General features: G+C 50.6%; 70 protein-coding genes, 2 tRNA genes, 1 other RNA gene and 1 pseudogene. 34 read left to right on the forward strand and 40 right to left on the reverse strand.

Translation table 11 applies throughout. The features are described 5' to 3' along the window. Positions 1 to 707: alpha/beta hydrolase (locus F4Y39_07165; GenBank protein ID MYC13495.1), on the forward strand; the 707-nt coding region annotated here is incomplete at its 5' end. Positions 708 to 783: 76 nt separating this feature from the next. Here F4Y39_07165 and F4Y39_07170 read toward each other — a convergent pair. The 6 genes from F4Y39_07170 to F4Y39_07195 all read right to left on the reverse strand — a co-directional run bounded on the left by F4Y39_07170 (position 784) and on the right by F4Y39_07195 (position 9,931). Then, the gene (locus F4Y39_07170) at positions 784 to 1,389 is read right to left on the reverse strand and encodes a hypothetical protein (GenBank protein ID MYC13496.1); all 606 of its coding nucleotides are present in this window, start codon (positions 1,387 to 1,389) and stop codon (positions 784 to 786) included. A gap of 44 nt (positions 1,390 to 1,433) precedes the next feature. After that, positions 1,434 to 4,418: a hypothetical protein gene (locus F4Y39_07175; GenBank protein MYC13497.1), complete on the reverse strand. Its 2,985-nt coding sequence runs from the start codon at positions 4,416 to 4,418 to the stop codon at positions 1,434 to 1,436. Between the two features lie 9 nt (positions 4,419 to 4,427). Further along, positions 4,428 to 5,093, reverse strand: coding sequence for a signal peptidase I (lepB, locus tag F4Y39_07180; protein MYC13498.1), 666 nt, complete (start codon positions 5,091 to 5,093; stop codon positions 4,428 to 4,430). Between the two features lie 78 nt (positions 5,094 to 5,171). Continuing rightward, positions 5,172 to 6,149, reverse strand: a complete 978-nt coding sequence (locus tag F4Y39_07185; GenBank protein ID MYC13499.1) for a Gfo/Idh/MocA family oxidoreductase — start codon at positions 6,147 to 6,149, stop codon at positions 5,172 to 5,174. Positions 6,150 to 6,246: 97 nt separating this feature from the next. Continuing rightward, complete coding sequence (locus F4Y39_07190) at positions 6,247 to 7,992, reverse strand: phytanoyl-CoA dioxygenase family protein (GenBank protein ID MYC13500.1); 1,746 nt, start codon at positions 7,990 to 7,992, stop codon at positions 6,247 to 6,249. A 193-nt stretch (positions 7,993 to 8,185) separates the two neighbouring features. After that, positions 8,186 to 9,931 carry a phytanoyl-CoA dioxygenase family protein gene (locus tag F4Y39_07195; protein ID MYC13501.1) on the reverse strand — a complete coding sequence of 582 codons (1,746 nt, stop codon included), beginning with the start codon at positions 9,929 to 9,931 and terminating at the stop codon, positions 8,186 to 8,188. Between the two features lie 221 nt (positions 9,932 to 10,152). Between F4Y39_07195 and F4Y39_07200 the strand changes: the two genes are divergently transcribed. Together F4Y39_07200 and F4Y39_07205 are read left to right on the forward strand one after the other, a co-directional pair. After that, positions 10,153 to 11,595 (forward strand): sulfatase-like hydrolase/transferase, encoded by a 1,443-nt coding sequence (locus F4Y39_07200; GenBank protein ID MYC13502.1) that lies wholly within the window; start codon positions 10,153 to 10,155, stop codon positions 11,593 to 11,595. Between the two features lie 34 nt (positions 11,596 to 11,629). Continuing rightward, a complete protein-coding gene (locus F4Y39_07205; GenBank protein MYC13503.1) occupies positions 11,630 to 12,577 on the forward strand; it encodes a hypothetical protein in 948 nt (315 codons plus the stop codon). A 1-nt stretch (position 12,578) separates the two neighbouring features. Here the strand turns inward: F4Y39_07205 and F4Y39_07210 are convergent, their stop codons facing one another. From F4Y39_07210 to F4Y39_07220, 3 genes are all read right to left on the reverse strand, one after another. Then, on the reverse strand, positions 12,579 to 13,682 hold the full coding sequence (locus F4Y39_07210) for a hypothetical protein (protein MYC13504.1): 1,104 nt from the start codon (positions 13,680 to 13,682) through the stop codon (positions 12,579 to 12,581). A 68-nt stretch (positions 13,683 to 13,750) separates the two neighbouring features. Further along, on the reverse strand, positions 13,751 to 14,011 hold the full coding sequence (locus tag F4Y39_07215) for a DUF4160 domain-containing protein (GenBank protein ID MYC13505.1): 261 nt from the start codon (positions 14,009 to 14,011) through the stop codon (positions 13,751 to 13,753). Next, positions 14,004 to 14,288 carry a DUF2442 domain-containing protein gene (locus tag F4Y39_07220; protein MYC13506.1) on the reverse strand — a complete coding sequence of 95 codons (285 nt, stop codon included), beginning with the start codon at positions 14,286 to 14,288 and terminating at the stop codon, positions 14,004 to 14,006. Before F4Y39_07220 ends, F4Y39_07215 begins: the two co-directional genes overlap by 8 nt. Before the next feature lie 135 nt (positions 14,289 to 14,423). On the opposite strand from F4Y39_07220, the gene prs reads away from it, so the two are divergent. Beyond that, the gene (gene prs, locus F4Y39_07225; protein MYC13507.1) at positions 14,424 to 15,392 is read left to right on the forward strand and encodes a ribose-phosphate diphosphokinase; all 969 of its coding nucleotides are present in this window, start codon (positions 14,424 to 14,426) and stop codon (positions 15,390 to 15,392) included. 14 nt (positions 15,393 to 15,406) lie between these two features. Here the strand turns inward: prs and F4Y39_07230 are convergent, their stop codons facing one another. After that, on the reverse strand, positions 15,407 to 15,706 hold the full coding sequence (locus F4Y39_07230; GenBank protein ID MYC13508.1) for a HigA family addiction module antidote protein: 300 nt from the start codon (positions 15,704 to 15,706) through the stop codon (positions 15,407 to 15,409). 73 nt (positions 15,707 to 15,779) lie between these two features. On the opposite strand from F4Y39_07230, the gene queC reads away from it, so the two are divergent. The 7 genes from queC (at position 15,780) to F4Y39_07265 (ending at position 23,899) form a co-directional block, all read left to right on the forward strand. Continuing rightward, on the forward strand, positions 15,780 to 16,463 hold the full coding sequence (gene queC / locus F4Y39_07235) for a 7-cyano-7-deazaguanine synthase QueC (protein MYC13509.1): 684 nt from the start codon (positions 15,780 to 15,782) through the stop codon (positions 16,461 to 16,463). A 101-nt stretch (positions 16,464 to 16,564) separates the two neighbouring features. Beyond that, positions 16,565 to 17,902: an aspartate aminotransferase family protein gene (locus tag F4Y39_07240; GenBank protein ID MYC13510.1), complete on the forward strand. Its 1,338-nt coding sequence runs from the start codon at positions 16,565 to 16,567 to the stop codon at positions 17,900 to 17,902. 11 nt (positions 17,903 to 17,913) lie between these two features. Next, complete coding sequence (locus tag F4Y39_07245; GenBank protein MYC13511.1) at positions 17,914 to 18,636, forward strand: polysaccharide deacetylase family protein; 723 nt, start codon at positions 17,914 to 17,916, stop codon at positions 18,634 to 18,636. 1 nt (position 18,637) lies between these two features. After that, positions 18,638 to 19,438, forward strand: a complete 801-nt coding sequence (locus F4Y39_07250) for a phytanoyl-CoA dioxygenase family protein (protein MYC13512.1) — start codon at positions 18,638 to 18,640, stop codon at positions 19,436 to 19,438. Next, positions 19,413 to 19,883, forward strand: coding sequence for a TIGR00701 family protein (locus tag F4Y39_07255; GenBank protein MYC13513.1), 471 nt, complete (start codon positions 19,413 to 19,415; stop codon positions 19,881 to 19,883). The genes F4Y39_07250 and F4Y39_07255 overlap by 26 nt, the downstream gene beginning before the upstream one ends. A 24-nt stretch (positions 19,884 to 19,907) precedes the next feature. Continuing rightward, entirely contained in the window at positions 19,908 to 20,657 is a 750-nt protein-coding gene (locus F4Y39_07260) for a hypothetical protein (GenBank protein ID MYC13514.1), read from the forward strand. A 77-nt stretch (positions 20,658 to 20,734) separates the two neighbouring features. After that, positions 20,735 to 23,899: a DUF559 domain-containing protein gene (locus F4Y39_07265; GenBank protein MYC13515.1), complete on the forward strand. Its 3,165-nt coding sequence runs from the start codon at positions 20,735 to 20,737 to the stop codon at positions 23,897 to 23,899. Between the two features lie 80 nt (positions 23,900 to 23,979). Here F4Y39_07265 and F4Y39_07270 read toward each other — a convergent pair whose 3' ends face one another. The 15 genes from F4Y39_07270 to F4Y39_07340 form a co-directional block, all read right to left on the reverse strand. Then, positions 23,980 to 25,110, reverse strand: coding sequence for a hypothetical protein (locus F4Y39_07270; GenBank protein ID MYC13516.1), 1,131 nt, complete (start codon positions 25,108 to 25,110; stop codon positions 23,980 to 23,982). 87 nt (positions 25,111 to 25,197) lie between these two features. Continuing rightward, positions 25,198 to 25,582: a transfer-messenger RNA gene (gene ssrA, locus F4Y39_07275) on the reverse strand. A gap of 53 nt (positions 25,583 to 25,635) precedes the next feature. Continuing rightward, the gene (locus tag F4Y39_07280; protein MYC13517.1) at positions 25,636 to 26,571 is read right to left on the reverse strand and encodes an SDR family oxidoreductase; all 936 of its coding nucleotides are present in this window, start codon (positions 26,569 to 26,571) and stop codon (positions 25,636 to 25,638) included. 10 nt (positions 26,572 to 26,581) lie between these two features. Further along, positions 26,582 to 27,880 (reverse strand): nucleotide sugar dehydrogenase, encoded by a 1,299-nt coding sequence (locus F4Y39_07285; GenBank protein MYC13518.1) that lies wholly within the window; start codon positions 27,878 to 27,880, stop codon positions 26,582 to 26,584. A 47-nt stretch (positions 27,881 to 27,927) separates the two neighbouring features. After that, the gene (gene argF / locus F4Y39_07290; GenBank protein MYC13519.1) at positions 27,928 to 28,851 is read right to left on the reverse strand and encodes an ornithine carbamoyltransferase; all 924 of its coding nucleotides are present in this window, start codon (positions 28,849 to 28,851) and stop codon (positions 27,928 to 27,930) included. 218 nt (positions 28,852 to 29,069) lie between these two features. Next, on the reverse strand, positions 29,070 to 30,029 hold the full coding sequence (locus F4Y39_07295; GenBank protein MYC13520.1) for a hypothetical protein: 960 nt from the start codon (positions 30,027 to 30,029) through the stop codon (positions 29,070 to 29,072). A 45-nt stretch (positions 30,030 to 30,074) separates the two neighbouring features. Then, positions 30,075 to 30,638, reverse strand: a complete 564-nt coding sequence (locus F4Y39_07300) for a hypothetical protein (protein ID MYC13521.1) — start codon at positions 30,636 to 30,638, stop codon at positions 30,075 to 30,077. Between the two features lie 17 nt (positions 30,639 to 30,655). After that, positions 30,656 to 31,519: an FtsX-like permease family protein gene (locus F4Y39_07305; GenBank protein ID MYC13522.1), complete on the reverse strand. Its 864-nt coding sequence runs from the start codon at positions 31,517 to 31,519 to the stop codon at positions 30,656 to 30,658. Between the two features lie 17 nt (positions 31,520 to 31,536). Beyond that, positions 31,537 to 32,202, reverse strand: a complete 666-nt coding sequence (locus tag F4Y39_07310; protein MYC13523.1) for an ATP-binding cassette domain-containing protein — start codon at positions 32,200 to 32,202, stop codon at positions 31,537 to 31,539. Between the two features lie 32 nt (positions 32,203 to 32,234). Then, positions 32,235 to 32,978, reverse strand: coding sequence for a class I SAM-dependent methyltransferase (locus tag F4Y39_07315; GenBank protein MYC13524.1), 744 nt, complete (start codon positions 32,976 to 32,978; stop codon positions 32,235 to 32,237). A 72-nt stretch (positions 32,979 to 33,050) separates the two neighbouring features. Then, entirely contained in the window at positions 33,051 to 33,323 is a 273-nt protein-coding gene (locus F4Y39_07320) for an RNA-binding S4 domain-containing protein (GenBank protein ID MYC13525.1), read from the reverse strand. Between the two features lie 6 nt (positions 33,324 to 33,329). Then, entirely contained in the window at positions 33,330 to 34,571 is a 1,242-nt protein-coding gene (locus tag F4Y39_07325; protein MYC13526.1) for a hypothetical protein, read from the reverse strand. A gap of 37 nt (positions 34,572 to 34,608) precedes the next feature. Next, positions 34,609 to 35,466 carry a hypothetical protein gene (locus F4Y39_07330; GenBank protein ID MYC13527.1) on the reverse strand — a complete coding sequence of 286 codons (858 nt, stop codon included), beginning with the start codon at positions 35,464 to 35,466 and terminating at the stop codon, positions 34,609 to 34,611. 186 nt (positions 35,467 to 35,652) lie between these two features. Continuing rightward, positions 35,653 to 39,060, reverse strand: a complete 3,408-nt coding sequence (gene mfd, locus F4Y39_07335) for a transcription-repair coupling factor (GenBank protein ID MYC13528.1) — start codon at positions 39,058 to 39,060, stop codon at positions 35,653 to 35,655. 74 nt (positions 39,061 to 39,134) lie between these two features. Then, positions 39,135 to 39,212 (reverse strand) — tRNA-Asp (locus tag F4Y39_07340). Positions 39,213 to 39,366: 154 nt separating this feature from the next. Between F4Y39_07340 and F4Y39_07345 the strand changes: the two genes are divergently transcribed. Both F4Y39_07345 and F4Y39_07350 read left to right on the forward strand, forming a co-directional pair. Beyond that, entirely contained in the window at positions 39,367 to 42,765 is a 3,399-nt protein-coding gene (locus F4Y39_07345; GenBank protein MYC13529.1) for a CPBP family intramembrane metalloprotease, read from the forward strand. Positions 42,766 to 42,774: 9 nt separating this feature from the next. After that, complete coding sequence (locus F4Y39_07350; GenBank protein ID MYC13530.1) at positions 42,775 to 43,992, forward strand: aminotransferase class V-fold PLP-dependent enzyme; 1,218 nt, start codon at positions 42,775 to 42,777, stop codon at positions 43,990 to 43,992. A gap of 10 nt (positions 43,993 to 44,002) precedes the next feature. Here F4Y39_07350 and F4Y39_07355 read toward each other — a convergent pair whose 3' ends face one another. Then, positions 44,003 to 45,796 (reverse strand): DEAD/DEAH box helicase, encoded by a 1,794-nt coding sequence (locus tag F4Y39_07355; protein MYC13531.1) that lies wholly within the window; start codon positions 45,794 to 45,796, stop codon positions 44,003 to 44,005. Between the two features lie 122 nt (positions 45,797 to 45,918). Between F4Y39_07355 and F4Y39_07360 the strand changes: the two genes are divergently transcribed. Next, positions 45,919 to 47,394: a ketol-acid reductoisomerase gene (locus F4Y39_07360; GenBank protein MYC13532.1), complete on the forward strand. Its 1,476-nt coding sequence runs from the start codon at positions 45,919 to 45,921 to the stop codon at positions 47,392 to 47,394. A 78-nt stretch (positions 47,395 to 47,472) separates the two neighbouring features. Here the strand turns inward: F4Y39_07360 and F4Y39_07365 are convergent, their stop codons facing one another. Then, the gene (locus F4Y39_07365; GenBank protein ID MYC13533.1) at positions 47,473 to 50,739 is read right to left on the reverse strand and encodes an efflux RND transporter permease subunit; all 3,267 of its coding nucleotides are present in this window, start codon (positions 50,737 to 50,739) and stop codon (positions 47,473 to 47,475) included. Between the two features lie 265 nt (positions 50,740 to 51,004). On the opposite strand from F4Y39_07365, the gene F4Y39_07370 reads away from it, so the two are divergent. Next, the gene (locus F4Y39_07370; GenBank protein MYC13534.1) at positions 51,005 to 51,886 is read left to right on the forward strand and encodes a hypothetical protein; all 882 of its coding nucleotides are present in this window, start codon (positions 51,005 to 51,007) and stop codon (positions 51,884 to 51,886) included. 58 nt (positions 51,887 to 51,944) lie between these two features. On the opposite strand, the gene F4Y39_07375 is transcribed toward F4Y39_07370, so the two are convergent. Continuing rightward, positions 51,945 to 52,418 (reverse strand): hypothetical protein, encoded by a 474-nt coding sequence (locus F4Y39_07375; protein MYC13535.1) that lies wholly within the window; start codon positions 52,416 to 52,418, stop codon positions 51,945 to 51,947. A 225-nt stretch (positions 52,419 to 52,643) separates the two neighbouring features. On the opposite strand from F4Y39_07375, the gene F4Y39_07380 reads away from it, so the two are divergent. From F4Y39_07380 to metF, 3 genes are read left to right on the forward strand one after another with little or no spacing between them, the layout of a single operon-like run. Beyond that, on the forward strand, positions 52,644 to 53,369 hold the full coding sequence (locus F4Y39_07380; GenBank protein MYC13536.1) for a helix-turn-helix domain-containing protein: 726 nt from the start codon (positions 52,644 to 52,646) through the stop codon (positions 53,367 to 53,369). A 44-nt stretch (positions 53,370 to 53,413) separates the two neighbouring features. Further along, positions 53,414 to 54,865: an adenosylhomocysteinase gene (locus F4Y39_07385; protein ID MYC13537.1), complete on the forward strand. Its 1,452-nt coding sequence runs from the start codon at positions 53,414 to 53,416 to the stop codon at positions 54,863 to 54,865. A gap of 44 nt (positions 54,866 to 54,909) precedes the next feature. Continuing rightward, positions 54,910 to 55,788, forward strand: a complete 879-nt coding sequence (gene metF / locus F4Y39_07390; protein MYC13538.1) for a methylenetetrahydrofolate reductase [NAD(P)H] — start codon at positions 54,910 to 54,912, stop codon at positions 55,786 to 55,788. Here metF and F4Y39_07395 read toward each other — a convergent pair. After that, positions 55,769 to 56,386: a DUF98 domain-containing protein gene (locus F4Y39_07395; protein MYC13539.1), complete on the reverse strand. Its 618-nt coding sequence runs from the start codon at positions 56,384 to 56,386 to the stop codon at positions 55,769 to 55,771. The two genes, metF and F4Y39_07395, sit on opposite strands and share 20 nt — an antisense overlap. 128 nt (positions 56,387 to 56,514) lie before the next feature. Between F4Y39_07395 and xth the strand changes: the two genes are divergently transcribed. From xth to rsmB, 4 genes are read left to right on the forward strand one after another with little or no spacing between them, the layout of a single operon-like run. Continuing rightward, positions 56,515 to 57,279 carry an exodeoxyribonuclease III gene (gene xth, locus F4Y39_07400; protein MYC13540.1) on the forward strand — a complete coding sequence of 255 codons (765 nt, stop codon included), beginning with the start codon at positions 56,515 to 56,517 and terminating at the stop codon, positions 57,277 to 57,279. 22 nt (positions 57,280 to 57,301) lie between these two features. Next, positions 57,302 to 58,732 (forward strand): TldD/PmbA family protein, encoded by a 1,431-nt coding sequence (locus F4Y39_07405; GenBank protein ID MYC13541.1) that lies wholly within the window; start codon positions 57,302 to 57,304, stop codon positions 58,730 to 58,732. Then, positions 58,733 to 60,049 carry a TldD/PmbA family protein gene (locus F4Y39_07410; GenBank protein ID MYC13542.1) on the forward strand — a complete coding sequence of 439 codons (1,317 nt, stop codon included), beginning with the start codon at positions 58,733 to 58,735 and terminating at the stop codon, positions 60,047 to 60,049. A gap of 27 nt (positions 60,050 to 60,076) precedes the next feature. After that, on the forward strand, positions 60,077 to 61,360 hold the full coding sequence (rsmB, locus tag F4Y39_07415; protein ID MYC13543.1) for a 16S rRNA (cytosine(967)-C(5))-methyltransferase RsmB: 1,284 nt from the start codon (positions 60,077 to 60,079) through the stop codon (positions 61,358 to 61,360). On the opposite strand, the gene F4Y39_07420 is transcribed toward rsmB, so the two are convergent. The 11 genes and pseudogenes from F4Y39_07420 to F4Y39_07470 all read right to left on the reverse strand — a co-directional run bounded on the left by F4Y39_07420 (position 61,357) and on the right by F4Y39_07470 (position 69,848). Next, the gene (locus F4Y39_07420) at positions 61,357 to 62,841 is read right to left on the reverse strand and encodes a sulfatase-like hydrolase/transferase (GenBank protein ID MYC13544.1); all 1,485 of its coding nucleotides are present in this window, start codon (positions 62,839 to 62,841) and stop codon (positions 61,357 to 61,359) included. The two genes, rsmB and F4Y39_07420, sit on opposite strands and share 4 nt — an antisense overlap. 19 nt (positions 62,842 to 62,860) lie before the next feature. After that, entirely contained in the window at positions 62,861 to 64,123 is a 1,263-nt protein-coding gene (locus tag F4Y39_07425) for a sulfate adenylyltransferase (protein MYC13545.1), read from the reverse strand. Positions 64,124 to 64,230: 107 nt separating this feature from the next. Beyond that, positions 64,231 to 65,286, reverse strand: coding sequence for an exo-alpha-sialidase (locus F4Y39_07430; GenBank protein MYC13546.1), 1,056 nt, complete (start codon positions 65,284 to 65,286; stop codon positions 64,231 to 64,233). A 9-nt stretch (positions 65,287 to 65,295) separates the two neighbouring features. Then, complete coding sequence (locus F4Y39_07435; protein ID MYC13547.1) at positions 65,296 to 65,904, reverse strand: hypothetical protein; 609 nt, start codon at positions 65,902 to 65,904, stop codon at positions 65,296 to 65,298. A gap of 54 nt (positions 65,905 to 65,958) precedes the next feature. Then, complete coding sequence (locus F4Y39_07440) at positions 65,959 to 66,291, reverse strand: BrnA antitoxin family protein (GenBank protein MYC13548.1); 333 nt, start codon at positions 66,289 to 66,291, stop codon at positions 65,959 to 65,961. A 9-nt stretch (positions 66,292 to 66,300) separates the two neighbouring features. Then, positions 66,301 to 66,564 (reverse strand): BrnT family toxin, encoded by a 264-nt coding sequence (locus F4Y39_07445; protein MYC13549.1) that lies wholly within the window; start codon positions 66,562 to 66,564, stop codon positions 66,301 to 66,303. An 84-nt stretch (positions 66,565 to 66,648) separates the two neighbouring features. Next, a tRNA-Lys gene (locus F4Y39_07450) sits at positions 66,649 to 66,724 on the reverse strand. Between the two features lie 117 nt (positions 66,725 to 66,841). Then, positions 66,842 to 67,312, reverse strand: a pseudogene (locus F4Y39_07455) (type II toxin-antitoxin system VapC family toxin). Continuing rightward, positions 67,309 to 68,073 carry a hypothetical protein gene (locus F4Y39_07460; GenBank protein MYC13550.1) on the reverse strand — a complete coding sequence of 255 codons (765 nt, stop codon included), beginning with the start codon at positions 68,071 to 68,073 and terminating at the stop codon, positions 67,309 to 67,311. The pseudogene F4Y39_07455 and the gene F4Y39_07460 overlap by 4 nt, the downstream one beginning before the upstream one ends. A 71-nt stretch (positions 68,074 to 68,144) precedes the next feature. Then, positions 68,145 to 68,618, reverse strand: coding sequence for a cyclic pyranopterin monophosphate synthase MoaC (gene moaC, locus F4Y39_07465; GenBank protein MYC13551.1), 474 nt, complete (start codon positions 68,616 to 68,618; stop codon positions 68,145 to 68,147). 6 nt (positions 68,619 to 68,624) lie between these two features. After that, entirely contained in the window at positions 68,625 to 69,848 is a 1,224-nt protein-coding gene (locus F4Y39_07470; protein ID MYC13552.1) for a molybdopterin molybdotransferase MoeA, read from the reverse strand. Between the two features lie 119 nt (positions 69,849 to 69,967). On the opposite strand from F4Y39_07470, the gene F4Y39_07475 reads away from it, so the two are divergent. From F4Y39_07475 to F4Y39_07530, 12 genes are all read left to right on the forward strand, one after another. Then, positions 69,968 to 70,699 (forward strand): SDR family oxidoreductase, encoded by a 732-nt coding sequence (locus F4Y39_07475; GenBank protein MYC13553.1) that lies wholly within the window; start codon positions 69,968 to 69,970, stop codon positions 70,697 to 70,699. Positions 70,700 to 70,711: 12 nt separating this feature from the next. After that, the gene (locus F4Y39_07480; protein MYC13554.1) at positions 70,712 to 72,352 is read left to right on the forward strand and encodes an Rne/Rng family ribonuclease; all 1,641 of its coding nucleotides are present in this window, start codon (positions 70,712 to 70,714) and stop codon (positions 72,350 to 72,352) included. A 139-nt stretch (positions 72,353 to 72,491) separates the two neighbouring features. Continuing rightward, positions 72,492 to 72,809 carry a 50S ribosomal protein L21 gene (gene rplU, locus F4Y39_07485; protein ID MYC13555.1) on the forward strand — a complete coding sequence of 106 codons (318 nt, stop codon included), beginning with the start codon at positions 72,492 to 72,494 and terminating at the stop codon, positions 72,807 to 72,809. Positions 72,810 to 72,826: 17 nt separating this feature from the next. After that, the gene (locus F4Y39_07490) at positions 72,827 to 73,078 is read left to right on the forward strand and encodes a 50S ribosomal protein L27 (GenBank protein MYC13556.1); all 252 of its coding nucleotides are present in this window, start codon (positions 72,827 to 72,829) and stop codon (positions 73,076 to 73,078) included. A 17-nt stretch (positions 73,079 to 73,095) separates the two neighbouring features. Continuing rightward, the gene (gene mdh / locus F4Y39_07495; GenBank protein ID MYC13557.1) at positions 73,096 to 74,022 is read left to right on the forward strand and encodes a malate dehydrogenase; all 927 of its coding nucleotides are present in this window, start codon (positions 73,096 to 73,098) and stop codon (positions 74,020 to 74,022) included. Between the two features lie 144 nt (positions 74,023 to 74,166). Next, entirely contained in the window at positions 74,167 to 76,302 is a 2,136-nt protein-coding gene (locus F4Y39_07500; protein ID MYC13558.1) for an SAM-dependent DNA methyltransferase, read from the forward strand. 136 nt (positions 76,303 to 76,438) lie between these two features. Beyond that, positions 76,439 to 76,747 carry a DUF433 domain-containing protein gene (locus tag F4Y39_07505; protein MYC13559.1) on the forward strand — a complete coding sequence of 103 codons (309 nt, stop codon included), beginning with the start codon at positions 76,439 to 76,441 and terminating at the stop codon, positions 76,745 to 76,747. Continuing rightward, positions 76,748 to 77,539, forward strand: a complete 792-nt coding sequence (locus tag F4Y39_07510) for a DUF1883 domain-containing protein (GenBank protein ID MYC13560.1) — start codon at positions 76,748 to 76,750, stop codon at positions 77,537 to 77,539. It begins immediately after the preceding gene. A 21-nt stretch (positions 77,540 to 77,560) separates the two neighbouring features. Continuing rightward, the gene (locus F4Y39_07515) at positions 77,561 to 78,922 is read left to right on the forward strand and encodes a hypothetical protein (GenBank protein ID MYC13561.1); all 1,362 of its coding nucleotides are present in this window, start codon (positions 77,561 to 77,563) and stop codon (positions 78,920 to 78,922) included. Between the two features lie 73 nt (positions 78,923 to 78,995). Then, complete coding sequence (locus F4Y39_07520; protein ID MYC13562.1) at positions 78,996 to 81,581, forward strand: hypothetical protein; 2,586 nt, start codon at positions 78,996 to 78,998, stop codon at positions 81,579 to 81,581. Beyond that, positions 81,581 to 83,071, forward strand: a complete 1,491-nt coding sequence (locus tag F4Y39_07525) for a hypothetical protein (GenBank protein ID MYC13563.1) — start codon at positions 81,581 to 81,583, stop codon at positions 83,069 to 83,071. Before F4Y39_07520 ends, F4Y39_07525 begins: the two co-directional genes overlap by 1 nt. A gap of 172 nt (positions 83,072 to 83,243) precedes the next feature. Continuing rightward, positions 83,244 to 83,841: Appr-1-p processing protein (locus F4Y39_07530; GenBank protein MYC13564.1), on the forward strand; the 598-nt coding region annotated here is incomplete at its 3' end.

An 83,841-nucleotide genomic window follows, 5' to 3' on the forward strand; every position in this document is an offset into this window, starting at 1 on the left:
GGCGTGGGGGATCTAAAGGCAATGGCGGGCGGGCGCTCAATATGACCAGGCGCGGATTTGCCGTTGTTGATGTGGAATATCGACTTAGCGGCGAAGCCCTCTTTCCTGCGCAAATAGAAGATTGCAAAACAGCCGTGCGCTGGGTGAAAGCAAATGCAAAGAAATACAATCTCGACCCCGACCGTATCGGCGCGTGGGGATCGTCTGCTGGGGGGCATCTAGTGGCGATGATGGGTTTAACGCATGATGAAAATGTATTTGAGACGGATGATCACAGCCAATATTCGAGTCAGGTGCAGGCGATATGCAACTGGTTTGGTCCTACAGATTTTTTGCGTATGAATGATTTTGAAGGTCGAATTGATCACGACGCAGCCGATTCTCCAGAGTCCAGACTAATTGGTGGTCTCATTCAGGAAAATAAGGAGAAAGTCGCCGCGGCCAATCCCATTACTTATGTCAGCAAAAACGATCCGCCCATGCTGATTATGCACGGGGAAAAAGATCGGGCAGTTCCCTATAATCAGAGCGAGTTGCTCTATGCTGCGATGCAAAAAGCGGGTTTGGATGTCACGCTCTACAAGGTTGTCAATGCCGATCACGGCTTTCGCAATGCCACGCAAGATAGCGCGGCATCGCTCTTTGAAATGTCCGCTCAATTTTTAGAAAAGCATCTCAAACCCCAAACGGATGCCGCATCGCCATAAAGGGTATAATGTGAATGAATAAGCCCTGGAGAACTCAATCTCCAGGGCTTTTGTTTTTTGAAGAGACCGCAGTCAGCTAACGAAACTCCAAACTCGCCACAATTTGCTCATATTCGGTTAGTGGATAGCCTGCATCCCGGCTGCCGTTGCCGATCATGTAATACCCCACCCCATTGTGGATGGCTATGGCTACGAGAAATCGGGTGCCGGGATATGCTCGGTTGGAGCGTTCTATTTGAGAATAACGAAATTGCCACTGAATCGCCTCGCCCACCTTGAGTTGGATGCGATGTTTTTCGCCGATAACGCGATATTCATCAAATGCTGGTACCAGGAACCGGTCTTCAAAAGCCTGAACGAGTTGATCCAGTGTCATTGTGTTGAATTCGGCTCGTAGTGCTTGTGGCTCCAGGCGCATTTGTGGACGAAAGTCACTCGTAAGCCCAGGACTGAGAATGCGTACGGTTACGGGCGATAAACCATTGATGTCTCTTTGTGATGTAATAGTTGCGACATCGATACCCCACTGTTCGCTGGGACGACTGACTCGAAATCCCCATGAGTTGTTGGTATAAACAAGCCCGTCTAAACTGGGTTCAGGCTCTGTGGGGATTGGTTTACACCCAGAAGTTGCCAACAGGCTACACAGAGCCAAAGCGCAAAATATTCGGATGTGTATCATATCGATCTCCTTTTCGATCAATCGCGAAAGCAAACAGGTACTGATTATTTGACGCCAGATGGCCTAGCTGTGTTCCTGTCGCGTTGGAGCAATTCTGGATGCAGGCGATAAAATATCGCTTCTATCTGCTTCAGACCCTCTGCTTGCACCACAAAACGCCCATCGATTACGACAGTCGGTGATCTTGTCGGTATCACGCCCAGTGCTCGAGCAGTGGCGTGTATTTCTGTTCTGTTGTCTGTTCCGCTGACGTCAATGCCCATCTGTTTTAAGCAGTTTACTACAGAAGATGTGTCGGAAGTAGCCTTCTGTTTGTGGCATAATAGCGCGTCAACTATCCGCTCTGGAGCGGTCTGTTGTGCCTGCCGAAATAGCGCATTTTGTTTGTCATTGCCCACAAAATGCAGGCGTAAGCGCTCGGGTGCATTAACTTTTTTGCCCCATTGCAAGAGTCGTTCTGCTATTTGTAGTGCTGGAGACACACTAACATCCATAAACAGGTCCATACCATCTAAATTCTGGCCTTGAAAAACCCGCGCAATGGGTGTCAATAGCACAGTTGGTACAAAATGATCGCCAACGCGCTGCATCAGGTGTGCAAACCGATTAAAATGGGCTGTTTTCTCAAATTCATTATTCAGCACATAAGCTGGCACCCGATCCAGCCTATAACGCGCAATCAGGTTCTGTCCCATCTCGCTGTTCACATCTACGGTTTGGAACTCAGCACCAGGAAAGAGCGATAGTGTGGATCGAATAAACGAATATGTATCACACACTGCACAGGTCGCGTCGTTGAGAATGGCCGTTTGAAAGGAAATGGGATCGCGCACTTCGCATTGCGCGCGGGGTGTTCCGCCGTTTAAGCACAGGCCAACTTTGCCCGTATGTACACAATCCCGATCGCTGAGGCACTCGGGAACATCGGTGCAAAAGGGCAAATTTTTATTATTGCGACAGATGAACTGCGCCACCTCATGAGAAGAAGTTTTGACATCGCGCCCATTTACGCGCAATGTGGGCGATGCGTTGATCCCCAGCAGATTGGCTCTGCGAATATTTTCGGCAAATAATGCTTCACCCGCATCGCTTTCGGACAACTCGGCGATTTTGTCTGTGTTCATGTTCACCTGTGTTGCACAAACGCGCCAATCGGTTGCAATGCCCGATTTATTGCGACACAAAATGTAATCCCAGAACCGATCGGGATAAAGCGACATCACAACGGTTTGTCGAATGCCTTCGGCTATTTCTCTATCGCCGTGTAAACTGCGAAAGCGACCCGATCCCGTCGAGGTCGTCGCCTGACATCCCGGCTGTGTTGTCCGTGTCGTGCGTGCGGCAGGAGGAGGCGATGCGTCATGCTTTGCACTTGCTTCGTCTGCGATAAAATACAGATGAAAGTCGATTTGATCCCTCAGTTTGCGAAACAGAGGGGCAAGGGTTTGTTCTGCATGTATGCCATAGGGACAATCTGCCATCACAAATAGCTCGACGAGGGGGCGACCATTTTGGCTCTGCCCTGTTTCACCGTGCCCTGTGTCCAATTTGGTTATTGCGTGCGAAGAGCCGTGTCCCTTGTGATTCACTTCTGCCAGCATATCAGCAAATCGGGTGTCAAAGTCGGGCGTCTGGTTTGCATCGTGACAGCGCTGGCACAAATCGGGAGATGGCGTGCGGCGAATATTGCGGGTTTCTGGACGCCGAGCGTGTTGTTCTCCCGGTCCGTGGCACACTTCGCATTGCACATTTGTAAGCCGTTTGACATCTTTGCCAATTTTGAACCCCGTGGGATATCCAAATCCCGTTGTATGACACGTTACGCAGTCGGGCTGATAGTGTTTTTGTTTTTGCAACAAGCGATTAAATGCATTTGCATGATGCGACTGTTCCCAGTCTGCTACCTCGGCAGCGTGACATCCTTTACACGTTTCTACCCCGACATATCTATTGGTGCCCTGACGCACCTGATCTTCCAGTGCAAATCCCGCAAATCTCGGTCGCGCTGTCTGCTGCAACGCCGAATTTTTTTGAACCAGATTGTAGAATTCATCCACGAGCCGCTTTACTGTGCGGTCTTCGCCAATGGATTCTGAGAGCAATACAGAGGTGATTTTTTCTGCTGTCACCCGTCCATTTTCTACGTTTAAGATCGCCTGTCCAATTGCCTTGCCCTGAGGCTGGATGCCCAGCAACAGGGTATTGCCGATCCGATGGGTTGTCTCGGTAGATCGCGTGCTGATCACGATATCTATATCGGCGATATTTTGTACGAGGTCGCGTTCTGTCTCTCGATCCAAATCGCTCAATACAACTATGAGATCGGTCTTTTGACGCACAGATGCGACCGCTTCCTGGATGCCATCGAGTTTAACATCTATGCCATCGGGCATATTTATGTGTGAGGTACCTGCCCCCATTGCCATACCGTGTACTTCAATGTCCCGTTCACCCGCCACACCTATGATACCTACGCGCACATCGCCCGCGTCCAGAATTCGTACGGGTGCCCCCATTTGCACATCGTTTATCTTCAAGTTTGCACTTACAAAAGGGACGCCGATCGAATCGCGCATGGTTTCAAAGAACGCTTGTCCAAATCGCAATTCTCCCACACCGATATTGGCGGCGTCGTAATGGATGGCTTTCATGGCTTTCAAATGTATTTTGCAACGCAATTGGTCCAATACAGTATCGCCTGCAAATAGACCGCCGGCATCTAATAACAGGGCATTGGGATACGATCGCTTTAAGTCATTTACCATTGTCGCACGCCGCGCAATGCCGCCGAGCTGATTGTCCGCACAACCACACACTTCCAGAAAACTCTGTGTGTCTCCTGTATAAAGCAATACTACTTCCGCCGCTCTACTTTGCCCGATGAGACAAAAGACAGCTAATAGGAGACACAAAACGAAGGGAGATCTTTCACAATCCCATCTGTGTTCATCTGTGTTCATCTGTGGTTGCTTTCTGAATTTACCTTGAAAAAAAGGCCCGATAAGAATATCGGGCCTCACAGATACCATTTTTTTGGGTTATTCCAACAAGCCCAACCTGCTCCAACGGATTTTTTCAAAAATATTCCACAGAGGCTTTTGGCTATCCCAGGAATAATAAATAAATAATGGGTGGGCTTTTACTTTTTCCAGGGACACCATCCCCCAAAATCGGCTGTCGTAACTGCTGTCGCGATTGTCTCCCATCGCAAAAAAGTGTCCCGGTGGCACTGTGCGAGGTCCGTAGTTGTCTCGTGGGCTATGCTGTTTGTGTTCTACTCTGGGGTCTTCGTGCTTAACGCCTTCTGGATTCTCAAATCGCTTTCCATCTACATATACAATTTTGTTTTTGATTTCCACTGTCTGCCCTTCAACCGCAATACACCGCTTGATAAAATCGCGCGATTCATCCCGGGGAAATTCAAAAATCACCAGATCTCCCGGTTGGGGGGTTGAAAATCCCGGTACGCGAAATGAGGGCAATTTAGTGTTCAGAATCGGCACGCGGTCGGGTATTTGCGTGCCGAAGGTCAGTTTATCACCCAGTACGTAATCGCCTTCTAATAGCGTATCTTCCATCGATCCCGAGGGAATGTGATACGCTTGTACCAGCGTCCCCCGGATCAAAATGGCTAAAAATATGGCGATTCCAAATTCTCGCAAGTTACTCCGTTTTCGCTTCTTTTTATTCTTTCTCTTTAGCATAGTCCTTCCATTGTGGTGAGTTGTCGGTTATACTGTGTCGTGCCCTGCAAGGGCGGTAACTGATCTGGCTGCTTTCTTTCAACGATTTTGCGAAAAATAAGTTCGTTCGGGTTGGCCTGTTTCGGCAGATTTGTTTGCCGCGAGCGAAATATCGAGGCTGCGCAAACCGTCTTCAAAGTCAGACAAGATTCCCGATCCATCTCCCGAACGAATTGCTGCCATAAATACTTCGTCAATATCTTCCGATTCGAGCATTTCGCCGATCTCAGCTGCACTGCCTGGAAATACAGTTACACCATTTCCAGCGACGGTCGCTCGCATATCGCGCATGATGATATCAATGCCATTTGAGCCACCGCCATTGCGGAGAACGCAGGTGGAACTCAGCGTGCCCACAGCACCATTTTCAAATTGGAGCGATAGGGCATATACATCGGGGATATCGAGATTTTCGACATCGTTCAATGCGCGGGTGGCGTAATACGCGTGTACTTCTGCAACATCGCCCACGAGGTAACGCAATAGGTCGATCTGATGTGTGGTCTGTTCGACAATTTGCCCACCCGACTGCGCCATCACGCGCCACCACGGCGTGCCCGGCAAACCGCCCCAGCGATAGGCCAGGGCCATGGCGACGGTCTTGTCTTTTAAAAATTCACGCCCCTGTTTTGCCCATCCCGTATATCGCTGTTGATAGCCCACAGATGTCAGCACACCCGATTTTTGAATGGCTTCCAGAATTTCCAATCCCTTTTCCATTGACGGCACTACGGGTTTTTCCAACAACATGTGTACGCCCTGTTGCGCCGCCAAAATCTCTGCATCATAATGTGCAAATGTCGGCACGACCACATACATCGCGGTCAAATTTTCACTGTCCAGCATCACGCGATAGTCGGTATAAGCCGTGCCACCAAATTCCGAAGTTGCGCTTTGTGCGGTTTCTTCTTTTATGTCACAAATTGCAACGATCTCGACATCTTCTATATTGGCTAACGCGCGCATGTGCGACCGCGCACGCCCTCCAGCGCCCACAAAACCCACATTAATACCCATTTATATCCTCCATGTATTTTCTCGTTCAAAAATAGACTGCATGCCCAAAACTGTCAAGAGGCATGCCCATTATTAAGCTGTGTTGTGGCACTTTGCATTATTTTTTTACCACTGGCCCCTGTGGCGCCTCCTTGCTGTACAATGTACTACCTCGCTCGTAAGACGCGACGACTGAACCGTCGGCAATTTCCAATCTGGGTACGTTTTTTTCGAACACATCGCGGTCGGGGCCGCGCATGACAGCCATCTGTTCATCGCTCATGCCCGAGACGAGATCGCCCCACCGTTTTTCCGAGTGGGTCAATTCTCCGCCGCTGCGATTGAAGTTGCGCGATGAGTATTTGTGCAAAATCCCCCGCCGCGAGATGTCGCTTTTCCACGCCAATGTGCCATGTGTGGTGCCGCCATCCATGAAGAAGAGCACGTCGCCCGCTTTCATTTCGACGTGTTTTACCAATCCCATGTGGTCATCGCAGGTGCGCACGCCTGGGGGGAGTGAATAATACGCTTTGTGCGATCCCGGCACACACGCAAACCCACCGTCGGCTTCGGTCACGTCGCGCAATTGCCATGTCACAGTTACGGCTTCACAATAGCTTCGCCCATTTTGATAGATATATCCGCGCCCTGGATTGAGCGGTTCATTGGAGTCGTGCAGGGAATGGCCCGATGTGCCTTTGACCGCACAAAATGCCGTTCCTCCGCCCGTGCGACCACCACTGGCACCCATCCAGTTTAGCCGATGTTCAACTGCCGGATGGGCGAGCATTCTCCGAAAGGGATCACAATGGGGACTGGGCAACTGCGTCAGCCCACCCAACAGGGGCCTGCCCGTGCCCGCGAGACTTTTTGACCCGCGTGCGAGTTCTTCGCCAACGACGATTCGGTCCTCAAATTTGTCAATGGTGGCATTGGCCTGTGCCAGCCATTCTTCATCCATGATCCCGCGCAGTACCAGGTACCCGTTTAAGTCCCAAAAGTAAAATTCTTTTTCGTCAATGCCCGAGTTTGGATTTTTAATCAGGAAAGACGGGTGAAAAATCTCGCGCGATTCGTCCAATGCGATTGCCTCGCCGTCTGTTTTCAAAGTCGGTGGCGGCGTTGTATTGCGATATCCGGGGCGATACAGCGATGCGCGTTGTTCAGGTGTTAGTTCTTCCATCAAGTCGGATACTGGCATTTTTTCTGTTTCAGGGCCAGATCCCGCAGAACGGATCACACCGCGACCTACATATTCGTAGGATAGCAAGCGCTGCGGTCCCTCGCCTTGCCACGGACGCATGCCCTGTACGACGCTCAGACCGACGATGAGCAGATCACCCGCTTTTAGTTCGGGTTGAAAAATATAGTCCCGGTCATCCTCGCCGGTCAATATGTCTTCTGGCGTTTCCACATTTGCCTTGTGGGTACACGGTACGAATACAAATCCGCCGTCGTCAGCCTTAACATCAGAGAGTGCCCAGATTACGCGCACGCCTTCACAAAATCTTCGATCGTTCTGATGATAATATGCCAGCGCGGGATCTCGTGGCTCATTGCCGCCCTCCAGCGGAGCCGAGGTGTCACAGGTTTCGTCGCACAGTATTTCAGGTGCGCGGTCGAGCCTGAAACCGTATCCTACAATTTGATTCAGATACCACACGAGTTGGGGATGGATCAACAAGTCGCGGAATGGTTCGCGCAAATCGCCTTCCCAGCCGAGCATGCCCTCGAGCGATCCGACCCGATCAATCGCGTCGTTTAACCGCGCGATTTCGGGACGGGTCAAAGCCCCCGATATATGCAAATAACCTGTTAAATCAAAGGCGTAATTCTCTTCGTTTGTCATCGTTTCCCGGTCCATTTCAGCCTCCTTGACTGTGATGTACCTGTTTGTCTGCCGATATGCAGGCATGAATGTGGCGGTTTATTCATGAAAAGCTCAAACCGATTCAAAAAACAAGTATAAAATGAAACCCTTATTGACCGATTGCTTGACGCATCTCAAAAAAAACTGCCCATTTAAATGGACAGTTTGTGAGTCGTGACGCTTTGCATTATTTTTTTGCCACTGGACCTTTGGGTGCGTCCTGGCTGTACAATGCACTGCCTCGCTCGTAAGACGCGACGACTGAACCGTTGGTAATTTCCAATCTGGGCACGTTCTTTCTAAACACATCGCGGTCGGGGCCGCGCATGACTGCCATCTGTTCATCGCTCATGCCCGAGACGAGATCGCCCCACCGTTTTTCTGGATGAGACAATTCTCCTCCGCTGCGATTGAAGTTGCGCGATGAATATTTGTGCAAAATTCCCCGTCGCGAGATGTCGCTTTTCCACGCGAATGTGCCATGTGAGGTGCTGCCATCCATGAAGAAGAGCACATCGCCCGCTTTCACCTCTATGTGTTTTACCAATCCCATGTGGTCATCGCAGGAGCGCACACCCGGGGGGGTAGGATAATACGCTTTGTGCGATCCCGGCACGCATGCAAACCCACCATCGGCTTCGGTTACATCGCGCAACTGCCAGGTTACGGTTACGGCTTCGCAATAACTGCGTCCATTTTGATAAAAGTATCCCCGGGTTGGATTGAGCGGCTCATTGGAGCCGTGCTGGGAATGGCCCGATGTGCCTTTGACCGAGCAAAATGCCGTTCCTCCACCCGTGCGACCACCACTGGCGCCCATCCAGTTCAGCCGATGTTCAACGATCGGGTGGGCGAGCATTCGCCGGAAAGGATCGCAATGGGGACTGGGCAACTGAGTCAGTCCACCCAACAAGGGTCTGCCCGTGCCCGCAAGGGTTTTTGATCCTTGTGCGAGTTCGTCGCCAACGACGATTCGATCCTCAAATTTGTCAATGGTGGCATTGGCCTGTGCCAACCATTCTTCATCCATGATTCCGCGTAGCACCAGGTACCCATTTAAATCCCAAAAGTAAAATTCTTTTTCGTCAATGCCCGAGTTTGGATTTTTCATCAGGAAAGACGGGTGAAAAATTTCGCGCGATTCGTCCAATGCAATTGTCTCACCATCTGTTTTCAAAGTCGGTGGCGGCGTTGTATTGCGATATCCGGGGCGATAGAGCGATGCGCGTTGTTCAGGTGTTAGTTCTGCCATCAAGTCGGATACTGGCATTTTTTCTGTTTCAGGGGCAGATCCCGCAGAACGGATCACACCGCGGCCTACATATTCGTAGGATAGCAAGCGTTGCAGTGCCTCGCCTTGCCACGGACGCATGCCCTGTACGACGCTCAGGCCGACGATGAGCAGGTCGCCCGCTTTTAGTTCGGGTTGAAAAAGATAATCCGAGTCATCCTCGCCGGTCAATATATCCTCTGGCGTTTCTACATTTGATTTGTGCGTACACGGTACAAATACAAATCCGCCGTCACCAGCTTTGACATCAGAGAGTGCCCAGATTACGCGTACACCTTCGCAAAATCTTCTATCGTTCTGATGATAATATGCCAGCGCGGGGTCTCGCGGCTCATTGCCACCCATCAGGGGGGCAGAGGTGTCACAGGTTTCGTCGCACAGTATTTCGGGTGTGCGGTCGAGCCTGAAACCGTATCCTACAATTTGATTCAGATACCACACGAGTTGGGGATGGATCAATAAATCGCGGAATGGTTCGCGCAAATCATCTTCCCAGCCGAGCATTCCTTCGAGCGATCCGGTCCGATCAATCGCGTCGTTTAACCGCGCGACTTCGGGACGGGTCAGGACTCCCGGTATATGCAAATAACCTGTTAAATCAAAGGCGTAATTCTCTTCGTTTGTCATGGTTTCCCGGTCCATGTCAGCCTCCTTGACCTCAATATACCTGTTTGCCTGACGATATGCAGGCATGAATGTGGCGGTTTATTCATGAAAAGCTCAAATCAGTTCAAAAAACAAGTATAAAATGTAGTCCCTATTGACCGATTGCTTGACGCATTTGATTTGGCTCTGTAAATTGCGCCTGTTCTTTCTCTAATGCTTGCTTTATTCGGATCACTGAAATTTTTCTGCTGTGAGTAATGAAAGGCATTATAATGGCAAAGTCGCGTCCCAATATTGTGCTTGTGATGTGCGACCAGATGCGCTGGGATGCTGCTGGTTTTGCGGGTAGTTCTGTTGTTCAAACGCCCCATCTGGATCGTCTATCCGAGGGTGGTGTGTGTTTTGAAAATGCCTATTGCGCTTCTCCTGTTTGTTCGCCTGCTCGGGCGAGTTGGTTGACCGGGTGCTATCCCCATGCTCATCTGCAATTGCGAAATTATGGGCCAAAACGAGGAAAAGACTGGGGGAGTTATCTGCCGCAGGACCGCGTTACGATGGGCGATGTTTTGAAACGCGCGGGATATCGCTGTGGCATGGTAGGCCCGTGGCATCTGGGCGATGACCATGCACCACAGCACGGGTTTGAGGATTTCTGGCAGACCTATCGATATCTGGACGACGAATATACAGATCCCCTTTTCGATTATTTTGAACGCGAGGGGGTACCTAATCTCTACAGCGATAAGGATGCCGTCACGCAATACGGAAATATACTGGCTTTTACGACACTTACAGATCCGCGACAGCAGCGTACGACCTGGACGGTTGACCGCGCGATTGATTTTTTGCGCCGGCAAGAAGATGACCCGTTTTTTCTTTTTGTGAGTGTTAAGGATCCGCATCCCCTCATCGTTATCCCACCAGAATTGCTCGAGCTCTATCCGGTAGATCAAATGCCCTTGCCGGATTCTCTGCGAGATCCACTTGAGGGTAAACCGCATTTTCAAACCCGCACAAAATTTCGCATGCCCAATACAGTGATAGATCGGCAGTTCTGCGAGATGATTGCGTACTATTACGCTCTGATCACTCATATTGACGCGCAGGTCGGGCGTCTGGTCGGCGTTCTTGAAGAACAGAATATGCGCGATAATACGATCGTGGTTTTTATGAGCGACCACGGCGAACTGCTCGGTGATCACGGTTGCACAGAAAAGTGTCTGATGTACGAGGCCTCGGTCAGAGTTCCTTGCCTGCTTTCGTGGCCGCGTGTGCTCCCAATGGGTTTGCGCGTGACGACCCCGCTTGCCGGTGTTGATTTAATGCCGACTTTGCTCGATCTGGCAAACGAGGCGCCGCCCGAGAAAATCGACGGTCGCTCCGTTGCAGACGCGATTCTGAATGGTCGGCAACCCAAATCTCAGCCCATTTTTGCAGAGATCGCCAGCCAGGAGGCCGTTTATTGGGAGTCAACAGAAAGAGAGCAGTTTGCCGCGCATGTGATGAATCTCGATGGTCGCTGGAAGTATATTCGCAATCGTTTTGATATCGACGAGTTGTACGATTTGGAGACAGATCCGGGCGAAATGCAAAATCTCGCGCAGCTTTCCAAATATCAACCGCGCATTACAGCTATGCGCCAGCAAATCGCCGAGATGATTTGCCATACGGGTCCCGGTCCTTACGATTGGTGTTTGTAAGTGCAGGTAGCGCGCAAAAAGGAGAACTGACAAGATGAGAGAATCAACAGGTTTTGCCCAGAAAGATCCCATTCCATTTGAGGTGTTTGCGGGTTTCGAGCGGCTTGAGAGTGTCAATCCCATTCTTGCCTGCGAGCCGCCAGAGTGGGCCGCTGCTGCTCATGCATTTGTGATGGATGATACGGTTCACTATTTGTGGGGGAGGAGAAAAGAGGGCAATTATTGGGTTTTGATGCATAGCACGGCTCCGGTGAAAGATCCGGCAAAGATCGCGCACGATCCGCGCAATCCCGTGCTTTTGCCTTCGAGCGAGGGATTTGACGATTATACAATCGAATATCCTTTTCCGTTTTGGAATCCCGCCGATGGAAGGTTCTATGTTTATTATTTGGGGCGAAGACAAAAGCCGCCAAAGCAGACGGGTCTATTGGTCGGGGATGGTGATTTTGGCAAATGGACGCGCGTTTGTCAGACGCCTGTGATTGCCTCAGATACCGCGCACGAGCGACAGGGGTCGTCGCATCCCTCGGTTGTGGTTGTAGATGATACCATACATATCATTTATACGGGGGAGTCGGCAGATCCGCCGACTTTATGTCACGCGACCGCGCCGACGAGCGACCCCGAGGCTGTTACCAAAGATCCCGCCAATCCCATTTTTAAAGGCAGTGGAGAAATGTGGGATAGTTGTGGTGTTCGAGAGGCTGAGATTTTTAAGGGTCCACAGTATTTCCATCTCTTTTACGGGGGTTCCGATGGCGAGACCTGGCGGATTGGACATGTTCGGACGCGCGATTTTCGCACCTTTGAACCCAATCCGCACAATCCAATTTTTTCGCCCTCGCCAGATCCCGATGCATGGGACTGCGATGGGATACTAACGCCTCAGGTGATTGAAATCGACAACCGCTACTACATGGTTTATGCGGGTATGAGAGGGAGGGAGTGGCAGACGGGGCTCGCGGTAATGCGATCTCTATGACTCAGTCTTTCAGAACGCGGTTGGGCGTGTACTGGTTTGTATAGTGACGCATGTTTCCCGTGGCGTTGTTCTGTTTGATGGCGTCGGCGGGGAAGGTATGGAGAAACCAGTTGTTGTAGATTTCAGCACTTTCCTGGGGGATACCCCGAATGACTACGGCGGGTACACTGGTGGCGTGAAAGGTATTGTGGTGGATTAACATGAGATCGCCGGCGATGTGCGTGTCGTCACCGCGATCCCGGCCGCCGTGCATGTCAAAGCTGTGGCTGTTGGCGTTTTCCAGAATCAGGTTGTAACGGGCCTCATAGCTGGTGCCGGGTCTCCCAGTGCCTGCAATGTGGTGGCGGCACCAGTCGAACAAATTGGCTTCAATAAGGGCGTTGGACTGGTCCAGCACCACGCCGTAGCCCAGGCCATAGCGCTGGTTGTGGTGAAAATAGTTGTGATGGATGTGGTTGTCCGTCGAGCCTGCCCGCAGGAAGATCGCGGCGTGGCTCCAGCCCCAGAGTTCGCAGTTATCGACTTCGAGATTGGGGTATTCGGTCTGGATGGCGCGAGAGTTGGGGATGCTGTAGTAGTGCCCTTCTGCGTGGAGTTGTCTCATCTGCTCGGTGCGCCTGAGGGTGTCCGGTCCCTGGAAGCGAAGGCCAGTGATACGGACGTTGGGTCCGGCGGCGATAAAGAGAGGTATGGTTTCGAGTTGTTTGGAGTAGAGCAGGGCACCCTGAGAGCCGGGCTTGCCCCGGCCGCTGGCGAGCGTGATGCCCCCGCGTATGGCGATGTTCTGGTGTCCGGTCAGGTCGATTCTGACGGTATCTACTATATAGACTATCTGGTTGGTACCGGCGAACTCGAGGGCGTCGAGCAGTTCCATGCGGTTTGTGACCAGGTATTCGGATGGGTCAAGAAGGCGGTTATAACCCTCGCCGCCACCGATGGGATTGCCGGTGGGGTTGATGTCGGCACCGAATTTGTCATCTGACAGCAGGGGTTTTTCCTGCTGATCGTTGCCGTCTGAGGAAGGATCGGGGGTGAGTGACTTTTCTTTGTCAGAACAGGCGAGTAAAAGGAGGAGTGCGGTGAGATATCTAAGCATTCCCGACATGTTAATATCCTTCTCTGAACCACTCACAACACGAAGAGAAATTTTAAGCTTAACTTTGTAATAAAATTCTATTGCAAAGGTGCTAATTTGCTCAATGATTCATGATTTCGCGCTCGTCGCCACAGATTTCTCAAGTCGTTCTGATGTAATGATGCCCACTCAATTGTCAAACCCAATGCTCGTGAAGGTAGGTCGCCTGCGATTACCGCCAATGTCTCAATATTTATCAAGGCTTCATATTCTGCATATTCCGCATGGAAATGTGGAGGAGGATGATCATTTACATGTATTCTGATAATGATTCCATAAAACCGACATATCTCAGGCATTTACATTTTCCATCCTTAACCTGGGAAAAATATCCTCGGGCGTTTCTCCCGTAATTTCCAAATAGAGCGAATCTGCACATAGATCTATTTCATCTGTCCAGATAATAAATCTGCCGTTTTTAACTTGAAAATTTCGAAACACGCTTGCATCTTTCCAGGCCGAGAATATACCTTTTCCAACGAGATGGGATAGATCTACTTCGCCTTCAACGCCATCTGAATATTGAATCCAAATTTTATAATCAGCACACGCTTTTGCAGATATGATTTTAATCATCAATAAATCTCCTATGCCAGACTGTGATCCGTTTCAGAATGGTTTATCAACCAAAAACTACGGCAATTTAGTTGATTGATCAAGTCGAATACAAGTCCAACCAACACGGGGCCATTCACAAGAAAGGAGTTCGCAATGCGCGATATTGTGGTCTTTAGCGGAAACGCACATCGTCAATTGGCAGAGCATATATGCCAGTATCTGAGTGTGCCTCTTAGGCAGAGCACGATTAACCGCTTCAGTAACGATTGCATTCAGGTGCAGTTGAACGCCAATTGTCGGGAGGCCGATGTCTTTCTGATTCAGCCTCTTGTGCCACCTGTCCAGGACCATCTCATGGAACTCCTGCAGATGCTGGACGCGGCACGCGGGGCATCGGCTGCCCGTACGACGGCCGTTATTCCATACTACAGTTACGCACGGTCAGATAAAAAGGATGCGCCTCGCATTTCTATTGCAGGGAGACTGGTGGCAGATTTGATTGATACGGCAGGTGCTAATCGGGTGCTTACGATGGCCCTTCACGCGCCGCAGGTACATGGATTTTTTCGCATTCCCGTCGATCATCTCAATGCTCTCCATGTGTTGGCGAGATATTTCCGGGGCAAAGACCTGGCGGATACGGTCGTTGTTTCGCCCGATCTTGGAGGCGCAAAGGAGGCAACGCATTTTGCCCGTCTGCTCAAGTTACCTGTAGCTGCTGGAACCAAGCGCCGCATCAGCGATGAAAAAGTCGTGATTGATTCAATCGTTGGCGATGTAGAGGGGAAGAAGGTGATTGTTCTGGACGAAGAGATAGCCACGGGGGGAACACTTGTGGAACTTATTGATCGCCTTCGGGAGCGCGGCGTTAATCACATCACGGTATCCTGCACACACGGACTTTTTACTGGACAGGCTCTGCCGCGTTTGGGTGCAATTGCAGAGGTGAAGGAATTGGTGACGACAGATACAGTTCCACTTTCTTCACAGAGCCAATGTCCTCCCAATCTGACCAGTCTATCCGTGGCACCTCTCCTGGGTGAGGCAATCCGCAGGATACACCACGGGGAATCGGTCAGTAGTCTATTCACGGCTCCAGATTGGATCGTCGATACAGAATAGAGGCTTTTGGGCCATTAAGTCGCAGGGGCGGTATCAGTTAATGGCTCAATTCGAAGATCACCGATCCTTTGTTGCGCGTGCCAGAGGTCGTATTGCAGTTGCAAATTCATCCAGAAAACAGGCGTTGTCCGAAATGCTTTGCTCAACCGAATCGCCATTTCTGGACTCACTCCAGCCTTGCCATTGACAAGCTCCGAAACGGTCTTTCGCGCCACGCCGAGTGTATGGGCTACTTCTGTCACTGTCAGGTTTAGTGGGATTAAACAAAGTTCTTTTAAAATTTCACCTGGATGAGCCGGATTGTACATTTCCATAAGCATGCTCCTCAGTGATAGTCCACGAGATCCACATCAAATACGACGCCATCTTTAAAATAGGTTAAAGATAATGAAAAAGAAAGCTGTTGTCTTGCTCAGTGGTGGTTTGGATTCTACTACAACTTTGGCTATTGCCACAAATCGGGGTTATGCCTGTTACGCGATTACATTTCGCTATGGACAGCGACACGAAATCGAATTCGAATGTGCGAAAAAAATTGCCGCTCATTTTGGCGTTCGGGATCACGTTATTGCCAATATTGATTCGCGCGCTTTTGGTGGTTCGGCATTAACCGACGATATCGATGTGCCCAAAAATCGAGATGAGAGCGAAATGTCCGACGGTATCCCGGTCACTTATGTACCCGCTCGCAATACGATTTTTCTTTCTTACGCGCTTGCACTGGCCGAATCTCTCGATATCCGCGATATTTTTATTGGCGTCAACGCGATTGATTACAGCGGTTATCCCGATTGCCGCCCCGAATATATCGCCGCCTTTCAAGATATGGCGAATCTCGCCACTAAAGCTGGTGTTGAAGGGGATGCGTTCACGATTCACACGCCGCTTATTGATCTGACCAAAGTCGAGATTATCAAACGCGGCGTAGAACTCGGCGTTGATTACGCTATGACCTGTACCTGTTACGATCCCGACATAGAAGGCCGTGCGTGCGGGCAGTGCGACGCCTGCTTGTTGCGCTTGCAAGGTTTTGCTCAGAATGGTATAAAAGATCCGGTGGCCTATCGGTGAGAGGTGGTTTTTCATTGCCGCAATGTACGCTTGCTAAATTTATGCGGATTTACGATCTTACGGGCAGTTATTGGTACATTCACCTTTAAAGAATTGTGTTTATGTCTGCTCTTTCTCTTGACCAGCTCATTGCCGACTATTGCGATCAAAACGCATACTCGCAACGCCTTTTTAAACGCGCACAAGAAGTTTTGCCCGGCGGCAATACGCGCACCGGTGTTTTTGTCAATCCCTTCCCGATTTACGCGGACCAGGGTGAGGGTGTTCATATAGATGATGTCGATGGCAACCGCCGTCTCGACTTCGTCAACAACGCCACCGCCCTCATCCTCGGTCACGCCCATCCCGCTGTGAGCGATGCCCTGCGCGAACGCATCAATAGTGGCACGGCCTTTTTTGGCCCTACCCAACTCGAAATCGAATGGGCAGAACTCCTGCGCGAGCGCGTCCCTTCCCTCGAACATCTGCGCTTTTGCAGTTCGGGGACTGAGTCTGTAGGTAATGCCTTGCGCGTTGCCCGCGCTTTTACGGGGCGTCAAAAAATTGCCAAATTTGAAGGTGCGTATCACGGTATTGACGATCCGGCTCTCATAAGCTATGTGCCACCTGTTACTCCTGATCTCGGTCCCGAAGACGCGCCTCATTCGGTGCTTTCTTCTGCCGGCCTGGCACCAGCGACGGCTGAAAATGTCGTTGTTTTGCCCTTTAATAATGCGCGCGCTTGTGAACATCTCATTCGCCAGCACGCCGAAGAACTCGCATGCGTTATTATTGATCCGCTTTCTACGGCTGCGGGTATGGCTCTGCCGGATCTCGAGTTTCTCACGCTTTTGCGCGATGTGACGCGGGAACTCAGTATTCTCCTTATTTTTGATGAAATTGTCAGTTTTCGAATGACGTCGGGTGGTACACAGGCGGCATACAATATTACGCCCGATTTGACCTGTCTGGCGAAGGTTATTGCTGGCGGTACCCCGGCAGGTGCTTTTGGCGGTCGCAAAGATGTGATGGCTCTGTATGATCCCACTTCTGGTTCGCCTGCGATTCCTCAATCTGGTACGTACAATGGCAATCCGCTCGTGGCTATCGCTGGTCTTATGACTCTTAAAACCATGGACTCAGATGCATATCGCCATATTGACTCGCTTACCGAATACATTGCCGCTGGTCTCAAAGATGCTTTCAAGAGTGCCAGTATCCCGGCGACTATTGTCACTGCTGGCTCGCTTTTTCGCATCTACTTTCTCGACTATACACCTGCCAACTATCGCCAGGCCGCACAAGACAGTAGCGAAAAACACCGCTGGCTCTATTTCTATCTTTTGAACCACGGCATTGTCATCCGCCAGGGCGGCTGTGTTTCTCTTCCCATGACGAGCAAACACGCCGATGATTTGATCAACTGCGTGCGTGAGGGATTGCGCGTTTGGCCCTATTAATCCGAAAATAAATGTCTGTATCCATACCAGATGGCCTTGTTATCCTTACCTTTGATGACGGCGTCAAATCACAACATACTTTTGCCGCACCCATCTTGCGCGAATGCGGTTTCAACGCCACTTTCTATATCACCGAGGGCTTGAACTTTCTCACGGATAAAACGCGCTATCTCACCTGGGAAGAAGTGCGAGAATTACACGATCTGGGCTTTGAAATTGGGAATCACACGCGGCAACACAAAAGCGTTGCCAACCAATCACGGGAGGAACTTTTATCCGATATCCGCTACATCGATCGGCAATGCAACCACTACGGTATCCCGATTCCCACCACATTTTGTTATCCTGGCTACACCAATACCCCCGAAGCTGTTGAGCTGCTCAAAGAACGCGGTTTTACTTATGCCCGACGTGGCACTGTACCCGAATATCCTTATGATAGGGAAGGTGGTCGCGGCCCGGCCTATAATCCCGAGCAACACGATCCGCTTCTCATTCCGACTACGGGCGCGTCGGGACCGCACTGGAACTTCGACGATTTCTTGTGGTCGCTTGATCAGGCTCAAAACGGTTGTGCCACGGTCCTCACCTTTCACGGGGTGCCCGATCTCGATCATCCATGGGTGCATACCGAACCCGCATTTTTTGAACGCTGTATGCAACATCTCACAGATAATGGACACCGAGTAATCGCCCTGCGCGATCTCACAAACTACATCGCTATGGAGTCCTGATATGGTCGATCCTCTTCCCCTTATTGCCTACGACACGCTTGCAGAGCAAACTGAAGCTCTGTACCGCGATGGCTATGCGTATCTACCAGGTGTATTGACGTCCGATCAAGTGACAAAACTCCGCGATCACATGGACACGCTCACACCGATCTCGGAAAGTTTTGACAAAAACGGGCGCCCTGAAGATGTCGGTTTTATCAATAAACACATCAACAATGCGTTTAACCGGCACGCTCATTTTTTACAATTTCTCGACCGTCCCGGTGTGATTGAGCTCGCTGAAGCTATACACGGCGATGATTGCCACTGCATTGGTATGACCGCATGGATGACGGGTCCCGGTCGTCCCGATCAGAATCTCCATACTGACTGGCTTCCCCTGAGTCTGCCTGCAGATATACTTGAGGATTCTCGGGTGCGTATCCCCATTTTTATTACTACGGCGCATTTCTATCTCGACGATATTACCGAAGCCCTTGGTCCCACTAATTTTATCCCTGGTAGCCACCTTTCGGGCAGAAGCCCCAATGGTGATACAGTCTGGAAAGGACAGACTGAAAAATCCATTATGTGCAATGCCGGTGATGTGGTCATTTTTCGCAGTGAGGTCTGGCATCGCGGTACGGCCAATACCAGTGATAAAACGCGTTTTTTGCTTCAAGTCCACTATGCGAAACGCATGATTACGCAAAAATATCCGCCCTATCTCAACCGTTTTCAGTTTGATCTCGAAATTCTCGAGCAGGCGACGCCGCGCCAGCGCCGCCTGATGGGCGATCACAAAAGCAGCAATTACGATTGAGGAGGGTACTGTGACTTTCTTGATAGGATATTATTTGTGGCTAAAAGTTGTACATCTCATCGCTATCATCGGCTGGATGGTCGGTATTTTGTATTTGCCGCGGCTATTTGCCTATCACGCCGATGCCTCTGCTGATACGGATGAGACATTTCAACAGATGGAATACAATCTTATGCGGCTTCTGCTTATGCCTTGTATGATTGTCGTTTTTATTACGGGCATTCTTTTGATTTTTGCAACGGAGAGCCTGGCGAGCGGGTGGCTTCATACCAAAATTCTACTCGTGCTCATGCTCGCCGGTTTGCACGGCATGATGTCGCGCCAGCGCAAGAATTTTCAACGCGGCGAAAATACCAGAAGCGCGGCTTATTTTCGCACTTTTAGCCACGTTACAACGCTTATTGTAGTCCTCGTTGTCGCGCTGGCTGTTCTAAAACCTTTTTAGTTTCCTTTTAAGTGGGAGTGAAGCATGGCAAACGACGAATTTATGATTCCGCGACGATTGATCAATTCGGACCGGGAAGAAACACCGAGGTCCTTGCTGGACCTGATTGAACAAGGGCCATTCGATTTGGATACGGCGGCGTGGTGGATGTCGCATGTGACGAATGGGGCATCGTGGATCGTGGGGTCGGGACCGGGCGGAATCGGGAAATCGACGACGATGCGTTCCTTTCTGAGCGTTGTACCCGGGGACCGGGCATTTGCGATTGCGATGCCGGGGGAGATCCCGCCGCTCGCAGATCAGAAACGCTGCACGATTGCGCTCGAATTAAGCGATCATCGGCCGCCCGGCTACCTTTGGAACCAGGACTTGCGTGACTTCTTCGACCTATCAAAGGCGGGACATCAGCTTGTGGGGAACGTTCATGCGGATACTCTGGAAGAGACGCGTGAACAGATCGTCGGGGCGTGTAGCGTTCCCGAAGAACAGTTCCATCACATCAATATCATTGCATTCGTCTGGCTGGAAGGTTATGAACGCGGAAACAGCAGGCGGATCAGGGATCAGACGTCGCGGCGGTTTCTCACAAGTGTACATTACACCGATGGTTCAGGCGCTCACGAGCAAGTCTATTCGGAAGGATCGGGACTCTCGCCCAACGCGCCGAGGGATGTGGAACACGAAGCAAAGTGCCGCACTTTTTTGGAGGAGGCACTGGGAGAAGCGTCGCGGGATATAGATGAACTGAGGGAGCGATATCTGGCCTGGTATTAGAAACAGGTGGCTACACGCCAAAATTTTACGTCAGCAATCTTGCAAATAAGAAACGCAACGCCATCTGAGGACTGTTGATGGAACTCCCCAACGATCTACGCTTCATCTCGTTAAAGTACGCCGGACTATGCCGAGCGTGCGCGATAAGCCTCAAAGTCGGTGAGCGAGCACACTGGTCACCATCGTCGAAAGAGGTCTGGTGTATTGACTGCGCGAGTGAGGAATCCTCGGCCCAAGTCGCATCAGATAGTGTAGTGGGTAGTTCTTGGAGCGCGATAAAGAACGCAAGTCCCAACAGCGCGAGCGCGTTAAATCTGGCTGCCAACAGATCGCATACTCCGTGGCAAAAACTGTGCGCATATGCACAACGGTGTATCGAAGCGGAAGCTGCGAAATCACTGGTCCCGTACGTCGAAGAGAACTCTTTGTGGTTCTTACATTCAGGACAAGAGAAACTGGTAGTTGGACAGGACGACTCGACACCGGCGTCTGGAAAACTCGCCAATCGTCTGTCTCGCACGCGATCACAAGACGGGCGGTCAATCATATATGGCTGGCCAACGGTCGTCGTGATTGATCGTGACCATAAGCCTAAGGTCGCTCCTCTTTTTGTCGTCCATATCGAACCGGAACGAAGTCGCAATGACAAGTGGGAACTTCATGCCACAGGGGAGCCGGAGTTCAACTTAGCCATCACGGCAAGCGGTATCTTCGACCCTTCAATCATCGAAGACGTCAGCGACCTGTTAAGTGACAACTTGCCATTCGGAGATGCCGATGCTTTTGCCGCCCTCGCCGGACGAGTGGCTGGCCTGCTTGGACTCAAGATCCTATCGCGACTCAATCCGAGAATGCTCGAAGCGCACGTAAGTCGCAACCAAGGTGTCTACAACGCCGGGGTCACAGTCATGGCCGAGGCGTCTGGATACACCGTCGCTCTTCGTGAGGAATTGCGACAACTACAGACCCGAAAAGACTGGGTGACTACTGCTGCGGCCTTTCTTCTCCCCAATAGTTTCGTGCAGAAGGAATACAAGCGCGTCCCGTCCGAGCCTCTTGCGGCACCGCTTGTATGCAACCAATCACAGGAGGAGACACTTGAGTGTCTCCGCAGAGAACCTCTGACGATTGTGACCGGTCCACCTGGGACAGGAAAAACGCAACTCGTAGTGAATGCGGTTACAAACGCGTGGCTGGACGGCGACAAAGTCCTGGTGACCTCGACCAACAATGCTGCGGTTGATGTGGCCGTTGACCGTGCAGAGGAAGACGTTTGTAATGGCTTGTTGGTCCGCACCGGCAATCGCGATGTGCGCGAGCAGGTTCCGGATCGCATCATTGTAGCGTCATATCAGGCGGAAACTCACGGCGGCAACCAGGCGGCAGCGCGTGCTCAGTTGAAGCGGATCGCCACTGAGCGCACCCGGTTAATGAAGAAACTAACACGGCTGGAAGAACTGGACGAGGAACTGTTGCGGGTTGTCGAGGAGCAGGAGGAACTCAGGCCAGCTTTGAAAGAGACGGCACTAACCCTATGGCCTACTGCCAGTCTTCCCGAACTGCCCATCAGTTCCCACGAAATAGAGATACGATCCAGACGATTGTTGCGGACGTGGTTTTTCCGTCGCTTCCGCGCACGACGCCTACGCAGGCGACTCGACTGTCTCGAAACCGCTCCATTAGAGCAACTGGCTAACTGGGCTCGAATGGATCAGCGTATGGCAAAGCTGACCTCCCAATTGGAAATTGGGCGATCAGAACGGCAACAACTGAAGGCCGCTGTGGGGGATCCGGCGACCCGTGTGCGAGAAGCGGACGAGAAATGGGCAGAAGCCAGCCTCTGCGCGATCCGTGCAGATACCGCGACGCGAATCTGCTCTGGTGCTGATCGCCTGGCAGCTTTCGGCACAATCTCTGCCAACATAGACCATTTCAAACGGGCCATTGGCAATTCGTTTCACTACTTACGAGGCTGGGCATGCACAGCACTGTCAGCGCAACATAACTTCCCTTTGGAATCAGGACTATTTGACCTTGTGATCGTTGATGAGGCCAGCCAGTGCAGCCTGGCGGCGGTGCTGCCTTTGGCTTATCGCGCCAAACGTCTGGCAGTGGTGGGAGATCCATACCAACTGAATCCGATCATTTCCCTCAGCGATGGGCTTTTACAAGAAATCGCCACACAAACGGGATTCAATAACGACGATCTGCGCAAGCGCGGCATTCATCACAAGGACGGCTCGGCCTATTCCGCGTTCGAGTTTGCAGCAAGACCCCAAATACCAGTTCTTCTCAATGAGCACTACCGCTGCCACCCACACATCGCTCGTTGGTTCAACAAAACGTTCTACAGGGGTGAACTCACCATACTGACGGACATCTCCGATACGGCTCAGCGTGACCGTGCCATCTCGTGGTGCGATGTCGAGGGTACTGTAGAACGGCCCGCTTCTGGAAGTTGGCTAAACCGATCCGAGGCGGAACAAACGGTAAAACAAATTCAGGGCGTAATCGAGTCTGGTTACAAGACCGTTGGCGTGGTAACTCCATTCGCCGCGCAGGCGCAACTCATCGATTGGCTCGCAAAAAGACAATTCGGCCAGGATTTTCTGTCCGACATCGGTTTTGTGAGCGGAACCGCACATCGCTTACAAGGAGATGAGCGTGAGGCAATCGTTCTTTCTTCCGTGCTTTCTCCCGGTATGTCCAAGAGCGGCATCCGTTGGGTAGAAAAAGAGAGAAACCTCCTGAACGTGGCTGTGAGCCGTGCTCGTCGAGCGCTGATCGTTCTTGGACACCCGCTCATAGGAGATTTGGGTAGTCCAACTCTGGCCTCTCTGCGTGTCTATCTATGTGATGAGATTGCCCAGAATGAAGGTGTTGCTCAACCCTCAGCCGATTTTCGCACGGACAGCAGATCTGAACAACTCCTGCTTGACGCCATGCAGATCCGGGATCTCTCGCCCTATGCTAAGCTCCAAGTGGAGGGGTATGAATTGGACTTTGCACTACTGGAACAGGGAATCAAGCTAAACATCGAGGTTGACGGCGATCAGCATCTCGACGCGAGAGGCCGACAACGGCGCCAGGACATTGCCCGGGATCGCGTTCTATTTAACCTCGGTTGGACAGTTTTGCGGGTAGCGACGTGGCGATGCCACGAAGAAATTGACTCAGTGATTGAAGAAATCAGGAAAACGCGGGACCGATTGCTTGTCGAAGCCTCTCGCCAGACGTTTTAACGTGACGAGGGATGCCGTGTCGTCTGCGTAAGAAACGACAGAAGGTGGAGACCGCCATGGCGTCACCAGCCTTTTTTCGGTCATGCCTGGATCTGATCCAGCCAGCCTTCCAGGGTGTAGCTCGGGTCGCCGATCTCCTCTGGACGGAGGCATGCCAGGTCGGTGCGGTGTATGGGCCGGATGCCGAGGTCGGGAAGGGTGGCACCGCGCTGGTGGAGGTCGGTGCCGTAGAGTTTTTCCAGGACGATGCCGTTGGCGTCGCACCAATCGCCCGAGTTGAGGGTGGGCAGGTTCTCTTTGGGGTCGAAACCGGGGGCGCCGAGGTGGCGGTGGATCCATTTTAGGGCGACGGTGTAGCCGAAGTAGGGTCGATGCCCTCCCGCTGGTTCGAACCAGCAAGCGATGTGGCCGTCCGGGAAATTTGGAGCCGCGCAGGCCACGGCGTTCCGGGTACCTTCCCACGCGGCACTGTCTCCTTCTGTGTCGATGATGACATCGGCGTCGCCGTTGAGAATGAGGACGGCGCAGTGGGGCGCAGCCAGGGAGAGGAACTCCGGCCAGGTACAGAGGGTGCGCAGGCGCTGATTTGGGACGCGGGTGCAGAACTTGCCGGTGACCGTCATGGTGTCGCACAGCGCCCAACCGGAGACCAGGGCCAGCTTGAGGCGGGTGTCGAGGGCCAGCATCCAGGAGGCCTTGGCGCCGCCGAGGGAGTTTCCCGCCACACCGACGCGCTCCCGGTCAATGTCGCTCCGGGTGAAGAGAAAATCGATGCCCCGCATCGTGTCGAAGACGAGCTTGCCCATGATGAGCCGGCCAGCATCATCGGCGCAGGTGTGGACTTCTTCAGGATCGTGTGCCCGGGTACCCAGGTCGCCGCAGATGTGCCGCTCTTCTTCTCCGACCGGGTCCAGAACCAGGCAGGCCAGCCCGAGTTTGGCGTAGAGTTGGGGGATGTAGGTGTACTGCCACTGGCTTTTGCTGCCGCCGTGGCCGCAGGTGATTACGATGGACGGCATGGGTGCGGTGGGGTGTGCGGGTCGATAGAGCACGGAGGGGACGCGGGAACCGGGTTCGCTCGTCCAGATCCATTTTTCGACGACGATTCCATCCCATTCGATCTGTCCGCGGGACTCCGGAGCCAGGTCGCAGCGGACCGTGGGAATGCCCAGAAGGTCGTGCAGAGCGCGGCGCAGGGATTCGGTTTGCATGGGAATGTTCTTTGGAAGGGCAGCGGGATGGTAGCGTGCCGTGAGACGATGAAGGGCCGGCCTGTAGGTCGGCTCGCCACGAAAGAATGGTGGAGGCGGCGGGAATCGAACCCGCGTCCGAAAGCAGTTTGATAACGGCATCTACGTGTGTAGTCTATTCACTTAGGATCTCGCACCTCGCGCCCCAACAGACAGGGTCGCTGAGATGCCAGCTCGATGGTTGGGGCTGTGGCCCACTCTCATCCGGAGGCCCTCGAGCGGAAACCCCCGCACCAGCCTGCTCTCGTCGGCGCTCTGCCCAGACCACGCAGGCAAGGTCTGAGAGAACGGACTGCGTAACGGTTAGTTAGGCAGCCATTGCGTACGTGTTATCGTCCGCAGTTGCGTTTTTTCCCAATTGTTTTACGAGGTGATTGGGTACCTCGACACGCAGCTATTATCTCTCCACCCCCGTCGAAGCCGTGTCGCCCCCAGCACACGAAAAAATATATCTAAGTTAATCCTTCCAGTCAAGCGGTCCCCAGCCTAATTCTCCTTAAACCACTCTATTGTCTGTCGCAGTCCCTGATCTGGCGTCACCTGAGGTTCCCATCCCAGGAGTTTTTTGGCCAGGGTGATATCGGGTTGTCGCATTTGGGGATCGTCGCCGATTTGTGCATTGGGCATCAGCGCGATTTCGCTTTTGCTCTCGGTTAGTTTAATAATTTTTTTTGCCAGATCTAACATTGAGGTCTCACTCGATGGATTGCCGATGTTTACGGGGGCGTGATAATCCGTGTGCATCAATCGATAGATCCCTTCAATCAGGTCTGAAACATAACAAATACTACGCGTTTGACTACCATCGCCATATACTTTCAATGGTTCACCTGCCAGTGCCCGATTGACAAAATTGGGAATGGCTCGTCCATCGTTTTTGCGCATGCGGGGGCCATAGGTATTAAAAATCCGCACAATCCGCGTATCGACCCCGCTTTCGCGGTGATAGGCCATTGTCATGGCTTCGGCAAAGCGCTTGGCTTCGTCATAGACACCACGCACGCCCAGTGTATTGACATTGCCCAAATACGATTCTGGCTGCGGATGTACCAGCGGATCGCCGTAAATTTCGGATGTTGAGGCCAAAAAAAACTTCGCTTTTTTTGCACGCGCCACACCGAGCGCGTTGTGCGTGCCGTGCGCGCCCACTTTCAGGATGCGAATGGGGTAGCGCGAAAAATCATCGGGGCTGGCCGGGCTGGCAAAATGCAATACATAATCCAATGGCCCCTTCACATAGATGTATTGCGTTACATCGTGTTTGATAAATGTAAAACCGTCCTGACCAAACAGGTGTGTGATATTTTTTGCGCGTCCGGTCAACAGGTTATCCATGACAATTAGTTCGTGCCCTTCATCCAGCAATCGGTCGCACAAATGCGATCCCAAAAACCCCGCGCCACCTGTTAGTAAGATACGCATATAGTTCCTGTTACAGTTTAAAGACGTGATCTTTGTTTCCAGATACAACCTGTGTGGCATTGCGCGTATCGACAATACAGCGCGCGTGCTTGACTATCCATTCATAATCCCAATTGCTGTGATGTGTCACAATTACCACACAATGGGCTTCTGTTATGTTTTTTTTATTTAAAGAGGTACTCTTCAAGTCCAAACTTTCTGTCTGCAAGTGATCCACAAACGGATCGCAATACGAGACTTTCGCCCCTTTCTCCTGAAGCATTTCTATAATATCCAATGCTGGTGACTCGCGAATATCGCGCACATCGGGTTTGTACGTCACGCCCAATATCAGGATGTTCGCGCCTTTCAAACACCGCTCGTATTCGTTGAGTGCGTCGGTGATTTTATCGACCACATACCCTGGCATGCTGCGCGTCACTTCGCTGGCCAATTCGATAAAGCGCGCATTGTAATTCAAGGTCTTGAGCTTCCAGGCCAGAAAGTGCGGATCAACCGGGATACAATGCCCGCCCAGCCCTGGACCGGGATAAAATGGCATGAATCCAAACGGCTTGGTCGCTGCGGCATCGATTACTTCCCAAACATCCACCCCCAAGCGGTCACACATCAGGGCCACTTCATTGACAAGACCAATATTTACACTGCGAAAAGTATTTTCCAGCAACTTGGTCATTTCTGCTGCCTGGGTTGATGAGACCGATACAACTTCGCCGATCGATTGTCGGTAAAAATGCGTGCCTATTTCTGTGCAAGACGGGGTAATACCACCCACGACCTTGGGCGTGTTGGTGATGGTATAAACCCTGTTGCCCGGATCGACGCGCTCTGGAGAAAATACCAGAAAAAAGTCTCGACCGACCTTCAAGCCACTTTCTTCGAGCAGGGGCAATACCAGTTCATGGGTCGTACCTGGATACGTCGTGCTCTCCAAAATCACCAGTTGTCCACGGCGCAGTCGGTCTTTGATTGCGCTACATGCTTGCAAAATAAACGAGACATCCGGGTCGCGTGTTTTATTTAAGGGTGTGGGCACACATACCACGACTACATCGGCCTCATGGAGCACATCGCATTCTCGAGTTGCTGTCAATTTTCCCACAGCTTTGAGCCCCGCTACTTCAAATTCCGATACACCCTGCACATCGGACTTTCCCGATTCTACCAGATCTACTTTGCGCGCCGATGTATCGATTCCCGTGACAGAAAATCCCACCTTGCCCAATTCCACGGATAGGGTCAATCCCACATACCCCAATCCCATCACCGCTATCCGTGCTTCGTGCGATGCGATTTTTTCCTCCAGCATCTGTCTGGGGTTGGCAATTTCTCGAGGTAATCTTTCCGGTATAGCCATTATGTTATCCGCTCTGGTCCGATCATTTGAATCAATACGGCCTTTTGAATATGCATGCGATTCTCTGCTTGATCCACAGCAATGCATCGCTCGCTTGCCATGACCTCATCCGTTACTTCATATCCCTTGTGTGCAGGTAAGCAGTGCATTACATAAGCATCTGTCTTTTTGAGCAATTCGCTATTGATCTGATATGGCATGAATACTTTGGTGCGCCGCTTCTTTTCTTCTGAAAATTCTGGATTGTTAAAAAATTCCATATCAATCCACGTATCGGTATAAACAAAATCTGCATCGGCAACAGCGGCTTCCAGATCCAGCGTTTCTTCAAACAACCCGGTTGCACGCGCTGCTTTGACCAGTTCGGGGTCTGCCGATGGCTTGTTGATCTCTGGCGTCACAGCCGTTATGCGTACGCCTGCTTTTGTGCACGCTGTCACCAGCGAATTGCACACATTGTTCCAGATGCCCACATAAACTACATGCGTTCCCGCCAACTTGCCTCGCACTTCCAGGATCGATAGCAGATCGCCCAGAGCTTGACAGGGGTGATAGCGGTCACAACATCCGTTGATCACAGGGACTTCGGAGCCGAGAGTCAGCCGCAGCAGATCTTCGTGTTTGAGCATGCGCGCCATAATCACATCGGCATATCGCGACAGGACCTGTGCCTCATCGCGCACATCGGCCAATCCAAAGTTGGTGGTCATCCAGTCCAAAAATACAGCCTGACCTCCCAATTGATGCATGCCCACTTCAAAAGATACGCGGGTGCGCGTCGATGTTTTTTGAAATAACATCGCCAGAGTTTGTCCCTTTAGCAAACCTTCATAGCGCTCGGGATTCTTTTTGATCACCAGACCCATTTCTACCGCATGCAAAATATCATCTGGCGACCACGTCTTCAGTGTCAAAAGATCCATATCCATTTCCTTTCTATAAAAAGCGCGAATAGACGAATAGACGAATAGACGAATAGACGAATAGACGAATAGACGAACCCCGCCCAACCACCCAAAACCTCTGGATTGCGGCTAAAATCATGCCGCAATGACGGCCTATTTGTCTATGAACTGGCCTGAACCAGTTGTACCCCGTTCCGTTGATTCGTTGATTCGTTGATTCGTGCCTTTATACCGATTCACAATTGTTCGCGCACAACAGATAGCAAACGCGCTTGCACTTCGTCAACAGTGCCTTTAATCTCGCATCCCGATGCGCGGATGTGACCGCCACCATCAAATTGACGGGCAATGCGATTGACATCCACTTTTCCCCGCGACCGCAAACTCACGCGCTGTTGTCCAGGGTCCTGTTCTTTGAAAAATAGTGCGACTTCAACCCCGTCAATCGACATCGCGTGATCGACCACGCCATCCAGATCGCCATTCATCGCATGGGTTTTGTGATCGACGTACAATGTGCTGATTTGTCCATTTTCGTGTAGTGTTAAATTCGATAGCGCGAATCCCAGGGTTTTCACCGTTTGGTACGTTTGATGCGCAAACATGTTCTCCGCAATCTGTTGTGGGTCAGCGCCGTGCGTAACGAGTTCTGCGGCAACGCGGAGTGCGCGTTCTGGATGCGAATGTTTAAATAGCTTTGTGTCAAAAACAATTCCGGCATATAAACACGTTGCGATCTCAAATGTAAATCCCGAATTACTACGACGGGCGTGCCAGTTTATGAGCAAATAGATCAATTCACTGACAGAACTGGCATCTGGATCAATCACCCGTACATCGCCCTTCTCATCTGCATCTACATGGTGATCAATCACCAGCGTTTTTGTCGCAGGCCCAATCAGATCCGCGACATCCCCAATGCGTTTTTTCGATGTCGTCGTATCCACTACCACGAGGCGCGGTACTACTGGAATTGAGCTGTACACCGACTCTATGCGATCATAGCCCGGCAAAAACCGATATTTGCGATCCGGCGTCTCGTCCGCCACCACAATGCGGTGCTTCTGGTTCTGGCGCGTCAACCAGTGGCTCAACCCCAATAACGCACCGAGGCCATCGCCATCGGCATTCACATGCGTTGTCAGCACGAGTTCCTCGCCTGCCAACAAAAAATTCAGAGCCGCTTGAAAGTCCATTTTTATATCCAAATGTACATATCAATGCAAGAGGATAGCTATTCGTCAACGTTTTAAAATCTGCTCGTGCCGACGTTTTAAAATTTGCTGTCGCCGCTTCTGAGAACTGAGTATGGTGAACAGAATATTTCCCCGTTTGCGCGCCGCCTGTAATGCCTGGACATCCCGCTGGTCCTGGTCTTTTAACCGGGACAAATACAGCATGCGTTGTGCCGCATCTCGTAGCGACTTTGCCGAAAACAACACTGAGAGTGTTCCCTGTCGTCCTATTTTGTATATTTCACGCGCACGTTGCGCTATATTCTGCTCGCGATTTTTGAGTTGTGACTCAGCCAGTCTAAGCAGTTGCTCAGTACGGTTGATTTCAATCTCCAGATTATTGATTTCCTCAGTCAAATTCAGAGATATGTCCTGAGTCTTTTCATCTGGTTGAGCCGATACTTCAGACGAGGCTTGAGGCGTTTGCAGGTCACGCGTTTTTAAGCTGTCCATCGCCGCTTGCTCGGCTTTCAGGCGTGCTTCCAGAACTTTTATTGTCTGCGCGCTTCCGTTGGGAGATAATGCGAGTAGAAGAGCTATTATACACAATATGTACGCTGGTTTTTGCACGCTATACCTCAACCATCCTACGCGATTTCTTTCAACACGTGGTTCAGGGATGCCCAACTGCCTATCGCGCCCAGTACGATGCCCAATGCCACCAGGCAGAATGACAGTTCAATCGTTGGTGTGACTGTCAACTCCGGTACGCGAACAGCCCACCACGGTGATATATAAGCCAACATCAGGGGGGCTAAAAATCCACCGATAAAACCCAATAGTGCCCCTCCAAACCCAAAGATCATCCACACAGTTATATTCGTTGCGCCGACCAACCGCATAATCCCAATGGCATCGCGCTGCGCGAGTACCATCAACTTGGTCGCATGGCTTACTGCAAATGCACACGCAAAACACAACATACACCCAAGCGCGAGTCCAATGCCGGTGATTACTGTAATAAAATGCTCTAAGGAATCCGCCCAAACTTCTCCCACATTTACACCTTCTACAGCACTGTGACCAGTTACAGATCTTGCAACAGTTCGAGCGCGGCGCGGCATATTCTCTCCGGGCGAGATATGTACTCTGAGCGAAGCGGGCAATGGATTGCTCGAAAGCGCATCGACCGTACCCAGGCCAAATCGTGACCGAAATTCTCTGGCTGCCTCGTCCTGATCCACATACACAATTCCGGCTACCTCGGACCTTGCTTCTAACGTGCGCCGCAATGCGAATATGCGCTGAGGTGAAATACCATCTTTTAAGTAAATGTCTATCTCCACCCGTGCGCGCAATCGGTCAACCAGCGCGTTCCCACTCTCGATGACCTGCCAGAAGAATCCCAATACCAGCAGCGATGCCCCAATGGTCGCCACAGAAATTACACCTGCGATTCTCGTACACACAACTCCTTGCCATGCCTCGCGCAATACCAGCGACAATTTCATTTTACTTTTCCATTTTCTCAATTTGTGACTTGCTCAATGATGCCATTTCCCAACTGCAATATTCGCCAGGGATATCGGTTTTCCTGCACTGCATCACGTGTCGCTATGACTACAGCTATTCCGCGTGCATTTATCTTTTTAAAAATAGCCATCACCTGCTCTGTTGCCTCGGAATCCAAATTGGCTGTTGGTTCATCTGCCAACAAGATAAGGGGATCATTCACCAGTGCCCGCGCAATTGCCACTCGTAGCCGTTCATAACCCGACAACTCATCTGGATACACATTGCGTTTGTGCAACAAATCCACATCCGACAATATTGCCTGTGTTTTGCGCTTGATCCAGCGTCGCGAAATACCTGTTACTTCAAGCGCGAAGGCCACATTTTCATAAACTGTGCGATGGTCTAATAGTTTGAAGTCTTGAAATACCACGCCCACTTGTCGTCGCAATCGAGGGATATCCATTTTTCGAATTTGCCGCGAGTCGTAATCTCCCACAGATACCACGCCCGAACTGGGCAATTCCGCAAATATAACCAGCCCGAGTATCGCGCGCTTTTCCGCTTCGGTCTGTCCAATCAGATAGACAAATTCGCCCTGATTGATCTCTAAATTGGCGTCGATCAATATCGGTTGTCCCTGCTGCTCGACACCCACGTTTTGTAATTTAATCACAGGCATGATGTACGACTGCTTCAGTAGTTCCCATTGAACTATTTTTTTAGAACAAAATGCACCCGGTCCGAAAATTCTGTCGGTGGTGCATACCCAAATCCACCGTATGCTCCCACTATATCAAAAGGCGATTTATCTACAATTTCTTCAATCGCCGACAAGGAATAGATGCGCTGTTGATGCACTTCTTTGACCACTTCATCCGTGTCTTCAAAGTGAATATCAAATTTGTTGTATTGCACACCCTTCTCGTAATAGCTGTGTCGCCGATATGAAAATCCATCCCCCGAATCTTCTGACTGCATATTGCTAAAGTATTGCCTCGAATTGCTCTCTGTACAGATATCGACCACAAAAATACCGTTGAAATTTACAATGCGATGTACTTCTTCCAGAGCACATGCGATCAGTTCGGGTGACATCAAATAGTTGATGCTATCGTACAAACACAACACGGCATCACAAGGAGGCAAATCGCTCAAATCGAGCAAATTGCGATGGTAAAATGGAATGGGATAGCGCAACTTGCGCGCCTTTTCTATAGCCATATCCAGCATTTCCCGGCAACCATCCGCACCCATCACATCGAACTTCTGACGGTATAACTGAATTGCCAGACTACCCGTGCCACAGGCCAGGTCCAATACGCGGTTGGGTTTGACTTTGTGTCGTGCGAGCAATGACGACACATAATGCGCCCAATGTACGTAATCCACGTGTCGCATCACATGGTCGTAAATGGTCGCTAAGCGACTATAAGGTGTTGCCTCAGTAGTCGGCATAAAATGAAAAACGGCCAGCCCGTGCCGGCCTTGACCTTTCTACTTTGCGGAGTGATGAGGGGAGCGCACGTCTCAAAAAAATTCTGGTGCCCGTGCCTCATTTCGAATAACGCGATAATATTCAGGTGCTCGTTTCCGCGACACATTGCCCCGTGGAATCGCCAATACTTCAAACTCTAACAGGCGATCGGAAAACGCAATGCGCACTCTCTGGCCGACACGCAAAGCGCGACTCGCCTTGGCTTCCTGCCCATCTACTGTCACAATCCCATTGCCACACGCCCGCTTGGCCTCTGATCGACGCCGCACCAGACAACACGTATTTAGATAGATATCTAATCTCATACTATCCTATTCCAGCCGCACATCCACATATAATTTCGCTCGTGTTTCCGCCAGTTTTTCGCGGAATAATGCTTGCAAGCGTTCCTCTTTGGCAATTTGTTCTAATGCAGTGGCCTCGTCATTGATGCGGAATAGGTTCCAGCCGCCTTCCACTTCTACGGGCAAACTCACATCGCCCGGCTTGAGTGCTCGCACCACCTCTGCATATTGGGGTGGAAGGTCAGTTCTGGGAAAACTTCCCAGAAATCCGCCGCGCGATGCTGTTTCTTCAAAGTCGGAATGTTCGCGCGCAAGTTCGGCAAAATCCGCTCCGTCTTTAATTTGTTGATACAACGCCATTGCCTTTTGCTGCGAGGCTTTTTCGTCTTTTTGCAACAAAAACAAAATGTGACGCGCCCGCACCTGATCGCCCGAGATTTCCTCAACGCGAATAATGTGAAAGCCAAATTGCGATTGCACGAGGTCGCTCACTTCGCCGACTTTGAGACTAAAGGCAACGTCTTCAAATGCAGGTACCATGGTACCGCGTCCAAAAAAGCCGAGATCTCCACCTTGAGACGCGCTACCAGGGTCTTGTGAGTATTCTTTTGCCAGTGCTGCAAAATCTTCACCTGCTCGAATGCGTTCTAAGACTGCTTCTGCCTGGGGGCGAATTTTGTCCTGTTGTTCTGTCGATGCAACAGGTTCAACAAATATATGGCTCAAAGACACGACATTCGACTCGCCGCGCCGGTATTTTTCTTGAAATTCCTTTATATCCCGGGGCGATACGCTGACCTGCTGCGCCAGTATTTCATACATACTGCGTTCCAAATACTGATTGCGAAATTGCTCCCTGAATTTATCTCGCATCTGTCGCTCGGTCAACCCCGCTTTTTTTAATTCTTCGGCAAAAGCCGCTGTGCCAAATTGTTCCTTAAACTGGCGAACCTGCGCCCGCACCATTTCTTCCACGCGCTCGTCATCTACCTCTATGCTGTCTTCTCGCGCTCTGACCAGTAATAAGTTGCGCTGAATTTCATTTTCCAGCACCTTATTGAACATATTCTCAAGCTCTGCCTGCGGTACGGTTCGCACATCAATTCCTCGACCGATCAATTCCATCCGCAGTTTGTTTTCCACATCGGATCGCAGCACAATTTTGTCATCTACCACTGCTATAATTTTATCCAATAAGACAGGCTGTGCACGCGCTGTGCCCGCGAGCAGAAATACTCCAATCAGCAAGTTGATAAGCAGCGTTTTCATGTCGATAAATTCCTTGTATTAGTAGTCGGTTCAGTCCTCACTTTGCACTATTCAATTGCTTCCAATCCACTGACCATTCAATCCGTTCTTTGAGTTCGGCAAGCAATTTGGCGCGTTGCGCACGTCGGCGCTCGGTCAGGATGCGTTGCTGAATCTCGCTGCGCACATCGACCAGGTCGCGTATTGAACCCGTGTCGTTTCGATCCATTACTTCGATGATATGGTAACCCAACTCGGTACGCGTGCGTATCCGGTGTCCCAATTTGGCATCCCAACATGCCGCCCAAAAAGAAGGGTTGACCATATCTTCGGTAAAGTACCCCAGATCGCCACCATTTACAGCCGACTGATCGATTGAGACTTCGCGTGCTACCTGTTCAAAAAACTCGCCCTTTTGCAGCCGGTTCCACGCCCGAGTCTGTGCATTTCGGTCTGCCACAATGAGGTGCCGCACCCTGAGTTCGAGTTGATCGCGCTCGAAATCTGCACGATGTTCTTCGTAATAGGTGAGAATTTCATCCTCTGAGACTTCGGCATCGCGTGCGTGCGTGCGTGCCATCAATTCGCTCGCCAACAGTTGCCGAACAGCGCGATCAATGCGATCTGATATTTCGGGGTCCTGGTCGAGTTGTTGTCTTATGGCTTCTCGATAGAGGAGTTCTTCCGCGATCCAATTTTCGACCAATATTTGTTTTTCTTTTGGCGAGATTGTGCCTGCAAACGGAGGGGGAATACGCCTCTCCAATGCTTCTTTGGTCAGATGGCGATTCCCCACTTGCGCCACGATGGAAACTTTTTGTGGCCTCTCGCATCCCCACATGCCAATCAGGCAGATTATCAGGCCAATTTTCAAATACCGCGCTCGCTTCAAAACGCGATCCCTCGTTACATTCAAATACTTCGCATATAGGCTCTAACTATTGGACAGCAAATAAAGTTCCAGACGGTAAACGACAAAACGAATCTACGAATCTACGAACCCCGCCCAAAAAACAACCTCAGATGGATGGGCCTCTAAATTGCATCTATTCGCTGATTCGTCTATTCGCTGATTCGTCTATTCGTCTTCGAATATACGCCTTCAAATTAGGCTCTGCAACACATTTTTAGCCGATTCTAACCGCGATTGCGGTCCCTTTCCAATTAGTGCGACTTCGATTTTTGGAGGCTCTCCCAGGGCAAATTCCAGGGGGATTGGTGACTGTGTCACCATCCGTTCGATATCTGTTCGCATCAGGGGTTTGTCTGGCGACAGGGTCATTGTCATGGTCTGTCCGATTTGCAACTGGGACAACCTGAGTTGGCGGGCCAAAATTTTGACCTGTAAGATGTCTAATAATGCGGACGTGGGGTCGGGCAAAGGTCCAAAGCGGTCCGCGAGTTCTTCCTCTATTGCCAGGACTTCCACTGTTCGCCTTATCTGGCCCAATCTCTGATAAAACTGCATTTTTTGATCTGCATCTGGAATATAGTCGTCTGGAATATACGACGAGACGGACACCTGTACATCTGGCTCAATCGCAGGTTCAGTCTCATCGCCTTTAATTTGCCGCACGGCTTCGTCCAAAAGGCGCGTGTACAAATCAAATCCCACGGCTGCTATATGTCCGTGTTGTTGCGCGCCGAGCAAGTTGCCCGTGCCCCTGATTTCCATGTCCCGCATTGAAATGTGAAAACCCGACCCTAGATCTGAAAATTCTTCGATGGCGCGCAATCGCCTCACAGCCGGTTTTTTGAGTGCTTGCCACGACGGCACAAATAAATACGCATATGCCCGCCTATTCGACCGTCCCACCCGGCCTCGCAATTGATACAACTGTGCCAATCCCAGGCGATCTGCCCGATTTACGATTAGCGTGTTCGCGTTGGGAATGTCCAGTCCGGATTCCACGATCATGGTCGAGACCAAAACATCGTATTTGTGCTCAAAAAAGTCCATCATCACTTTTTCGAGTTGTCGCTCGGGCATTTGTCCATGTCCCATACCAAAACGCACCTGCGGTAGCAGGTGAGTGAGAAAGTCCATCGTCGTGTGCATGGATTGAACCCTATTGTGGACAAAATAAACCTGCCCACCGCGATCTACTTCCCGTAAGACCGCTTCGGCAATGCGGTCTTCTTCAAAAGCCAGCACTTCGGTCTGAATTGGCAAGCGGTCTTTGGGCGGGGTTTGTATGACAGACATATCGCGTGCGCCCATCAGCGACATGTGCAGGGTGCGCGGAATAGGTGTGGCGGTAAGTGTCAACACATCTACCAGGCGTCGCATTTCTTTTAACCGCTCTTTGTGCCGCACTCCAAAGCGGTGTTCTTCGTCTATGACCAGAAGGCCGAGGGATTTGAAGTTGACATCTTTTGACAACAACCGATGCGTGCCCACCACGATATCTACGGTGCCTTTCTTCATTGCTTCGAGGGTTCGCGTCTGTTCGGCCCGCGTTCGGAAGCGGCTCAAGACTGCTACATGAACGGGAAATTCGGAAAACCGTTCGCAAAATGTGCGATAATGTTGTTGCGCCAATATGGTCGTGGGGGCGAGCACTGCTACTTGTTTGCCATCTAAAATTGCCTTAAACGCCCCGCGAATCGCCACTTCTGTTTTGCCATATCCCACATCGCCACAAATCAAGCGGTCCATGGCAGACTGCGCTTCCATATCTTTTCGCACGGCGTCAATCGCTTCTTGTTGATCCCGGGTTTCGCGATAGGGAAACGAGGCTTCAAGTGCATTCATTTCTGACCCGTCAGACGAAAATGCCATGCCCGGTTGCGCCTTGCGTTCGGCGTATAATGACACGAGCTCTGCCGCCATTTTGAATATGGCTTTACGCGTCTTTTCCTTTAGCCGCTCCCATGCTATTGTGCCCAATTTGCTCAATACAGGTACTACGCCATCTTGGCTTGAATATTTTTGCACCTGATCCATCTGATCCACGGGCACAAAAACCCGATCCCCATCCCGATATCCAATGGTCAGACAATCGCTGGACATGCGGCCTATTTCAATTCGCTTCACGCCTTCAAACCGACCGATTCCGTGATCTACGTGTACGACAAAATCGCCGCGCTGAAGTGCGGTCACGGTCTTGATGGGCTGCGCGTCTTGAAAACGTCGATACCGCCGCCTGCGATGTACGCGACTGTAAATTTCGTGGTCGTTGATCAAAAAGACTTTGCCGGGGCGGTATGTAAATCCGGATTGTAGTGTGCCCACGTACAGGGAGACCACATCAGCACTTTCTTCCAAAATTTCTTCCAATCGCGCTTTTTGTCCATCACTTTCACACAGAATGACCACTTCATAAGCGTCCAACCAGTGCTTTCGCAAATCCTCTTTTAACAGTTGCACATGGCCTTCGTAGTGTCGCCCACTCTGTCCACCCAAATCCACCACTTCCTCAGATGCCCCTCCCAGTGCGCGATTCAAGACCCGGGGCATGCGTTCCAATTGCCGAAGCACGGTTTCCGGTTGTCGGAGTACACACCGCGCTGGCAAGGGTTCTGTTTCCGCCCGCCGTTTTTTTTGTCGCTGTGCGATTTGCTCACACGCGTGCCAGGCGTTATCCGCGGCATTAGCGATGCCATCCGGGTCATCGAGGACGAGCCAGCATCCTGCGGGCACGTAATCCAGCAATCCCGTTCGTTCGCCATATAACACACTCAAATAGTGTTCCTGTCCTTCAAAAATGCCTTCGCGTTCCAGTAAGTTTCGCACCTCGGGCAATTCAATGTCCAGATCCCGTTCTGCTATTTCCAGGTTTTCCAGATAAATATCTGCCAGTGTAAGCGGAAGTACGCTTTCTCGACAGGGCAAAATGCGCGTTTTCTCCATTTGCTCGATAGACCGCTGCGTGCTAAAGTCAAATGCCCGGATGGATGAAATTTCATCGCCCCAAAACTCCAGTCTGATCGGATGCGCGTTGCCAAACGAACAAATATCCAGGATGCCGCCGCGCATCCCAAATTGTCCCACACCTTCCACGGTTGTTACCCGTTCATATCCAATTTCCACCAGATGATCCGCCAGTTGTAGGGGCGATGTTTCCTGTTCCAGACGAAGCGTTTTTACACTCAAGTCAAAGAGGTCTGGAGGTATCGTGTGTCCCATTAGAGCTTCGATGGGTGTGACCACAATGCCGCTGGCCTCCCGGCGTAGCTGGTCCAATGCTTCCATCCGCAAGCCCACGACATCGAGGTGCGGCGAACGCCCGTCAAAATGGGCTACATCCCAACCCGGAAAGTAGCCCACATGGTCTTCGTCTAATAGCCGCTCCAAATCATTGCGCAATAACTCGGCGCGGTCCTCATCTGCACATACGACTACCACGGGGCCAGGTACGGTTTCTTCAATCCACGCGATGGCAAATGCCGATAGCGATCCTGATCCTCCGCGCATGGTTATGACCCGCTCTCCCGATTCCAGTTTTTGCGACAAGTCCTTAAATGGCGTCGAGTTTTTGATTCTGTTGTACAATCTGTCAACGGACATAAATTTTAACTTTCCTCCCAAACAGTACACGCCAAAAAGCTCGACACATGATATGCGTCGAGCTTTTTGGCAAATGGCGGGGTAGACGGGGCTCGAACCCGCGACCACCGGCGTGACAGGCCGGTACTCTAACCAGACTGAGCTACTACCCCAAGTTCAATTATAAAAATGATCTTCAAAATTCCATGAAGGTCCGAAAATTTAACAAGGTGTCTTTTTGGTGTCAAGCAAATTTAATACATCATACCCCTTGTTTTTGGCATCTCATCTCGTTATGTTAGGGCAAAACTCTCAAAGGAGGATTCTATGACCCGACGCGATGCCTTATGGATCGTTTGCTTCCTGATCGCAGGTGCGCTCGGTCTAACCTGTTATATACAGTTTTTTGACCGCGCGCTTCCAGTTGCTTCGCTCAATTTTCGCGTTGATCGCGAACAAGCACATCAGGCTGCCGAAGCGTATCTTAACCATCTGGGTTACGATCTCACAGATTATGAAAGTGCTCAGGTCTTTTCATACTCCAGCCTGCCCCAGGTGTTTCTCGAACGCACCCTGGGTCTTGAGGAAACCAACCGTCTCGTGCGTGAGTGGGTCTCGGTATGGTATTGGAACATCCGCTGGTTTAAGCCGCTGCAAAAAGAAGAATTGCGCGTGCGTATTGATCCCGGCGGACGCATCGTAGGGTTTACGCATAGTATTCTGGAATCTGACGAAGGCGCGAGTCTTTCAGAAGAAGATGCCCGCGTTATTGCGGAAGTCTTTCTAACCGATGTGCAGGGCTTTCAACTCGACGATTACGAATCTATCGAAGCGTCGAGTATTGAGCGCCCCAATCGAATGGATCACACTTTTACTTACCGCAAAAAAGATTTTGTTGTGGGCGATGATGGGCACTACCGTTTGCGCGTTACGGTTAAGGGCGACAAAGCGGGTTATTTTGCCGAATATCTCAAAGTGCCCGAAACTTTTTCGCGCAATTATCGAGAAATTCGCTCGCGTGCGGGCCTGCTCACCAATATTGCTTCGGTTTTCTTTTTTGCGCTGGGTATCGCAATGGTTGTCGTGCTCGTGCGTAAATATCGCCAGCACACATTGATATGGCATGCTGCTCTTGGCGTGGGTATTCTCGTGGCTGCTACCAGTTTCCTCGGTGCCGTCAATGGGTATCCGCTCACGCGTTTCGGTTACGATACCACGCAGTCATTTGTTTCTTTTATTCTCACCTTTATCTTCGGCGGTCTGTTGAGTGCAGTGCTGAGCGGGGTTATTATCGCGTTGTCCGGTACAGCCGGGGGGGCTGCCGCTCAGGATGTGGAAGGCTGGAAAAATCCGCTCGCGCGTCTGTCTCTGCGGGGCTGGCGATCTGCGAATTTTGCGCATGTCACCCTTGTCGGTTATGGGCTTGCATTTGCCCATCTGGGATACGTCACCATCTTTTACATTTTGGGCAATGATTATCTGGGGGTCTGGTCTCCCGCGGCGATGACACAGTACAGCAATACGTATAGTACTTACTTGCCGTGGATTTATCCCCTGCTTATCGGTCTTCTCGCTGCGACGATGGAAGAATTTTTCTTCCGCCTGCTCGCCATTTCCCTGCTCATTAGGTATCTAAAAAAGACCTGGTTGGCCGTGCTCATTCCCGCGATTGTGTGGGCCTTTTTGCACGCGAATTATCCGCAGGAGCCTATTTATATTCGCGGTCTTGAACTCACAGTAGTCGGCGTTATCTTTGGCATTGTGTTTTTGCGCTACGGTGTTTGGGCAACGATTATTTCGCATTATGTGTACAATTGCTTTCTCGGCATTTATCCGATGGTGCAGTCCGATAGTCTCTACTTCAAGGTCTCGGGTATTCTGGCGGTTGCGATTATCTTTATTCCTGCCATTCCCGCTATTTTTGGTGTGATTACGGGGCGCTATAAAGAGATTGAGGAACCCGAGGAGGTTTCGCCCCCTGAACCGCCAGAGGCGCCAGTATCCGAAACACCGATTTCCGAACCCGAACCACCCGCTGACCCCGAGGTCGAACGCAAAACCCTTTCGGATTATCTCATTCCCAAAAGTGGTCTCGTCGTTTTTGGCGTTCTGGGGCTGATCGGTTGGTCCGTGTATTTTATATCCGACCTCCCGGGATTTGCCAAATACGCCCGCGAGTCCATGATCACACGGGCCGAGGCGATTGAGAAGGCAGAGGACATCCGGCGTCAACTCGGGCTCGATCTCGAAAGTTATCAACGCACCACGTCATTTTCCAGTGGTTTTGGATCTGGCCATTTTACACATCTTATCCGAAATGTCGATCTGGCGCGTGCGGACACGCTCGCTGCTGAGCATACAGCTTCGTGGCGCTGGAGGGTGCGCTGGTTCAAACCTCTGGAAAAGGAAGAACTCACCGTCAGTATTGATGGCAATGGCGATTTATGTCGCATATCGCATTATGTCCCCGAAAATCGGGAAGGCGCAGAACTCAGTACGGAAGAAGCGCAAAAGATCGCCGAGGTCTTTCTATCCGAATATTTACAGCGCGATGTGACAGATACTGCTCTTTACAAACGCCTTGAAGCTCGTTCGCAAAAACGCGAAAACAGAATGGACCACAGTTTTGTGTGGGAGCGCACGGATATCAAAGTTGAAGAGGGAGAATTTCGCATTATTGCCTCTGTACAGGGCGATCAAATCGGTCAGACAAACGCATACTACAAAGCACCCGAAGAGTTTTTGCGCAAATTGCGCGAACGCACGGCCAAAATTACCATTGTCTCTACTGTCTCGACAATCGCAGTTATTGTTACGGCTGTGCTCGCCATTATTTTCTTTTTACGCGCCTATCGCGATGGACATGTCAACTGGCAGTTGCCCATTCGCGTTGGCATTCTATCTGGTGTGTGCTTTGTACTCGCAACACTCAATAATCTGCCTGCGTTCTACGCAGGTTATAATACCAGTGAAGCAATGAGTACTTTTCTCGGAGATAAACTCATTGGCTTCATCATAGGACTTGTTACTGCTGCGATCATGGTTTTTTTACTTTGTGCGTTTGGCGATACGATGTATCGCCGTGAACGCCCCCGTGAGATGCAAATTTCCGATTGGATCGATGTGCTCCGCCTTAAGATAAATAGCGGGGCACTCTGGTGGCAGGTTGCCTTTCTGGTCGTATGCTGTTTGGGTATTGCCAGGGGGAATGGCATTTTTTCGTCTTATATCAATTTCACCTATCTCGGCGATTATCTCGTCGCAGGTGGTGGTAGGCCCCCTGAAATCAATAGCTATTTCCCCGCATTTGGGGAACTAATCGACGAAGTCAACGGTATGCTCATAGCTCCCTTTGCCATTCTGGGTATTCTGTTTGTCTGGTGGCGCGTGATAGGCAAGATAAATCTGGTTATTCTCGGCGTATTGCTCGTGCTTATCTTTCAATCGGTGATCTCGCCAGCAAAAGACTTTTACCACGCGGGCATTCTTCTCGCCAAAAGCATCCCATATTGGGTGATTATGGCTTTCCTCATTTTGAAGTATATCCGCTTCAATCTGCTCTTTTATGCCGTGATGGCCTGGTGTTCAATTATTTTTGTTGGCATTCGCTATCTCAAATACGATCCCGGTATTTACCAGATCAATGGCACTCTCATGATCCTCTTTGGCCTCGTTCCCCTCGTTCTCGCCGTTCTCGCATGGTACAAAGCGCGATCCTCTGTGTAGGAGGTGTCTGTGACCCCTATCCGCACGGCCTGGCCGACTTCGGTAGCGGAGGAGGCTTACTGGCAGTCGATTCGCAAGGAGTACATGATTGCGCCGGATGAAGTTTATCTCAATACTGGCTCTTTTGGTTCACAGCCCAGACCCGTGTTTGAGAAGATGTTGGAAATATTGGAGGATGTTGAACGCAATCCTACGCGACATCGAGCGGAATATAACAGCGTTATAGATAGCTCTCGTGCCCACCTGGCAGCGTTTATCAATGCGCCAGCAGAGGATATTGCTTTTGCCACCAATGTTACTATGGCTATCAACATGGTTGTGCATGGGCTGGATTGGCGTCCGGGCGATGAAATCCTGGCTTCAGATCAGGAATACGGTGCGATTGACAACTGTCTGCATTTGGCTGAGCGCCGCTATGGCGTGGTGGTCAAGCGCGCCGAAATTCCCATTCCTCCCGAACATCCCAAAGATATTCTGAATGCTTTTGAAAGTGAATTTACAGACCGCACCAGACTGGTTTTTTGCAGCCATATCACCACCCGCACGGGGCTGATTACTCCGATTAGAGCACTGGCCCTACTGGCGCATGATCGCGGTGCGCTGATTGCAGTAGATGGCGCGCACGCCCCGGGGATGATTCCGCTGAACTTGCGGGACCTCGGTTGCGATTTTTACGGCGGCAATTGTCACAAATGGCTCTGTGCGCCCAAAGGCACGGGTTTTCTTTATGCATCATCTTCAATGCAAGAGCGGCTCAATCACGTTGTTGTGAGTTGGGGATATAGCCAGGAAGGCGCGAGGAGGGGGGCAGACGGCATTTTGCGGATCAATGACCGTCCGTTTATGTGGGGTATTGAGAACTGGGGGACTCGAGACCAGGCCTGTTTTGCAGCGGTGAGCGCAGCGGTTGAATTTCAAGAGGCGGTTGGCAAAAAGCGAATTCGGGAACGGGGACAACAACTGGCGGCGTATCTGAGAGGTCGTTTGGCTGCAACTGGTTGGGCAAAACTGCTTACGCCTTCCGTGCCAGATCTATCTGGTTCTATCTCGGCTTTTCATCTTTCTGGATTTGACGACCTGGATCTTCTTTATGAGCGATATCGGATTACTGTGCCGACTGCAAAGAGCGATGGTGTTTACTGGATGCGCGTTTCTACCCATATCTGCAATGGCTTTGATCATGTAGATCGTTTGATAGATGCGTTATATGAAGAAAGAGATGCCTGAATTGTTGTGTTTAAGAATTTACTTCATGAAATCCTCTGGGCAAATCTTCTCCCTTTACAAGTGCGGCTTTCAATGCGCGTGAGTGCTGACAATTTCCTCTGTATTGAAATCCGCGGCATGCACAGGACACGTCGTTTCCATCTACTTCTAATTCGTAAAAAGCCCCTGGTCGTGATGAACTCTCCGCACGATACTTTGTAATTTTGGGTCCACTCAATACCCGCGCCAAAATCTCAATGGCTTCTTGCGATGGTTGTTGGCGTTCAACCGGTTCACCTGTGCCAAATGCCTCTGCATGCGCTTCCCGGAAGGTTGCGCTTGCCTCGCGCAACACTTCGCCCACTTGTGCGCTGTCTATGTCCCTGAGCAAGGCATCTACTCTGGGTTGTAACACGTTCATAATGCGTCGCATTTCACCCATTACATCGCGATGGAAGTCTTCGGGCAGTGCGCGGCCTTCTACCATTTGATCAATCAAATCCGCTTTTGTTTCCAGTACTGTGCGTACAAATGTATCGACTGTATCAAGTCCAACCATATAAGTTACATTTACCATACCCGTCTGCCCAATGCGATAAGCCCGATCTTCGGCTTGCCAGTGATTGACGGGTACCCAGTCCAGATCGTTAAAAATGACCTGGCGAGCCGCTGTCAGGTTTAGCCCCACGCCGCCTGCTGTGATATTTGCCAGCAATAATCGCACGTCATCGTCTTCCTGAAACCGATCCGCCCTTTCTTGTCGTTGTGCTACCGGCACTTCACCTGTGATGACCACGGCCTGGTCGCCGAATTTTGTTTTTAAAATTTCCAGTGGGCGCAAGAAGCACGAAAATACTATCGCTTTTTCTCCTTGATCCACCACATTCTCTACAAAGGGCAATGTCGTTCGCACTTTGGATGTCGCCAATCGAAGTCTTGCCCTTGTCAACTGTCCCAGCGCGCGTCCCCGGTCTTCAGATGACGAGGATTCCTCCAAAGCCTCTCGCACTCCTCGCCGAGAGTATTTTTGTAGTAGTTCCAGGACGGCTGTGCTCATTCGATGCGCGACTCTACTCGATACATCTACATCCAACCACGTCCGTATCTTGGGTGGCAAATCCAGGACCTGATTCTTTGTCCGCCGCAGCATAATTCCGTGTAAATGTACAGTTAATTCTTCGATATTACTCGCGCCATCTGTTACCCATCCGTATTCCCCCTTATACGCATCGCAATACCGTTTTGCAAATCCCATAAAACTGCGTCCCAGTGCATGTCGGGCAAGTTGTAGCAATGGGAAGAGATCTCTTGGCCGACTCGTCAAGGGCGTGCCCGTTAAGATATGTACCACTGTTTCTTCGGGCAATTGCCTCACCAGTTGCACAGAAAATTTGTGCCGCTGACTGCGGTGGTTTTTTAAATAATGCGCTTCGTCAAAGACAACGCCTTTCCATCCCAGTGCGCATAACGCATTGATGTGCTTGCCCAGGATATCGTAATTGATAATCGCCCAGCCCTCAAACCCAGCCTCGGGGGGATCGTCCGGTCCAATAATCCATGTCTGTACACGGGGTAGAACAACCGCAATTTCTCTCGCCCAATTGCGCTTCACTGTTGCCGGGCAAATCACCAGATACGGTCCCTGAGGTTCGGTTTGTGACATCGCTATTACGGATTGCCGCGTTTTGCCCAGTCCCATGTCATCGGCTAAGATCGACCGCCGACGCCCCATCAAAAACGCTATCCCCTCTACCTGATGTGGATACAGTCCTTTGGCAATATCTGTTGCGCGGTTGAGTATTCCTGTGTCGAATGTTTCAGCCATAGAGACGACCTGTTTAGTGAATTTAGTTGCTTTTAATAGAAGTCTTTTCTTTTTTAAATATAGTTTATACCTTGCTTTTTGCAATCGGCAAACGATTAATACCTACCGTTAAGGAGTTTCTCATGAATTTGGATTTTTCCAGCAATGTTTTTGAAACCGAGACTATTGACCTCGCTGGCACGAGAGAAAGGATTGTGCGTGGTGGGCGCGATCTTTTCCACAAGTTACCGGAGGCCCTCAAAGATATTGACCAGATTGGCGTGATCGGCTGGGGGTCACAGGGTCCTGCTCAGGCACAAAATCTGCGCGAATCTCTGGAAGGTACAGGGGTTAAGGTCAAAGTAGGGCTGCGGCCCGGTTCTTACTCGGTTGAAGATGCCGAAGCCGCCGGTTTTACCGAAGCTAATGGTACTTTGGGAGAAATGTATCAGGTCATCGCGGAATCGGATTTGGTGCTTTTGCTCATCGCCGATGCGGCGCAGGCGGAGAACCATCAGGCTATTTTTGACCGCCTCAAACCCGGTGCTACGCTCGGTCTGTCACATGGGTTCTTGCTCGGTCACCTAAAAACTGTGGGGACTAAATTTCCCGACAATGTGAATGTGATCGCTGTTTGTCCCAAAGGCATGGGGCCTTCTGTGCGCCGTCTGTACGAACAGGGTAAAGAAGTCAATGGCGCGGGCATCAATGCCTCGTTTGCCGTGGTGCAGGATATCGATGGCAATGCCACCGATATTGCTCTTGGATGGTCTATTGCCCTCGGCGCGCCTTTTACGTTTCAGACCACGTTGGAACAGGAATATCTCTCTGATATCTATGGTGAGCGCGGCATACTGCTCGGCGCTGTACATGGGGTAGTCGAATGTCTTTACCGTCGCTATACATTTCAGGGGATGAGCGAAGAAGACGCTTTTAACGAGTCGTGCGAATCCATTACCGGTCCCATTTCAAAAATCATTTCCAAACAGGGTATTCTCGCGGTGTACGAGGGTTTTGACGATGCGGGAAAGGCCGAATTTGAGAAAGCCTATTGTGCATCTTATCACCCTGCGTCTGAAGTTCTTCTCGAGATCTATGATGACGTTGCAAGCGGCGATGAAATCCGCAGTGTGATCGCGGCAAATAAACGCTTTGAGCGTTATCCCATGGGGAAAATTGACGGCACGCACATGTGGGAGGTGGGCAAAAGCGTGCGCGCCCGGCGCGTTGAAGAAGATATTCCCGTCAATCCGTTCACCGCAGGCGTTTATTGCGCGGTTATGGTCGCACAATGCGATATTCTATCTGGAAAAGGTCACGCGTGGTCCGAAATTGCCAATGAATCTGTTATCGAAAGTGTGGATTCTCTCAATCCCTATATGCACTATCGCGGCGTGGCCTATATGATCGATAATTGTTCGACAACCGCGCGTTTGGGCGCGCGCAAGTGGGCACCCCGCTTCGACTATTTGCTCACACAGCAAGCCTTTGTCGCCATTGATACGGGGGCAGATCTCGATGAAAAAGTTTTCGAGGCATTCCTTACCCATCCCATCCATCCTGTGCTTCAAACTTGTGCGGCATTGCGTCCTTCCGTAGATATTTCACTTGGAGAGTAGGCTATCTGTTTTAGTACATGACAAAGCGCTGTGCAGAAGTGATCTACACAGCGCTTTTTTGTTAGGTGTTGGTGCGATTCAGGCCCTTTTTGCCACGGCTACAATCCGCTTTGTATATCCCGACAGGTCGTCCATAAGCGAATATATGGTGGGCAAGATGACGAGCGTGAGGATGGTAGAGATCGAGAGGCCAGAGATAATGACCAGACCAATTGGTCCCCAGCGCCTGGCATTGCCTTCGGCATTGCCGTAAATCATCGGGATAACCAGCGGCGTAAGCCCCAGGATGGTCGTGGTTGCGGTCATCAAAATGGGACGCAGGCGATCCTGTCCGCCGCGCAAGATCGCATCTCTTCGATATAGCCCTTGCTTGCGATAGCGATTGATGTGGTCGATTAATACAATGCCGTTGTTGACCACAATGCCAAACAAGATGAGCAATCCATAGGTCGCATTGCTGTCCAGCGCTATGCCGAATATGTAAAGTCCCAATGCGACGCCTATAAATGCAAAACTGATGGAAAACATGATCGTAAATGGATGGACATAAGACTCAAATAGCGATGCCATGATCAGATAAATGAGTAGTGCCGCGAAAATCATAGTGAAATTCGTTTCGCCCTCTTCTGAAGCCATATAGCGGAATCGTCGATCCATCTGCCAACTATACCCCTGGGGCAATGGGATGGCATCCATGCGGTCGCGCATTTCATAACCGACCGTTTGGACTTCGGATGCTTCCGTATTTGCGAACACGGTTACGGTTGACATCCGATCCTGGCGTTCAATGGATCGGGGACCTTTGGTCAATTCAAAATCGGCCAGGCTGGCAAATGCAATCATATTGCCCCGGTTGTTTTCAAAAGAGAGGGTTTTGAGTTGATCCAGTGTGGCGCGGTCCTCTTCTCGCAATTGCAGCGCAATATCGATTTCTCCATCCGGCGTTTTGAATTTGCTATTTCCGCGCGCTCCCAATGCCGTGGCAACAGTTGTAGCTATTTGCTGCGGTGACAGGCCGTATTGTTGCGCGCGTTCTCTCCTCACCGAGACCCTGATTTCTTCTGTGCCACTTTCCAGGCTGGTTTCCACGTCGTGAATGCCCTCGATATCGTCCATTCGCAGCCGAATATCTTCAGCCAAAATCGCCAGTACTTCGGGATTTCGCCCTTTGATTTCTACCCCGACGCCCGTGCCACTGCTACCACCACGCCTGAAGCCCGCCTTAAAACGCACGCCTGGGATGTCTTTGGGCAGCAAAGCACTTACCTTTTTTTTCACATCATCTGTGCTCAACGGGCTTTCTTCGACGGGTTTTAAGTACAAATAGATCGTATTGCCGCGTCGGGTGCTAAATCGCGTTTTTATCGCTTCGATATCCAGTTCTTCCTTTTGCGGGATGATAATGGCTTCAATTTGTTTGAAAAGCGCGAGTGCGTCGTCGATATCGTAGGTTCGCGGCATTTCCACCATATAGCCCACCATTCGGTCGGGTTGATAGCGATAGCGCTGTACTTCAATTTTGGTGAAAATGTATATGCCGCCAAAGAGGATAATTGTAGCGACGACAACGGTGGTCCAGCGATAGTGCAGCGTGGTGCTGATTACGCGCGTGTAAACACCTTTGAGACCAAGATGTCGAAAGCGAAAATAGAAATAGCCGGTTGTGGCGACAAATGCGCCCAGCACGATCCACACGCCTATCGGCACGGTTGAAAGCCCGCCTAAAACCCACAGGGTACTATCTTTGAGCCAGTTGGCCGATTCGACAATGCCTTCCTGGTAAATGAGATACGCAGCGCCTGTGGCGAATAAAGTGCCCAATCCAATTTTTAAGAAGAGATCAACGCGATTACCCGCATTTGAAAATGCCCGAGAGCAGGCCAGGGGTATGAGTGTTAAAGCCACGCATAGTGCGGCTACGACTGCAATGCACACGGTGATGGCAAAATCGCGCATCCACATTGTATTGTACGATCCAGAAATAAAGATGAGGGGTACAAATACACATATTGTCGTCAGTGCCGCCGCCAGTACGGGTATGCCGATTTCGCGGCTGCCCTCAATTGCTGCGGTTCGCGTGCCATCGCCGACATCAAAACGCCTGCGATAAATATTTTCCAGAGCCACGACCGCTGGATCGACCAGCATCCCAATGGCGACCATCAGACCCATCATCGAGATCATGTTCAGCGTAATAGTCGATCCAAATACTTGCCGCATCAGATACATGATCATAAAAACGCACAATACCGAAATGGGAATGGCCGACCCCACAATGAGCGTGCTGCGGAAGTTTCGCAAAAACACAAAAATGATGCCAATAGCCAGCATGCCTCCCAACATGGCGGATTGCCCCAGGCTGGTAATGCCCCTTACCACTGCTTCTGATTGGTCTCGACGTAAGTGCAATCGCAATTTGTCGCGCCCAATTTCATCTTGAAGAGCGTCTAACTCTGCCCGAACCAGCCGGCAGGTTTCTACCAGATTGGCTGTCGAGGTTTTGCGAATTTCCATAGAGACCACATCGCGCCCGTCCATGCGTTCAAAATATCGCTTTTCAGGATAGTCGTAACTCACCTGCGCCACATCTTTTATTTCCAGACCATTGGGAAGCGTGAGATCGCGTATTTGATCCACTTCATCAAATTCGCCCACTGTCCGAACAGCGAGGCGTTTGTCGCCTTCGGTGACGTAACCGCCAGAAATATTGATGTTGTTGGAGCGAATCGTTCTGTTGAGGGTGCGGATATCTAAGCCATGGGCATGCATGCGATTTTTATCGACATCGACTCGGAGTATTCTTTCATCGGCACCTTCCATTTCGACATTGCCCACCCCGGGGATGCGTTGCAAGCGCGGTAAGATTGTGTTTTTATACACTGTGACGAGTTCAGATTGATTATCGCCCAGCCAGATCATATTGTAGTCCAGAATTTCCCAATCCGACGAGTCCCATCTGCGCATCTCAATGCGTTCGAGGTCTTCGGGAAGTCTGCCGCGAACTTGATCGACGCGATCTCGCACCTGAATAGATTTGAGATCCATATCGGTACCGTAGTCAAATTCCATGAACACATAACCCCGACTGTCATAGGATCGCGCGCGGAGTGACTCAATGCCGGGAATCGTGCCCAGCATCTCTTCCATTGGCTTGGTAATTTTCTTTTGAATCTCTTCGGGCGATGACGAGGGATATGTATAGCTCACATACATCCTGGGATACTGCAAGTCGGGCGCGTATTCGAGCGGCAATCTGAATAGGGAAATAAAACCCATGACTATGAGACTGAGCGCTATCATTACAGCAGTAATGGGTTTTTTGATCGCGTATTCCGAGAGTTTCATAAATGGGCCTCAAAGGGGCAAAAATTGAAGGTTGAAGTAAGATGTGAGACGCGATTCGCAGGGTGCGTCTATCAGAGACTGAGACAGATTTCGCTAAGTAACCATTTACTTACTTACGGATAATATACCACATTTCGCCGCAAAAGCAACCATAGTTTTTTAAAAATTTTACCGTTACAGAAAAGACTTGCGATTTTGTTTTAATAGATATTTCATGCTGAAGTCTGGGTCATAATCACACATTCACTTTCCAAAGGAGACTTCCATGGGCAATCGCGTCAATCGCGCAGTTGAGTTGCTTTCACAAGATCAACCTATCTATTACACGGGCGCACACACGGGGCATGTGCTTACGTTTGAACAGGGTCAGAATGACGCCAGTACCTGGGCGGATTATATCAATGTGGGTATGGAACACGGGGCTTTTAATCTGGGAGGGCTTGACGACTATATGCGCGGTCTGGTCAGCGGGGGACCTACAAATAGCGGGCACAGGACGCCAGCCGTTATTGTTGAAGCCCCTGTGGAGGGCGCATCGGAAAATATTGTGCGCTATAATGCCTGGCAATTTCGGCAGATTCTCGCGCGCGGTGTACACGGCGTGTTGCTCTGTCAGGCGGAATCGCCCGATGCGATACGCGCTTTTGTCGAGTCGTGTCGCTATCCCATTAACAAGATCGGCGTTGGACACGGCCTCAGTACAGGTACGCGAGGCGTGGGCTCCGAATCATCGGCAACAGCGATATGGGGTGTTAATCGCGATGAGTACATCCAGAAAGCCGATCCCTATCCGCTGAATCCCGATGGCGAGTTGCTGTTGGGCATCAAGATTGAGAATGTGCGCGGCGCATCCAATATCGAACAGATTCTCAAGGTGCCCGGCATTGGGTTTGCAGAAATGGGACCGGGCGATTTGAGCATGTCGATGGGATATTTGCACCGTCCAACGCCTTTTTCTCCCGAAATGCAAGAGGTGAGAGATCGCGTGAAGGCCGCGTGTGCAGAAAACGGCGTTGCTTTTCTCGAGGGGGGTAGTCCCGAGACGGTTACCGCAAAAATAGACGAGGGCGTGCGCGTGGTTTCTGGGGGCAGGGAAGAGATCGCGCGTATTGGACGTGAATATTCAGGCCGTCGCATGCCGGTTTAATAAAAAAATAGGGCTGTGCGATGTTTGCACAGCCCTGGAGGTCCGATTTAATACTCGCTTAAAATGGATTGCCCTGGCGGGCCAGCTCAAATTTGCGCCAGCCGACTTGTTTGTCATTTTCAAATACTTTTTGTATGGCGTAAAAGGAGGACGGGTCGTATTCTCGCCAGACGCCTGTTTTCTTTCCCTCCAGGTATCGGCCTTCTTCTTTTTTTACACCGTTTCTAAAATAAGATATCCAATGCCCATCCTTCACACCACTGGTCCAGTTGCCTTCTGTTTTTTTCTGTCCGTTGCTGTAAAATGTGATTTCAAGTCCGTCTTGCATGACGCCATTTTTGTATGTACCCTGCCCGCGCACGTTGCCCGCGGCATCGTAATATGTCCAAACCCCAGCGCGGGCACCACTGTCGTATTGCCCTTCTGCGAGTACGCGGCCGTATTGTTTTATTTGTGTCTGTCCTTCAAATAGCGCGGGCATCTGACACCCGGCTGTGAGGATTCCTACGAGAAGAATTAAAACTCTGATCATTTATTTTCTCCTGTGTTGTTCTTTGATGAATATTTTACTACAATAGAACTAATATACATAACTGCTTTCATAAGGCAAGATGAAATGACAAATGACTTGTTTAATACGTGCGTGTGCTCATACATATTATACCAGACCTCAACCGAAAAGCGATTGTACTCAACGATCTCTTTATTGTCACAATCGTCTTCTCATTGTAATTTTTTATAAAATAAAGAATCCAATATGCTACTCATCGAACTCGGTCAACGCCTTCGCGCTCAACGGGAACGCCTTGGTCTCAAGCAAAACGATATTGCCAATGCCCTGCAGGTAAGCCCACAGGCTGTCTCCAAGTGGGAAAGGGGTGAAAACGGTCCCGATATTGCCACTTTGGGACCGCTTGCCAGATTGCTCGGCGTTTCTACGGACTGGCTTTTGGATGCACATAGCGAAAATCAAGATGTTTTTGATGCTACTATCTTCACCTCTACAGTTGTCGGTGCATACCAAAAATCATTGCAAATGGAAGCGCGGGAGTTTGCAGCCTGGGCAAATGGTATTTTGTTTCAACTGACCGAAGCTGTTTTGCGCCACGATGGCGTTCCGCTCAGATATATGGGAGACGCATTTTTGTGTTTTTTTTCTGGCGTTCACCATCAGCTTCGCGCTGTCCAGGCAGCGGCATTTTCTCAGCGGCTCATCAGCGAGGACCTGGTCATCGGCTTGAGTAGCGGTGAGATTTATTTGGGCGCGATGGGGCATCCCGATTACGCCCATCCCGATGTGACAGGCGAAGTGGTCAACATCGCATTTATTGTCCGAGAATGGGCAGAAACAAATGTCCGCAAAGGAATTGCAGCAACGACATCCGTATTGAACAATCTCGATGAAGTTTTTGATATTTCCCAACCCACAGAAATCAATTTTCGCGGCATCAAAACGCCCATCTCACTGGTCAGAATCAGATAGGGGTGTTCCCTGCCGCGTATGCCAACCGAGAGAAAGGATGAAATATGGCCGATATAGTGTTGCCCGATAGCGCGACTGATATTCAAATTCCCGATTATTCGCATCTGCCCTATAAAGTCGCCGATATGTCTCAGGCAGATTTTGGACGGAAAGAGATCACAATCGCCGAGCGCGAAATGCCCGGGTTGATGGCTGTGCGCGAAAAATACGCAGACCAGAAACCTCTGAAGGATGCCCGCATAATGGGATCTCTGCACATGACGATTCAGACGGCTGTGTTGATCGAGTCGCTCAAAGTGCTGGGGGCCGATGTGCGCTGGGCGTCGTGCAATATTTTTTCTACTCAGGATCACGCCGCTGCCGCTATTGCGGAAACGGGTACGCCGGTTTATGCGTGGAAGGGCGAGTCGCTGGAAGAATATTGGGAATGTACTTTGCAGGCACTCAATTTTGTGGAGGGTGGACCGACACTTATTGTCGATGATGGCGGGGATGCGACGCTGCTGGTTCACCGGGGGTATCAGGCTGAAGACGATCCTTCGATTCTCGATGAGCCGACAAATAATCGCGAATTGGAGATTGTCAATGCCGTGCTCAGGCGGCAACTCGAACGCAATCCGCGTTTTTGGCACAATATGGCCGCGGATATTCAGGGTGTGTCAGAGGAGACTACAACGGGGGTTCACCGTCTGTATCAGATGAGGGATGAAGGCAAGCTTCTCTTTCCCGCGATCAATGTCAATGATTCGGTGACCAAATCGAAATTCGATAATCTCTATGGCTGCCGCGAGTCGCTCGCCGATGGTATTAAGCGCGCGACAGATGTTATGGTCGCCGGGAAGGTTGTGTGTGTGTGTGGTTATGGCGATGTGGGCAAGGGTTGTGCCCAATCTATGCGCGGATTTGGTGCGCGCGTGTTGGTGACAGAAATCGATCCGATATGTGCTTTGCAGGCGGCGATGGAGGGGTTTGAAGTGACGACTGTGGAAGATGCACTTTCCGAAGCCAATATTTTTGTTACGACGACGGGCAATACGGATATTATCCGCATTGAGCACATGGAAAATATGCTCGATCAATCCATTGTGTGCAATATCGGGCATTTTGACAATGAGATTCAGGTCGATAAGCTGGGCGATTATCCGGGTATTGTGCACGAAAATATCAAGCCGCAGGTCGATAAATACACGTTTCCAGATGGGCGTGCGATCTTTTTGCTCGCAGAAGGCCGTCTGGTCAATCTCGGCTGTGCGACCGGGCATCCTTCTTTTGTGATGTCCAATTCGTTTACCAATCAGGTGCTGGCGCAAATAGACCTGTGGGCACAGCAGCGCGAAATTGGCGTTTATACCCTGCCCAAACACCTCGATGAGGAGGTTGCGCGGCTTCACCTCGAAAAACTCGGTGTAAAGTTGACCGAACTCACGCAGAAACAGGCCGATTATATTGGCGTGTCCGTCGAAGGTCCGTATAAACCCGATCATTATCGGTATTGATTAGGGCTTATTCCGCCAGTTCCTGATCCCCAGTCCCCTTTTTTATGCGATTTTTAGACTATTTTACCGGTAATCAGCCGGTCATTTCTTTTGAGATTTATCCGCCGCAGACGCAGGGTGGTATGCGCGCCCTCAAAGCGCGGGTTATACCCAATTTGCTCAAGCTGAATCCCAGTTATATGACGGTTACGTATGGTGCGGGTGGTTCTACCCGCGCCAAAACACTGGAGATTGCCTCGCTTATCCAGAACGAATTTGGTCTGACTGCGGCGTGTCATCTCACCTGTGTGGGGTCGTCCCGAACGGATATCGATGATATTCTGAAGGCGATTCGCACAGAGGGTATTCGCAATATTGTCGCGCTTCGCGGCGATCCCCCGCGCGGCGAAGATACTTTTGTGCCCGCGAAGGATGGATTTGCATACGGCAATGAGCTTGTGGCGCATATTCGCAGTACTGAACCGAAAGACGATGGGTTTGGGTTGGCTGTTGCAGGGTATCCCGAGAAACACCTCGAAGCACCCGATTTTGATACGGATATTGAAAATCTCAAGCGCAAGGTCGAGTCAGGTGGGGATATTATTATTACGCAGCTTTTTTACAATAACGAGTATTTTTTTCGTTTTGTTGATCGCGTGCGTGCAGCCAATATTACAGCACCTGTTGTCCCGGGTTTGATGCCGATTCTCGCGGCGGGACAGATACAGCGCATCGCGTCTTTGTGCGGGTCTGAGATTCCGGAGGATTTGCAGGATCAACTCAAGGGGGCTGTGGATGATGAAGATAAGGCGATGAGAATCGGTATTGATCAGTGCATTGGGCAAGCAACCGAATTGCTCGAGCAGGGCGTGCCGGGTATTCACTTTTACGTGCTCAACAAATCCACCCATATGCGTCGGATTATCAGTGCGCTTCCTCTCTGAGCGGAAATTTCTCAGTGATTAACAGGATTGGCTTTTTATTGGCGAATACCCTGTAGGTGCGGCTGAGTAGTGGTTCCCCTTCAAGATGCGCAATGGCTTCCGGCAGATCCCGTGCGGTTTCAAAGCAGCACCACAATAATTCACGGCGGGTTTCCAGTCCGCTGTTTTGCAGTATTCCTCCCAATCCCGAAGGATCTGATTCCAATCCGTCCAAAATGCCTTTTGGCAAGTGTTGTGGTACAATGAGGGATGTGGCATACGCCTGAGTTTTCGGCGTTTCGTTGCCGATTGAGGGTGTTTGTAATGCTACTTGTCGCGCGATGACTGGTGCTCCTGATGGCAACTCGAGCCAGATATGCTCTGTGCAGAGTGTCTGTTTCGCCTGATGGAGGAGTACGACTTCCACAGGTGTGAGTGTATAGGCTTCGATGAGTCTTGTGACGGTGCCGTCGGTGACGATCAATGCCCGCTGGAATGGCGTTAATTGCGCGATGTTGATTTCTCCAGACATTGCTGGCCTTTCGGCTTGTGCGACAAATATATTTTTTACATGTGTGTCAGCAAAGGTTGTCGAATTGAAAATTGAATCTGTCTTCATCGAGCTATTGTCCTTTCATATATACAGTTGTTGTGTAACGCAGGTGCACTTTAGACACATAAGGACAAAAAAAGTTCTGAAACATTGCATGTGTGATTCTAATCAGTTATTTTGATGGAAAGGACAGCATGCGTATCATAACCTGGAATGTAAACGGATTGCGGGCTGCGTTTCGCAAGGGGTTTATGGATCATATTAAAATGCTAAATCCCGATGTGATCCTTTTGCAAGAAATTCGGGTTTTGCCCGAGCAACTATCTGTGAGCGAGCGCAATCCCGAGGGATGGCATGTTATCTGGCATCCGGCCGAGCGCAAAGGCTATGCGGGTACAGCGGTATGGTCTCGCACGCCTTTAAATGAGGAAGAACGCGGCGTGGATGGGGCCGATTCTGAAGGCCGGATTTTGCGGGTGAGCACTCTGGGGATTCAATTTGTCAGCGTGTACCTGCCTTCGGGATCTTCAGGTGATGAGCGCCAGGCGATCAAGGAGCGCTGGATGGATCGCTTTCGCCTCTGGGCTGATGGCATGGTGAAAAAACGGGTTCCCACGATTATGGGCGGTGATTTTAATATCGCGCATACCGAACGCGATATTTTTTATGCCAGGAGCAACGAAAAAAATTCGGGTTTTTTGCCGCATGAACGCGCGTGGATGGGCGATCTCATCTCATCGGGCTGGCGCGATTTTACACGGGAACAATACGGCGATATCCAGGGGCCGTATTCGTGGTGGTCCAATCGGGGAAGAGCCAGAGAGTTGGACCGGGGCTGGCGTATCGACTATTTGTTGGGCAATGCAGCCGCCGCAAAGCGTGTTCAATTTGCCCGTGTTGATCGCGAAGGCGGCCTGACCATATCTGATCATGCACCGGTTGTTGTAGATTTGAAATAGCTCATACACACAGGAGATTTCCATGCACAATCTTGAAACACATCCTTTTGCAGCGTTATTCGGCGTTGATGAAAGCGTGGCTGCGCAGGCATTGTCCGAAGCGATGTCCCGAGGTGCCGAATTTGCCGATCTGTATTTTCAGCATGTGCGTACCACTTCTCTCAGTTTGGAAGATGGCATTATTTCCAGTGCCAATACAGGCGTTGATCAGGGTGTGGGGATTCGCGCGGTGGTTGGAGATCAGGTTGGCTATGCTTTTTCCGAGAGTTTAGAGGCAGATGCGATTTATGCGGCTGCCCGGACAGCGGCTGCGATAGCAGAGGGCACAAAAAATGTGCCGCCGCAACACCTGCAGGGCAGAGAGGTTGACAATTACTACGCGATTGACCGCGACTGGGATGAGGTCAATATTACCGAACGCCTGCCACTGGTGCAGAATGCGGAAACTATGACTCGCGCAATGGATCCCGCAATAGAAAAGGTGTCTGTGGGGTGGATGGATAGAGATGAGTGCGTGCTCATTGTGACCAGCGATGGTGTTTTCAATACGGATCGGCGGCCTATGGCGACGCTGTATTGTTCGGTGACTGCCAATAAGAATGGCGTGCGGCAGAGCAATGGGGCTTCGGTTTCCCGGCGCGAGGGGATTGGCTATTTTACCGAAGAGAATATCAAAGCGGTCTGTCAAAAGGCGGTTGATCGCACGATGATTCTCTTTGAGGCGCAGCGCCCACCTGCTGGTGAAATGCCGGTGGTGCTTGCAGCAGGTGCTTCGGGTATTTTGCTCCACGAGGCGATTGGGCACGGTCTGGAAGCGGATTTCAACCGCAAGGGGACTTCTATTTACGCGACGATGATAAACGAGAAAGTCGCTCCGGATTTTGTAACGATTGTCGATGATGGCCTGCAGGAAAATGATCGCGGAGCGCTCAATGTAGATGACGAGGGCCAGGCTACTGCGTGTACGACGCTTATTGAAAACGGCGTCTTAAAAAGCTATTTACACGATCGCATTTCGGCCAAGCACTACGGGGTTGCACCCACGGGGTCGGGACGGCGTGAGAGTTTTCGGCATGTTCCTATGCCGCGTATGCGATCTACGTATATGCTCGACGGTCCCCACTCCCGCGACGAGATTATTGGCGCTGTCGATTACGGCATTATTGCCGATACGTTTACCAATGGGCAGGTGCAAATAGGCGCGGGAGATTTTACTTTTTATATCAAGAATGGATGGCTTATCGAAGGCGGCAAAATCACCGCGCCGATCAAGGATGTCAATATTATTGGCAATGGTCCCGAGGCTTTGAAAAATGTGGTTATGGCAGCAGGCGATGCCGTGTTGGATGATGGTAGCTGGACGTGTGGAAAAAATGGACAGGGTGTGCCCGTTTCGATGGGTGTTCCGACGATGCTGGTGGAAAAGAGTATGACTGTGGGTGGGGTGAACTAAATGGAACGAGAACTACTTCAACAGGCAGAGCAGGCGATTGAGCAAGCGCGAAGAGCAGGTGCGAATGATGCGATAGCGCGGGTGCGGGATGAAAATAGCACGGAGTACACGTATCGCGATGGTAATATTGAGCAGGTTCAACAAAGTGCTACTCGCGGCTTGAGCATTCAATTGTATGTCAATGGGCGGTATTCAACACACCAGACCTCGGATTTGCGTGCGGCGTCAGTTGCTCGGTTTATCGAAGATGCGGTTGCGCTGACGCAACATCTGGCTGAAGATTCGCATCGCGTTATTCCCGATGCCGCGCTGTATGAAGATCGGCCGGATACCAATCTTCAATCCGACGATGTTGTGGTGCGCGATTTGCCCCGCGAGGCGTGTATTGATTGGCTAAAAAAAATGGATGCTATCACCCATACAGATGACCGCGTGGTGAGTGCTACCGCTGATGCCTACTATGGCTGGAATACGTCGGCTCGGGTGAGTTCAAATGGATTTTCGGGGATACAGAGCGGGACTTCGATAGGCTATGGCGCGAGTGTGACGCTAAAAGAGGGCGAGCATGGGCGTCCCGAAGATCATCGCTATGTGCGGGCGCATCATTTGTCGGATTTGCCCGATCCGGAGGTGGTTGCGCGCGAGGGACTCGACCGCGCACTTTCCCGATTGGGTAGCGAAAAAGCACCGAGCGGGCGGGCGACTATGGTGGTTGATCCCGAAGCTGGCGGGCGTTTGATTGGGGCGATATGGGGTGCGTTGCAGGCGCGCAGCGTTCAGCAGAACCGGTCTTTTTTAAGAAATAAAAAGGACGCGCAAATTGCCTGTTCGCTCCTGACGGTGGCAGATGATCCCCTGATGGTGCGCGGTCTCGCATCTCGGCATTACGATGGCGAGGGAATTTCGGCAAAGCGCAGGTGTGTCGTCGATCAGGGCGTCTTGCAAATGTATTATGTCGATACGTATTACGGGCGCAAACTCGGCTGGGATCCTACAACTGGAATGTCGTCTAATCTCGTTTTTGCACCGGGTGAGAAAGATCTCAATGGTCTGATTGCAGAGATTAAAGACGGCTTTCACGTCACGTCGTGGCTCGGTGGCAATGCCGATACGACGACTGGGGATTTTTCTTATGGTTTTCGCGGCTTTCGCATTGCCAATGGGCAGAGAACAGGTGCGGTATCGGAAATGAATATCGCTGGCAATTTTCTCGATTTGTTGCAAAATCTCGTCGCCGTGGGCAATGATCCCAATGTCTATTCCAGCGTGCAAACGCCTACTCTAATTTTTGACAATGTGGCGTTTAGCGGGAAGTAAAAAGAGTGGCATTAGAGAGGGAAAATAATGTCTGCCGCGTCAAAAACGCCGCGCCATATTGCATTGGATATCCTCTGTCGCGTTGAACGGGGCGCTTATCTCGACCGTTTGCTCGACGCGCAGCGCGAACATATTCGCGGTCCCGATGGCGATTTGCTTCAGCATCTCATTCGGGGTACGCTGACCTATCGGGCGCGGCTCGATCATATCTTGACACCCTATCTCAAAAAACCCCTGTCCAGACAGCATGCCAAACTCCGCAATCTCCTGCGCCTCGGTGTTTATCAACTCCAGTATCTCGACCGCGTGCCGCCGTATGCGGTTGTTTCTGAATCTGTTATTCTCGCCCGTCACATTCTCGGGGAGCCGATTGCGAAATTGGTCAATGCTGTGTTGCGTGGTGTGGCCGAAGATCGCAAGCCTGTTGTTTTTCCCGATTTTGATAGCGATCCCGTCGAATATCTCGCTATTACGACATCACATCCCCAATGGCTCGTTGCGCGGTGGATCAAACGCTACGGTGTGGATGAGACACGCACCCTGTGTGAATTTGACAACGCCCAACCCACCCTGACCATTCGCCCCAATGCGTTGCGAACGACGTCCGATGCCCTGCGCGAGCAACTCGCTCTCGAAGGGATTGACACAGAATTTGCAGCATCCAATCTTCTCGCCGTATCCCATGTGGGCCACCTTTTTCAGAGCAGGGCTTATTGCGCTGGTCTCTTTAGCGTTCAAGGCGCAGGGGCTGCGATGGTTGTTCCCCTGCTCGATCCGCAACCCGGCGAGGCTGTTCTGGATCTGTGCAGTGCGCCCGGCGGCAAAACCACTGCTATGGCCGAGCGCATGAAAAATCGGGGTTTTATTCTCGCCACAGATCTCTATCCGCGCCGTCTCGAAATGCTAAAAAAAAACACGCACCGACTCGGGGTTACATGTGTTTATCCTCTCGCTGCCGATGCGCGTTATCTGGCTGTCAATCGCTTATTTGACCGCGTTCTGGTCGATGCGCCCTGTTCCTCGCTGGGTATTCTGAATCACCATCCCGATCTGCGCTGGCGGAAATTCGATATTCACGGTCTTGCACATTTGCAGCGGACGCTTCTCGATAGCGCTGCGGATTACGTCTGTCCAGGTGGTGTTCTCGTCTATAGCACTTGTACCCTCGAACCCGAAGAAAATGAGCGCGTTGTCGAAGGTTTTTTAAGCGATCATCCGGGCTTTCAAATCACCCATCCCTATCTGCAATTGCTACCCCATCAAACTGGTAATGACGGTGTTTTTGCCGCGCGGTTGAAGCGCTCCGTTTAGGCCAACTCGTAGTGTCTGGGGTCAGGTAGTGGCACTGGCCGGGCATCTTCGGTGTTGATGCTCCAGTCGGCCAGTCGCAGACGCATGTCGGCGAGGGCGTCGCGGTGTTGATCTTCGTCGATCACATTGACCAACTCGCCTGGGTCGGCGACGAGGTCGTAGAGTTCGTCGCGGTCCCCCATGGGGTCGTGGACGTATTTCCACTGGCGGGTGCGGACCATCTTGCACCGACCAGCTGCCTCGCGCCACTGCAAGGTGTCAATCAAGGTCTTGCGGCCCCAGGGTTGAGGTAGCTTTTCCAGGTCGGCCATGGTAAAGAGCGGTCCTCCGCTTCCGTATTCGGAAAAAGTCGCGTCCCGGGGTGCGGCTGCGGTTACAGTGGGTAGCGGTATTCCGTGCATGGAATGCGGTTGGGCCATTCCTTGCAAGTGCAACAGCGTGGGTACCACGTCGATCAGATTGGCCATGCTCTGATCGCGCACCCCGGTGGTGACCTGCCCGGGCCAGGAGACGATCAGCGGCACCCGCGTCAGGCTGTCGTAGAAGACGCCGCCCTTGCACTGCATGGCGTGTTCTCCCATGAAGTCGCCGTGGTCCGAACAAAAGACCACAATTGTCTGTTCTCGTAGCCCCAGTGCGTCGAGTTTGTCGAGTATTTGGCCGAGTGCGTCGTCGATAAAGCGCACCATGCCAAAATACGAGGCCATAACGCCGTAAACGTCTTCAATTGGATCGCGGTGCATCCCCAGCATCTGGTAGAGCACGCGGTTGCGCTCGGGCGCTCGCTCGTCGTCAAATTCCCCGTCGCGCCAGGGGGGAAGGTCAATATTTTCGGGCGGAAACAGGGCCGCGTACTCGGCCGGACACAGCCAGGGCTCGTGTGGATCGGGAAAGGAGACCCACAGGGCAAAGGGTTGGTCTTGGTACTTTTCGATAAAGCGCGTCGTCTGTCCGGCGATCAGGCCGGTGGAGTGATCCTCCAAAGGTAACTCGGAGGTGCCGTAGCTGAAGCGGGGGTTCTGATGGGCGAGCTGGCGATTTTCGGCGGCGACCTTGCGGCGGCCTTCTGCCGGGCGGAACCAGTCCATGCCCCGCGTCTCTTCGCCGCTACCGCCGTGGGTACCGGGGTTCCACACGTCGAAGAGGGCCAAATCCTCCTCCTGTTCGAAGCAGTGGTTTTTGCCGATCAGGCCCGTGGCGTAGCCCGCTGCTTTCCAGAGTTGCCAGGCGTGTTCGGCACCGGATGGCATCAAGGTCTGGTTGCGTCGTCCCCCGTGCGAGTGGGGAAACTGCGAGGTCCAAAATGAGATGCGCGCTGGCACGCAGAGGGGGTGCGGGGTGATGGCGTTTTCAAAGAGGACTCCGCTGTCTGCCAGGCGTTCCATCGACGGGGTTTGACAAAAGGTGTTGCCGTAGAGATGGCTGGCTGTGGCGCGCTGTTGGTCGGTCATGATTACCAGGATGTTGGGGCGGTCAGTCATGGTGTTCTGCCTCGTTTTTTTATGCGGTTGCCGACATGGCTTTGCTCAATATTTCCGATGTGCTGGGGCGCATGATTCGGGGATCGACTTGTTCGCCGTTGCTGAGTGTGTCGCGCACTTGAGAGCCTGAGATAAAGACCGGTTGTTCTTCGGGGTGATTTTCCATCAAATCCACGCGTCCAAGTGATTCGTAATAGGCGGCAAATCCCACGTTCACGGGCTGAATTTGGAGGTCGCCATTCAGGCGCTCAAAAATTTCCTGTGCATCGAAGTCCCCCCAGATCGCGCTGCCGTCGTGATAGGGGGCATCGGCGTGTTTGCGGCCGATGATGATGTCGGTGAATCCAAAGTTCTGGCGGTAAATGGCGTGCATGACGGCTTCTTTGGGTCCGGCGTAGAACATTTTGATGTCCAGCCCGAGCAAGATCACCCTGTCCGGTACAGATTCACCGCGTTTTTGCCATAGGTCCGCATCGCTATCCCCTTCGCCCAGTCCTCGAGATGCGATGAGTGCTTCGTAAGTTTGCATGCGAATCTCTGCGTTCACGTCGTCCGATTTGGTTTCGCCCACCAGGGGATTTAAGCACGCGCCTGCGTTGTATCCCTGGTGCAGAAGGGTTTCCAAACCATATACCAGCGCGTATTCGTGTGCCCGATGCAGGGCATTGCGCGTTTGAAATGCCACAACGCGGTTCCAGCTTTTTTGAGCCAGGAGGGGTCTGACTTCTCGCGGGCTGAGTACGTATTGTCCAAAATGTGGATTTTTGGGTTGGGGCAGTACCTGAATTTCACCGCCTATGAGATGGATTTTGTCGGCATCGCCATTCAGGACCATATCGGCACCGGGATGGTCTGTGCGGTCCGTTAAATATACGCGCTGAAGATATTTGGTTTTGTCCCATTCAAAGATGTCGCTGATGTCCAGCATTGCCACAGTTTCGCCAGATGTGTTTTCCAGCGCAACTTTTTGCCCAATCGAAAGGGTTTTAGCGAGATCGGAACTTACGGGTAGTGATATTGGGATCGTCCAAGCATAGCGCTTGCCGCCCACTTCGATGACGGATTCGTCGAGTACCCGATGATACGTTTGTGCATCCATCGGTCCTGTAAGCGGACTCAGCCCGCCGTCGCCGAAACGATAGACCGAGGATAAATCTGCATCGCTGACCGGGACACGCGTCAGTCCGTTTGCTCTGGACAAAAATGTTTCAACATCTGCTACCAGGCGATTGACTGGTTCGGATAGACCACCGTGGGGTGCAATCAAGGGTGTATCGGACATTTCGGATAAACCTCCTATTATTATGATATTCTTGATTTACTAAGTAATGAATATATCTTTGGCCTGTTTTCTGTCAAGAAAGAAAGCGGTTTCGGGCTTCTGCTGCTTCAACGCAATTCATCCCACTTGAATTCCAGGCGAATGAGATCTGGGGGCGATTCGCGGAGGTGGAGGGATTTATAGGTTATGACATTGAGATACACTTTTCCGGAGCGTGTTGTGAAATAGGGCATCGCATAATACCCGTCGGGTACAACCGCGCCTTCGTAATTGTCCAATATGGCATAGGAGAGGATTTCGAGTGATTCGGGATCAAATTTGAATAGACACAGTTTCATGCCGCGTATCGATTTCATGTAATTTCGACCGATGAAGTAGTAGCCGCCATCTCGCTTGAAAAGTCGCGGTCTGCCTATCTGGGCGCGTATGAATTTGTAGGTTTTCGTCAGGTTCACTTCTCTGATTAAGCGGAACGATCTATCGGTAAAATGCATTCGCTGTATGCCGTCCAGTCCCCGTGTGTTGAAGATGTATCCGTCATCATATCGCAGGAAGGATGTTTCATTGATGGGGGCGTTGCCAAAGGCTTTTGTGAGATTAGCTACAAACTGCCAACTTTTCCCATTGTCATCGGATCGAATCACATCCACATTGGGACTGTTATTGCGATAATGCCGGTAGGGCGTCAGGAGCATCCAGGTCGTTTCTCTCTCTGTCAGAGATTCAAACGCATAGACATATTCCGTGCCGTTGATGGGGCCGAGTTTTTCTCCGCCTTCAAAATGCACGCCATTATCCGAAGACCGATATGCAAGAAGCCCGAATTTGTCTTTGGAATTTGGGAAATGCGGATCGACGTACAGGCCAATATCCCCATTGGCGAATCGGACAAATTCTCCGTTTTGAATGGTGAAACCATCCAGATGTGCGACAATTTTTCGATCCGAAATTGTCCCTGTGGTGGGATTGTAACGAAACATCTCCCAGTCGGCCGCTGGTTCCGTGTTGTGCCGGGTGCCGCGTTTGTAGGCGATCAGGACATTATGCTCGTCCAGAAATAATAGGTGAGGTGCCTTTACATAAGGTAGCGTTTTTTGTTCCGCGGCTCGTATAAGGATTTCCTGAGTTTTGTAATGAGGCAGGATGAGGATATGAGGTCTCATAGTATTTTTCTACTGACAGTTGTCGCCCGCAAAAAAGGGGATGCCCTGAAGCCATGTCTGAAAAGCAGTATTGAGCGGCGCGCATAGCTCCGTGTCTTGAAAGATGAATTCCTTTAGATTCGTCAGGTTTGTCAGGCTTTGGGGAAGTGGACCTGTCAGGCCATTCTGGTCGAGATACAGTCCCGTGAGGTTGGACAGGTTACTCAATTCAGAGGGGATTGAGCCGCTTAATACATTTTTGGAAAGATACAGGTCCGTGAGGTTGGAAAGATTGCCCAATTCGGATGGGATAGGGCCATGCAACTGGTTATTGGAAAGGTTTAGTGTTTTGAGGTCGGACAGGTTGCCCAATGCCCCAGGAAGCTCGCCCGTCAGGTTATTGTTGGCGAGTTCCAGGGATATGACCCGTTCATTAGAAATTGTGATACCATGCCAGGTCGAAAGATCGCTATCGCTCAGCCAATTTGTCCTGTTCGTCCAATTTGCCCCATCGGTGGCATTGTACAGGGCTACCAGTACATCGCGGTCTGCCGCCAGTGACTGCTCTGGTCCCGTGCTGTTCTTCCCACAACTGAAAAGGAAAGGAACCAGCATAATGTAAATGGGGACTGGTCGCATTATGCCATCCTCAAAAAAAGGCCACCGGATCGGTGACCTTTTTTGTTTGGCTTCTTATCGCGTTTTTTGCGCTTCCATATATGCTCGTAGGACCGCATTCATTCGAGTTTGATATCCCCTGCCGAACGATTGAAAATAGTCAACAACATCGTTATCAATTCGCAGTGAGATTTGTTTCTTTCTTTTTGGCATTACAACCCGCAGTTGTGTCAGGTCGCAGTCCTCTAAGCGCAGTGAGTCGGGGTCTTCGCGGGCGTTGCGTTCGATTTCCTCTTCGGTCATTGTGTTCAACCGGTGCCAATCGGTTTTGTCTTCCTTACTGCCTACCGGCACGCCTTGAGAAACAGAGGTTATTTTGTCTTTCTTCTTGTTTGTGGCTCTGTTCATTTCGCCTCCTTATGTGTTTGACTCAAACAAGTTCCGTTCTTTTCTACTTGCTTTTCGTGCTGAAATGATCCTTCGAGCCTTGCCGCGCCAGGTATAAACAACGGCGATTACATGATTGTTAAGAATGCCGAGTGCGAGTATCCGGGCTTCGTCATTCCGTCTTTGGGGAATCTCTACAACTGTATCTTCAAAGATGTTTACAGCGACCCGAAAGTCGTAGCCGTGTTTCTCAAGGTTGGCAAGCCGCTTATTTATGTCCCATTCAAATTTCACATAAAGAATATATAAAATGTAGATACATTTTGTCAATACAAAAACAGGCACTTACATAACTTCTGCAAGTGCCTGTTCGGATTATGGTGCGCCCACAGGGAATCGAACCCCGAACCTACTGATTAAGAGTCAGTTGCTCTGCCAGTTGAGCTATAGGCGCGTTTTTTTATGTGCGATTGGAAATGTAAAGAAGCCACTATGCCTTGTCAAGCATCTTGACTTCGACTGCGATGGAGAGCAGGTCAATAGATCAGTTTATTGAGGGATGTCGAAAATTTTACACTCCGGGGAGCTCAGGTTGGTAAGATAAATTCGGATGGCCGATCCTGAGACCAGGGTCGCCAATATTGCCATTCAGCTTTATCAAATCGTCATCAAATGTGTCCAAAGACGCCACTTGATACTCGACTGCCGTAGCTGCATGGATGGAATCCTTCGGCTGAAGATGGGAATATTCTTAGATCAATTTTCTGGCCGCCAAACCTATTGAAGTGTCAACTGGGCGGATGATGATAAATTCCTGTTCAAAAAATTTCTGAATCGTCTCTTCGTGTTCTTGACCGAGTGGCTGTTCTCCTCTTAGCTTGATCACTTCAACCAGTGTGATCGCTGAAGTGACAATGTGGACTTCATTGCGTTCCGCAGCTTCTATGACCCCCTGACAAACATTGACCCTCTCTGGTTCGTCGTTAAGCAGACCAAGAAAAACCGACGAATCCCAGTACCTCAATTGACGTTTCTTGTTCATAAATTTTTGTAGATGCCAATAATGTCGGAAAAAGATGGGAGTTCATCGGAAGACGCAAAAACTTTAAAATCTTCTACAGTGATACTGGAAGGCTTTCCTTCTTTTCTATAGTTTACCATCCCATAAGCCTGTACGCGTTTGTCAAACGCCTTCAAGACTTCCTGTTTTAATTCGTTAGGAAAAAAACAGATCACAGGATGATCTGTTAACCGGTCATAAATACGGAATTTATACTTCCCGCGACTCGTAATGGCTTGTAGGTAGCCTTCAACAGAACCCAAAGTAGCGCGATGGACCTGATACATTGCATCTACTGTTGCGACCGCACGTTTAGAAAGTGTTTGTCTGCGCTCGGGGAAATCAACACGCACGCGATTGAGTTCGTCATGTCCAACTTTTACCAAATTTGCCAGAGATTTGGCAGATCTTAGGGCATCGTCATTGAAATAGCTGGGGCGGTCTTCTCGCCCATCCTCAAGATGCGCTAAGCCATCAGAGATGAACTTGATCGCCTTGGGGACATCATCTTTGTGGGCAGTTTCTGGTTCGGGATCAAAATGGACAACAACGCTTCCAGGTTCGACCGATACAACCCAGTCAACAGCCTTCCGCGTATCCATCACTTCATCAGAAACAGCATTTATGAGCTTGAATAGAGCATTAATCCCTGTGACGAATTGTGTACCTGGGATTTTAGGACCCTCAAGCGTCAAAGTGATCCGATTTTGAGAGCGATTTATATCCATTTCTTTTTGCTCCATTTGGTCTTACTCCGATTCTGCTTCTCTCCGAGAGTGAGATAATAGCAAAGTACAGAAGCCCTTATACGATGTCAAGTCTTGCGAATATAAGTTCCGCTGCGTCCACCGCTTTTTTGTAAGAGACAGATTTCTCCGATGACCATGTTGCGATCTGCTGCTTTGCACATGTCGTAAATGGTCAACAGGCCGACACTTACCGCGGTGAGTGCTTCCATTTCGACACCTGTGCGGTCGGGTACGCGCACGGTTGCACGCGCTATAATGCTCGTTTTTTCGACTTCAAAATTGAGTTCAACGCCCGTAATGCCCAGCGGGTGACACATTGGGATGAGGTCAGAAGTGCGCTTGGCGGCCATGATGCCCGCAATGCGCGCGGTTTCCAGCACATTGCCTTTGGGGATATTTCCCCCAGTGACGAGTTGCAGGGTTTCGGGTTGCATTTCAATTTTGCCCGATGCGATTGCCTCGCGGTCTGTCACAGCTTTATCTGTGATATCCACCATCTTCACGGATCCCTGTTCGTCAATATGTGTCAATTTAGCCATGATCTTTTACCAGCTATTTAGTAAAATGAGGTCTAATTCAGTGCCTGCATGCACATGGGCATCTTCGGCATTGACCACGAATAAGCTGTTTGCGCGGGCCATTGAAAATAGATCCGCCGAGCCGTGGTGCCCGACCCAGGCGCTTTCCCATACGCCGTTTTTGCCCTGAACACTGTGCGCGGGTACAAATTGCTTTCGTCCGGGTGTTTGTCGAAAGTCGGCGTTGAGCACTGTGCGGACCGTGGGGAGGTGCAGATCTGTCAGGCACTGCATTTTTCTGATCGCAGGGCGCATGAGCAGTTCCAGGCCGACCACAGAGGATACCGGATTGCCGGGCAGTCCAAATACCTGTCGCGCACCTTTTACGCCAAATGTCAGGGGTTTGCCGGGTTTCATGCGGATGCGGTCAAATAGCACTTCGACACCCAGATCTCGCATGCCGTCTTGTACCAGGTCGTATTCGCCAGCAGAGACGCCGCCCGAAAGGGCGACTATATCACAGGTCTCCAGGCCTTTGCCGATGGTTTGTATCAACGCATGGATGTCGTCTTCTACAATGCCGAGATAACGCGCCTGCGCCCCCGAGCGCAGGACTTGAGCTACCATCGAGTACCCATTGCTGTTTCGAATTTGTCCGGGTTTGGGTTTGTGGTGTGGTTCCACCACTTCGCTGCCGGTTGCCACAATGCAGACTATTGGTTGGCGATAGACCTCGACATGGACATGTCCCACAGCGGCGAGAATGCCAACTTCGGGGGGGCGTATGACTGTGTTGGCCTGTAATACTACCTGATTGACGCGCACATCTTCGCCGAGGCGGGCGATATTTCTGCCTGTTTCCGTGGTGTCGAGCACGCGCACTTTTTGGGCATCTGCGTGTGGTTCTGTATCTTCGACCATAATTACCGTGTCTGCGCCATCGGGCAAGGGTGCGCCTGTCATAATTTGAGAAGCTTGCCCACATTCTACACGTTTTTGGGGTACTGTGCCCGCTGGAATCTCTTCGATTACATCGAGTATGACCGGTGTATTACTGGATGCGGATGCGATATCTGCTCCCTGAAGGGCATAACCATCCATAAGGGCTTTGTCAAAGGGGGGCATGTCGATATCCGATCGCACGTCTTCGGATAAAACGCGCCCGAGCACATCGTTCAATCCAACGTGGGTTTTGTCAATTGTCCGGGTATTTTCCAGTACTATGCGAATGGCGTCGTCCATTTCAATCATAACTTTACTCCTTGTTTTATTTTCATTAATCGCGCATAATATACGTAAACTTGCCCGAAGTATCTGAGATTTTTTTGTATTTTTTTATGGGAAAATCGTGATAGAGTGTATCTTAAACTATGAGGAGCAATATGTCCAAGACAGCAATTATTACTGGCGCAGGCACCGGAATTGGTGCGAGTATTGCCATTGCATTTGCCGAAGCGGGCTATAATCTCGCGCTCGTGGGACGGCGCGTAGAACCCCTTGAAGAAACGGCAAGGCAATGCGGCTCTGCCAATATCGAGATCTGCGCTGCCGATGTTGCCGACCGCCAGGCGGTTCAATTGCTTGCCGAACAAACGGTCGCGGCATTTGGTCGCATCGATATTTTAGTGAACAACGCGGGTATCAATACCAAAAAACGCCACTTGAACGATATTGCGGATGAAGACTGGGACCGCGTTATGGAGATCAATCTCACGGGTGCTTTTAATGCGTTTCGCGCTGTTTTGCCACAAATGAAAGTGCAAAATGACGGTCTGGTTATCAATATTTCATCTATGGCTGGCAAAAGAGCGGGTATGATCAGTGGTGTGGCTTATTGCGCGTCCAAATTTGGCATGGCCGCGCTGAATCAATCGATCAATGTCGAGTTTCGAGAGGAGGGCATTCGCGCCTGCTGTATTTATCCCGGCGAAGTTGATACTCCTATCTTAGACCACCGCCCCAATCCCGTTTCAGATGAAAAACGCGCCGCCGCTCTTTTGCCCGAAGACATTGCCGCCGCCGCATTTATGGTCGCCCAGATGCCAGACCGCGTCATTGTCGAAGAAATTACCATTTTTCCACGCCATGTGGTCAGTAGATAGACGGAGCGGTGTATGAAGGCGAGTAAATCGAGCATGACTGGCCGTATCTCAGAGCCTGCTCCACAAGTGGGTAATGTGGGGCCAGTTCATATCAGTAAGGATAAAATAAAAATGAAAACCGAAATTATTATTAATGTCGCTTCACACGAGTCGCGAATTGCCATCCTCGAAGATGGTCGGCTCGCAGAAATTCTCGTTGAACGCGCTGAAAAAGAACGCATGGTTGGCGATATTTATCAGGGGGTTGTAACCGCTGTTCTGCCTGGCTTACAGGCAGGTTTTGTCGATATTGGGCAGGAAAAAGCGGCTTTTTTACACGTTTCTGATATGCCTGGCTCGCCCGGCTCAATGGTCGAACTCGACTCGGAAATTCTCGAGGATATCCGGGATCAGAGCAATGGGCAGGGCAAGTTCAATATTGATGAGCTTTTGTCCAGGGGGCAGGAAGTCATTGTGCAGATTAAAAAAGAGTCCATCAACACAAAAGGACCGCGCATTTCTGCTGTGCCGTCGCTTGCCGGTCGGTTTATGGTGCTTGTGCCCGATGGCGATAAAGTAGGCGTGTCTCGCAAAATTACCAATTGGCGTGAAAAGCGGCGCCTTCGAGATCTCGCGGGCAAGCTCAAGCCCGAGGGCTTTGGCCTTATCGTGCGCACCGAAGCCAATGGCAAAGGTGATCGGGAACTCGGGCGGGACCTCAAGCAGCTTTTGACAACGTGGAAACGGCTTCAAAAACAGGGTAAAAAAAGCAGCGGCCCCAAATTGCTTTACAAAGAAGTGGGCATGACGTCTGGTCTTATCCGCGATTTGTTCACGGAGGATGTTCACCGCCTTGTCGTTGATTCAAAGCGCGAATACAAGCAAATTCAGGCATATCTCAAAGGGGTTTCACCCGAGTTGCGCCGAACCGTCGAATACTACGGCGATACGCGACCGATTTTTGACGCTTTTGGCATTGAGGCTGAAATTGAAAAGCTCACCGAACGCAAAGTCTGGTTCAAAGGCGGTGGTTATCTGGTTATTGATCCGACAGAAGCGCTGGTTGCCATCGATGTCAACAGCGGGCGCAGCGTGGGCAAAGGGCGTGCCAAGCAGGATGAGACCGTGTTGAAGACCAATTTGGAGGCTGCCCGAGAGGTTGCCCGCCAACTCCGTTTGCGCGATATGGGCGGGCTTGTGGTTGTCGATTTTATCGATATGGACCATGCGCGAGATCGCAAGCGCGTCGAAGATGAAATGCGTCAGGCTATTCGCCGCGACCGGTCCAAGATCCGGTATTCGCGGATTACACAGTTTGGTCTGATGGAGATGACCCGCCAGCGGGTGCGTCCCAGTTTGATGTCCACTTATTCTGCGCCCTGCCCGCAATGCCATGGCACGGGACATATTCCGAGCCAGGAAACCGTGCTGTCGCGCATCGAACGCTGGCTCAAACGCTCTCGCGCAGCCGCGCTCGAAAGACGGCTCACTGTGCAGGTTCACCCCACACTCGGATTTTATTTGCTCGAAAATCGCAGGGAGCGCCTCAAAGCTATTCGCAAATCCACCCGGGTTTGGCTCGATGTCGAATCGGCTCCGGATTTGAGCGAAGAAGATTATCGCATTTTTTCCAGAAAGCGGAAGGTTGATGTGACAAATGAAGTTCAAACTTGACATAAAGTACGACTTCGGATAAATTTAGCCCTCTTTGGATTTTCCGATCCACACCGGGTCGGGAAGTTTGTTTGTAAATAAAAAGTGGGGGCTGGGAACTGGTGGTTGGGGACTGGAACAGTTTCTGGAGGTTTTGAGTATGTATGCAGTGGTCGATATCGCTGGTAGCCAATACAAGGTGCAAGAGGGCGATCATATCCGCGTGGCCCGGCTCGATGCCGAGGAGGGGGATTCACTTACTTTTCCCCAGGTGTTGCTCGTAGGTGACAGCGATGAAATTAAGGTGGGTACGCCTCAAGTTGAAGGGGCTACCGTTGAAGTGAGTGTTAAAGGACATGGTCTCGCAGACAAAGTCATGATTTTTAAGATGAAGCGCCGCAAGAATTACCGGCGCAAGAGAGGACATCGGCAATCTTATACCGATCTTCAGGTTGAAAAAATTGTAGCGGAAAGCTAAAATCGAGGAGGCTTTTCATGGCACATAAAAAAGGTGTTGGCAGTTCGAGAAATGGCAGAGATAGCGCGGGAAGACGCCTGGGTGTGAAATCCCCCGGCGGCCAGATTGTCTCTGCAGGGACGATTATTATGCGCCAGCGCGGCACAAAAATTCATCCCGGCAATAATGTTCGCAAGGGTAAAGACGATACGTTGTTTTCGCTCATCGATGGACGCGTCAAATTTGAGCACCTCGGTAAGAAGCGCAAGAAGGTGAGTGTTTACGCGTAAGAGGCGAGAGGCGTGAGGTGAACAAAATTGGGATTGTTGGTGCTGGCAATGTGGGGGCGACTTCTGCACAGCGCATTGCCGAAAGGGAATTGGCCCGCGAGGTTGTGCTTCTCGATGTGGCAGAGGGTATTCCGCAGGGCAAGGGTCTCGATATGGCGGAGTCTGCACCTGTCGAGCGTTTTGATACCCGCCTGATTGGCACCAATGACCCCAGCGCGCTTGCAGGGAGTGATCTCGTGGTGATTACCGCTGGGATTGCGCGCAAGCCCGGTATGAGTCGCGATGATTTGCAGGCGACGAATGCAGATATTGTTGGTACGGTGTCCGAGAATGTGCGGGATGTCGCGCCCAATGCCATTGTGGTCGTGGTGTCCAATCCGCTCGATGTGATGACGTATGTGGCGTTGCAAAAAACCGGTTTTCCCCCACATCGCGTGGTCGGGATGGCCGGTATTCTCGATTCTGCGCGTTTTCGCTTTTTTATTGCCGAGGCGCTCGATGTTTCCGTCGAAGATGTGACGGCTTTTGTGCTGGGCGGACACGGCGATTCTATGGTTCCTCTGCCTCGCTATTCTTCTGTTGCGGGGATTCCGCTTACCGAGTTGCTCGATGGTGCTACTATTGAGGCGATTGTTCAGCGGACGCGGGATGGCGGTGCTGAGATTGTCGGTCATCTCAAGACGGGGAGTGCGTATTACGCACCGGCTTCAGCGGTTGCCGAGATGACTGAGGCGATTGTGCGCGATAAGAAACGCATTTTGCCCTGTGCAGCGTATCTGACCGGGCAATACGGTATCCACGATCTTTTTGTGGGTGTGCCCATAAAGCTCGGCGCCCAGGGCGTTGAGAGTATTATCGAAATTGGCCTGACGCCAGAAGAGACCGCAGCCCTGCAAAAATCTGCCGACGAGGTGCGAGAAAATATTGCGAAACTCGAGTTGTGAAATAAAATTATGATTGTCATTGCGGCATGGTTTTAGCCGCCACGCGCATGTAGAGGTTCCACAGTCAGCCCGTTCAATCTCCCCAATAGAAGGGTAGTTGGACGGGCTGATTATCTTATGGATGGAAAAAGGGAGGACGATCAAATGCAAGATAGCCAGGTCAATCGCATTCCCAGATTTATATGGGGTATTGCCGACGATGTGTTGCGCGACCTGTACGTGCGGGGCAAGTACCGCGATATTATTCTGCCGATGACGGTGATTCGACGGCTGGATGCGGCGCTTGAGCCGACCAAGCAGGTTGTTCTCGCTATGCGAACCAGACTGGACGAGGATGGCGTTATTGAGCAGGAAGCCGCGCTGAAGCAGGCCGCCGGGCACGCTTTTTACAATGCATCGCCATTCACGTTGCGCGATCTTCGCGCCCGCGCCAATCGGCAGCAACTTCGGGCTGATTTTGAGGCGTATCTGGATGGGTTTTCGTCCAATGTGCAGGATATTTTGAAGAATTTTGAGTTTCGCAATCAGATTCCGCGTTTGTCCGATGCCGATGCTCTCGGCGCGCTGATTGAAAAATTTCTATCGCCGGATATCAATTTAAGTCCCTATCCGGTGGAGAATGGCGATGGCTCTGTGCGGTTTTCCGGTCTGGACAACCACGCGATGGGTACGATTTTCGAGGAACTGGTGCGGCGGTTTAACGAGGAGAATAACGAGGAGGCTGGCGAACACTGGACGCCGCGCGACGCTGTCAAGCTGATGGCGAATCTCATTTTTCTTCCGGTGGCTGATGAGATTGAGTCGAGTACCTATTTGCTCTACGATGGTGCTTGCGGCACGGGTGGTATGCTGACTGTCGCAGAGGAGACGCTTCGAGATCTCGCCCAGGAGCGCGGGAAGCAGGTTTCCACGCATCTTTATGGGCAGGAGATCAATGCCGAGACCTATGCTATTTGCAAGGCAGATCTGTTGCTGAAGGGCGAAGGTAGCGCGGCGGATAATATTGTCGGGGGACCGGAGTATTCGACGCTTTCCAATGATGCTTTTCCATCCCACAAGTTTGACTTTATGCTCAGCAATCCGCCTTACGGCAAGAGTTGGAAGAACGATCTGGCTCGCATGGGGGGCAAGAGCGGCTTATCCGATCCGCGATTTCTTATCGCTCACGACGGCGACGCGGAGTATTCCCTTCTCACCCGCTCCAGCGATGGGCAGATGCTGTTCCTCGCCAATCTGCTTTCCAAGATGAAGCGCGATACCACGCTGGGCAGCCGCATTGCCGAGGTCCACAATGGGAGTTCTCTGTTCACGGGTGACGCTGGGCAGGGTGAGAGCAATATCCGTCGCTGGATTATCGAGAATGACTATCTGGAGGCGATTGTCGCGCTGCCGCTCAATATGTTCTACAATACGGGTATTGCCACGTACATCTGGGTGCTGACCAATCGCAAGCCAGCACACCGGCAAGGCAAGGTGCAACTTATTGATGCGACCGAGTGGTACAGTCCCCTGCGTAAGAACCTGGGTGCCAAGAACTGCGAGTTGTCCAATGGCGACATCCGCCGCATTTGCGATGCTTTCCTCGCGTTTGAGGAGACAGAGCAGTCGAAGATTTTTCCCAATAAGGCATTCGGCTACTATAAGGTGACGGTTGAACGACCACTACGCCTCGCTGTCGATTTGTCGGCTGAACACCGCACGCGATTTCGGGATGCCTGCTGTGAAGCAAAGGAAGAGCCACTCGCCGATGTGGTTGATCGGGTGGCGGAGACTGCGGGTAACGGTCCTCATCTCGATTTCAATTGTTTCATAGATGCGGTTGCCACAGAGGCTTCTGAGCAGGGCGTCAAGCTGATCGCCAAACGGAAGAAGCTGTTGCAAACGTCGCTGGCATTTCGGGACGAAGCCGCCGAGCCGGTGATTAAGAGGGTCCACAAATTGGGCAATAGGGAGCCAGACCCGATTCGCGGTCTGGTAGAGGCGACAGTGAATGACCAGTGCGTCGTCGTTGAATACGAACCCGATAGCGAGTTGCGCGATACTGAACAGGTCCCCCTGCTCGATGAGGGCGGTATTGAGGGCTTCTTACACCGCGAGGTATTGCCCTATGCTCCTGATGCATGGTATGTTTCGACGAGTGTCAAAATTGGCTATGAGATCAGCTTTACCCGCCACTTCTACAAGCCACAGCCCATGCGTTCGAGGGAAGAAATCCGTGCTGATATACTGGCGTTGGAGCGAGAGAGTGAGGGGGTGTTGGAGGAGATTATGGGGGAGTAAATATCTTGCCAACCTTGAATATGTGAATAAAGTTGGCTATACTCTAAATGCAATCTTGAATATGCATTCTTCGAGCGCATGGGTGAGGAAACGGGACCGGGAGAGACGCGCGAACGAAATTTGACCTGAGAGAGCAATGAAATCTTTAGATGACCATATTGAGATTACCTCCGGTATATGCAGCGGAAAGCCGCGTATTGCCGGCCGTCGCATTACCGTGGCGCACATCGCCATCTGGCATGAACGCATGGGCAAATGTGCAGATGAAATCGCCGCAGAATACGATTTGACACTGGCCGATGTGTATGCAGCATTGGCCTACTATTTTGATCACCGCGAGGAAATTGACCAATCGATTCAAGAGAGTGAAGAATTTGTGAAGGCCTTCCGCCAACAGACCTTCTCAAAGTTGGCTGAAAAGCTACAAGAAAAGAGAGGTAACTAAATGCAGTTTCAACATTACGATCTCGGGCATCAACCACAAGGTGCTTTTGTTGAAGTAACATTGTCGGGAAATGCTGCCAATGTTCGGCTACTTGATAGCACAAACTTCCAAAATTATCGCTCTGGCCGTAAACATCGTTATATCGGTGGTCTAATTAGACGGTCTCCTGCTCGTTTGACGATTCCACGCACAGGAACTTGGCATATAGCTGTTGACTTCCAAGGCCTGCGAGGTCAATGTCGTTCTTCAGTTCGTGTAATTCCCCGAGCCGCACTGTCTCCACTCCCAGAATCCTCATCCTCACTATCATCTAAAGAGCGGGCTATACACCAAGAAAACTCTGTCGAGCGTACACTTGAAGGTTCTGTGCAATCTGAACATTATGACGTCTTTATTTCTCACGCTACTGAAGACAAAGACGACATTGTACGTCCGCTGACCAACGCGCTAATTGCAGAGGGTCTTAGGGTTTGGTACGACGAATTTGAACTTCGAATTGGTGATAGCCTGCACCGAAAAATTGATAGTGGCCTCTCACGGAGCCGATTCGGAGTAGTTATAATTTCACATTCATTTTTTGCGAAAAACTGGACTCAATACGAATTAGATGGACTCGTGACACGAGAAATGACTGGTGAACAGGTAATTCTTCCGATTTGGCACGAAATCAGTCAGAGTGAGGTTATTGAAAAGAGTCCTTCGCTGGCGGACAAAGTCGCTCGCAACACTTCGGATTTCACTATCGACGAGATTGCCTGCGAAATCGCTGAAGTCACAAGGACAAGTTTGTAAATCTTAGCTGGATAATGTCATATGATGTCCAACCTTAAACCCTATCCCGACTATAAGCCCTCCAATGTCGAGTGGCTTGGTGATGTGCCTGCCCATTGGGAAGTAAGGCGGGTGAAGCAAGTGTCGTGGATCCAGGGCGGATTTGCGTTTTCTGCTGATTCATTCGGAAAGGAGGGAGTTCCGGTGGTCCGAATGAACAACATCCGTCGTGGAGTATTGGCTTTAGATGATGTAGTTCGAATTCCTGAACATCAATGCAAGGATGCGTTTGCACTTAAAGAAGGCGACATTATATACGGGTTATCTGGAAGCATTGGTGCTACTGGTAGCCTTGGAAACTATGCTGTTGTCAGAAAGGATGACATTCCAGCACAATTGAACCAACGCGTTGCAAGATTTAGACCCGTGATGGGCCGAATCACAGAGGGATTTCTAGTTAGGTCCATACAGATAAGAGTTTTCTACGACCAGGTTCTTTCACATACGACAGGAACGGCTCAGTTCAACGTAAGTACAAATGACATTAGCAATGTTGCCTTGGCATTACCACCGGTTGAAGAACAACGGCGAGTAGTATGCTATCTTGACCTGGCCGACGAACGCATCCGCCGCTACGTCAGAAGCAGGGAGCGGCTTATCGAACTGTTGGAGGAATATCGGCAGGCGGTCATCCACCACGCTGTCACGCGCGGTCTTGACCCCGATGTGCGCCTCAAGTCCTCGGACGTCGAGTGGCTTGGTGATGTGCCAGCGCATTGGGAGGTGCGACGGCTACGGAATGTCGGCGAAGCTATAATTGGATTGACCTACGATCCTCAAGATGTTGTAGATGAAGAAGATGGAATTCTCGTTCTGCGAGCCTCGAATATCTCTAACGGTAGGATCGTCTATGGGGATAATGTTTACGTCCGCTGTTCAGTACCTGACCGGCTTATTACAAAAGTGGGCGATATACTCATCTGCTCCAGGAGTGGTAGCCGAGCACTTATCGGCAAGAATGTGAGAATTGATTCATCGTCATCAGGAGTGACATTCGGTGCGTTCATGACTGTTTTTAGATGTGCAAATAATGAATATTTGCGTTATGTTTTTAATTCCAAATTGTTTGAATATCAATCTGGCGCATTTATGACTTCTACTATCAATCAACTTACCTTAAGCATGCTTTACAGCATTAAGATTCCATTGCCGCCGGTTCCAGAACAAAAACGGATTATTCATTACCTTGAAAAGGCAACTGCCGATGTTGACGTCGCTATTGACCGTGCGCGGCGAGAAATTGAGTTGCTGGGCGAATACCGCACGCGGTTGATTGCCGATGTGGTTACAGGCATAGTAGATGTGCGCGAGGTAGCGGCAGAGTTGCCTGATGAAGTTGAGTAGAGAGAACGCGCGGTGGGACTGGTATCAAAATAGAGTGCATAAATAGGAAACAGCCCAAAAAAAAAGATAAAAAATGCGACGATTTGACGAATCTCACGATAACGAGTTTGCGGAAACCGTAAAACTTGGCGAAGACAATGCTGAATGCTTACGCCAAATGCAGAGTTGGTGTAAGCATGTTGAAATCGAACGGACATCAGAAGGACTTTACGCGCAAATGACGGGGCTTCCCATAGCGGGCCACAGTGTGGCTTGCCCAAAAGTAGAGGACAAATCGGAGTCCATGAATCTCCGCTGGATTTTCTCTGATTTTCTTGTAGAAAACTGTGCTACTTGTCCGCATCATATCCCAAACGGAGATCCTTCGTGGGGCCAGGAGATAATTGATAAACACCGAGAGGAGGCCCATAAGCGCGAGCAAGAAGACAAAAAGGAAGCGGATCGAATATTCAAACTTCGTTCTGAACTGCGTTCAAAATCAAGGGACATTAGTGCGGAGACAGCTCCCGAATCTCATCGCATCCTCAAGTATCTTGAGGCGATTTTCTCTGAGGATGAAACCGAACGTAAAGAAGCTTCTGAACGATTGGAGCAATCTGCACGCATAGGAGCAGACCTTTTTCCAAACGCGGCAATTGAACTGATCTTGCTGCTTGCAGGCTCCAATGAGTTTTCCGAATTACTGCTTCCGGTCTGTAAGGAACTCGCTAACAGACGACTCGATTTAGAGACTCGTCTAAGTCATGTTTCTCTCGACAACATTGAAAAAGGGCTACACATAGAGCAATCCGCTTCAGTGTTGGATGCGCTTGACGATAGCGTTGGATATCCACTTGATGAAGTATATATCACAAAATTGCTCCTCTCACAGGATCATGATTTAATTCGGTTCTCTGATGAACCTGACTATTCTCACAGTACCGCAATTATCATACGCAGTTTTGATGCTGATCCAGATAGTGTTCAAAACATTGTTCGCCGTGAGCTCCAGAACGAGAGTGACCATGTGCGCGTGTATTTATGTAGAGCAATCAAACTCATTCAAGAGGTACGACCGCAGATAGCTATCAATCTTCTTGATGCCCTCGCTCAATCGCTTGAACTCTACGAAAATGCACGGTCAGGTTACGAGCAACCATCAAAAAAAATTATCCAAATTCTGCAATCGGCGTTTCGACACTCTACGGATAGAGTTGATCTCTTTCTTGTTGAGGCAATGACTCATGTTCGTCCAGCCGTACAAGAAGATATTGTTGACATATATCGAGATCAGTTCTTTGACCGTACGATAAGTTGGGAAAAACGGGATGAACGGCGAAATCGAACAGAAGTGTCAGAACCAGAAGAAGTGGCAATTCAGAGGCTACTTTCATGGGTTAAGGATGAACGGCTCGAAATCGACATTCGTGTCCAGGTGGTTGAAGCGTTGGGGACCGCCTGTGCATATGCATCGGCAGAGATGATACATCATTTTGACTCCATTCTTGGCTACTTTGCCATAATTAGTGACCAGGAACATCCTCCTGATCCGCCGCCCAGGATTCTGCTTCCCGGTCAGCCCCAAAGTAATCAACTTGAGCAACTGGATGAATTTAGTCGAACCCAGAAATGGAGTGCATTCAAGGATGGATTGCAAAAATGTTTGGCAGAACTCTGCAAGATCAAACCATCAGAGGCATTTGATTCCATCTGCGGCTGTTTGAGCCAACCGTCGGCACACCTTGAGGATGACTTTAAGGCATGCTGTATATCATTGTTGGGCGAACTTGGCAAAGACTATACCCTCCGCCCACAGGTACTGCCTTTGATCTGGCGTGCGTTGATGGATTACGATTCGGATTGGGTACGGTCTCAGGCGATAGGAGCGACGGTAGAGATGTTCTCCTTTTCGGCCTCTTCTCCACCCGCGAACCTGGTAGATACAATTATTGTCCATTTACAAGATCCAAAAATCGTTGTTTATCAAGCTGCTTTGCAAGCTGTGTCACGGCGCCCAAGATGGTTTGATGAGAAGCAATCATTTGAGGCTCTGAAGTGTCTTGAGCGGCACCTTCATGCATACCGCAATGAAAAGTACCAACTTGATGATATCTGTAGCGGAATCCTGTCAGTCAGTCGCCGATATGAGCGCCTTAAGCCGTTTGCATTACGTCTGGTCGAGTCAATTTTTCCAACTGATGAATATTTTGTCGATAAGAAAATAGCCGAAGCACTGATCGGGTTTTGCGAGCCAGATGACGAAAATGCAGCGCTTGTCGCGAAAGATATCGGTGCTCATTTGGCGAATCACGATAGAGACCGTTACAACTATTATGGGTATTCCGAACGCTTACGTATGTTTGAATGGTTGCACCAATTGCCAGAGGATACGTACCACCGTGTGGCAGACAACCTTTTGACATCTGCCAAAAAAATAGCTGAACACGATGTTTGGGAATTATGCCACTTCGCAAGTCTGTTTTCACACTTTCAAGCATTTCGGTATGAGCAAGCTGTTTTAGAATCCGCAGTTAATTCTGTGCCTGAAGAACCAAGGCACGAGACGTCTCGTGCTAACTTACATCAACTCGCGATGATTGCAGCCGGGAATGCAGCTTTACAGGATGGTGACACAGAAAAGGCCGAAGCATATTTTGCAAAAGGGAAAGGTCGGGCTTGATGCAGCAAATAGAATTACAACTTGAGCATGCCTTTAATTCAGCGGCACTCATTCAGGACACACATGCAATTTTGAATTCGGTAACAGAAGGACAGACAGAGTGGACTCAGGCGGTTAGTTCTCTCATCAATCGTATTGACGATATTCTCACAAATACGCCAGAATCTCATGTACCCATAGAGTGGCACATCATGATTGCTGGGCTACATACATTAGTTAGTCAGGTAGTTTGTGTGACAATAGCTCAGGGTGGTGAAGGTGATTTGGTTGCGGAACGCACAAGGTGTGATGTCTTAGTGAGTGAACTGTGCCGTCTGGTATCGACAGATTCTTTGGCTTTGCCGAAAAGTACGGATTCAATTCGTCAATCATTGCTCCAAACAGGGCAATGTAATTCCGATGAGTTGCGTGCATTTCTATTGATGATCCCACTGCCTACCTTGTATTGGAATGCGAGCGAAGCGGAATTTCCGTATCGAGTTGCAGATAGAGAATCCGATACTACACCGAGTCCGATGTTGCGAGTGATTGTATTTCTGGATCATGCCCCAGTAGCAAGTCCACAATTCTTAAAGTCTAATATTTTGTATCCATTGGTATTTCAGGTCCGTGGTCTCACATGGCCTAGTGATGCGGTTCGCCTTCACCTCGATTTACTCACTACATGTCCGCAGAATGAGTTCTCGGTTTCCGATTTTACTTTGGATAAACCTCATTGTATTAAGGACGGTGAATATCAGGGGGAATTGGTAGGACAAATCAAGTTTAACTCTGGACAAAGTAGCGTTCTGGATGATCTCATATTTACAGTTCGTAGCGCATTTGAGACATCTACTGGAGATTTCACAGAAATTCCAGTAATAGGACATAATGAGTTGCGATTAAGAGTCGTCAATGAAGACCTACATCCTCTAATGACGGGTAACCGACAGCTGGATCAACATATTGCAGAGCTTGTCACAAAGTTACTTTCAGACCATCCAAAGGTTAAAGATGAGTTGCCGGACTTGCTGAAAATGCTCCAAGCTCTCGCTCGTCTGCTCGCCACATATGCTCAAGAGGCTATCTACAAGGGGGAGAGTGACGTACCTGAGTCTGAGTTTCAAAAAACAGTGCTTCGAGACCTTCGAAATCAACTCGGACAGGTACAAGAACACCCAAGTCAAGCCGGGGGTGTTACAGATATCAGGTATCGAGGTGTTATTGTTGAACTAAAGGTTGAAAGAGAAAACGGTGATCGTGAGTATATTTCGAACAAATACACGGCTCAGGCTACTCAATATGCCGGTGTAGAAACCAGGCAGATCAGCATTCTTCTGGTGCTTGACCTTACGACCAAGGAGAAGCCTCCGGGTGACATTAGGAATGATATTATTCTCACTGATGTCGAGACCCATGGGGGAGACGATAGAGCCAAAGAGTTTCCATCCAAAACATTTGTCTTTGTGATCAATGGGAATATGAAAAGTCCATCAACCTACTCCCGATGATAGCCCATTTTAGGACGGAGAAATTCGGCTCACTGATGATACCTGTTCCACCCTTCGTGTTGCTGGACGAATACCGCACGCGGTTGATTGCTGATGTGATTACGGGCAAAGTAGATGTGCGCGAGGCAGCGGCTGAGTTGTCTGCTGTTTAATGGACAGAAATAGAGATTATATGGACAATCGCTCAGTTCTCAAGATGACGCCCGGACGCGCCGCGCTGGTAGGGCTGATGGACTGTTATGTGCGCGGCTTGCTGGATCCATTCGTGACGCTGCTGGAAGTGCATAAGCTCATGTATTTTATGCAGGTAGCAGGCGAGCCGTTGAGATTGAAATTCGTTAAAGCCACGTATGGGCCTTATGCTGAGAACCTCCGGCATGTGTTGAACGCCATTGAGGGACATCTGGTGTCCGGCTATGCAGATGGTGGCGATGCTCCCGATAAGGAATTGGAATTGGTTCCGGGGGCGCTTGAAGATGCCCATGCATTTCTCGAAAACACACCTGAAACGCAGGCGCGCTTTGAAAGGGTTTCCACGCTTATTGAAGGGTTCGAGTCGTCGTTTGGCCTGGAATTACTCTCTACGGTGCATTGGATCGCCAGCGAGGAGAAGATATTGGACTTTGACGACATAGTGAATCATACTTACGCCTGGAGCGAAAGAAAGAAACAGTTTTCGCGGCGTCAGATTAAGATAGCATTTGATATTTTGTCGGAGAAGGGATGGATTGAGCATTCCGATGTGCGTGAGGCAGCGCATCCGGGAAGGA

This window comes from Gemmatimonadota bacterium (assembly GCA_009838845.1).
Taxonomy (GTDB): Bacteria; Latescibacterota; UBA2968; order UBA2968; family UBA2968; genus VXRD01.

What these genes read in the sequence shown, in the direction of transcription:
- F4Y39_07205 (MYC13503.1), top strand. Translation starts at nt 11,630, where the DNA reads ATGAGAGAATCAACAGGTTTTGCCCAGAAAGATCCCATTCCATTTGAG.
- prs (MYC13507.1), top strand. Translation starts at nt 14,424, where the DNA reads ATGCGCGATATTGTGGTCTTTAGCGGAAACGCACATCGTCAATTGGCA.
- F4Y39_07440 (MYC13548.1), bottom strand. Translation starts at nt 66,291, where the DNA reads ATGAACAGAGCCACAAACAAGAAGAAAGACAAAATAACCTCTGTTTCT.
- F4Y39_07250 (MYC13512.1), top strand. Translation starts at nt 18,638, where the DNA reads ATGGTCGATCCTCTTCCCCTTATTGCCTACGACACGCTTGCAGAGCAA.
- F4Y39_07230 (MYC13508.1), bottom strand. Translation starts at nt 15,706, where the DNA reads ATGGAAATGTACAATCCGGCTCATCCAGGTGAAATTTTAAAAGAACTT.
- F4Y39_07375 (MYC13535.1), bottom strand. Translation starts at nt 52,418, where the DNA reads ATGATCAGAGTTTTAATTCTTCTCGTAGGAATCCTCACAGCCGGGTGT.
- F4Y39_07520 (MYC13562.1), top strand. Translation starts at nt 78,996, where the DNA reads ATGCGACGATTTGACGAATCTCACGATAACGAGTTTGCGGAAACCGTA.
- xth (MYC13540.1), top strand. Translation starts at nt 56,515, where the DNA reads ATGCGTATCATAACCTGGAATGTAAACGGATTGCGGGCTGCGTTTCGC.
- F4Y39_07215 (MYC13505.1), bottom strand. Translation starts at nt 14,011, where the DNA reads ATGCCTGAGATATGTCGGTTTTATGGAATCATTATCAGAATACATGTA.
- F4Y39_07435 (MYC13547.1), bottom strand. Translation starts at nt 65,904, where the DNA reads ATGCGACCAGTCCCCATTTACATTATGCTGGTTCCTTTCCTTTTCAGT.
- F4Y39_07475 (MYC13553.1), top strand. Translation starts at nt 69,968, where the DNA reads ATGAGGAGCAATATGTCCAAGACAGCAATTATTACTGGCGCAGGCACC.
- F4Y39_07385 (MYC13537.1), top strand. Translation starts at nt 53,414, where the DNA reads ATGGCCGATATAGTGTTGCCCGATAGCGCGACTGATATTCAAATTCCC.
- F4Y39_07355 (MYC13531.1), bottom strand. Translation starts at nt 45,796, where the DNA reads ATGGCTGAAACATTCGACACAGGAATACTCAACCGCGCAACAGATATT.
- F4Y39_07270 (MYC13516.1), bottom strand. Translation starts at nt 25,110, where the DNA reads ATGCAAACCGAATCCCTGCGCCGCGCTCTGCACGACCTTCTGGGCATT.
- F4Y39_07295 (MYC13520.1), bottom strand. Translation starts at nt 30,029, where the DNA reads ATGGACTTTCAAGCGGCTCTGAATTTTTTGTTGGCAGGCGAGGAACTC.
- F4Y39_07280 (MYC13517.1), bottom strand. Translation starts at nt 26,571, where the DNA reads ATGCGTATCTTACTAACAGGTGGCGCGGGGTTTTTGGGATCGCATTTG.
- F4Y39_07200 (MYC13502.1), top strand. Translation starts at nt 10,153, where the DNA reads ATGAAAGGCATTATAATGGCAAAGTCGCGTCCCAATATTGTGCTTGTG.
- F4Y39_07305 (MYC13522.1), bottom strand. Translation starts at nt 31,519, where the DNA reads ATGAAATTGTCGCTGGTATTGCGCGAGGCATGGCAAGGAGTTGTGTGT.
- mfd (MYC13528.1), bottom strand. Translation starts at nt 39,060, where the DNA reads ATGTCCGTTGACAGATTGTACAACAGAATCAAAAACTCGACGCCATTT.
- F4Y39_07195 (MYC13501.1), bottom strand. Translation starts at nt 9,931, where the DNA reads ATGGACCGGGAAACCATGACAAACGAAGAGAATTACGCCTTTGATTTA.
- F4Y39_07310 (MYC13523.1), bottom strand. Translation starts at nt 32,202, where the DNA reads ATGCCTGTGATTAAATTACAAAACGTGGGTGTCGAGCAGCAGGGACAA.
- F4Y39_07410 (MYC13542.1), top strand. Translation starts at nt 58,733, where the DNA reads ATGGAACGAGAACTACTTCAACAGGCAGAGCAGGCGATTGAGCAAGCG.
- F4Y39_07175 (MYC13497.1), bottom strand. Translation starts at nt 4,418, where the DNA reads ATGGTATCTGTGAGGCCCGATATTCTTATCGGGCCTTTTTTTCAAGGT.
- rsmB (MYC13543.1), top strand. Translation starts at nt 60,077, where the DNA reads ATGTCTGCCGCGTCAAAAACGCCGCGCCATATTGCATTGGATATCCTC.
- F4Y39_07405 (MYC13541.1), top strand. Translation starts at nt 57,302, where the DNA reads ATGCACAATCTTGAAACACATCCTTTTGCAGCGTTATTCGGCGTTGAT.
- F4Y39_07525 (MYC13563.1), top strand. Translation starts at nt 81,581, where the DNA reads ATGCAGCAAATAGAATTACAACTTGAGCATGCCTTTAATTCAGCGGCA.
- F4Y39_07515 (MYC13561.1), top strand. Translation starts at nt 77,561, where the DNA reads ATGATGTCCAACCTTAAACCCTATCCCGACTATAAGCCCTCCAATGTC.
- F4Y39_07220 (MYC13506.1), bottom strand. Translation starts at nt 14,288, where the DNA reads ATGATTAAAATCATATCTGCAAAAGCGTGTGCTGATTATAAAATTTGG.
- metF (MYC13538.1), top strand. Translation starts at nt 54,910, where the DNA reads ATGCGATTTTTAGACTATTTTACCGGTAATCAGCCGGTCATTTCTTTT.
- F4Y39_07395 (MYC13539.1), bottom strand. Translation starts at nt 56,386, where the DNA reads ATGAAGACAGATTCAATTTTCAATTCGACAACCTTTGCTGACACACAT.
- F4Y39_07320 (MYC13525.1), bottom strand. Translation starts at nt 33,323, where the DNA reads ATGAGATTAGATATCTATCTAAATACGTGTTGTCTGGTGCGGCGTCGA.
- F4Y39_07425 (MYC13545.1), bottom strand. Translation starts at nt 64,123, where the DNA reads ATGTCCGATACACCCTTGATTGCACCCCACGGTGGTCTATCCGAACCA.
- F4Y39_07260 (MYC13514.1), top strand. Translation starts at nt 19,908, where the DNA reads ATGGCAAACGACGAATTTATGATTCCGCGACGATTGATCAATTCGGAC.
- lepB (MYC13498.1), bottom strand. Translation starts at nt 5,093, where the DNA reads ATGCTAAAGAGAAAGAATAAAAAGAAGCGAAAACGGAGTAACTTGCGA.
- F4Y39_07470 (MYC13552.1), bottom strand. Translation starts at nt 69,848, where the DNA reads ATGATTGAAATGGACGACGCCATTCGCATAGTACTGGAAAATACCCGG.
- F4Y39_07480 (MYC13554.1), top strand. Translation starts at nt 70,712, where the DNA reads ATGAAGGCGAGTAAATCGAGCATGACTGGCCGTATCTCAGAGCCTGCT.
- F4Y39_07510 (MYC13560.1), top strand. Translation starts at nt 76,748, where the DNA reads ATGCAGTTTCAACATTACGATCTCGGGCATCAACCACAAGGTGCTTTT.
- F4Y39_07345 (MYC13529.1), top strand. Translation starts at nt 39,367, where the DNA reads ATGACCCGACGCGATGCCTTATGGATCGTTTGCTTCCTGATCGCAGGT.
- F4Y39_07185 (MYC13499.1), bottom strand. Translation starts at nt 6,149, where the DNA reads ATGGGTATTAATGTGGGTTTTGTGGGCGCTGGAGGGCGTGCGCGGTCG.
- F4Y39_07370 (MYC13534.1), top strand. Translation starts at nt 51,005, where the DNA reads ATGGGCAATCGCGTCAATCGCGCAGTTGAGTTGCTTTCACAAGATCAA.
- F4Y39_07420 (MYC13544.1), bottom strand. Translation starts at nt 62,841, where the DNA reads ATGACTGACCGCCCCAACATCCTGGTAATCATGACCGACCAACAGCGC.
- F4Y39_07505 (MYC13559.1), top strand. Translation starts at nt 76,439, where the DNA reads ATGAAATCTTTAGATGACCATATTGAGATTACCTCCGGTATATGCAGC.
- rplU (MYC13555.1), top strand. Translation starts at nt 72,492, where the DNA reads ATGTATGCAGTGGTCGATATCGCTGGTAGCCAATACAAGGTGCAAGAG.
- F4Y39_07190 (MYC13500.1), bottom strand. Translation starts at nt 7,992, where the DNA reads ATGGACCGGGAAACGATGACAAACGAAGAGAATTACGCCTTTGATTTA.
- F4Y39_07500 (MYC13558.1), top strand. Translation starts at nt 74,167, where the DNA reads ATGCAAGATAGCCAGGTCAATCGCATTCCCAGATTTATATGGGGTATT.
- F4Y39_07315 (MYC13524.1), bottom strand. Translation starts at nt 32,978, where the DNA reads ATGCCGACTACTGAGGCAACACCTTATAGTCGCTTAGCGACCATTTAC.
- F4Y39_07490 (MYC13556.1), top strand. Translation starts at nt 72,827, where the DNA reads ATGGCACATAAAAAAGGTGTTGGCAGTTCGAGAAATGGCAGAGATAGC.
- F4Y39_07460 (MYC13550.1), bottom strand. Translation starts at nt 68,073, where the DNA reads ATGGAGCAAAAAGAAATGGATATAAATCGCTCTCAAAATCGGATCACT.
- F4Y39_07360 (MYC13532.1), top strand. Translation starts at nt 45,919, where the DNA reads ATGAATTTGGATTTTTCCAGCAATGTTTTTGAAACCGAGACTATTGAC.
- F4Y39_07430 (MYC13546.1), bottom strand. Translation starts at nt 65,286, where the DNA reads ATGAGACCTCATATCCTCATCCTGCCTCATTACAAAACTCAGGAAATC.
- F4Y39_07365 (MYC13533.1), bottom strand. Translation starts at nt 50,739, where the DNA reads ATGAAACTCTCGGAATACGCGATCAAAAAACCCATTACTGCTGTAATG.
- F4Y39_07210 (MYC13504.1), bottom strand. Translation starts at nt 13,682, where the DNA reads ATGTCGGGAATGCTTAGATATCTCACCGCACTCCTCCTTTTACTCGCC.
- argF (MYC13519.1), bottom strand. Translation starts at nt 28,851, where the DNA reads ATGGATCTTTTGACACTGAAGACGTGGTCGCCAGATGATATTTTGCAT.
- F4Y39_07325 (MYC13526.1), bottom strand. Translation starts at nt 34,571, where the DNA reads ATGAAAACGCTGCTTATCAACTTGCTGATTGGAGTATTTCTGCTCGCG.
- moaC (MYC13551.1), bottom strand. Translation starts at nt 68,618, where the DNA reads ATGGCTAAATTGACACATATTGACGAACAGGGATCCGTGAAGATGGTG.
- F4Y39_07285 (MYC13518.1), bottom strand. Translation starts at nt 27,880, where the DNA reads ATGCTGGAGGAAAAAATCGCATCGCACGAAGCACGGATAGCGGTGATG.
- F4Y39_07245 (MYC13511.1), top strand. Translation starts at nt 17,914, where the DNA reads ATGTCTGTATCCATACCAGATGGCCTTGTTATCCTTACCTTTGATGAC.
- queC (MYC13509.1), top strand. Translation starts at nt 15,780, where the DNA reads ATGAAAAAGAAAGCTGTTGTCTTGCTCAGTGGTGGTTTGGATTCTACT.
- F4Y39_07265 (MYC13515.1), top strand. Translation starts at nt 20,735, where the DNA reads ATGGAACTCCCCAACGATCTACGCTTCATCTCGTTAAAGTACGCCGGA.
- F4Y39_07380 (MYC13536.1), top strand. Translation starts at nt 52,644, where the DNA reads ATGCTACTCATCGAACTCGGTCAACGCCTTCGCGCTCAACGGGAACGC.
- F4Y39_07170 (MYC13496.1), bottom strand. Translation starts at nt 1,389, where the DNA reads ATGATACACATCCGAATATTTTGCGCTTTGGCTCTGTGTAGCCTGTTG.
- F4Y39_07240 (MYC13510.1), top strand. Translation starts at nt 16,565, where the DNA reads ATGTCTGCTCTTTCTCTTGACCAGCTCATTGCCGACTATTGCGATCAA.